Here is a 115,343-nt window from a genome sequence, read left to right on the forward strand (position 1 = left end):
AATGCAGCAATGGCACTGCAACCGTTAAGTAAAGGATTCATCAAGCTGGTTAAAACCATTGTAGCACCGATTATTTTTGCAACGTTGGTTTACGGTATCGCTGGTCATTCCGATTTAAAACAAGTAGGACGTATGGCGTGGAAATCTATGCTGTATTTCTTTTGTGCAACTTCATGTGCCATTTTTATTGGTTTAGCAGTAATTAATATTACGCAGGCAGGTGTTGGTATCGATATTCAAAGCATGCCGCACGAAGAACTTCCAGCTCCAAAACCACCCGATGCAGCTTTACAATCATTACCAGAACACGTACACGGTATTTATAAGTTTACTCATTTTATTTATGATCTGTTTCCGGAAAACATTGTAAAATCAATGTATGAAAATCAGGTGTTACAGGTTGTGGTATTTTCGGTTTTATTCGGAATTGGTTTAGCAATGGTCGAAGAAAAAAAGCGCAAGCCTTTGGTTGATTTTACCGAGAGTTTATCCGAAACCATGTTTAAGTTTACCAACATTATTATGTATTTTGCACCAATTGGTGTAGGGGCAGCAATGTCTTATACGGTTGGACATTTAGGTGTTGATATCCTTAAAAACCTGTTCATGCTTTTAGGCTCGTTATATCTGGCGTTGGTATTATTTATACTGCTGGTTTTTGTTCCGATTATGTTGTTCTTAAAAATACCGATTAAAAAGTTTATTGCAGCTGTAAAAGAACCCGTTTCTATTGCGTTTGCAACAACAAGTTCCGATGCTGCTTTGCCAAAGGCCATGAGTGCTATGGAAAAATTCGGTGTGCCACGTAAAATTGTATCGTTTGTTATACCAACAGGTTACAGTTTTAATTTAGATGGAACATCGCTTTACTTGTCATTAGCATCAATATTTGTTGCACAGGCAGCCGGAATGAATTTATCTATTGGCGAACAATTAGCTATTGCTTTTACGTTGATGATTACATCAAAAGGAGTAGCAGCTGTTCCGCGTGCATCGTTAATTGTGTTGATTGCAACCGCAGAACAATTTGGATTGCCGGTGTTTATTATCGCCGCTATTTTAGGGATCGATGAATTAATGGATATGGCACGAACATCGGTAAACGTTATTGGTAACTGTTTGGCAACCGTTGTAATTGCCAAATGGGAAAAAGAGTTTGATGAAGAGGCTCCGTACCGCTTAACCGATGAAACTTTGGATGAGGTTTAGAATTTAAAATTATTTCTATATACGTAAAGACCTCACAGGTTTTTAAAACCTGTGAGGTCTGAAATAAAACATAACCCCAACTATTCGGTTGGGGTTATGTTTTAAATTTTATATCCAATTATCTTTCGGGTTTAAATAAGTAGAAAGTACTGCGTAGATATGTACTTCTTTTTTAGTTTCATCTACCTTAAAATGAATCATATATTTGAAATCCTTCAAAGGCAAGCAGTGAATATCATTATATCTAATTTGAAAATGTGGGTTTTGCTGTAAAGCTTTAAAGTTTCTCTGTATTGTTTCAAAAAAACGTTACCAAAATCTTTTCTTTTACTGTTAAGGTAATTTTTAGCTTCTTTCAAATCATGTTTAACTCTTGGGTCGGCAATAATGGTGTATTTCTGCATTATTCGTTCTCTAACTCATCTAACATATCAAATGCATCAACTGGATTTTTTGCTTCTTTAATGCGTTTTAAAACAAGATCTTTCTGCCATTGCGTTATATCTTCTGTTTCTTGTTTGTGTTTAAAAGTTAAAAAATCAATATAACGCTCTATCTCCTCCAAAAATTTTTCTGGAAGTTGTTTTAGTTTATAGTTAACTTGTTTAAGTGAATTGCTATCCATGACTTAATATATTCATAATCAAAGTTACAATAATAAAAGATATTTGAAAAGTAAGTGTGTTGTTTCTTTTTAGAAGTGATTTTGTAATTACTTTTCGTTATCCCCGATTGTGCGGATTTAACTTCGTTCAGTCAACTAAAGCCTCGAATGAAATCCGTGTTTTTTATAAACTGCTTTTTGAATGCTGCAAGGTTTTTAAAACCTTGTAGCTCTTTATTTTTTAATATTTATACCTACAAGGTCAACAAAGACCTTGCAGGTTAATCATAAGCGAATTAACAATAGATCTACAGACAAAAAGCCCCAACATATAGCTGAGATCTTATATTTATAAATCAAAAAACTTACTCTTTACTTTCAACTTTAGCCCACGTATCGCGTAAGCCAACCGTTTTATTAAATACCAGTTTTTCTGCGGTAGCATCTTTATCAACAGCGAAATAGCCCAAACGTTGAAACTGGAATTTATCACCGCTTACAGCTGTTTTTAAGCTTGGTTCTACGTAACCTGTGATTACTTTTAACGAATCTGGGTTAATGTATTCTTTAAAATCAACTTCTTTGTTACCATCAGGATTTTCGTGCGTAAACAAACGGTCGTAAATACGTACTTCGGCTTCCACAGCATGCGGAATAGAAACCCAGTGAATGGTTCCTTTTACCTTGCGTTTTGATGCTTCTGTTCCGCTTCCCGATCTAGAATCAGCATCATACGTAACATGAATTTCGGTAATGTTTCCATTTTCATCTTTCACAACACTTTCTCCTTGAATAATGTAAGCGTTCTTTAAACGGACTTCTCTTCCTAAGGTTAAACGGAAAAATTTCTTATCGGCATCTTCCTTAAAATCTTCGCGTTCAATATATAATTCTCTTGAAAAAGGGATTTTTCTAAATGTTAATTCTTCTGCCTCCGGATTGTTTTCTGCATCTAACCATTCTTCTTGTCCTTCCGGATAGTTTGTAATGATCAATTTAACAGGATCTAAAACAGCCATTACACGATCGGTAATTTTGTTTAAATCTTCACGAACACAAAATTCTAACAACGAAACATCAATTAAATTATCACGTTTTGCAATTCCAATGGTATCTGCAAAATTACGAATCGCAGTCGGAGTGTACCCACGGCGACGCATACCCGAAATGGTACTCATACGCGGATCATCCCAACCTGTAACATGACCTTCGTTTACCAATTGCAGCAATTTACGTTTTGATACAACGGTGTGCGATAAATTTCTACGGGCAAATTCGCGTTGTTTTGGACGAACCTTCTCGTCATCGTAAATCTGATCTAAAAACCAATCGTACAATTCGCGATGAGGTAAAAATTCTAACGTACAAAACGAATGCGAAATTTGTTCGATATAATCACTTTCGCCATGAGCCCAATCGTACATAGGATAAATTTTCCAATTTGCGCCGGTTCTGTGGTGCGATGCATTAATGATTCGATACATAATTGGGTCGCGCATTAACATATTGGTCGATGCCATATCAATCTTTGCACGTAAAATATATTCACCTTCGGCAAACTCACCGTTTTTCATTCGTTCGAATAAATCCAAGTTTTCTTCAACCGAACGATCACGGTTTGGCGAATTCACTCCGGCTTGAGTTGGCGTACCTTTTTGTTTTGCAATTTCATCTGCCGATAAATTATCAACATACGCTTTACCTTTCTTAATTAAAAGAATAGCCCAATCATATAATTCCTGAAAATAATCAGACGCATAAACTTCCTGATCCCATTTATAGCCCAACCATTCCACATCTTTTTTAATGGCATCAACAAATTCCTGCTCTTCTTTTGCAGGGTTGGTATCGTCAAAACGCAAATTTACCGGTGCGTTGTAATCCAATCCCAAACCAAAGTTTAAACAGATCGATGATGCGTGCCCAATGTGCAGATATCCGTTAGGTTCTGGCGGAAAACGAAAGCGTAATTTATCTTGTGACAAACCATTTTTTAAATCGTCTTCAATGATTTGTTCTATAAAATTCAATGATTTTTCTTTTGTTGACATATTCTTGAATTAAGATTACAAATTTATCAAAAAATGTTTGATTTTCGGTGGTAATGATATGTTATAAAAAAGGTTTAATTTTACGATATAAATTTTAAGAAATGGGAATTATTCGCTTAACAAACATACGCGTTTTTACTAATCATGGCTGCCTGATTGAAGAAGCTAAAATAGGATCGGAATACCGTGTTGATCTGGAAATTAAAGCCGATTTAAGAAAATCATCTGAAACAGATGAATTGGCTGATACGGTTGATTACGTGCATTTAAATAAAATTGTGGTTGATGAAATGGCGATACGATCAAAGTTGTTAGAGCATGTTGCCAAACGAATTGTAGTGCGTGTTTTTGATGAATTACCTATGGTTTCGCGTATTTTGTTGGAAGTATCAAAAATAAATCCGCCTATTGGTGGTGATGTACAGCAAGTTACTATTGTTATGGAAGAATACCGGGCATAATTTTATGCTTTAGGTTTTGATATTTAATTTTTTGTAGTAGATTTGCAAACACATTACAGAATGGCATCTTGGCCGAGCGGCTAGGCACCGGTCTGCAAAACCGACTACAGCGGTTCGAATCCGCTAGATGCCTCTTAAAAAAACCTTCAACTATTGAAGGTTTTTTTGTTTTAGAATGTGAAGCAACAGAATTATAATTTCAACAACTTTATTTATCATGCTTTGTCCACACCAATCGCGATAAATCGTAACCTGCTTTTTCGGCTTCTTTTAAAAATTTTTCTTTTACGTTGTTTGGAATAGTTTTGTTGCGGGAAAGAATCCAAATGTAATCTTTTGTTTCGCCAAAAATCAAAGCGTTTTCATAATCGGGCTGCATTAAAACCACATTGTATCCGGCATAAAAAGGTCCGAAGAAAGATACTTTTAAAGCGCCTTCATCGATTTTATCTACAAAAGTCGCTTTTCCGTTGGCTTGTTCCCATCTGTCCTTAACATAGTTGTAGCCTCTGTTTACAACCTTCACCGTACCGTTTTCGTTTAAAGAATAGGTTGCGGTAACATTGCTTAAATCTTTTTCGTGTTTAAAATCAAAACGGGCAATTTCGTACCAGGTGCCCATGTAAGGCTTAATTTTAAAATCTTTCACTACGGTAATTCCATCCGGAACTTTAACCGATTTACACGAATACACAAATCCGGTAACACCTGCAATCGCAATAACGGCAGCTGTTAATAATACATTTCTTCTTTTCATGGCAAATTATTTAGATCGGACATGAAAAATCACGTCCGCAATAATCAATATGAATTTACGAAATTATTATGGGAATTGGTTCGTAAGATTTTATATTTTTGAGGGTTGATTTTATATAGTATGAAAATTAGAAAAGCCGATAAAAAAGATTATTCTCGAATTATGGAAATTTGGGAAAGTTCGGTTATAGCAACACATGATTTTCTGAAACAAGAAGATTTTGAACTGTTTAAAAACCTGATTCCAGACGAATTTCTGCCGCAATTGAATGTTTTTGTGATATAAGATAACGGAATTATTCCAGCTTTCTTTTCGGTTTCCGATGATAATCTGGAAATGTTGTTTGTAGATGCCGAAAGTAGGGGCAAAGGTTTTGGAAAAATTGCAGTTGCTTATATTATTAATACATTGCAGATTTATAAAGTTGATGTTAACCAACAAAATATGCAGGCGGTCGACTTTTATTTAAAACAGGGATATCAACAAAAAGGTTACTCTGAAACCGACGGTATGGGAAAACCGTATCCGTTATTACATTTGGAATATTCAATAAACAAATAATTACTATGAAAAATTTAGTTTTAGCACTTTTTACCGTTACAACATTGGTTACTACCGGTTGTGTGTGTAAGAAAAGCAAGGTAGAAACAACCGAGCAAAATCAGGAAAACGTAACGGTTACGGGTAAAATAACATCGGTTACCAATGGCAAAGACGGTTACACGGCGATTTTACAGGCTGCCGACAAAAAAATGTACAACGCTACTATAAGCAGAATCAATCTGCAAAAATCGGGTAGTGAGTATAAGCGTTACGAACAAGGCGAAACTATTACCGTTACAGGATCTACGTGGGTTGATACCGAAGGCGTAACCTATATCACCGTAACAGAATTACAATAAACTTACTCTTTAGATTGCACCAAAACCCAATAGCGAAAAGCCAGAACGGCTTGCTGTATCTTGCTTAACTTTGCAGGATCTTTACCTATATAGCTGGGCAGTATCTTTTTATTGATACTGTTCAGCATTTTAAAAAATGATTTTTTCATGCTTTTTTATATAAAGATATTCAATTAAAACCAAAAATCTGCAATTGGTAATTTAGCATTTATTTATAACAAATCCGTTATCATTTTACGAACTTTACAATAGCTATCAATCGTTAAAAGCTGTATGTATGAAAAGTATCAAAATGCTGAATGTGGTTAACTTGTTCTTTTTGTGTTGTTTTACACTGCCGTTTTCATCGTGCGGACAAAGTACATCTAAATCGAACATTAAAAAAAATTCAACAAATAAAACTATTGCCGAAAAACAAAACGTTTCATCAGGAAAAACAGAAACCGCTACTTTTGCAGCCGGTTGCTTTTGGTGTGTGGAAGAACAGTTTAAACAGTTAGAAGGAGTTGTTTCTGTAACATCGGGTTATACCGGCGGAACAACCGAAAATCCCACGTACGAAGAGGTTTCTGCCGGAAATACCAATCATGCCGAAGCCTGCAACATTGTGTTTGATCCTGCTGTAATTTCGTACAAGGAATTATTGGAAGCTTTTTTTGTAACACACAATCCTACACAATTAAACCGACAGGGAAATGATGTGGGAACTCAATATAGGTCTGCAGTTTTCTATCATAATCCCGAACAAAAACAACTCACTGAGTTTTACATCGATCAGTTGAATAAAGAAAAAGCTTATGACAAACCGGTTGTTACTCAAGTAGCTCAGTTTAAAAAGTTTTATAAGGCAGAAGATTACCATCAGAATTATTAAGAAAACAATCCTAATCAGGCTTACTGTCGTTTGGTGGTTAAACCAAAAGTTGATAAATTTAGAAAAGCATTCAGTGAAAAACTGAAAAAGTAGTTTAATTTAAAAAATTTCCTATGAAAAAGTTCCTATATTGTTTTGGTGCGATTGCGTTATTAAGTGCATGTAACCAAAAGACAGAAAATAAAGATACAGTTAAATCTACAATTACCAATTCAAACCAAACTGATTTTTCGGGATTGTACAGTTACCAACAAAATGGCGACACGATAACATTACAACTTACGGTTGATGGTACTAAAGCAAAAGGAAATCTGTTATACGCTTTAAATGAAAAAGACCGTAATTCGGGTTCGTTTGTTGGCGAAATTAAACATGGAATACTGCTAGCGAATTATACGTTTTCTTCGGAAGGTGTTTTGTCTGAACGGCAAATTGCTTTTAAACTGAACGATAACTCTGCAGTCGAAGGTTACGGCGATGTGCAAGAAATCAACGGAAAAATAGTGTTTAAAGATCCAGCAAATTTAGAATACGGTACAGGTTTGGTATTGGCAAAGAAATAATTACAGCATAAAAAACCTTATTTTTTATGATAATGCTGTTGTACAAAAACAAATGATTCCTTAATTAAATGATGGATTTCTTTTTTGTCGGTCTTTGTAAAACCATGATTTCCTTTTTTAACTTTGATTAACTTGTTTGTTACTGAAAGTTTGTTGAGTTCTTTATGCAGTTTTTTAGATTGTTTAAAAGGAACAATAAAATCTCTGTTTCCATGCAGAATTAAAATAGGAATTTTTGGCGCAGTTTGTAAATGTTCAATAGGCGAATACTGTCTTGCTACGGCAATTGCTTCTTCTTTATTTGTATTGATATCGTAAGATGTCATCGCGAAGATTAATTTCTCTCTAATGTCATACAATTTTGGAAGAAACAGTTTGTACGTTTTTTTGGTAAACCAGCTGGCATTGGTTTTTAAAACTTTGTTTAAATCGATTGGTCCGAAGTTGTCCAAAATAAAACGAATCTTAGGCGAATCGTTTGATTGTTCTGTGGTACACGCAATCATTAAAGCCAAATGTGCTCCGGCTGATTCTCCCCATAATCCTATGTTTTCCGTATCAAAATTATATTCATCTGCGTTATCTATAATCCAGTGAATGGCATCCTTACAATCACTTAATTGTTCAGCAATATCAACTGTTTTACTAACCAAACGGTAATTTATAGCCACAACGGTATATCCGTTTTCCTGCAAGGTATCTTTAATGCCTTCGGTATAATGATATTTAATTTCTTTATCGCCTTGTGCCCATGCACCGCCGTGAATAAAAACCACAACCGGACTTTTCTCGTAAATGTTTTGTTTAGGCAGATGAATATCCAATTTAACGGTATCCTTTTCTATAATTTTATAAGGAATATCTTTTAAGAATGTTTTTTGATCGGCACTGTTTTGTGCTGTTAGGGAAAGAGAAAACAAACCGAAGATCAAGAATAAGGATAGCTTCATTTTTATGCTGTTAAACTGAAACTCTAATTTACTTATTTTTTTCAAATAAAATTGTTGATTTCAGAACTGTATTAAAGGATCATTCTCAAATCTAAATTTCAGAAAATCGTGAATGAAACTGGAAAAGTTAAGATTTATTAGAGAATATGAATAATCGAATACTTAGAGCAGATGTTTTAGTTTATAAATAAATTATAAAATAAATTTATTTGTTTATATTTGCACTTTTAAATCATGTTTTTGAAGTTGTAGAAAAAACAATTTTCAATGCTTTATTTAGTCAAAATTTAATATTCAGATTAATAATATCGGGTAATGATATTAACTGTTTATATACTAAGTAACACTTTGCAAATTTTTCTCTTATTAGAACTTTAGGTTTTAATCGCGGAAAAACTCACTTATTTAATTATTCTCTTTAAAAATTTTTATAAATAATAATGTTTTTTTACCTTATGAATAAGTTATTGTTGTTTTTGTTAATTATACCGTTAAAATTTTAGTGTAGTCTTCTATAACTGTTATATTTGGTATAGAAATGTGTTGCAAATGAAGAAGATTGATTACACCGATGAAGAACTTTTACGCTTTATAGCGGAAACGGACGACGCAAGTTATTTTGAGATACTTTATGATCGATATGCACCGTTTATATATAATAAATCTTTCTGGTTTGTTAAAGATGAAGAAGAGGCAAAAGATCTTACACAGGAGATTTTTATAAAAATATATCTTAATCTTCCCAAATTTAAAGGTGACTCTAAACTTTCTACCTGGATTTACGCAATTACTGTTCACACCAGTATTAAGTTTGTAAATAAGAACAAAAATAAAGCGATACTGCTATCCGAAGAAAATTTCCATAAACATTTTACCGAAAATATAGATAGCACCGAAATTTCAGATGCAGAATTGTTGGATATTAATTATGAAAGACTAGAGGAAATTATGAATGTGTTGCCAGTAGAAGATAAAATGTTACTGCTTATGAAGTATCAGGATAATTTATCTATACGTAAAATAGTGGAAATTTTAAATATAAAAGAAAGTGCAGTTAAGATGCGATTATTGAGAGCAAAGAAAAAAGTTATCGAACTACATGCAAAATTAAAATCTGCTTTTAAAGAAGCACAACAAACCAAACAATTTAATTTTTAAATTATAAATGTTAATTTATTATAGGAACTATTTGTGCTTTTGATGTTTATATAGTACATAAAATCCGCTTCGTAAATTGAAGCGGATTTTTTTATTTTTTGTGAATAAGTTCTTTTAAAGTTTCTATATGCTCTTTTAATATAGAAATGGTTTCTTCATAATGTTGTATTAACGAAATGGAATCATTTGCAGTGGGTATTCTTTCTATTTTTTTAGTGACTCTTGCATCATCATAAACATCAGAACTAAAAATTTCATTGGGATGAACATTTAAAATTTCTATAATTTCTCCCAGTCTGTCAATGGTTAACTGTGTTTCCCCATTCTCTATTTTTGTGTAGGCTCTTAACGATATCCCTAATTTTTCAGCAACGAATCCTTGGGTATAATTCTTTTCCTTTCGTATGCTTTTTAATTTTGTTTTAATCTCTAACATATTCTCTTCACTATCTTAATTTTGAAGCTTTTTTCACTTACGAGAAACTACTGCTTTCAGTTTTTTTTTAATTTTTTTTTAACAAAATACATTTTATGAAAAAAAAGTGCTATTTTTATCTAAAAATAGGAACTTTTAATTCTTTTTGTGTTTTAATTGTGCACTTTTGTTTTGCTTTATATAGAATATAACACAAGAATAGGACCACTTTTTTTTTAAAAGTCACATAATTGAGACTCTTTTAAATTCAGAATTAAAAAATTAATTAATTAAAACTTTACTTTATGAAAAAAATTACCTTGCTATCCGTCTTTATACGGACAATTTACTTCAAATGTGCACAGGTTGGTATTGGTTATTTTCCACATACAACTTTTAACTAACCACAAAGCCTGAAAATAAACTGTATTTAGATGCTTTTATAATGAATTTTCATTAAAAGATTTAAGGGTGTCTTTGTATAATCGATTTTTTTGATTCAGGCAATATTAAGAGTGTGATAGATATATCGTGCTATACTAATAAAATAGATACTTTAAAAAATGAAAAAGAAAACTACTATTTTTAAAAGAAGAATTGTCCATGTACTAACGTGTTTGTTACTCGCACTTCTGTGCAGCACAAGCTTTTATGGGCAAACGAAAATATTAGCAAATACGGTTACGTACACTAGTGGAAATGATAAGATGACCTCTTTAGTAGGCTGTGGAACTTTAGGACTTTCTGCTTGTTATGCTGCGACAGTACAAAATCCAACCAACGCAACTTTAGATGATAATACGTATGCACGTTTGTTGGCGTCACCTGGTTTGGCGGTAGGGTTGGGCTCTTATCAAGGAGTTATAGAGCTTCGGTTTCCTTCTGCGATTCCTGCAGATCAATGGTCGTACGTACGTATTGGAGCAGATAATACGCTTTTGCGTGCATTATTGGGAGGTTCATTAGGAAATACTTTAGGAACAATACTTGGAGGTGTTCTTTTAGGAAATCAGGAATTTGAAATTGATGTTCGTAATAATGCAACTTCTGTTTTAACTAGAACAAATACTCAAGGTTTTAGTACAGACAGGGTAAAGCTTATCACAGATGGTAACGGTTATAATTATATTGCAGTAAAGCCAGCCGCAGGTTATGATAGGGTTCGCATAACCAATCGCTCTATTTCGGCAGTTGGATTAGGAACAGAATATTATTTAGATGTTTATGATGCATTTACATATAATAACGGAACAGGCGCTTGTGGTCGTCCTTTTGGAACTTCTTTTGATGGAAGCGGTGGATTAGGACTACAAGTAGCCGATTTAAATAACCAGTATTTAGAAAGAGCCATTGATACAGATGCTAATAGTTATTCGTTATTAAAATCTTCGGGAGTATTAGACCTTAGCGTAGCAAGATCTTTCTCACAATATTTTTATTTTACAACAACTTCACCAGAAGAGAGTACCTTAAACATAAAATTAGCATTAGGTTCGGGCGGTGTTGTTAATACAGATTTATTAGGTGGTATTGAAGTCATTCTTACCAGATGGAATCCAACAACAGGTCTAAATGAAGTGGTTTACAGACGTTCGTTACAAAGTGGTCTGTTAAATAACACCAATGCACTTAACTTATTACAATCAGGCGGTGCGGCTACTTTAACGTTTGCTCCGGGACGTACTTTTGACAGGGCTGAAATACGATTGAATTCAACCGTTGGATTGAATGTTTTAGGTAGTGGTGTGCGTATTTACGACGTTCAGCGTTACGATGGAACTCCAACATGTATAAATCCAGAAATTGCTCCAGTTCCTTCTGCTACAACAGGTCCTTTTGATCAGGCTTCATGTGCTACTACTTTAGTAGATTTTAACAACGTAGATTTTGCACAATATGCCACAGACGGGAATAACGAAACCTACGCAACATTATATGCCGATTCTGGAAGCTTATTAGTAGGCGGACCAACTGTAGGATTCATTGAATTGGATATGGGAACTACATTGCCTGCAAACAGAACCACTTATGTGCGTATTAATTATGATAAAGACGTTTTAGATAGATTAGTAGGCGGTAGTTTAGGAAAACTGGTTTCTGATTTAGCAAATAACCTACTATTAGGCAATCAATATTTTGAAGTTGCAGCTAAAAATGGAGCAACCACTGTGCTATTAGACGATAGTAGAGCTGCTTTCGCAAATACATCTAACGGCTTAATTACAGTAGTACAAGACAATATTGGTCGTGTTTATTTGGCAATCACTCCATCGGCACCTTATAACCGCATTCGCATTACCAATCATGTTACAGCATTGTTACCTACAGGTAAAAAAGCAAGTTTAGATGTATATAATGCGTGTTCTGAAATAGGAACAAACCCTTGTTTTCCTGCTAATTTTACATCGTATAAAGGCGGAGGCGTTGGCTTAAGTGCATTAAATATTTCAAACGTTGGTGTTACCAATGCATACCGTGCAATTTCTGTAAACTCTTCTGATTATTCTGAAATCAATTTGGGAATCGCAGGTGTAGCGGCAAACGTTTATCAAACAATCTATTTTAATAAGCCTTCGCAACCAAATGATAAGGTAAAAGTAAGATTGCAAATTCAGCCTTCTTCTGTTTTATCATTAGATCTACTGGGATCATATAAAATTAAATTCTTTAATGGCAACACACAGGTAGGTGGCGATTATACTTTACAGAGCGGATTAATTAATAATATCGATTTGTTGGCATTGTTCAGATCTGGTGGTATCGCAGAATTAGAATTTCAACCAACAGGAACGTTTGATCGTGTAGATATTGGTGCGGAATCAATTGTAAGTTTAAATGTTGCGGCAGAACCATTACGTGTATATAGTGTGGTACGCTACGGAGTTACTTGTCCGGAACCTTTTGAAACAAATCCACTTACATTACCGGCATGTGCAACAATATTGGTTGATGCGCAAAATGCAGATAACATTCAAAATTTATTCGACGGAAACTATGCAACTTTTGCAACCTTAAATTCTGGGGCAGGAACCCTATTAGGTTTAGGAAGTAAATATGAAGGATTTGTAGAATTAGGTTACGATCATAATGTACCGGCAGGAACAACGTCTTACATCCGCATTGATATGGCAGGAACGCTTCTTGAAAAATTAGTAGGCGGAAGTTTAGGAAATGTAGTGTCGGGCTTAGTGAACAATTTGGTTCTGGGTGATCATTATTTTAAAGTAGATGTAAAAAACAACGGAACATTAATTACAACAGCAAACAGTAAAGATGCTTCAGCAGGCGGAAATAACAATATTCGTATTGTACGCGATAAAGAGGGGCGTTATTATATTGCAGTAACACCAGATCAGCCTTATAATTCGGTACGTATTACAGATATAACCAACAGTCTTTTAGGTCTTTTAGCACAGCCAAATACTATGAATGTTTATGGTATGTGTTACGAAACCAGTCCAGATCAGTGTTTAGATGCTTTTGCAACATCGTATGAATATACAGGTTTGTCATTGTCTTTAAATAATGTTTCAGGGGCAGGCGTTACCAATCCTCATTATGCCATCAACGATAATTCTACTCAATACTCTGAAATCAGTATGGGAACGTTAAATGTAGCAGGTGGTGCAAAACAATGGGTTTTCTTTAACACCGTGTCTGCTGCTAATGATGTTGTTAATATCAAATTCAAAACAGGTGCGGGAGCTATTAATCTGTCGTTACTTGGAGATTTAAAAATACAGGCATATTTAGGTGAAACACTTGTAGAAACCTTAGATTGGGGAACTACAGGAATTATTAACGGTGTTAATGTGTTGAATTTACTTAACAATGGAAATCTTGTAGAATTACCATTTGCTCCGGGAGCAGCATACGACCGTATTGCAGTAGGTATTGAAAACTTAGTAAGTGCATCGGTATTGCCACCTGTACAGTTATATGGCGTAGAACGTTGTTATGCATTAGCAAGTGCAGAGATCGTATCTTGGAAATCGTATGTAATCGATGGTGATAACACGTTAGATACCGTTAGTGGTGATGAAGAAATAGAATACACTATTCATGTACGTAACAGCGGAGGTCAGGATTTAGCAGGATTTACCGTAACAGATGCATTACCTGCAGGATTAACTTGGGTAAGTGGCGGATCGCATACAAACGGTGTGGTAACATTTGTTTCAAGTGCAGTTTTAGCAGTTAATCAAACAACAAGTTTTACGTTTAAAGCAAAAGTAGCTAAAGATTTAACCGGAATAACAGAAATTAAGAACATAGCTAAAGTTAAAGAAAACGGCAGTACTGTTGAAATAGAAAGTTATCCTCCAATGGATAATGAAACCAACCCAAATAATCCGGATACAACCAAACCTCCGGGAACAATTATTCCGGTAAATGCAGTTTACGATTTTACAGTGGTTAAAAACGGTGTAAGTAATAATGCAACCAGCACAAATCAAGCAGTGGTGAATGATCAAATTACCTATAGTATCACTGTTAAAAACACAGGAAATAATATTTTAACGAATGTTTCGGTTAAAGATATTATACAAAATACAATACCAACAGAAGTATCAATTGTTAATGCAGGAGGAGCTACTGTAAACGCAAATGAATTAACCTTTAATATTAATTCGTTAGCAGTAGATGCATCAACCACATTTACAGTAATAACTAAAGTAGAAAGTTTACCGGCTTCAGGAAATATTAGCAATAAAGCAGAAGTAAGTTATACCGCTCCGGGGAATGTGCTTATTCTAAAAGATGTGACATTTAATATGGCAACGTCTTGTACTAATGTAGTTGCTTCGGCAATAGCACTTTCATCGTCTGCAACAGCAGCAGTTTGTCCGGGAACTTCAATTACTCTTACGGCAACAAATACTGCAATACCGGCTATAGCCAATCCAGTTTACAAATGGTATTTAAACAGCAATTTGTCAGATACACCACAAATTGGCAATAGTATCACGGTTAATCCAACAGCTAATACAACTTATTATGTAACAGTAGAAGGTGTAGGATATTGCTTTACAGGAGCCGCAGCAGAGATAGACGTGACAGTGCTTCCAACAGGAATGCCTGCCGATATTGTTATTACTGCACCAACAACTGTTTGCCAAGGCGAAAATGTAACATTCACAGCTTCGTTAGCAGCGGGAACAACAATAAATAATCCGGTATTTAAGTGGTACACAGATGCTAACTTATCGCAATTAGTTTTCGAAGGAACAACCTTTAATATTTTAGCAGCATCAAATTTAGTTGGAACGCATACTTTGTATGTAACAGTACAGGGCGATGGTTATTGCGCAAACAGTGTTGGTAACGCAGCAACACACACTATCACAGTAAACGCAGCACCTACAATAACAATTACAGGAGGTCAGTCTATTTCGAAAGTAGCTGGAATCCCATTCAATTTACCAACAGTTACTACAACCAATGGAGCTACTATACAGTGGTACGATTATAACACCAATCCTATAGGAGGTAATGCACAACAAACAATAGCTACTCCTGGAGTTTACACCTATACGGTTGTAGCAACATTAAATGGTTGTACTGCTTTTGAAAATATTATTGTTACGGTTTTCGATGCTAATGATTGTCCGCCAACTTTTGAAAGGGTGTATGCAAACGGTAGTTCTGATTGGGGATCTATTATAACAGGTGGAGTCGCAAATACAAACAACGCTATTGATGGTAACCCAAAAACCTATTCTACAATAACAACAGGCTTAGGATTGTTGGGTATAGGAACAACCTGGCAAAACATTTATTTTGATAATGCAGTTGCTGCGGGAACACCTGTAACTATAAAATTAGGTAAAGAATACAGTGCTTTAATGCTGGCTGGTGGTTTGTCTGTACAGGGGTTAGATGCCAACGGAAACACGATTGGTAACCTTAAAGCAGTAGACGGTGGTTTGTTGGATTTATTGGTAGCAGACAATGTGATCGAGTTCACATTTGTACCATCAAACAATTCAGGTCCGCAAGATTATTCAGGAATTAGAATTTCGCAAGGATCATTGGTGGGTGTGGCGCAAAACACAAAAGTGTTTGGCGCATATTATACACAAGCAGGAAATATTAATTGTGCACCAATAGATGCAAATACAAATCCAAATATTCTAGACGTATTGTACGGAGTGGAAGATTTAGGTCTTGGGGTGGCAAGTGCAACAGCATCGGTAACAAATCCTTGGAATGCGGTTGATAATGATATAAGTACTTATGCGCAGATTGCAAGAGGTGTAGCAGTTTTAAACGAAGCTTCATTAACAGCGGTGTTTAAGCAACAGGCAACCGCAGGAGATGAATTGCAAATTGTTATAGAAGTACCTGCAAATCCTGTTCTTTCATTATCATTGTTGCAAGGTTATACCATTCAACGCTATTTAGGAGATACACCGGTAGGTCAGGCCTTGAGTAGCAGCAGCAGTATTTTAGATCTAAAATTATTAGGACTTTTAGGTGGCACCACAAATAAAGCAGTAGTAATTGTTGCGCCATATAACCAACCTTACGATCGTGTAAAAATTTCTTACGGAAACGTAGTAGGTGTGTTAGGGAATTTTACAAGGATCTATGACATATCTATAAAACCAACATTTAATTACGGAGCAGATCCAAGCGGAGACTTAACGCTTTGTACGACTGATTCCATTGTATTTAATCCTATGGATGGCTGTACAACATATCAGGTGTACACTTCTGCAATGGGTACAGATAAATTGGATAGTACCGATGGATTAACATTCAAATTACCAAGAAATATAGCGGTAGGTTCTCGCACATTTTATGTTCAAACTATGAGAAACGGATGTGAAATAGGTTCAAGACAAGAAATTACCATTGTGTTAGAAAAATGTTCCAAAGCGTGCATCGTGTCAAACAAAATGGTTACCAATAAGATAAAAAAATAAATTCAACACTTAAATTAAGACATTATGAAAAAAATGACATTTTTAGCGGCATTACTTGGAGTTACTCAACTTTCTAATGCTCAGGTGGGAATAGGTACGGCAACTCCTGCAGATGCGGTACAATTAGAAATTTCGGCAACAAATAAAGGGGTTTTAATTCCACGTGTAGGGTTGACAAACACTACAACCTTTAGTCCGATAACAGGAACTGCACTAGAAAGTCTTTTGGTATACAATACGGCAACTGTCGCAGACGTTAGTCCAGGCTTTTATTATTGGGTTCCTGTTAATGGAGCTGTAGCTGCACATTGGGAGCGAATTGTTAACCAAACTCAATTAGAGGAGGCTATCAGTAACATTACAGATCTTCAGGGAGATGTTAGCAAAATAATTACACTACTAAAAGTTGCTTTTCCTGCAAACAATTTAGTAGATCCTGTAGTTACTGGTGATACTTTTGGTGGTGGTATGGTTTTTACGCCAGGAACTACACCTACTATTGAATATGTTTATTTTGATGGTACAAATTATGTAAAAAAAGATGTTACAACAGATATTATTGATTTAATAAAAGGAGCCGAATCTAAGACTACGTTTATTGAATTTCCTGCAGCTTCAGGTAAATACTACTACATTTCAGAAGAAACCATTAATGCAAACAATGGGGTAATACCTACATCGCCTTTTTCAACAGGTACAACTTTAAGACCAGGTGTAATTTTACTTGATGTACCGCAATCGGTAATTACTAACTTTCAAACTATTTTAGATGGTACAACAACCATTGTAAAACCAGGAGGTAGTTTTTACACCGTAGAAGAAATCATTAAAATGATTGCTTCGCAAGTAGAAGGTAACGTAATTTATACCAATATTGGTACTACTGGTTCGCCTAATTGGGTTTTTCAATATTGGAGTGATGCAGCTAATGCAGGTGCGGGCGGATATATAACTATTAACCTTACAGATTTGGTTGGTGCTGCACAGTCAAAAACAGCATTGGTTAAAACCAATACGGCAAATGCTCCGGTAAAACAATATTTCGTATCAGAAACGTATCTTATTGCAAATGGAGGAACAATTCCTTCTCAAACAGTAGTAAACGGTTGGACATCGTCAACACTACCTGCTGGTATTTTCGAAATTGATATTGTAGCCGGCGTCGCAACAAATATTCAAACGATATTAGATCAAACGGTTACAATTACCGAAGATGGTAAAACATTTACAACGGTTGAGCAATACATACAATACATTGCGTCTAAAGGCGATGCAAACGTAGGGTATACGGTAGCAGGTATAACTGCAGCTAATAATGACGGTGTTGCCATTCCTGCAAATTCATTCTATTACATCAATCAAACAAATGGAAATAAAGTATTCATTGATTTAGGATCAATCGTAAAAAAAAACGAAACTAAAACAAAGTTAATTACTATTGGTACTAAACAATATTATGTTTCAGAAAGCTATACAGGTACAACAGATCCTACAACAGGAACCGAGACAGGAGTTTATGAAATTGATTTTATTGATGGTATCGTAAATAACTTTAATGAGTTTATTACAAGTACTGTAACTGGTGGAGGAACAAATTATACCACTGTTGAAGAATATATCGAATATATTTCGGCAAATTCAATGCAAGACGGCGTTACTAAAATTGTAATCGATGGCACTGGTCAGGCTTCATTTGAACAATGGAATAACGCTACCAACACTTGGGTGCCGGTTGCTAATACGGCATTCAGCACAATTGTTAAAGCTAATGAAACAGTAACCACTATTAATAAAGTACAAACAGGTACGGTGCCAACAGGAGATGTTGAGATTTCGTATAACTATTTTAACGAAACTCCAGGTGCTACGCCTCAACAGTCAATAGACTTAAACGGTGATGTTTTGACCTTAATTGAAGGAAATACAGATATTCAAAATGCCATTACAAATATCCTGAACAATGGTGGAAATGTGTATTATGGCGATCACGACAGCAATCCTGGTACACCAAACGTATTTTATACCATTGTAAACAATGTAAAAACACCAATTGATATTTCTGAAGTTGTTGTAAACGCAATCACAAACGCAACTACTGTTCAAAAGCAAGAAATTAAAAATCAGTTAGGTGATACATACAATACAGCAACAGTTACAAACACAGGTGATACTTGGATTGATGGCGGTAAAATCTACGCAGGTATTTACGATGCTACCGTTACAGGAGGTACGGCAAATGTTTCAACAATTAGTCTTACACCACCAGCAGGAACAACAGCTTTAGGAAAAATTGTAAGCATTAAATTATTAAACAATGATAATAATATTATAAACACATCTACAACTGACGTTGCACTATCAGGTAGCAATTTATCATTTAGAATTGGAACCGGTAACATGTACAACGTTTTAAGTCCCTCAGACTTAAGCATAAGAGTAGTTGTAGAATTCTCTGCCCAATAATTTTTTTTAACCCTAACCATCTGTTTTTCCCCTAAACAGATGGTTCTTCTTAAAAACTTAAAGAACTATGAATAAGAAAATTATCCTTTTATCAACTGTATTATTTAGTGCGGTAATGTCTGCACAAGTAAAAATAGGCGGCACAGACGGTACGCCAAATCCAAGTGCAATGTTAGATGTTGAAGCTACAAACAAAGGAATGTTATTGCCACGTTTAGCATTACAAGAAACGGCAGTTTCTGCACCACTGTCGGCACACGTGGCGGGGATGACCGTATACAATACTGCCGCAGCAAACGATGTAGTGCCAGGTTTTTATTATAACGATGGAACCAAGTGGCAACAAATGGTTACCACAGACCACAAGGCAGTAAAATTTTTCTATATGCCGTCTATTACTTTTGATACTTCGGTAAGTGCAACTGGGCAAACCAAAAATTTGTATCAAGAATATAAAGCACAATTTGCGTTAACAAATCCAAATCATATTGTAAGTCCGGGAGCACCAATAACAGGTATTCCATATTTCGATGATCCTACCGATTTGTATTATATCATTACCGATTACGATGCAAACGTATTTTCAAACATTACAATTAATAATCAAGGTTTAATGACATACGATGTAACCGCAGCGGCAACAGATTGTACTTTGATAAATATAGTATTTGTAGTGAAATAAAACACTTACAAAATATTTGTAATAAGGCAAATTATGTATAAATATCCAAGAATAATTAACATAGGTTGCCCGTGCTTTTAGTTTCACTTAAAAAATTAAGACTATGAAAAAGATATTTAAAAATATCAGTTTACTGTTTCTAAGCTTAGGTTCTGTAACCTATGCGCAAACCGTAGAACCTATAATGGTCAATCATGGACAGTTATACATATTGCCCAGCACGTTGGTTTCAACACAGTTTGATTTTGATAACAAAGCTTCGGGAGTAATTTTTAACGACGGTGAATTTCAGTTCTATAAAAATTACAATAACGACGGTTTGTTCACGCATTCAACCAATCAAACTACGGGGTACACGGTGTTTCAGGGAAGCCAACCGCAGTTGATACAAGGATCACAGCCTTCAAAACACTTCGATGTTCTTTTCTATAACACCTCAACCCAGTATCCGTTTAGTCTTAACAGTGATATGATTATCGACGGTGTTGGAAATTTCAGAGAAGGAATTGTGCGTATCAATAAAAATAATGGCGGTCAGTTGCTTTTCGGAAATGGGGCTTCGCAAATGAATGCTAGCGACAGAAGTTATGCCGAAGGAATGGTAGAAAAGCAAGGTAACAATGCCTTTACTTTTCCAATTGGTAAGTCAGGATATTATCGTTTGGCAGGAATTTCAGCTCCTTCAAATATGGCTGATACTTACATGAGCGAATATTTCAAAGAAACTACAAACCAAACCTATCCGCATAAAGACCGTACGGGAATTATTTCTGCTGTAAACGATCAGGAATATTGGAAAATTACTCAGGCAGCCGGAACAACTGGTTCGATAATGGTTACGCTTTCATGGCACGATCAAACAACACCTGTAGAATTCCGCGGAACGCAAGATCTACACATTGTTCGCTGGGATGCCACTCAAAACCTTTGGGTAGATGAAGGCGGAGTTGTCGATGCAGGTGCAAGAACCATTACAACTCCTGTTCAGGTTGATGGTTTCGGAATTTTCACTTTGGGGAAAATCAAAGAAAAATTCTTGAATCCTGGCGATGTGGTTGTTTACAACGGGGTTTCTCCTGATGGTGACGGAATCAACGATTATTTAATTATTGATAATATCGAGCATTTTCCAGAAAATCAGGTAATCCTTTACAATCGTTGGGGGCGTAAAGTGTACGAAACCAAAAACTACAACAGTAAAAACAATGTGTTTGTTGGTGTAGCCGAAGGTAACGGTATTGTAGGTAGTGGTGAAAAACTACCTGCAGGAACGTATTATTATGTAGTGGAATATCTGTACGATTGGGACGGTCAAAGTCAATGGATCAAGAAAGTGGGATATATTCACCTTGAAAGCAACAACTAAACTAATAAGCAATGAAGAGATTAAAAATCATAGGGGCTTTGTTAGCTTTAGTAAGCTTCTCTGCCAATGCACAACAAGATCCGCAATTTACCCAATATATGTATAACACGGTAAACATAAACCCTGCGTATGCCGGTAGCCGTGGTTCGTTAAGTATTTTTGGCTTACACCGTACACAATGGGCTGGGTTAGAAGGCGCGCCGCAAACTAATGCCTTTTCGGTTAATACGCCTTTGGGCGATAGCAAATTGGGATTAGGTGTAGGTTTTATTAACGATGGATTGGGAATTATGGATGAAAACACGGTAAGTGTCGATTTATCATATACGATCGATTTAAACAGCCGTGGAAGTAAATTTTCGTTTGGTATTAAAGGATCGGGAAACATGTTGAATGTAGCCTATTCAAAATTATTGACCTACAATCCGAACGATCCTAATTTTCAGAATGATATCAGCGGACAGTTTACACCAAATATCGGAGCCGGAATTTACTGGCATAACGAAAAAAGTTATTTAGGGGTATCTGTTCCTAATTTCTTAGAAACAACTCGTTACGACGATAACATACAAAGTACCATGCGTACTACCATGAGTTATTATTTAATTGGTGGACATGTGTTTGAACTGAACCCAATGTTGAAATTTAAACCGGCATTTTTGGTTAAAGCAACAAACGGCGCACCTTTACAGGCAGATATTACAGCCAATTTCTTAATTAGCAATAAGTTTACCGTTGGTGGTGCTTACCGTTGGGATGCAGCATGGAGCGGTTTAATAGGTTTCCAGGCAACAGATGGTTTGTTCATAGGATATAGTTATGATGGCGAAACTACCAAACTGGCTAATTACAACAACGGATCGCATGAGATTTTCTTAAGATTTGAATTGTTTAACAAGTACCGCCGTATGAATACGTCGCGTTTCTTCTAAAATTTACAGACATGAAAAAAGGATTATCACTATTAGCCTTGGCATCATTCTTATTTTTAGGAAATACCACGGCACAAGCACAGGCAGGTTTAAAAAAATCGGACAAAGAATACGAAAACTGGGCGTATGTAGATGCTATGACCATCTATGAAAAAATCGTTAAAAAAGGATATGTAAGTCAGGATATTTTAGAAAAGTTAGGTAACACCTATTACTTCAATGCTCGATATGCCGAAGCACAGCCTTTCTACGAACGCTTGTTTACAGAATTTGGAACGGAAGATATCGCTTCAGAATTTTACTATCGTTATGCACAAACATTACAGCATGTTGGTAAAACTGCCGAAGCTAAAAACTATTACGATCAGTTTATAAGCAAAGCAGGTTCACAAACGCAGATTGCGGCGGTTCGTAAAAACGAAAAGGAACTTCAAAAACAGATTGTTGAAAATTCTGGTCGTTATCGTAACGTAGAAAATCTGCCAATAAATACGCAGTTTGCTGATTTTGGTAGCTATGTGCACAATGAAAAGCTTTATTTTACAAGCGCACGCGATACCGGTAGTTTTTCTAAAAAAATTCATACCTGGACAGGGGAGGCATTTACCAGTTTATATGATTATCAATTGCCTAACGATACAATTAGCAAAAAGTCTAAGCCTAAAAAGCTAAAAGGCAATGTTAAAAGTAAGTTCAATGAATCGTCGGCAGTTTTAACGGAAGATGGTCAAACCATGTACTTTACCCGTAATAATATGTTGGGAGGAACCCGTGGTTATGATGCTGATAAAAATACGAAACTAAAAATTTATCGTGCGGAATTACAAAATGGTAAGTGGAATAATATCCAAGAACTACCATTTAACGGGAATGATTTTAATACGGCACACCCAACACTAAGTAAAGACGGAAGCGTACTTTATTTTGCCAGCGATCGTCCGGGTGGATTTGGAAATTCAGATTTATGGAAGGTAACCGTAAACGGCAACGGATACGGCGTGCCTCAGAATCTTGGACAGGGAATTAATACCGAAGGTAGAGAAACATTTCCGTACATAAACAGCAACGACGAACTTTATTTTTCAAGCGATGGCAGAATTGGTTTGGGCGGATTAGATGTGTACGGTGTAAAAATTAAAGAAGACGGTAGTTTTTACGAAGTACAGAATATAGGTGAACCGGTAAACTCTAATACCGATGATTTTGCATATTATATCGATTACAAAACCAAGAAAGGCTTTTTCTCGTCAAACAGAACAGGTGGTAAAGGAAACGATGATATCTATGGTTTTGTTGAAACCAGAGCTTTAAAGCTGGGTTGTGCGCAAGAATTGCTTGTTACAGTTTTAGATGCTAAAACAAACAATATTGTTACCGATGCATCATTAACGCTTTACGACAAGCTTTATAAAGAATTAGGTACATCAAACAAATATGCAAATAACGGCTACCGTTTTAATACCGAATACGAGTGCGGAGAAACGTATCGTGTAAAGGTTTCTAAAGATGGATACATTACTAAAGAAGAAACATTGACTTTAGATAACGGATCGGGTATCAGCGAAAGAACAATCGTTCTGGAACCGAAAAAGGTAGAAGTGAAAAAGAACGATGATTTGTTCAAAGTACTGAAGTTAAACCCGATTTATTTCGATTACGATAAAGATAACATTAGACCAGATGCTGCTTTAGAATTAGCTAAGGTTGTTGAGGTGCTGAAGGATTATCCGCGTATGAAGATCGATGTACGTTCGCATACCGATAGTCGTGGATCTGATGATTACAACCTAAAACTTTCGCAACGCAGAGCAAAATCTACCGCAGAATGGATTGCTGCTCAAGGAATTGACCTGTCGCGAATTACCTACAAAGGTTACGGTGAAACGCAATTAATTAATAAATGTATCAATGGAGCAAAATGTTCGGATACAGAACACGAAGAAAACCGCAGATCAGAGTTTATTGTTTTAGAATTATAACTATTTGCTTATGAGTAAGTTTAAGAAAATTAAAAAGCTTTTAAACAAACCGCTTCCTCCGTGTATAAAAGAGAAAGTAATGAAAGTTATTAAAGAGATGAAAAATCACGACAATAACAACGACAGCATTCAACTGAAAGAAGATTAACAAAGAATATTCATTCAATTTTTTTAAATACAAGTACTTATAGAAAGAAAACCTTCGGTGTAAATGCCGAAGGTTTTTTGTTTTATATTGAAGTAAATTTTATATAGTCATTGTGACTCAGGAGGAATCTTTCAAAATTAATCCATTTTATTCTGATTAAACTTTATTTACCTATTCCTTCTTATCGGCTCTGCGTTTTAGCGGAATATCTAACGGGTTCTTATTTAAAAGCAGCGGATAATATTCAATTTTAACCGAACTGTTATCCAATCCAAACGCTTTTTCTTCTGATAAACTTCGTCTGCGGATAAAGGCATAACAGTCTAAAATAAATTTTTCGTACCAAGGCAGATCATTATCAAACGACACTACTTTTTCTATGATAATGTATTTATGATCGGCAGTAATCTGGTTTTTTCTAAGCGAATGATAGGTACTTAATCGGTTAAATTCGCCACACATACTTAGATCTTCCAATACCTTTTTAAACAGCGGACTTATTTTTGGAGCGATACGGAATCCCAAATAAAAATCGACACGGATGATTTTATCTGAAAATTTTTTGATCTGATATTCCATTCCGTAAGGTTCGTCAATAACGTTTACATGCAGCATCCAATATACATCGGCGCGTTTTGGTCGTTTGTAAAGTATAGAATAGATAACTTTCGATTCAATTTCATTCTTATTGTGCGCGTTCGTCAGATAAATTAAATTGTTGGCATATTGCGGAATACTTTCATCGTTGCTTAAATCTTCAATGACAGTAGTGTAATCTTCTAAACGAACAAATTCGGTATAATTTTTACGGATTCGTTTCCCTAAAAACCAAATGGTCATAACAAAAGCAATGGCTCCGGCTACAATCAATGAAACGTATCCGCCGTGATGAAATTTATCGATATTCGCTATAAAGAACGATACCTCAAGAATGCTGTAAACCAATACAAACGCCAAAATAATCAACTTATTGAATCGTTTTAAAATCATGTAATAGGTCAGCAAAATACTGGTTGCCATCATACACATGATAATTGCCAAACCGTAAGCAGCTTCCATATTGCTTGATTCTTTAAAGTACAACACCACCAAAATACACCCGATACATAAAATCCAGTTGGTAGATGGTATGTAAAGCTGTCCTTTAATGATTGATGGATATTTAACCAAAACACGCGGCCATAAGTTTAATCGCATCGCCTCGTTAATCATGGTAAACGATCCGGTAATTAAAGCCTGCGCCGCAATAACGGCAGCCAATGTTGCAATTACAATACCGATTGGAATAAACCATTCGGGCATCATTAAATAAAACGGATTTTGAATAAACTCTATACCGTTGTCAAATGTTTTTAGTTGAATATTGGTGTGCGAAAGTAGAAATGCACCTTGACCGAGATAATTTAAAGCTAGCGTAGTTTTAACAAACATCCAGCTTATACGGATGTTTTTTATACCGCAATGCCCCAAATCACTGTACAATGCTTCGGCACCCGTTGTACATAAAAATACAAAGCCCAAAACGTAAAAACCTTCCGGATGCTCGGTTAATAGTAAATAGGCATAATAAGGGTTTACTGCTTTAAGAATTTCGGGTACTTCGGTGATCTGCAAAAGACCAACACCACCTAACATTAAAAACCAGATTAGCATAATAGGACCAAAGAATTTACCAATGGTTTTGGTTCCGTAGCTTTGAAAGAAGAATAAAACCAAGATGATTCCTATTACAAAAGGGATGGTCTGTAAATCAGGATAATAGATTTTGATACCTTCCAACGCCGATGAAATAGAAATGGGCGGCGTAATAAATCCGTCGGCAAGCATGGCACTACCACCAATCAACGCCGGAACAATCAGCCACTTTTTCTTGAGTTTTTTTACCAAGGTGTAAAGCGAAAAAATACCACCTTCGCCTTTATTGTCGGCTTGTAACGTAAGCCAAACGTATTTAATGCTGGTTTGCAGCGTAAGTGTCCAAAGAACGCACGAAACGGCTCCGAGCACTAAATTGGAATTAATGGGCGAGTTCCCAAAAATTGCTTTCATTACGTATAATGGCGATGTACCAATATCTCCGTAAATAATACCTAACGTTATTAATAAAGCACCTGCGGTTACCTTATTAACGCTGTGTTTTGCTTCCACTTAAAATAGGAATTGATTAAAATTATTGTTGTTTTTCGTCGGTTTTCTGTCGATCTGCTATTCTAAAACGACTTCAACTATCAAACTGACAAAAAGTTGCCAAATGTATAAAATTTGCTTATACTAAAGTACTAAAATTAAATTTTTTAAAGGTAAGGTAATTGTTGTTTTTTAATAAGGGTAAAAGATCTATTGAAAGTTCTTTTATTAACTGGTGTGATGTAGCTTGTTTGTCATTCCGTAGGAATCTCAATGCACACGAATTGTCTTTATAAAATTTCAGAAAAGTAATAAATCATTACATAAACATTTTTTTTATTTTTAAGTAATAAACTAATTTTATGTTAAAAAATTTATTATATTTACAATACAATTAATTAAAAATTATAACATTATGAAAAAATTACTTTTTTTACTGGGGGGGGGTAGTAACCCTTACAGCATGTACAAGTGACAGTGTTTTTGAAGACATGGATCAGCAAAACGAAGAAGCTGGTTCGCAATACCAAACCAACAGTTTTAACGACAATGGAAGTGGAGGATTTATTGGTGGAGGTCTAAGCAACCTGGCAATAAATTATTACTCACCTTGGGATATTTGGTGGAATAGAGGTCCTGAATATTATGATATGCAGCCTTCCTATGTTATTAGTAACGGTATAGATGAAGAAAGTTCTTCCCCTTATACAATACGCGTACATGCCTGGATAGGTTTGGCGTATTTTGATGGTGATAACGATGGTCTATTTTATGATATATCTCCAACCCGGTTTGGTAATCCTCCGTTATTAGTTGCCGATATGACTGCAAATCCATTTGCGTATCAAAATTTGTATGTTAACAATGAAGAAGTTGGTAATCTTGTAAGAACAACTACTTCTTTAGATTTCTTACCTCAAGAAGGTGCTAGAATTGAAGATTTACGAGATCATTTGCCTATGCCAAATGGAACTGCTCCTAGATATGCCAGTACACCTCCACCATATAATTGGGCAGCTTGGGCTGGTGGTTTTGATTGCACAGGAACTTTAACACCGCAAGAAGAACTTTTATTAAGAGATTACGGTAAAGTTTTCTTTTACGAGGTGGATGTTTTTGAAGGAGCGGCATTTGTAGGTACGTACTATTTACACCCTGATATACAAACTTTATATGACGGCTCTGTTTCCAAATGGGAAAAAGTACCAGACGCATCTGGTACAACACATTTACAAGGAAACTTTCCACCTATTGGTAATTTCCCTTTATATTATTATACTGATACTGCTAATCCAACCACAGCTACTAAATACGACCCTAATAACGGTGGGTCTGGTGATTTCTGTAATTCGTATGAAGTGGTTTTTGATGCGCGGAATTTATACAAACACACCATAACCGGTGGTAGTGTGCCTAAAACAATTACTATGGATTTTCTGCAAAGTAATACCACTTTCTGGTGGCATTCTGCTTTAACATTAACAGTACAATAATAAATGCATGTAAAATGGCGGTATAGCACCGCCTTTTTACCTAAAATTTTGAATTATGAAAAACGGTAAATTATTTTTAATATCGTTATTGTTTGTACCATTTACAATAAAAGCACAGGTTTTATACAACGAAACCTTTAATAATTATACGCTTGGCAATTTAGGTACCGATTGTACAGATACCGTTCCAGGGCAAGGCGGTTGGTTAACACTATGTCGCGGTAATACACCCACCAGCAATAATTATTCTAACATTACCAGCGAAGCTAACAAAGGTAGCGTACTTACCTTATCAAGCGGTACTGCAATGCCAACAAACGTTGGTGTAGCAGCAAAAAAAGTAGGTATAGATGCATTAATAAACCAGCGTACCCCGGGTAATAATGTTATAAAGTTTGAGATTGATTATTATACAGGCGCAGCACATTCGGTAGCAGGTACATATACGCAACAAATAATATTAGGTGATGATGCTACCGGAAATATTTTGCTGCTTGATAAACAATTGTTTAAGTATTCATTAGTAGCTATTAATGGTTCGTTAGATGTTATAGGGAAAGACCTTAGCGGTAATATTAAATTAGATAAAAACGCAGCACCCAATTCCGTGTTACCATTTAATACGTGGGTTAATTTTATTGTATATTTAGATTACAACAATAAAAAAGCGTATTTTGAAACGCCTTATTTTAATACCATAGCCGTAGCCGATTTTTTAAAAACAAAAACGTCTACCAATTTAATAGAAGATTTTAAGCCCACAGTATTGGCATTTACGTTTACATCTTTAAACCAAACTACTACTGTTGATATGGTTAATAAATACGATAATATAAAAATAACCGCATTAAAAAGTGTACCGGCTTATGTGTTAAGTGCTGAGGATTTTTTAGCTGCAAAATTTAATATATACCCCAACCCGGTAACCAATATTGTTAATATAACCAACAGCGAAAATATGCTGGTACAGCAGGTTGTAATTTACGATGTTGCAGGTAAGCAGTTAAGTACGCAAAGTTTTAACAACGAAACCCAAATACAGTTAAATGTAGAAAACTTGGCAAGCGGTACCTATATGCTGCATTTACAAACAGCGCAAGGTACAGCAGTTAAAAAGCTGATTAAAAAATAGTTTTGCTTTTATGTATAATGTAGATTGTATCGTTGTACTAAAACAATATAAAAAACTCCCTGATTAAAATAGTCAGGGAGTTTTTTGTAAGGTATCTGTAAACTTCTCAAAAAGTTTTTTGGTTTTTTCTTCAATTTCTTGGTAAGTTAATCGTTCTTTGGTTTGGTAAAAGAACATCATTACATAAGGTTCTTTTAAATTGTTCAGTAGCAATTCTTTGTTTAAACGGTAGCATTCACGCAAAACACGTTTAAAATAATTGCGGTCAACTGCTTTTTTAAAGTATCTTTTAGAAACCGAAACGCCCATTTGCAAAGGAACATCTAAATCTTTCACCGGAACGTAAACCAGTCGTAGCGGATATTTGGTAACCGTACGTCCTTCCGAAAAAAGCAAATCAATATGCTTTTTCTTTTTCAGTTTTTCGGTTTTGGGATACTTATGGTTCATAAATCACTACTATGTGGCAAAAATACTGTTTTGTGTCGGTTTTAAAACAATAATTAGCCACAGATTCACAGATTTTACTTTTTGGCGAAAATATAATTTTAATAAACGACGAAATATCAAAATATATATCTAAAAAAAATCACCACATAGTAAATTATATTATAGACACTTTATTAGATTTCATAGTCCACCTTTGGTGGTATAGTTTTGAAAGGTCGGCACTGCTTTAAACAAAAATCTATGGGACTATGTGGTTTAAAATACCTGTGGCAAAAACTAAAAATTATTCCTATTTTTACTAATTCATAAAAAAACAGAACAATAATGAAACTACATGCCATAGAAGCAGGTAATTTTAAGTTAGACGGCGGCGCTATGTTTGGCGTGGTTCCAAAAGTGCTTTGGAATAAAACCAATCCTGCCGATGCCAATAATCAGATTGATCTTGCTGCGCGATGCTTATTAATTGAAGACGGTAACCGGTTGATTTTGATTGATACCGGTATGGGCAACAAACAGAGCGATAAGTTTTTTGGCTTTTACAACATGTGGGGCGATTTTGATTTGCAACGATCTTTAAAAGAAAAAGGTTTTAGCAAAGACGATATCACCGATGTATTTTTAACCCATCTGCATTTTGATCATTGTGGCGGAGCCGTTTCTTGGAACGATTCGCAAACGGGTTACGAACCTACTTTTAAAAATGCAACCTATTGGAGCAACGAAAACCATTGGGATTGGGCTACAAAGCCAAATCCGCGTGAAAAAGCATCGTTTTTATCAGAAAATATTTTGCCATTGCAAGAAAGCGGTCAGTTGAAATTTGTTCAGCCAAATTCAAATCCCAACGAAATTGTATCAGATCTTAACTTCGGCGTTTTGTTTGTAGATGGTCATACTGAAAAACAAATGATTCCGCACATAAAATATCAAGATAAAACTATTGTTTTTTGTGCCGATTTGTTGCCAACTGCCGGACACATTCCGTTGCCGTATGTAATGGGGTACGACACCCGACCTTTATTAACCTTGGGCGAGAAAGAACAATTTTTAAAGAATGCCGCAGCAAATAATTATTATCTGTATCTGGAACACGATGCGCACAACCCAATAATTACCTTACAGGAAACCGAAAAAGGCGTCCGTTTAAACGAGGTTTTTTCTATTAACGATATTTTATGATATTGATTTGTAACATATCGGTTTTTTTAATACCAATTAATTAGAAATAAAATTTAAGATTATATCAAATGAAAATCAACAAATCTATTTACTTATCAGCTTTAGTAGCTTTAGCCCTAACCAGCTGTAAAACGGCACAAACATCTTACTTACAAGATTTAAGTGCGTTAAAACCAATTGAAAGTGCAGACCAGTTACCAACAAGAAAATCAGCTTTAGCAGAAAGTAGTTTACAACGTTGGAGTCATTTAGATGTACTAAAAGATACCGTTCCGGGAATGTCGGTAGATCGAGCATACGAAGAGATCATTAAAAACAAAGCCGGTAAAAAAGTAATCGTTGCTGTGATTGATTCTGGTATAGAAGTAGATCATGCCGATTTAAAAACACAAATGTGGGTAAACCCTAAAGAGGTTGCCAACAATGGTAAAGACGATGATAAAAACGGATACACTGACGATATTCACGGTTGGAACTTTTTAGGTGAAACCAACGAAGAGCAGTTAGAATTAACACGTATTGTTTCTCGTGGCGATGACGGAACTGCTGAATACAAGCGTGCCGTTAAAGAATTGGAAGAAAAACGTGCAGAGTTAGATCCTTTAAAAGCGCGTTTGGCATCAATGCAAGAAGTACACGATAAAGTAGCTAAATATTTAAAGAAATCAACGTTTACAAAAGCCGATTTAGATAAGATACCAACCGATGCTCCAGCCGATATCACTAAAGCTAAAAACATGGCGTATGCCTTGGTAGCTGGCGGAAAAGAAGCAAACGAATATTTAAAAGATTTCGCAAGCTACGTGAACGGTCAGTTAGATTATAACTTAAATCCAGATTTTAAAGGACGTAAAACAGGTGATGATATTTTTGACATCAACGATAAAATTTACGGAAACAATGATGTAATGGGTGATCGTGACCATGCAAAACACGGAACACACGTTGCAGGTATCATTGCACAAACACGTCACAACAATATTGGTGGCGACGGTGTAGCATCAAACAACGTAGAAATTATGTCGGTTCGTGCCGTGCCAGATGGCGATGAGTACGATAAAGATATTGCATTAGGAATTCGTTATGCTGTAGATAACGGTGCAAAAGTAATCAACGGAAGTTTTGGTAAATACTTTGCACAAAACAGCCAATGGGTTTACGATGCAATTAAATATGCAGAAAAGAAAGACGTTTTAATCGTTGTAGCAGCCGGTAACGACGCTATGGATTTAAACCCAGCAAGCGGAGAAGAAATCAAACGTTACCCTAACGACCGTATTGAAGGAACTAAAACAGAAATCGCTGATAACTTTTTAGTGGTTGGTGCGTTAAACCCTTCATTCGGAGAAAAAATGGTGGCAAACTTCTCTAACTTTGGTAATGTAGATGTAGATGTTTTTGCACCTGGTGTTAAAATTTACGCAACAGTTCCTCACGGAAAATACGAATATTTACAAGGAACATCAATGGCATCTCCAAATGCGGCAGGTGTAGCAGCTATGATCCGTTCGTACTATCCAAACTTAAAAGCGGCTCAGGTTAAAAAAATCATGATGGATTCTGGTGTAGCTGTTAACAAAGAAGTAATTGTTTCGGGCGATAAAGACGACAAACGTAATTTCCAAGATATTTCTACTTCAGGAAAATTCGTAAACCTTTACAACGCTTTAATTATGGCAGATAAAGTTTCTAAAGGGAAAAAATAAAATCATAATTAATTTAGTAATTTAGCTGTTCTCTTTCGGGAACAGCTTTTTTATTAAATAACGAATGATTCCTAAACATAATTTAAAATGAAGGTAACTGTTGCAATAATATTATTTTTTAGTTTTTTTGGAGGTTTAGGACAAGTTAGTAAAGAGAGAATTAATGATTTGCAAATAGAACCCGACATTAGCTCTTTATGGATAAAAGAAATAAAAAAACAAACCTATCTAAAGAAACTTGATGTCAATTGTACTCAATTAAAAACGATTGATATAAGTTCTATTTTAGTAACTAATAACAATTCTAAAAGTGAATTTTCGAAAAATTTTGCAACTTTTACTGGTGTTGTTGGACAAGATTTTGAGAGGGTTGATTTTCATATTTATTCAGCGATTAAAGAGAAGAATCAAGATTATGACTTGAAAATCCTGATGAAAAAAGGAAGTTTAATTGATACACTTTCGGGACATTTAAAATTAATCGAGGCTTTCAATTTGCCAGAAATTTTTACTGACAAAAGTATGCAAGCTATGGCTTTTCTTTATGAGTTTAATTTTATATCAGAAAAACCCGATCGTGGATTCACAATAAAAGGAACAAGTGCGGTATCCTTTTATGTCAAGGATAAAGTTGTAGAAAATTTTTGGATGGAAGATGGGTCGTTTCGGGAATATATTAGAACTTTTGTAGGATATTATATAGACAATAAAACAAACCAAAAGTTTAATTGTGTTTTTGCTCTTGATGTAGCAGGGCTTTATTCTTACTTGCCATTTTGTGAAGATTTTTATTATATTGACGAAGAAAACCCAGATTATTATTTTATAAAGGATAAATATAGACAATACGGTTGGCAGGATTATGATTATTCAAACCCTATTAAATATGAATGGCTCGATAAATAGCATAATTGTAAATGGAAAATTAATATAAATTTGTCATTCCGTAGGAATCTAAAGAACTATTATTAATTTGCAACAAACACTTAAAATCAAAATATGAAAAAGTTTTTACTTTTATTAATTGCCGTATCAACCGCCGGATACGCACAGCATAAAAACCCAAATCCGGGTTACTGGCAGCAGCACGTTGATTACAAAATGGATGTTACCATGGATGTTGAAAAATTTCAATATTCGGGAACACAAGAACTGGTTTACACCAACAATTCCAACGATACCTTAAAAAAGGTTTTCTACCACTTATATTTTAATGCTTTTCAGCCGGGAAGCGAGATGGATGCTCGTTTAACATCTATTTCAGATCCTGACAAACGAATGGTAAAATCGTTTAAAGGTCCAGACGGAAAAGAAAAAAGACAAAGCAAAATATCAGAATTAAAACCAAACGAAATTGGTTTTTTAAAGGTTGATGAATTAAAACAAAACGGAACACTTTTAAAAACAAAAGTTGTTGGAACTATTTTAGAAGTTGAATTAGCAAAACCGTTATTACCGAAAGATAAGGCAACTTTTACCATGAAGTTTAACGGACAAGTGCCAGTAATGGTGCGTCGCGCGGGAAGAAATTCCGATGAAGGCGTAGCATTGTCTATGACGCAGTGGTATCCTAAAATGGCAGAATTCGATTTTGAAGGATGGCATGCCGATCCGTACATCGGTCGTGAGTTTCACGGTGTTTGGGGAAATTTCGATGTAAAGTTAACTTTAGATAAAAAATATACGGTTGGCGCATCGGGCTACTTACAAAACAAAAACGAAATTGGTCATGGCTACGAAGATCAAGGTGTAAAAGTTGAGGTTCCTAAAAAACAGAAAACGCTTACTTGGCACTTTGTAGCGCCAAATGTACACGATTTTGCATGGGGTGCCGATCCTGATTTTATCCACGATAAAGTTATGGGATCAAACAATGTAGAATTGCATTTCTTCTATAAAAACGATGCTTCGATCAAAGAAAACTGGAAAAAATTACAACCAGAAACGGTGAAGTTGTTAGAATTCTTCAACAAAAATATTGGTGAATATCCGTACAAGCAATATTCTGTTATTCAGGGTGGCGACGGTGGTATGGAATATGCTATGTGTACTTTAATTACAGGAAAACGCAGTCTGCCGAGTTTAATCGGTGTTACAGCTCACGAGTTGGCGCACATGTGGTTTCAGCATTTATTGGCTACAAACGAAAGTAAACACGGTTGGATGGACGAAGGTTTTACGTCGTTTATTTCAGATTTTGCCGTGAATCAAATTATGGATAAAAAGAATCAGGAAGATCAAAATCCGTTTCAAAGCATGTACAACAACTACAACTACATGGTAAAAATGGGTGGCGAACAACCGCTTTCTACACACGCCGATCGTTTTGACGATAATATGAATTACGGAATTTCGGCTTACACAAAAGGCGCTGTTTTTATTACACAATTGGCGTATGTAATTGGTTGGGACAATACGTTTAAAACATTGAAGCGTTTTTATTACGATTATAAATTCTCACACCCTACACCGAATGATTTTAAAAGAACTGCAGAGCGTGTTTCGGGAGCTGTTTTAGATTGGTATCTGGTTGATTGGACACAAACCGTGAACACCATAGACTACGGTATTAAAAATGTTGAGGTTAAAGGAGCTGAAGCAAATATCACTTTAGAAAGAATCGGGCGTATGCCAATGCCTATTGATCTGGTTGTTGTTTACAGCGATGATTCTACCGAAAGTTTCTATATTCCTAATACCTTAATGCGCTGGACAAAAGACAATCCGTATCCAAACATTAAGCGTACTGTTTTAAAAGGTTGGGATTGGGCGTATCCAACATTCGATTTTAAATTCGATACAAAAGGAAAAAAAATAAAGGCAGTAGTAATTGATCCATCGCAATTAATGGCAGATGTAGATCCGTCAAATAATTCAAAAGAACTTTAAACAAAAACGCAGCAATTTATTCGCTGCGTTTTTTGCTTTTAACAGCTTTTATATTATTGAATTATTAAGCAAATTGGCTGGTTTTTTAAATAGTGTTACCAAATAATCATTTAAGTTTTAACTAACCGCTGAACCTTTTTTTTGTTTAGATCGATACAGTAGTTTAGCCGAAAATTTAACTACATTACAATGAAAAATCGTCTAAGCACAGTGGCATTGTTTGCATTATTTGCAAGTACGGCTTCCTATGCACAAAACAAATTATCAGGTGTTGTTTATAATACAGCAAGTAATACGGCTTTGTCTGGAGTAGAAGTATATGTAAAAGGAACTTCAGATGGTTTTGTAACCAATCAAAATGGATCTTTTACCATAACTACCAACTTAACTCAAGGTGAAATCGAAGTTTCTTCAATGGGCTATGTATCAAAAACAATTAATTTCAACTTTGATACAGCTACCGAATTAAATCTGGGAACGATCTATTTAAATGAAAGTGCAGAATCGTTAAACGAAATAGTTGTAATGGCTCGCGGAGTTATTGATGTTGCCGAAGGGCGCAGAACTCCAATTGCCGTATCAACCATTAAAGGTGCCGATATTGAAGAAAAAATCGGCTCGCGCGATATTACCGGAGTAATGGTAAATACGCCATCGGTTTACGTAACAAGTGAATCAAGCGGATTTGGAGATACGCAGATGTACACGCGTGGTTTTGATCAGTCTAACACAGCATTCCTTTTAAACGGTCAGCCAATCAACGGTATGGAAGACGGTAACATGTACTGGTCTAACTGGTCTGGAATGGGCGATATTGCCAATGCTATTCAAATTCAGCGTGGTTTAGGATCTTCTAAACTGGCAATTTCATCGGTAGGTGGAACCATTAACTTTATTACCAAAGCAACGGAAATGAGAGAAGGTGGATTTTTAAAAGCCGGCTTGGGTAACGACAATTATTTTAAATCTACCGTAGGATACAGTACCGGTTTGCAGGAAAATGGTTTTGGTGTAACCGCTATGTTCTCACACTGGCAAGGTGATGGTTATAATGATATGACAGCCGGGCAAGGACAAAATTATTTTATTTCGATGGGATACAAACCAAACGAAAAACACAATTTCAACTTCTTGATTACAGGCGCACCGCAATGGCACGACCAAAATTATGCAAAACCTATTGCTACAGTTTATGATGAAAAAGATAACAAAATTATAAAAACACCAGGTTATGATGTTTTTGGACTAAAATTCAACAACAACTGGGGATATGTTAACGGAAAAGCGTTTAACGAAAGAAGAAACTACTACCATAAACCGGTTTTAAATTTAAATTGGGATTGGAAAATTAACGAACTGTCTAACCTATCAACGGTGGTTTATGCATCATTCGGACGTGGTGGTGGAACAGGACCAATTGGATCTTCACCATTTTTACAAGACGGGAGTGGATTAAGAGATATTCAATCAAAATACGATGAAAATGCTTTAACTGGAGAATCAAAATATGCAATTCGCGCATCGGTGAACAATCATGCATGGTACGGAGTAGTTTCTAATTTCGGACATAAATTCACAGACAATTTAACCTTCAATTTAGGTCTTGATTTACGATCTTATCAGGGAGATCACTTCCGTCAGTTAACCGATTTAATGGGAGGTTCTTTTCATGTTGATGCAACAGGATCAAGATTAAGAGACCCAAAAGCGCGCTTAACAGAAACGTTTTCTACAAATCCTTGGAAAGTGTTGTCTGGTTTTGCAAAAAATCCTGAAGATAAATATGGATACGATTATTCTGAAACCATTAATTACGGTGGACTATTTACACAGTTAGAATACGCCACTGATCGTTTTTCGGCATTCTTTCAAGGAGCAGTATCAAACCAAAGTCATGTTCGTTGGGATTATTACCAATACACGCCGCAAGAAGAAAAATCAGAAAAAGTTAACAACGTTGGTTACAACGTAAAAGGAGGTTTAAGTTATAATATCGACAATAAACACACCTTTTTTGGAAATGCAGGATACTATTCGCGTCAACCTTATCATGATAACATTTACATGAGTTTTGGTAACACGGTGAATCCGTTCTCTGAAAACGAAGAAATTTTAGGGTTAGAATTAGGTTATAAGTTTGTATCAGAATTTGTATCGTTCAACATTAATGCTTACAAAACAAATTGGGCAAACCGAATTGAAAGTGAAGTAGAAACAGTTGGAGATAACGACCCTGATTACCCGCAATTAGCAGGACAGCAGTTGTTTACGATCAACCGTGGTTTAGAACATGATCATCAAGGTATCGAATTGGATATTCAGGCAAAACCATTGTATAATTTAGAAATAAAAGGTTTTGCATCTATCGGCGATTGGCGTTATAAAGGCAATACGGTAACCGAAGTTAGAACCGAAGACCGCGAAATTTTAGAAACATCTACAAACGATATCGATGGAGGTAAAGTAGGTAATGCAGCACAAACATCATTTGGTATAGGAGCTAAATACAAAATTTTACCAAACTTATCTATCGATGCAGATTACCGTTACTACCAAAATCTGTATGCGAATGTACAGCGAAAAGAAAATCTAGAATTACCTTCTTTTGGATTGATCGATGCGGGTGTATCTTATGCACTAAACCTAACAGATAAAAATCGTTTAAGTTTCCGTGTTAACGTAAATAACTTGTTCGATACCGAATATATCACACAATCAAACACCGCGAATATGTTAACAGGTGCCGAAGGTGAAACAGCCTATAAAGGCATCAACACAACCAACCAGGTTTATTTTGGCTTTGGTCGTACATGGAATGCGTCAATCAAATTTACATTTTAATCTATCTGCTTTTAAATATTTTATTTTTGGCCACTCTGTTTTTGCGGAGTGGCTTTTTAGTATAAATTCAATTTATAGAACTATAAGTTATAATATTGTTATTAATATGATAAAAATCATATTTTGTAACTATCTTTGCAGATGATAAAATTTAAAACCCGAAAATCATGATAAAAGTATCAGAATCGGCTGCAAGAAGAGCTAAAATGTTGATGGAAGATGACGGATTAAACCCAGAAACAGCTTTCATTCGTGTAGGAGTGAAAAGTGGTGGTTGTTCAGGATTGGAATACGAACTAAAGTTTGATGAAAATGCTTTAGAAAACGATAAAATTTTTGAAGATAACGGTGTGAAAATCGCTGTAGATAAAAAAAGTTTTCTGTATTTAGTAGGTACAACTTTAGAATTTTCAGGCGGTTTAAACGGTAAAGGATTTGTTTTTAACAACCCTAATGCAGCCAGAACATGCGGATGCGGAGAGAGTTTTTCTCTTTAAAAGTATAGTTTTTAGTTTCAGGTTTAACGTTTAACGTTCAAAAACTTTAAGCCTTAAACCTTAAACTACAATTCAAAACTTATTATGAGCAAATACACAGAAGAAGAATTAAAAAAAGAATTAGAAACTAAGGAATACGAATACGGATTTTATACTGAATTAGAATCTGAAACGTTTCCTGTGGGTCTGAATGAAGATATAGTTCGCGCGATTTCTCAAAAGAAGAACGAGCCCGAATGGATGACTGAATGGCGTTTAGATGCTTATAGAATTTGGCAAGAAATGACCGAGCCTAATTGGGCAAACGTAACGTATGAAAAACCAGATTTTCAGGCAATTTCATATTATTCGGCACCAAAAGATGTAGATCCAAACAAAACGTTAGACGATGTAGATCCGGAACTTTTGGCAATGTACAAAAAGTTGGGAATTTCTATAGAAGAGCAAAAACGTATGAACAACATTGCAATGGATATTGTAGTTGATTCTGTTTCGGTTGCTACCACTTTTAAAGAAACCTTGAACGAAAAAGGAATTATTTTCTGTTCGATTTCCGAAGCTATTAAAGAACATCCGGAATTGGTGAAAAAATACATTGGTTCTGTTGTTCCAAAAACCGATAATTATTATGCGGCATTAAACTCGGCTGTTTTTTCAGACGGATCGTTCTGTTACATACCAAAAGGCGTTCGTTGTCCAATGGAATTATCAACCTATTTCCGTATCAATCAGGCAGGTACAGGTCAGTTTGAGCGAACCTTGTTAATTGCCGATGAAGGATCGTATGTTTCTTATTTAGAAGGATGTACCGCTCCAAGTCGTGATGAAAACCAATTGCATGCAGCAGTTGTGGAATTGATCGCAATGAACGATGCCGAAATTAAATATTCAACAGTACAAAACTGGTTCCCGGGCGACAAAGAGGGTAAAGGTGGTGTATTCAACTTTGTAACAAAACGAGCTTTGGCAGAGAAAAATGCGAAGGTTTCTTGGACACAGGTTGAAACAGGATCGGCTGTTACATGGAAATATCCATCTTGTATTTTGAAAGGTGATAATTCGGTAGGCGAGTTTTACTCAATTGCTGTAACCAACAATTATCAGCAGGCTGATACCGGAACAAAAATGATCCATTTAGGAAAAAATACTAAATCAACCATTATTTCAAAAGGAATTTCGGCAGGTAAATCTCAAAATTCATACCGTGGCTTGGTGCAGATTGGTTCGCGCGCAGAAAATGCCCGTAACTTTTCGCAATGTGATTCTTTGTTAATGGGTAACGAATGTGGTGCACATACTTTTCCGTATATAGAATCGAAAAATTCAACAGCTAAGTTAGAGCACGAAGCTACTACAAGTAAAATTGGAGAAGATCAAATTTTCTACTGCAACCAACGAGGGATCCCAACCGAAACGGCAATTGCCTTAATCGTAAACGGATTTTCACGCGAGGTTTTAGACAAACTACCAATGGAATTTGCTGTAGAAGCTAAAAAACTATTAGAGATTTCGTTAGAAGGATCAGTTGGATAATTTTTTGTTTAAGGTTTAATGTTTAAAGTTCAATGTTACAAGATTATAACTTTAAACCTTGAACACAAAAACTTTAGACTAAAAATTATGGCTACAATAAAAAGATTTGAAGATTTAGAAATTTGGCAAGAAGCAAGAAATCTTTCTAAAGAAATCATAAGCATTGCCAAGCATACAGAATTAAAGACAGATTATAGGCTTAAAGAGCAAATAAAATCAGCATCAGGGTCGGTAATGGATAATATCGCTGAAGGTTTTGAGAGAAATGGAAATATGGAATTTAGACAATTTCTTTCTATCGCAAAAGGCTCGGCAGGAGAAACAAGATCTCAAATTTATCGTTTATATGATAATGAATATATAAGTAAAGAAAAGTTAGATTTTTTAGTTTCAGAATATGAAAAATTGAGCGGTAAAATAAATAATTTTATTGCGTATTTAAATAAAAACGATTTTAAAGGAACAAAGTTTCAATAATAATATAAATAAGGTAGTAAGTCTAAAGCTTCATAACTTTAAACTTTAAACTTTAAACTTTAATCACATGTTACAAATTAAAAACCTACACGCCTCTGTAGAGGACAAAGAAATATTAAAAGGAATTAATCTGGAAGTAAAAGCAGGTGAAGTTCATGCAATCATGGGGCCAAACGGTGCAGGTAAATCAACCTTGTCGTCTGTAATTGCTGGTAATGAAAACTTTGAAGTTACCGAAGGCGAAATTATTTTAGAAGGCGAAGATCTTGCAGATTTAGCTCCGGAAGAACGTGCACACAAAGGAATTTTCTTGTCGTTTCAATATCCGGTTGAAATTCCGGGTGTTTCTGTAACCAACTTTATGAAAACGGCAATCAACGAATCGCGCAAAGCAAACGGTTTGGAAGACATGCCTGCAAACGAAATGTTGAAGTTGATTAAAGAAAAAGCAGAATTGTTGGAAATCGACCGTAAATTTTTATCTCGATCTTTAAACGAAGGTTTTTCGGGTGGAGAGAAAAAACGTAACGAGATTTTTCAAATGGCTATGTTAAATCCTAAAATCGCGATTTTGGATGAAACAGATTCTGGTTTAGATATCGATGCTTTAAGAATTGTATCAAACGGAGTTAACAAACTGAAAAACGAAAACAATGCGGTTGTTGTAATTACGCACTACCAACGCTTGTTAGATTATATCGTTCCTGATTTTGTTCACGTTTTACACGATGGAAAAATCGTTAAAACAGGTGGTAAAGAATTAGCACTTGAATTGGAAGAAAAAGGATACGATTGGTTGAAATAATTTAGTTTAAATGGTTTAAGGTTCCATGTTTAAGGTTTCACAACTTTAAACAAAACAAACTTTAAACTTTAAACAAAGCAAATAATGGATTTAAAAGAAAAATTATTATCATCATTTTTAGCATTTGAACAAAAGGTAGATATAAATTCTACCCTGCACGATGTGCGTACAGATGCTTTAAAGGTGTTCGAAAATAAAGGATTTCCTACAAAAAAAGAAGAAGCTTGGAAATACACGTCGTTAAATGCCGTATTGGCAAACGATTTCAATATTCTTCCAAAAAATGAAACAGCTGTTGATTGGAAAGACGTTAAAAAGTATTTTTTAAACGATGTTGATACCTATAAAGTAGTGTTTATCAACGGTGTTTTTTCATCGCATTTGTCATCAACTACGCACGATGGTTTAGATGTTTGTTTAATGTCGTCGGCATTAACAAAGCCTAAATATAAAATGGTTATCGATACCTATTTTAACCAGATCGCTAACAAAGAAGACAGCTTAACGAATTTGAATACGGCATATTCTTTAGAAGGAGCGTATATCAATATCCCGAAATCGACTGTAGTACAGAAACCGATCGAGATTTTGTATTTCACAACGGGAGCATCTAATTTTGTTCAGCCAAGAAATTTGGTGATTGTTGGCGAAAATGCACATGTTCAGATCATCGAACGTCATCAGTCTTTGTCAGAATTGCCAATGCTTACAAACAGTGTAACCGAAATTTATGCTGCAAAACGTGCCATTGTTGATTATTACAAATTACAAAACGATTTGCTGACTGCAGATTTGGTTGACAATACCTACATCGAACAAAAACAGGAAAGTCGCGTATCGGTTCATACGTTTTCTTTTGGTGGAAACATCACAAGAAACAATTTGAATTTCTATCAAAAAGGCGAACGTATCGATTCTACTTTGAAAGGAATTACCATTATTGGCGAAAAACAGCATGTGGATCATTACACGTTGGTGAGCCATGAAGAGCCAAATTGTGAATCGCATCAAAACTATAAAGGAATTTATGACGATCGATCTACCGGAGTTTTCAACGGAAAGATTTATGTAGATAAAATTGCTCAAAAAACCGATGCTTTTCAGCAAAACAACAATATTTTACTTACAGATAAGGCTACGTTAAACACCAAGCCGCAATTAGAGATTTTTGCCGATGATGTAAAATGTTCTCATGGTTGTACCATTGGTCAGTTAGATGAATCTGCGATGTTCTATATGCAGCAGCGCGGTATTCCTAAAAAAGAAGCAAAAGCGTTGTTGATGTATGCGTTTACCGATGAGGTTTTGTCGTCAGTTGCCATTCCGGATCTTCAATTAAAACTGCAAAAGCTAATCTCAATGAAACTGGGTGTTAACATTGGATTTGATATATAACAAATTAAAAAAGACTTCTGAAAAGAAGTCTTTTTTAATGCGCTGAAACAGCTTTTAACCCAATAATAGATCCTATAAGCGTTGTAATAAAAAACACACGCCAAAAAGTAGCAGGATCTTTAAAAACAACAATTCCTACAATTACGGTACCTACTGCACCAATACCTGTCCAAACCGCATAAGCCGTTCCAAGCGGTAATGTTTCGGTAGCTTTCATTAACAAGCCCATGCTTATGATCAGTGAAATTATAAAACCGGCATACCAACCGTAAGCTTCGGTTCCCGATAATTCTTTGGCTTTTCCCAAACAAGTTGTAAACAGCACTTCGAACAATCCGGCAACAATTAAAATAATCCAACTCATGATTTAAATTTTATTGGTACAAAGATCGGGCAATTTAATTTGTTTGCCTTTTACAAATGATAAAAACCAATTTTATTTATTTGAAATTAGAAAGTTCGTTTCGGTGTTTAATTTCCAATATGGTGTAAATAGTTTTTAAGTGATATTTAACCGTATTTTCAGAAATGAACAAATCAGCAGCAATTTCTTTGTTGTTTTTGCCATTTTGTACCAATTTGATAATTTCTAATTGACGTTCTGTTAAGTTGAAAGAAGACAATTCTTTAAAAGTATTAACATTTTCGTTTGCTAAACTTTTAAGATGTTTTATTTCTTCTTGAATTCTTTTATTTTCTCTTTCAATTAAGATTTTATTCTGCTTATTCTTATTGAATAATTTTATTAGAAACACCACCGCAATTATTAATAGGATACTCAGCAGCATAAGACCAATTTGTATTTTTTGCTTCTTTTTCAGCTGATTATCAAAGTTTTCATTTTTAATTTCTTGTTCTAAAATTTCAACTTTGCTGCTTTTGTCATTTGAATTGTACAATGCAAAAAGCGAATCACATTTTTTTTGATAAATAAAAGCCTTTGCAGTATCGTTATTGTTACTAAATACGTTTTTATAAACTTCATTCAAATAAAATTCGTACTTCAGGTTTTTATATTTTTGGGCAATTCCAATCCCAAGCTGATAAGCGTTGTCCCTTTTTTTAAATTCGTTTGTGATATTATACAATTCTATTTGCTTACCATAAACAATAGGTAATTCTTGCGGGTAATGCGTTTCTGCAATTTTTACAGCATCATTTAACTTCATTTCAGCTGCAGCGTAATTCTTATTTTTAAGAAGAAAATAGCCTTCTTGCGTATAAATAAAAAGTAAATATTTATTGTTTAAATTTTTATAAGCCGTTTGTTCTAATTCATTCATTAAAAGTTTGGCTTTATCAAAATCTTGCATTTCAAAATAGATAAAAGCTTTTTCGGCTTTGATTTCTTGTACTGCCGTTAAAAAATCAGATCCTTTTTTGCCTTCCTGTAATGCAAGATCCAAGTACTTTAATGCGTGCTGATATTTAAAAAGATTTTTATAAATATCCGATTTAATAAGATACGCAGCATACTTATCGTTTGCCGATGTTTCTTTATTGTTAATAAAATCTGTTAGTAATTTTACCGATAAATCATACTGATCTGCCTTGTTATATTGAGAGATTTTTTCTTGTAAAGATTCAATCGAATTTTTTTGTGAATAAACAAATGTGCTGAAAAGCAGTAGTATAGAAATTATTAAGTTCTTCATTAAAATTTGTTTTCAACAAAAATACTAATTACAAACATATTTAATATACTGTTTATTCACTTTTAAGAGAATTAAAAATAGTGTTTTATATTTCTGAAAATCAAATGTTTAAATTCAACTACACAGCGGGTAGTAAAAAAAAATCTTAATACTACCTTAAAACTACCTGCTTATAAATTAAAGATTTTAAAATATTTATTGAAATTCGCCCCCGAAATAAATACATAGTATAAAACAACATTAAGTGTATTTACTTTTTTAGAGAATTTAAGAATATAGTTTTTAATCACTTTTTAGAGGGGATGCTAAAGTTTGATTTTTAAGAAGCTATAATCATAAAACAAAAATTACAATTAAAACTAAAAACTAACATCTTTTAGAATTGTGATTTATATATGAAGCAAACATAAGCAAGCGGATCTTTTTTAGAGAAGCTTATAAAATTTGGCTGAAAACTAAAGCTGCTGTATTAAAAGTAGTTTTAGTTATTAGCCATACAAACTTTTTATATGAAAAAAATAGTACTACTGCTGGGGGGCATACTATGTAGCACGGTAATTAACGCACAAGTAGGTATAGGCACGTTGAGCCCGAATAAATCTGCGCAGTTAGAAATAGCTGCAAAAGATAGAGGTATTCTAATTCCGCGAGTGCCACTTAAAAGCATTACCGATGCTGTTACCATCTCAAACGGTAACGTAGAATCATTGTTGGTTTTTAATACCAATCCTTCAAATTCTTTATCAAGAGGTTATTATTATTGGTTAGATAACCGATGGAACCGTATCATTAATGAAACCGATTTAAGCATTGTTTTAAAAACGGTCGGTTTGGTTGATGGTACCAATACAACGGTAGAATCAAGCATCGATCCAACAGATCCCAACAAAACAAACTGGAAAGTAAATGTTGCTACTGCAAAAGGAGCTAACGGAACAACACCATCTAATTTAGGAGTTGTAAAAGAAGCTGCTGAAAATCCTTCGGTTGTAATTAGTCAAGACGGGGAACTTTCTGTAAGTTTTGAAACTATGCATGCCATAAAACAGGTAAATCAAGATTATAACGCAAAACTGGCAGATGTAGTATTGTTTGGCGATGCAAGCGTTTCAAGTATTACCATTGCTTTACCAAATCCGGTAAACAATAAAGGCAAAAAGTTTACTATAAAAAAGTACGACGATAACGAAAGCAACTTTGTAAACGTTACCGGCCAGATCGAAGGTGTAAGCGGAGGTTTATATACCGCATTGCCTTATTCTGGTTGGAATTTAGTCTCAGACGGAACGGTTTGGAAAATAATAGAGAAGTTTTAAGAAAAATCAACAACAAAAAATAAAAGAAAAATTTTCAATTCGATATGAAAAAATTATTACTATCAGCATTTGTTGCATTTGCTATGTTAGCATCAACAAAAACATTCGCACAGCAAGGTTTTGGTACAAATGAACCAGACAAATCAGCAGCGGTAGAAATCCTGTCAAACAAACGCGGTTTATTAATTCCAAGGCTAAATTTAACCGCAGCAAATGTTGCTGCGCCGGTTATAAGTCCTGCACAATCGTTATTAGTTTATAATACAGCTACCAGTTCTGTAGCAGCTGATCCTGCGAATCATGTTACACCAGGTTTTTACTATTGGGACACTAATCGTTGGGTACGTTTTAGATCCGAAGGTTCAGAAAAAAATACAATAGTTACTGCAGGTGAAAATATAAAAGTTAACGGAGTAACATCTGGTTTAACAACTACCTATACGGTAAGTGTTGATGGTGGAACTAATAATGGACAAGTATTGGTTAGTATTCCAAATACGGATCCTGCAACCGTTGGTACTGAACCATTTGTGTCTAAATGGGTGGATCCAGACGATTTTATTAAAGGTGTTAACGGTATAGATGTAACTACTGATCCTACAACAGGGGTAACGAATGTAGGTTTAGGTGGGGCATTAACTGATGCTACTGGTACAGAAATTATTACAGATCCTACAACTGGAAGAACATTAGCTATTCAAGGTTTAGAAGTTTTAACGCCTTCAACATTTAATACTGCAACACAAAATATTATGGTAATGGGTGTCGATGGTATTTTAAAACAAGTTGCTCCTAAAACATTAATAGAAGATGCTATTGCGGCAGATAATTTAACGGCAAAAGCATTATCAAGTGCAGGTGGAATTATCACCGTTAACGGATCAGCTTCTGTAGCCAATTCCGTTTTAAAAGATGTTGAGTTAGGCATTGCTAATAAATCTATCGGAGCAGAAAAACTGAATCCGGGAGCGGCAACACCAGGACAAATTGCAACAGTGATTGAAACAACTCCGGGAGATGCTACTACAAAAGTAGTTCAATATCAAGATCCTTCAACAGCAATTGGTCAGCCTTTAACTACAGATAATATTATTGGAGTAGGTGCAGATGCAACTGCAGCATCAGCTACAACTGCAAATTTGTTGAACGGAGCGGTTTTAACACCAACCTATTTAAAAATTAAAGATGATGCAATAACAGCGACACAAATTGCTGAAAATGCAGTAGGCGCATCAGAATTGGCAGATAATTCAGTAGCTTCTGCTAATATTATAGACGGAAGTATTGCGAATGCAGATTTAGGTGAAAAATCGGTGTCGGCAAATAAATTAACCTCTACTGTTACCAATGCGGCGGGAGTAGTAACTTCTACAGCTCCGGCAAACACAGTTCCAACAGCAGATGGTTCAGGTGGTGTAACTTATCAAACTATTGCAGCTGCAGCAGGTGAAGATTTAACTACCGATGGTAAAATTGTAATTGGATCAACTAATGTAACCACTTTAGCAGATGCTGTATTAGTACCAACACGATTAAGTATTGCTGCAGAAAGTATTACTTCTGCTGATATTAAAAACGGTACCATTACAACTACAGATATAAAAGCACCAAACTCATCAACAGATAATAACCTTGACGGTGATGAAAATATGGTAATGGTTACAGATTCAAATGGTGACGTAACTTGGATTGCACAATCTTCATTGGCTAATAAAGACAATTACAACTTTACAACACCATTGGCAAAAGATGCCGGTACAGCAAACGCGAACGGAGGAACAGATTATACAGTAAGTATTGCCACGGCATCAGCTACAACATTAGGTGTTGTAAAACAATCGGCAGCTACAGGCGAGGAGATAACCATTGCAACAGACGGATCTTTATCCATTAACGAAGCAAATGTTACCGTAGGTACCGTAGCAGGTAGCGATGTAACAGGCAAGCTAAATGATTTAACAGTTACAGGCATACAAGGTACAGCTGTATCAGCAACGGCTCCAACAGCTGCCAATAACATGTTGGTTTATAATTCAACGACAAATCAGTGGGAACCATCAACAGTTGCAGCAGCAGCAGGTAAAACTTTAACCGGTGCAGGTATTACGGTAACACCAGGTGCAAATGCAACTCCGGGTACAGCTACTTCATTAGCATCTACGGTTTTAGCAGATGTTACTTTAGGAATTGCCAACGATGCAATTACTAATGATAAATTAGCTGATGATGCTGTAAAAACAGAAAATATTGAAAACGGAGCTGTTACGAATGAAGATTTAGCATTAAAAGCTGTTACCGCAGATAAAATGGAATCTAAAAATACAGCAGCAGGTACTAACGTTTCGGCAGGTATGGTACCAACAGCAGATGGTATAGGAGGTGTTGAGTATAGAACCATTAATAATACTGTAGCCGTAATTAACGGTTTACGTAAAGATGCAACAGCAGCAGATGTTATTAAATTAGGTGGCGATTTAATAGAAGCTACCGCAATTAATACTAGCGTTGGTAGCGCAGGTAATACATTAGCAATAACAGGTTTGGTAAATGTTGCACCTGCTACAGCAACAAAAAACAAAGTAATTGTTGCAGAAACAACAGGTGGCGTTTTACGTACTGTGGATAAAATTGTAACAGGAACAAATGTAGAAGTTGCAGCAAACGCAAACTACAGTTTCCATACTCCAGAAGTGGTTATCAATATTACTTTAGGCAATACAGATCAAACAATAACTTTTCCAAGTGCAGCTTCTGCAGAAGGTCAGGTTATCAACATTAAGATTGCCAATACAACCGAAGCACATACCGGTTACTTAAACGTATTAGATACTTACGGAGCGATGCCATACCAAGCTTGGATTGTAAAATCTAACGGTACAACATGGGAAATCGTAGGTAGAAACTAATTAAAAAAACATTCAACTATTGCTTATGAAAAAAGCAACCAAGATAAATTTAACCTTGTTGGCACTTGTCTTAAGTGCCAACGGGTTATACGCACAACAAGGATTTGGAACTAATCAGCCTAGTAAAGCATCGGTAATTGATCTACAGTCTGATTCTAAAGGACTTTTAATACCTCGTGTTGCATTAACATCGCTAACAAATTTTTTACCTGTTAAAGGAGAAACATCAACCAATATTGGTAAAACAAATTCTTTACTGGTTTATAACACCGCAACGGTAGGAACTACCATAAAGCCGGGATATTATTATTGGACTACAGACGGAACAGCAGCTAACAGTTTTTGGAAACGCCTATTAGCAAACGATGAAGCTACGGCATTAGCATTAGCAGGCGATGTAACCGGAACTTTAGGAGCAACGGTTGTTGGTAAGATACAAGGAACACCGGTTGCAAATACAGCACCAACAAATAATCAGGTATTAACTTATAATGGAAGTACTTGGACACCTACAACTATTTCACCGGCAACAATTAGTAACAAAGGAACATTAACTACACAAGGCGGCATAGAATTTACAGGCGGTACAGACGGTACAGATAAATTATTGGGTAATGCAACTATTCAGATTGCCGATTTAGGTGTTACAACATCAAAATTGGGTGTTGATGCTGTAACAAATGAAAAGTTAGCAGATAATGCTGTGCAAGCAGAAAATATTGCCAATAGAAATGTTACCGCAGCAAAACTTACGGCAGGCAGTGGTGCAGCAGGCAGAGTTGCTGTTGCAGATGCAAATGGTGTAGTAACATATACAAATGCAGTTCCTAGCTCATCTGTTTCAGGACAAGACGTAACAGCTGCAAGTAATAAAGTTACGTTAGCAGGAACACCTACAGGAGCAGCCTTAAAAGCATTTTCTATAGATGTTAATGAAGCAAACTTAACGTTAAACAACATCGGCGGAACACTTAATGCGAATAAAATAACTCCAAGCACAACAAACAATCAGGTTTTAACAACAAATGGTTCAGGTACTACGGTTTGGGCAGACAGAAGTTCATTAATAACCGGTGTAAGCAATACATCTTCTGGTAATTCATTAACCACAACAGTTAACGGAACAACGGGATCTGCGGTAAATATCATTAACAGTAATGCATTGTCTTTAAATGGTTCAAACCAGTTAGTAAGTACTATAAACGGAATTGCTTCAACTGCTTTGGATTTAGCTCCTGCTGTTAAAGCAAATCAGCAAAATACAATTGTTCAAGGCACGGGAGCTGTATCGGTTCCTGCCGCTGTAACAGTTGGGAACAATACAACCTATACGGTAGGTGTTAATACCGCTACTTCAAGTGATTTAGGTGTGGTAAGACCGGGTGCTGGATTGTCAATCAGTTCAGGTGTTTTAAGTGTTGACGCATCAGCTTCGGGTATCGGTAAAACTTTAACGGGATCAGGAATAACCGTAACAGCAGGTAATACTGTTGGCACAGGAACATCGTTAGCAAATACAGTTTTAGCTGATGTTACTTTAGGTATTGCAGATAATGCAATTACAAGTACTAAAATAGCTAATAATGCTGTAACAGTTGGTAAATTACCTGCAGGAGCATCTGCTACAACATTTTTAAGAGGAGATGGTACTTGGGTTACACCAACAGATACTAATACAACTTATGGTGGTTCAACATCAATATTGTTAAATTCGGGACTATTTACACGTGCTGAATTAACAGGCGATGTAACAGCACCTGCAAATAGTAATGTTACAACTATTGCTAATAATGCTATTACCGCAGGCAAAATTTCAGATGATGCTGTAACGGCGGCAAAAATAAATCCAGATGTAGCAGGAAACGGATTAACACAAGCAACAGACGGATCATTACAGGTAAATGCACAAAATGGTATCAGTGTAAACAACGATTTAGTAAAATTAGGTGGTACTTTAACAGAAAATACAACTTTAACAAATTCAACATTCGATCTTACATTAGCAACTACAACAACAGGAACTACTGGAAAGCTAAAAGTTACTGGTCTTGATAAAACCAAAGTACAAGCTACAGTAAATACAGGAACTACTACCGGTATCACAGAGCATATATTAGCTGTAGGATCAGACAATGTGGTAAAAGCATTAAAAGCCACAATGCCTAAATTTTTCTACATGCCATCTATTATAATTCCAATAGCAAATTCACAGTTTACAACTATTAATGGTTCGGCAGGTGAATCTTTTACAGATGCTACAAGAACAGGTGTTTTAAATCTTTACGAAAGATACAAAGCACAATTTGGTACAAATGGTACAGCAACACAACCAAGTAGTCCAAGTGCGCCCCCATTACCTGTTTTACCAGCATCGGAATTACATTATTATGTAACATGGTATGACACTACAATATTTCAAAGTGTTAGTTTAGATGCAACCGGAAAAATGACTTATATAGTTAGAACAGGTGTAGATGTTACAGTAGGTTCTTTTATGAATATTGTTTTTGCAGTAAAAGAAGGGTAATTATGTTTAAATTCAATTTTAAAAGATGTATTTCTTTAGTTATTGTTTTGTTTTTATGCCAACTTTCAAATGCTCAATTTACAATTACCGATAATTTTAGGGGAAGTGGGTCATCAGATGTTAAAGTAGGTGGCTCAAATGTAGCAAATCAAGGGGAAGCATATTTTACTTCTGGAGTAGATGATCCTGTTAATTCTGGTTGGCTAAGAATTACAAAAGCTTTGGGAAACCAAAGAGGATATGCTTATATTGATCGATCTTTCCCTTCAACCTTAGGGTTGCTGGTTGATTTTGAATATAAAATGTGGAGAAATGCTTCAGACGGAAACTATAATGGCGCAGATGGATTAAGTTTTTTCTTATTTGATGCAAATGTTCCATTTCTTTTAGGCGGATATGGTGGATCTTTAGGATATGCTCCCAATACTGGCGGGAACGTTAGTACAGGTGTCAGTGGCGGTTATATTGGTGTTGGTCTTGATGCTTACGGTAACTTTTCTAATGCTAATGAAGGACGGGTTGGAGGTGTTGGTGTAGTTGCAAATGCAATTACTATTAGAGGCGCAACCACAAACGATCCTGCAACCACAAATCCATACTTAAATCATGTTCCTTTGGGTACACAAACAGGTGGGTTAGACGCTGTGCGCGCACGTAATGAAATAGATTTTAATACAATTACAAATACACGGCCAACAGATGCTCAATTCTATAGAAGGGTACAATTAGAAGTTGTACCCAATCCATCAGGAACCTACCGAATCATTGTTAGATGGAAACAAAACATTAATGATATAAACTTTACACCATTATTGGATTTCAATTCTAACCAAGTGCCACCAGAATTGCTTAAGTTAGGTTTTGCCGCATCTACAGGCGGAGGATTTAACTATCATGAAATTCGAAATTTATTAATTACAACTCCAAATAACTTAAGGGTCACAAAAAAAGCAAATAAAGATGTTGTAAGAAGTGTAAATGTTGGAAGCAATGAAAATAGAATAACATATTATATAGAAGTTGTAAATGATACCGATCAAGCATACACAAACGCCACTTTTTTAGATGAATTGGTTGATGTTAATGGAAATGCTATACCAACATCTATGTTTACTATTAACTCAGTTACACCAAGTAACAACTTTACAAACACAAATTTAAACATAGTTACAAATCAAAATAAAATTCAGGGAACTGTTACAATTGCTCCTAAAACAACGGGTTTAATAACGGTTGTTGGTACTCTTAATGCAATACCTAGCTATAATTTATTAGTTAATAAGGTAAGTGTTTTACCTGCTGGTCAAGATAAAGATTTCGATTTAGCTAATAACTATGCAAATGTTACTACTTCTGTTATCGCAGAAAATGTTGATTTACTATTGCAAAAGCAAACTATTGGTGCTAATTGTATTGATGTTACTAATGGAAATACATATGAACTAAAAGTAGCAAATATGGGCGCTGTTGCTGCTCAATATAGACGTACAGGTAGTAGTAATGATAATAATAAAAACAGAATTGTAGTTACTAAAGTAATACCTGCTGGTTTTACATATAATGACAGCGCTACACCCGATGGTTTTGTTACAAGCTTCACTAACACATCAAACACAGCGAGATGGACAAAAGTTACTCAAAACAATACACCATCTACTGGCTTTACTACCTATATTTATATAGCACGAGGTGATACAGATGCCGATAAAACATTGGCTGGCGGTGGTACAGCTTTGCCTTATCCTATACGTTATACAATAACTCCGCCATCAGGCACAACCTCTTATACAGATACTTCAACTGTGGAATATCGTTCAGCTAATGGAAACACAGCATATAATGGCAATAATTTAGAGTCAAGTTATTCACCACCAAATACAGCCAATAATAGTATTAGTGAAATAATAAAGGCGGTTCCTGCACAACCAACAATCGCAAGCAGTACAGTGTATTATTGTTTAGGTCAGGTAGAACCTCTTTCGGCTACTGCTGATACTGGAAATACGTTGGTTTGGTATTTAAACCAAGGCGGAGTTCCATCAAATATACCATTTACTCCTCCTACAGCAAAAAGAGGAACTTATAAATATTACGTATCACAATCAAACGGTGTGTGCGAAGGACCGCTAAAAGAAATAACCGTTATTGTTAGAAACTGTAAAATGATAACAAATCCAATCTTGATAAATAAATCAAGATCACTTTAATCTAACCAATTTCCAAAACCACCTCAATCAAACGAGGTGGTTTTTATTTACAACCATTCTAAATTCCAATTTCAATCGTTCTTTCGTCTGATTTAATATTAGTATCTTTGTATAAATTTTTTTAGAAGTTTCTATGAAGTTCGATATAAATAAAATACGCAGTCAGTTTCCAATACTTCATCAGCAGGTAAACGGAAAACCGCTGGTGTATTTTGATAATGCCGCTACATCTCAAAAACCACAGGTTGTCATTGATGCCGAAGTAAAATACTACAACGAAATCAATGCAAACATTCACCGTGGTGTGCATCATTTAAGTCAGGTTGCAACCGATGCATATGAAGAATCACGCATAAAAATCCAAAAACACATCAATGCCAAAAACAGTTTCGAGGTTCTGTTTACATCAGGTACAACGTTCGGAATAAATCTGGTAGCAAACGGTTTTGGTCAGATCTTAAAAGCAGGAGATGAGGTCATTGTATCACATCTGGAACATCATTCTAACATTGTGCCTTGGCAGTTTGCGTGCGAACGTTCAGGTGCGACATTAAAAGTGATTCCAATGTTGCAAGATGGTTCGTTGGATATGGAAGCGTATCAAAACCTATTGACAAAAAATACTAAAATTGTTGCGGTTAACCATATATCAAATGCGTTGGGAGTAGTAAATCCGGTGAAATTCATTATTGAAAAAGCACACCAAGTTGGAGCTGCTGTTTTAATCGATGGTGCACAGGCAACTCCGCATTTAAAACCTGATGTTCAGGATTTAGATTGTGATTTCTACGTTTTTTCGGGTCATAAAATTGGCGGACCAACCGGAACAGGAATTTTGTATGGTAAAGAAGTTTGGTTAAACAAACTACCGCCGTATCAAGGTGGTGGCGAGATGATTAAGGAAGTTACCTTTGAAAAAACTACTTACGCTTGTTTGCCGCATAAATTCGAAGCTGGTACACCAAACATTGCCGGCGGTATTGTGTTGGGTGTTGCAATTGATTACTTAAACGAAGTTGGTTTTGATAACATTGCGGCTTACGAACAAGAGTTGTTAGACTACGGAATGCAGCAGTTAAGTAAGTTAGAAGGAATTGAATTTTACGGAACAACCGCAGAAAAAGCATCGGTAATTTCGTTTAACTTTAAAGGAATTCATCCGTACGATGTCGGTGCGATTATCGATAAATTAGGAATCGCCGTTCGCACAGGTCATCACTGCGCACAACCAATTATGAATTATTTCGATATTCCAGGGACCATTCGCGCATCGTTTGCGTTTTACAACACCAAAGAAGAAATCGATGCAATGATCGAAGCGTTGAAAAAAGCCCAAATGATGTTGCAATAGTAAGGAAAGTCTTAAGGTCAAATGTCGAAAGTCTTCAAAACCTTAAACCTTAAACAAAAAACGTTAAACAAGAACAAATGACAATTAAAGAAATACAGGAAGAAATAGTAGATGAATTTGCAATGTTCGATGATTGGATGCAACGTTACGAATACATCATTGAACTAGGAAAATCACTTCCTATAATAGAAGATCAATACAAAGTAGAAGAAAATTTAATCCGCGGATGCCAGTCAAAAGTGTGGTTACACGCCGAAAAAAAAGACGATAAAATTGTTTTTACTGCCGATAGCGATGCCATTCTTACCAAAGGAATCATTGCTATTTTAATAAGAACATTTTCAGACCAAAAAGCTGTTGATGTAATGAATGCCGACACGTCTTTTATAGATGAAATCGGACTAAAAGAACATTTGTCGCCAACGCGTGCCAACGGACTGGTATCCATGCTAAAACAAATAAAATTATATGCAATCGCCCTTCAAGCCAACTGATAATATGGAAGATCAAATAGATGTAAACGAATTAGGAGAAAATATTGTTAGAACCTTAAAAACAATATTCGATCCTGAAATTCCGGTTGATATTTACGAACTGGGATTAATATACGATGTTTTTGTGAACGAAAATTACGATGTTAAAATTTTAATGACCCTAACATCGCCAAATTGTCCCGTTGCAGAAACATTGCCAATGGAAGTGAAAGAAAAAGTAAGCTCTATTAATTTAGTGAAAGATGTAGAGATTGAATTAACTTTTGATCCACCTTGGGATAAAGAAATGATGAGCGAAGAAGCTAAATTAGAATTAGGAATGTTGTAAAATGGAAGAGGAAATTGTAAATAAAGTAGCACAAAGCAGTTTGGTAATTTTCGATTTGGAAGATTATTATCCTACCGAAGAACGTGTTGTTTTAGATATATCGCAATGGCTTTTTCAAGGTTTCATTCTAAAGGAAAAAGAATTTAGAGATGCCTTGAAGAATTTCGATTTTACCGTTTATCAAGACAAATTGGTGGCTATAACCTGTTCAACCGATGCTATTTTACCGTCGTGGGCATTTATGTTGGTATCGTCATACGTACAGCCGTTTGCAAAAACAGTAGTTCAGGGATCGCAAGATCAATTAATGATAACCTATTATCAGCAATTAATTGATAAGTTAGATTTTTCTGCTTACGATAATCAACCGGTAATTATAAAGGGATGTTCTAAAAAACCAATTCCCGAAGAAGGTTACGTAATGGCAACCCAAAAAATGATGAATCACGCACGATCTATCATGTTTGGCGAAGCTTGTTCGGCTGTACCTATCTTTAAAAGAAAAAAATAGAAAAGAAAAAAGTTATGAAAAAAATTATTTTATTAAGTGTATTTTTAGTCGGTCAGATTTTTTACGCACAAACCGAAACTGCCCAAGTTGTAAAAGATACAACTTATTGGACCAAAAAAGGAGCCATTGCCGTTTTAGGGAGCCAGTCAAGTTTTTCACAATGGCAAGCAGGCGGATCGAACAATTTGGCAATTAATGGTTCGATAAATTATGACATCAACTACAAAAAAGCCGATTGGGTTTGGGATAACAAGTTTATAGCCATGTACGGTATAAATAAAATTAAAGGCGAAGATCAAAGAAAAACCGATGACCGTTTAGAAATTAATTCCATCTTAGGAAAAAAAGCCAAAGGGGAATGGTACTACTCTGCTTTTACCAACTTTAAAACTCAGTTTGATACCGGTTTAAACCCAAAAGACGAAACCGAACGCATTTCGCATTTTATGTCGCCAGCTTATTGGCAAACAGGTTTGGGTATGCTTTGGAAAAAGAACGACAATTTAAAAGTGAACATAGCACCCGCAACAGCACGTTTTATTTTTGTGCATAAACATTTCACAGAATTTAGTGAATCGTTTGGTGTAGAACAAGGTAAAAACATGCGTTTTGAACTAGGTGCAGCAGTAAATGCCTACTACAAAGTACAAGTAATGGAAAACTTTACCATTGAAAATATTTTAAACCTTTACAGTAATTATTTAGAAGATCCGCAAAATGTTGATATTGACTATCAATTAAATGCTGTTTTAAAGGTAAACAAGTACATTTCTACAAATTTAACATTTCAGGCATTGTATGATGACAACGCTTTTAAAGGGTTTCAAACACGTCATACTTTAGGCGTTGGATTAAATTATATGTTTTAATTTTTTATTTTTAAAGTATTTGTCTAAATTTATCAAATTATTCTATTAATTTATTCATTATGTTTAGAAAAATACTTTTCTTTCTTCTTCTTGCTAATATAAGCATGTATGCACAGAAAGTACAACCCGATTATGAATGCTTCAATATCGACATTAGTGAAATTGATGTTGATACAAGATTCTTAAGAGACGAAGACGATCCGGATTTTTATATTGTTTGTAAAAACAAGAAGATAGGAGTTACACCAAACTTTCAAACACAATACCTTCGTAGAACAGATGTTTATCAAGTAGAGCCTCTTGCATTTAATCCGTATCCTGCAGATCCTGCGGTAAACGGTGGTGTAGAAATTGAAGGGCCTAGATTTTGGGATGATTCACGTACACTATGCCCTATAAAGTTACCCTTTAAATTTTGCTATTTTAACCAGACTTATGAATACATAGATGTTTGGAGTAACGGAGCTGTAAATTTTAGAGACAATTCTAATTGTTTACCAACTACAAGAATCTCCTACATGAATAGCACTTTTAGTGGTCCACTGCCAGGAGGTCTTTTAGTACCTGCTTATAGAAATTCTATTTTTGGTACTTATCAACATACACATTGGGCTCAGGCAAATAAAACCGTTCATGGTAGTATAAATTACCATGTTGTTGGAACAGCACCATGCCGAAAATTTGTAATTAGTTTTTTCGAGTTAAATATAGCAGGGGTTACCCCGCTTCGTTGCCCAGCGCCACTTCCATACCAAACGCACCAGATTGTATTACACGAATTAACAAATGTAATTGACGTTAATGTTTTTCAACACGATAACTGCCCGGCAGACGATGCTTGGGAATCTTTGGCTGTTATAGGAATTATAGATCAAGCAGGTACCGTTTCGTACTCTCCTCCAAACAGAAATTTAACTCCATTTAATGCAGTCAACGAATCATGGCGCTTTGCACCTGCAGGCGAGTGTATGTACGATACCCAATGGACAGTTACCGATATAGATGGAACTGTTGTACATACCGAATTAGATGACTGTGAAGGAGAATTGGATATAATTGTTGACGAGTATAAAGAGGTAACAGCTACATTAATAGTTAATACATGTGTAGATACTTATACAGAAAGTTATAAAATTAGATTAAGACCCGCAATAGAAATAGATCAGGTAGATTTACAGCCAATCGTATGTGATAAGAATCAAAACACCTACGATTTAAATTTATTAACAAGAGCCATTAAAGACGGTCAGTCTGCATCACAGGCAGAAATCAATAAATTGCGTTTCTATTATTACGAAACAGAATTTGATGCCGATAATAAAGAGAATGAGATTAAAAATATCAGAGAATATCCAATAAAAGAAATAGAGAATCCGCTTTATATCCGAATAGAATATTCAGGATTAGAAGAATGTCCTGAGATTATAGAAGCGATGATTATCAAAGCACCTGTAGAAGTATTGCCAAAAACCGACGTATATATATGTACAGAGTATAAACTTCCGGTACTAACCAACGATGAGTTCTACTTAAAAATGGAGCGTTTAGACGAAGATGCAAATTTTGTGGTAGAAACAATGACCAATGTCAACGAAAACCAAGTTATAACAAAACATGGTTATTATCGAGTGTATGTTAAGAAAACAAATAAATACGCTTGTGAAGATGTAAAAAGTTATTTGTTAATGGTAGAAAACTGTAGCTATCCAAAAGGAATTACACCAAATGGCGATGGCGACAACGATTATTTAGATTTAACGTACAATAACGTACAAGAGTTAAAAGTATATAACCGTTACGGAAAACTTGTTTACGAACATGGTAAAGGATACAAGAGACAATGGATGGGTCAGGATTCAAGCGGAAAGATCTTACCATCAGGAACATATTTCTTATATATTAAAACAAGAAATTACGAATACCAAGATTGGATTCAATTGATGTACGAAGTAAAATAATCTTAATTTTAAAACTATGAAAAATCTTATATATAGTATTATTTTAATAGCCTCATCCAATATATATGCACAAAGCGGTATTGAAAGCGATGCGTTGTTTTTAAAATACGAGAAAGCGTATTTAGAAATGGGATCATCCAATCTTGGACGAGATTATGAGCAAGCTAATCAAAACTTTTATTCAAATTTTACCGATCATAAAGAGCGAAACAAGTTTAGTAAGAGTAAAGACAAAGAAAAGTGGTTAAATAAGAATTATAAAAAAACGTCATTTGTTTCGTCAACAGAAGCTGTAAATTCTTATACCAGCATGGTAAATGCACAAGAAGCTATAGATAAAATGAGTAACGATATTCAAGCGGTTAGAAACGAACTTTTAAAAAAGTACGATGTGAACTTAATTTGGACTACATTACAAAATAGAATCAAAGCTAAGTAGAATAAAAAACAGATAATCAAAAACCGCTTCATAATTGAAGCGGTTTTTTTATATCTGAACTATATTTGTTTATATAATTTTAAATGACTCCAAATAATTTACTACAAATATGGAATAATAAATCTAAATTTTGTTTTTATAAAGTATTTGTTTAAATTTAACGAATTGTTTGTAAAATTTATCCACTATGTTTAAAAAAATACTTTTCTTTCTGCTTCTTGCAAATGTAAGCATGTATGCACAGAAAACACAACCCGATTATGAATGCTTCAATATTGACATTAGCGAAATTGATGTTGATACAAGATTCTTAAGAGATGAGGATGACCCGGATTTTTATATTGTTTGTAAAAATAAGAAGATAGGTGTTACACCAAATTTTCAAACACAATACCTTCGTCGAACAGATGTTTACCAAGTAGAGCCACTTGCACACAATCCGTATCCTACTGATCCAACTATAAATGGCGGTACGGAATTGTCACACCCTACTTGGGATTTTTATGATTGTAGAACAGACTGCCCTATACAGTTACCTTTTAAATTTTGTTATTTTAATCAGGTATATGAACATATTTTTGTGTGGAGCAATGGTGCTGTAACATTTACTCCAAATGGTAATTGCTCTCCATCTACGTATCATTCATTTATGGATGAAGTTTTTACAGGTCCATTGCCAAACGGACTTGTTAATAATAATTTTTTAAATTCAATTTTTGGATCTTACCAGCATACACATTTCAGTAAAGCAAATTATCCAACAGGTAGTGTTAACTATCAAGTTTATGGAACGGCTCCTTGTAGAAAATTCGTGATTAGCTTTCATAATATGCCAGCAGCAGGGCTTTTTCCAACTAACTGTCCCCCACCTGTGCCTCTTCAATCTCACCAAATTGTATTACACGAATTAACCAATGTAATAGATGTAAATATTATTCAGCATGATAATTGTCCTTCAAATGATCCAATAGAATCTTCTGCAGTAATAGGTATCATAAACATTACTAACACTCAAGGGTATTCCCCGCCAAATAGAAATGTAGGTTCATGGGCAGCCACCAATGAATCATGGCGCTTTGCACCTGCAGGCGAGTGTATGTACGATACCCAATGGACAGTTACCGATATAGATGGAACTGTTGTACATACCGAATTAGATGACTGTGAAGGAGAATTGGATATAATTGTTGACGAGTATAAAGAGGTAACAGCTACATTAATAGTTAATACATGTGTAGATACTTATACAGAAAGTTATAAAATTAGATTAAGACCCGCAATAGAAATAGATCAGGTAGATTTACAGCCAATCGTATGTGATAAGAATCAAAACACCTACGATTTAAATTTATTAACAAGAGCCATTAAAGACGGTCAGTCTGCATCACAGGCAGAAATCAATAAATTGCGTTTCTATTATTACGAAACAGAATTTGATGCCGATAATAAAGAGAATGAGATTAAAAATATCAGAGAATATCCAATAAAAGAAATAGAGAATCCGCTTTATATCCGAATAGAATATTCAGGATTAGAAGAATGTCCTGAGATTATAGAAGCGATGATTATCAAAGCACCTGTAGAAGTATTGCCAAAAACCGACGTATATATATGTACAGAGTATAAACTTCCGGTACTAACCAACGATGAGTTCTACTTAAAAATGGAGCGTTTAGACGAAGATGCAAATTTTGTGGTAGAAACAATGACCAATGTCAACGAAAACCAAGTTATAACAAAACATGGTTATTATCGAGTGTATGTTAAGAAAACAAATAAATACGCTTGTGAAGATGTAAAAAGTTATTTGTTAATGGTAGAAAACTGTAGCTATCCAAAAGGAATTACACCAAATGGCGATGGCGACAACGATTATTTAGATTTAACGTACAATAACGTACAAGAGTTAAAAGTATATAACCGTTACGGAAAACTTGTTTACGAACATGGTAAAGGATACAAGAGACAATGGATGGGTCAGGATTCAAGCGGAAAGATCTTACCATCAGGAACATATTTCTTATATATTAAAACAAGAAATTACGAATACCAAGATTGGATTCAATTGATGTACGAAGTAAAATAATCTTAATTTTAAAACTATGAAAAATCTTATATATAGTATTATTTTAATAGCCTCATCCAATATATACGCACAAAGCGGTATTGAAAGCGATGCGTTGTTTTTAAAATACGAGAAAGCGTATTTAGAAATGGGATCATCCAATCTTGGACGAGATTATGAGCAAGCTAATCAAAACTTTTATTCAAATTTTACCGATCATAAAGAGCGAAACAAGTTTAGTAAGAGTAAAGACAAAGAAAAGTGGTTAAATAAGAATTATAAAAAAACGTCATTTGTTTCGTCAACAGAAGCTGTAAATTCTTATACCAGCATGGTAAATGCACAAGAAGCTATAGATAAAATGAGTAACGATATTCAAGCGGTTAGAAACGAACTTTTAAAAAAGTACGATGTGAACTTAATTTGGACTACATTACAAAATAGAATAAAAGCTAAATAGAATAAAAGGGAGGAACTTAGGTTCCTCCCTTTTTTATTGTTCTTCTGTTGCGTCGTTTTCTGTGTATTCCGGATAAAGGAAGTTGTTGTAAGGAAAACGGGTAATATGAATTTGTCTAACGGCTTCGTAAACCTTGTGGCGTAATTCTTCGAAATTGTCTTTCTCTGTTGCAGATATAAATACGGCATTGTTTTCGCCCACTTTGCTCATCCACGTGTTTTTCCATTCATTTATAGAATAGTGTTTAGAGGTACGTTCAATCATTAAATCTTCCTCATCAAATTCGTCGGCTTTGTAAGCATCAATCTTATTGAAGATCATAATAGTTGGTTTGTCATCGCTTTTAATATCTTTTAAAATTTGATTGACCGATTCAATATGATCTTCAAATTCAGGATGCGAAATATCAACTACATGTAGCAATAAATCTGCTTCGCGTACTTCATCTAAAGTCGATTTAAAAGATTCAACCAGCTGTGTAGGCAGTTTTCTAATAAATCCAACCGTATCAGAAAGTAGGAAAGGCAAGTTCTTAATAACCACTTTACGAACGGTAGTGTCCAAAGTAGCAAACAATTTGTTTTCTACAAAAACCTCACTTTTACCCAAAGCATTCATTAAAGTTGATTTTCCAACATTGGTGTATCCAACCAAAGCAACGCGAACCATAGCACCACGGTTACTGCGCTGAACAGCCATTTGGCGGTCAATAGTACGTATTTTTTCTTTCAGCAGGGCAATACGGTCGCGAACAATACGGCGGTCGGTTTCAATCTCGGTTTCACCCGGACCACGCATACCAATACCACCACGCTGGCGTTCTAAGTGTGTCCACATTCCGGTTAAACGTGGAAGTAAATACTGAAATTGTGCCAATTCAACCTGTGTTCTTGCGTAGGAAGTTTGTGCACGCTGTGCGAAAATATCTAAAATTAAGTTGGTGCGGTCTAAAACTTTGCAATCTAATTGGCGTGATAGATTTTTCTGTTGTGCCGGTGACAATTCATCGTCAAAAATCAACGTGTCAATCTTATGTTCTTTAATATAAAGTTCAATTTCTTCTAACTTACCGGTACCTACAAAAGTTTTAGGATTTGGTTTATCCATTTTCTGTGTAAACCTTTTTACCACTTCACCCCCTGCAGTTTGGGTTAGAAACTCTAACTCATCTAAATACTCCTGCAATTTTTCTTCTGATTGGTTTTGGGTAACAATACCAACCAATACCGCTTTTTCGTAATTTATTTCTTCTTTTTCTAGCATATTTTTTTTGTATAAGTTATATTAGGTTTACTGCAAATTTATCAAATTAGGTCGTAATAGCTTGCTGTTAGTTAGCCCGATAGTTGTTTTTTTTTTAAATATTGAAAAAAATCTTGATTATATTAAATTAATATTGTTATTTTAGTAATTTCTTAACAGAGGGTGTTTTGAAAGAAATAAGTAAGCATGTTTTATGTTGAAAAAAATTAAAAATTATCTTTGTAACATTGAAATATAAATTTGTCCTTTATGAAAATAAATAAAAGTATTGTTGCGGTAGTTTGTATTGTACTGGGAAGTTTAAAGGGATTTGCTCAGCAAGATCCTCATTACACGCAGTATATGTACAATCAAAGTATCTTAAACCCGGCTTATGCTGGTATCAATGATTATATGTCTACAGGTATATTGTATAGATCACAATGGCTGGGTGTAGAAGGTGCTCCACAAACAGCAACAGCATTTTTGCATACGCCTGTAGCTAAAAACGTAGGAGTTGGATTGTCTTTTATGAACGATAATATAGGTCCTGTTACCGAAAATTCTGTTAATGTAGATGTTTCTTATACTATTCGTTTAGGGCAAGGACACAGTTTAGCATTGGGTGTGAAAGGTGGTGTTACTATGCAGGAAATAGGTCTTTTTAGTAAAATTAATTATACTTTACCAAATCAAGGAGATATTGTTTTTGCAGAAGATAGTAGTGAAACATTGTTTAATGCGGGTGTTGGTGCATTTTATTTTACCAATAGATATTACGCAGGTTTCAGTGTTACCAATTTGCTAAATAACACTTATATTGATAAGGGAAACAGAAAATTCGGATCAGATGTAGCTCACATGTTTTTAACCGGAGGTTATGTATTTGATATTAATAAAGAATGGAAGTTTAAACCATCAACCATGTTAAAAATGGCGGTTGAATCTCCTGTTTCGGTGGATCTTTCTGCAAATGCATTATACAATGAAAAGTTAGAATTTGGTGTAACTTACCGTTTGCAAGATTCGTTCGGAGCTATGGTTAATTACAGAATTACTCCTAAATTAAGAGTTGGATATGCTTATGATTATATTACGTCTGACTTAAATTATAACACAAGCGGATCTCATGAAATAATTCTTTTATTTGATATTTTCTACAAGAAAAAAGTATCAAGTTCACCACGTTTCTTCTAACATTATCTGCTAAATAGTAATTATGAAAAAAATATACTTATCTCTATTATTAATAGGTTCCTTATATACAGCGCAAGCACAAAATACGGCTTTCATTCACAATTCGGAAGAACGCTTAAAACATGCCGACAATTTGTTTAAAAGATATGAATTTGTTGAAGCAGCAGAGCATTATAAAAAATTGGTGCGTGGTGAAAAAACCGACAGTTACGTTGTTTTGCAGTTAGCAGAAACTTATTATAATTTATTCAATACAGTAGAATCTGCAAAGTGGTATGCTAAGGCAATTGAATTAAATCCAAATCAAGACGCAGAAGTGTACTACAAATACGCACAAATGTTGAAGGCAAGTGGGCGTTACGATACTTCTAATAAAATCATGAAGAAATTTGCCGATTTAAAACCGGAAGATTCTCGTGCAATTGATTATTTGCAAAATCCTGATTATATCCCGGCATTAAGAAGCCAAGAAGCTTTGTTTACTTTTGAAGACAGTAGAATGAACCATTCGCAGTTTTCTGATTTTGGTGGAATTTTAACTGCAGATAATACTCTTTATTTTGCTTCTGCACGTGATGAATCTAAAAAGAAATATGGTTGGAACAATCAGCCTTTCTTAAATGTTTATGCAGCAACGTATGTGTCTGATGAAGAAAAATTTAAAGACATTAAACCAGTTGATGAATTAAATACAAAACATCACGATGGACCTACAACTGTAACAGCTGATGGTCAAACAATGTTTTTTGCTACAGAAAGTTTCCGTGGCGGGAAATATGAAAAGGATAAGAAAAACCGTCTAAAGAAAGGTAAAGTAAGTGTTTACCGTGCAAAGTATAACGGAAAAAGATGGACAGATATTGAGCCTGTTCCATTCAACTCACCAAATTACATGGTAAGTAACCCGGCGGTATCACCAGATGGTAAAACATTATATTTTGCTTCTGATATGCCAGGAACGGTTGGTGATATGGATATTTGGAAGGTAGCTTTAAACGAAGATGGTACATACGGAACTCCTGAAAACATGGGAACAATCGTAAATACCGAAGGTCGTGAATCTTTCCCTTTTATTTCAGAGGATGATAAATTGATTTTTGCTTCAAACGCACATAAAGGTTTTGGTGGATTGGATTTATATATGTTCGATTTAACTGATCCTAATGCAAAAGTTCGCAATATCGGTGATCCTATCAATACCGCAAAAGATGATTTCCACTTATCATATTATCCAGAGAAAGGAATCGGATTTTTATCAACGAACCGTGTAGGTCGTGACGATATCTATAAAGTTCGTCCGGTTTGTGTTACAGAAATGGTGATTACGGTTAAAGATCAAAAAACAGGCGCTATTTTAAAAGATGCGCAGGTTGCAATTTTAGATTACGATAAAAACGTAATTGAAACTCGTTTTACTGATGCTTACGGAATTGTACGTTATGATACCGACTGTAACAAGGTTTTTGCTTTACAGGTAAGTTCAGAAGGATACGAAAGCAAAGATGTTGAGTTACAGAAATGGGGTAATGGTAAATATCCTATCGATGTGGAGTTACGCCCAATTGAAATGTTGATTAAGGATACTAAAATAATCTTAGGCGATATTTACTTTGAATTTGATAAATCGAACATCACTCAGCAAGGTGCGTTTGAATTGAATAAATTAGTTCAAATCATGCAACGTAACCCTGGTATGAAAGTTAAAATAGAATCACATACCGATAATAGAGGTAGTGATACATACAACTTAAAATTATCAGACGAACGTGCACGTTCAACAATGCAATATGTGATCTCTAAAGGAATCAATGGCTCTCGTTTAGAAGCTCGTGGTTATGGAGAAAGCGCACCGAAAGTCGATTGTGGTGAAAATTGTACTGAAGAGCAGCACGCAATTAATCGTCGTTCGGAATTCATTATTACACAAAAATAATTTTACAGATTATATAGTTAAAAAGGCCTCATTTTTTGAGGTCTTTTTCTTTATTTAAAGTTTTGGCACAGTACTTGATATTTTGTATATATAAAACAAAAAATAATAAAAAATGAAAATATTCAGATTCGCATTAATAGCAATGGCAATGTTAACAGCAAGTGTTGGTATTGCGCAAAACAACAGGGGTAATGCAACTGTTGTGGCTCAGAATTACGATATTTCTGACAATCTGGATTTGCAGGCAGTAGCATCTATTTTTGGCGAATCTAGAGATTTGGAAGATTTTGAGCGAAGAATAAACGATCCGCAAGCACAAATATCAAACCTAGATTTAAATAATGATAATTATGTTGATTATTTGCGTGTAGTTGAAGTTGGTGAAAGCGATGTCCGCGTAATTGTAATTCAGGCAGTTTTAGGTCAGGATCAGTTTCAGGATGTAGCAACGATCGAGTTAGAGCGTCAACGTAATAAAACCGTTCAGGTGCAGATTGTAGGTAACTCATATATTTATGGTCCAAACTATATTTATGAGCCTTTCTACTACTCAACACCAATGTTTTTTGATATGTTCTGGATGGCAACATACCGCCCATATTATTCACCATGGTATTGGGGCTATTACCCAACATACTATTCATATTGGAGACCAATGCCGGTGTTTAGATACCACAGCCATATCTATTCGCACATAAACCACAGAAACAGATATTCATACACAGATAATCGTCGTTTAGTTCGTGCAGACCGTATGTACAGTGGTGTTAGAGGAAATTCATTAGAGCGTCAAAATCCTAACCGTTCTTTTACAAGCAGAAACGAAAATGTAACTAATCGTAGAGCTTTAGAAACTTCAAGAGATACTTCAAGATCTAGAAATGCCATAACAGGTAGTAACTTAAGAAGTTCTAACAGAAGCGAAGATGTTGGTAGAATTCAAAATGCAGATAGCAGAACTATTACTTCTGGAAGAGCAACTACTGTGAATTCCGGAAGACAAAGAGTTTCAAGCGAAGAATTTTCAAGAAACAGATCATCGAATGCAACCTTAAGATCAGACAGAGCAACTATTCAAAACAGTGGTTCTTTAAGATCAAATAGAAATTCATCTTCAATTAGAAGAGAATCTGCTCCGGCAAGTTCAAGAATCGAACGTTCATCACGTATTTCATCACAGCCAAGCAGAACTTTCAGTCAGCCAAGTTCTTCTAGCAGAAGTTCGGCTCCAACAATGAGTCGTAGTTCATCGCCAAGTATGAGCAGATCTTCAGCTCCGTCAATGAGTAGAAGCAGCGGATCAATGGGCGGCGGTGGCGGCAGAAGTTCATCTGGCGGCGGAATGACCCGAGGTGGTAGATAAATAAAAATTATTCAAAATTAAAAAGAGTGCCGAAAAGCACTCTTTTTTTATGATATTTAGCTAAATAAAGCTTTTAGTTCTGTTGCTTCGCTTGGTTGCATTTTTCCTGCTAAAACCAAACTTAATTGCTTTCTTCGCAACGCAGCATCAAATCTTTTAATTTCTTCTTCGGTTTCAGGTGTTATCGTCGGAATTTCAATTGGTGTACCCATTTCATCAACAGCAACAAAAGTGTAAATAGCTTCGTTTGCTTTTTGGCGGTTACCCGATTCACGATCTTCAATCCAAACATCCAAAAAAATCTCCATAGAAGTTCTAAAAGTTCTTGAAACCTTTGCTTCAATTGTTACAACGCTTCCTAAAGGAATACTTTTGTTGAACGCCACATTGTTTACCGATGCCGTTACACAAATTCTGCGCGAATGTCTGCGGGCAGTAATACTTGCAGCGCGATCCATACGGGCAAGTAATTCGCCACCAAAAAGGTTGTTTAATGGATTGGTTTCACCCGGCAATACAATATCGGTTAAAATGGTAATAGAATCTTTTGGGGTTTTAGATTGCATAATTGATATTTTTTACAAAAATAGCAGATTTATTTGAGAATATAATAAAAAAAAGACCCGTAAAGGTCTTTTGTATAATTAGTTTTCAATAAAAATCCAAGCGTCTTTATTTACTTTTTCGTGTATCTGTCGTAAATCAGCTTGTGCTTCTTCTTGTGTTGCGTAGCTGTTGTAAACCACCTGGCGCATATTGTGTTTAGATTTCGACAAATATTTTGCATTGGTGTAACCTTTTGCTTTTAATTCATCGGTTAAGATCTGTGCTTTGGCTTCGGTTTTAAAAGCGCCCGCTACAATATGAAATGATTTGGTTGGTTGTTGTTGTGTAACTTCGGCAATTTTCTCTTTAATAACCTTTGGTGCTTCAATCACAAACGTTGCTTGTTGCAGTTTTTGTTCAATTTGATTTTGAACATCTTTTTCAACGGCTAATTTTCTCTCTTGATAAACCTCATATTCCTGATAGGTAGAAACCGAACTGTACAAACCAACTGCCGCAACAACAGCTGCTGCATAACGCATCCACTGTAAACGTGGCTTGTTATTGGTTGATGTTGCTAATTCTATAACTTTAGTTTCGGTTGGTTGCTGTTCACGAGTTAAAGCGGTTGCCATAACTGCGGTTAATCCAAAAGAAGAAGTTAAGTAATTGGTTGATCCAACAGGTTCAAACTGAATTTTCTGTTCACTGTTTAAAGAAAGTTCACCAATATTTTTTAAATAAACCACTTCTTTACCGTTCAAATTTGCCTTCCATAACAAAATCTGATCTTGAATTAAAACAACGGCTTCGTTAAAAGATATTTGTTCTTCTAAAGCAATGTGATTTGCCAGTAAACCATCATTTTGTTGTAACAAACTGTTAAACAGTATGGTTTTCTTAGGTGGGGCAAATGTATTGCTGGTTTCGTTATAGCGTGCAGAAACGGTTTCGGTAATAAAAGCACCAAAACCGGGTACCGTTACACATTGGTAGCGGTATAATAATGCTGAAATATGTTTTTCGATCATCATAAGGCAAAAATAACCAATCAATACATTTTAAAGAAATTTATTCACAAATGTTATTAACAATTTTTGGCTTTTGTTGATAACATTTTGAGTTGGAATACTTTTCGTGTTTTTCAAATTTAAAAAATGATTTATATTTATAAAAGAATGATAATCAAAAAAATAAATGGATCAGTTAACTTTAACATCTTACCTTAAATTGTTGGCTTGCGATGGAGTAGGAGTATTGTCTGCCCGAAAATTGCTTGATCTTTCTAAAAATGTAAATAGTTTGTTCGATGCTGACAACAAGCAGTTTTTTACTGAGTTTAATATTCCGAAATCAATACAAAATGCGCTTTTAAATTTTGATAAAGACAATGTTATTCAAGAAGAATTAAAGTTTATAGAAAAGAATCATATTCAATGTGTTGGAATTTTAGATGATGAATATCCGAAGATGTTAAAGGAATGTGCTGATGCTCCCATACTTTTGTTTTATAAAGGGAATCTTTCTTTGTTAAACAATAATTGTTTGGCAATTGTGGGAACGCGGAAAATATCGACCTACGGAAAAGAAGTTACAGCAAAATTAATGGAACATTTACAACAGTACAAACCCACAATTGTAAGCGGAATGGCGTACGGAGTTGATATTACAGCCTATCACGAAGCTAAAAAATTCAATTTGCCAATGGTAGGAATTATGGGAACGAGTTTCAAAAAACTGTATCCTGCAACGCACAAGAATTTTTATACTGATTTATTCAACAACGGACTAATTATTACAGAATATGCCAGTTTTAATACGTTAGTGCCGGAATTATTTACACGAAGAAACCGAATTATTGCCGGATTATGCAGTGCAACAATTGTAGTTGAAAGCGCCGAAACAGGCGGATCGCTATCTACAGCTTATTTTGCAAACGATTACGCTCGTGAAGTTTATGCAATACCCGGAAAAATAACCGATGATTTTAGTAAAGGCTGTTTACGTTTGATACACGAAAACCGCGCGCAACTGCTATATAATTTTGAACACTTAATTACCGATTTAAATTGGAATACAACTGCTGAACCAAAGAAACAATTGGAAGTTAAAAAAGAAATCAACTTAAATGATTTTTCAGTATTACAACAAACTATTTTAAAAACCCTACAAAACGAACCCTTGCATATTGATGAACTGGCTTTGCAAACCGAATTATTAATGTCTGTTTTAAACGCTGAATTAATGATGTTAGAACTAAACGGAATTGTTGTTGGTTTACCCGGAAAGATTTTTAAAGTGAAAGGGTAAAAACCAATTAAATAACTCTAACAGAGTTTCAAACTCTGTTAGAGTTTTAGTTACAATAAAAATCTTAAAACGAATACCCCAACTTCTCACGAACTCGGTTTAAAGTACCGTTGGCAATAACAGCGGCTTTTGCAGCGCCTTCTGTCAAGAAACGATCAACCTCTTCCAAGTTGTTCATATAGTACGTATATTTTTCACGAATATCTTTAAACTTATCGCAAATCAATTCGAACAACGCTTGTTTTGCATGTCCGTAGCCGTAATTTCCACCTAAATAATTTGCACGCATTTGTTCAGTTTGTTCTTTCGTTGCCAATAACTTATAAATAGCAAATACGTTGCAGGTATCCGGATTTTTAGGATCTTCTAACGGAGTAGCATCGGTAACAATTGCCATAATTTGTTTGCGCAGCTTTTTATCGTCTTCAAAAATATTAATGAAGTTGTTGCGAGATTTACTCATTTTTTCACCATCGGTTCCGGGAACGGTCATAATTTCTTCCGAAATTTTAGCATTCGGCAACACAAACGTTTCTCCCATTTGGTTGTTAAATCGTGAAGCAACATCGCGCGTAATTTCCAAATGCTGTAACTGATCTTTACCAACCGGCACAAATTCGGCATCGTACAATAAAATATCAGCCGCCATCAACATTGGGTAGGTAAACAAACCTGCGTTAACGTTTTCTAAATAGCTGGCTTTATCTTTAAACGAATGCGCCAACGTTAAACGCTGAAACGGAAAAAAACAGCTTAAGTACCAGGTAAGCTCACAAGTTTGTGGCACGCTTGATTGCTTGTAGAAGGTAACACGATTGGTATTTAATCCACACGCAAGCCAAGTTGCAGCCACACTATAGGTATTTTCTTTTAATGTTTTAGCGTCTTTAATTTGTGTGGCCGAATGCAAATCGGCGATAAATAAAAACGTTTCATTTTCAGGATTATTTGCCATTTCAATAGCAGGCAAAATAGCTCCTAAAAGATTTCCAAGGTGTGGGGTTCCGGTACTTTGAACTCCTGTTAATACTTTTGCCATTCTTTAAAATTAAATTTTTACAAATTTAAAAGTTTATAACGTTAGTTGATAAAATTATTTATTTATTAATTTGCATTGTCTAACAAAAAACACATGGAATTTTTAAAAAAAGTAGTCTGGTTTTTTTGGAAACTATGGTTCTATCTCATAATATTAGTGGTAATTCTGCTACTTTCACCTTTTTTGATTATTTCATTATCAACCGATAAGTTTTACCGTTTCTTTTTTTTATTGGCAAGAATTTGGGCTTATGCGGTATTTTATGGCACAGGTTTTAGAAAATCGATCATAACAAAACAACAATTCGATCCTACTAAAAGTTACATGCTTACGGCAAATCATACGTCAATGATGGATATTATGCTGATGCTGATTCTTGTTAAAAATCCGTTTGTTTTTGTAGGAAAGAAAGAATTGGCAAAGCTGCCTATTTTTGGATATTTCTATAAAAAAGCCTGTATTTTGGTAGATAGATCAAGTGCTGTAAGCCGACAAAAAACCATGATTATGGCAGCAGAAAAATTAGCAAAAGGTTTAAGTGTTTGTATTTTTCCCGAAGGTGGTGTGCCCAATGATGAGTCAGTTATTTTAGATGATTTTAAAGATGGAGCTTTTCGCTTGGCAATTGATTTTGAAATTCCGGTGGTTCCAATGACCTTCATCGGATTAAAAAAGATGTTTCCGTTTAGGTTTTTTGCAGGGCATCCCGGAAATGTGTTCATTTACCAACATCCGTTTGTTGAAACCAAAGGATTAAGTCAGCGCGATAAACCCGAACTAAAATACCAAGTACGTGAATTGATCTTACAACCCTTGTTAAAGCATGAAAAAAATAATCATTCGTAGTTTAATAGCAATTGTTTTATTGGCTGCAGCTGCTTTTTTGATACTTAAATTCGTTAGACCACAACGCGAAGTTTCTCTTGAAGCTAAAGATCGATTTATATTAAACTCCGATAAAGCAAAAGAATTTTTAAAACAAAATCCCGATTATAATCAAGACGTTGTTCTCTTGGCAGATATGGCTATTAAAAGTCGTTACAACCGCTTTTATGTGTATGATGTTAAGAACGATAGTATTTTGCACGAAGGTTTGGTGGCACATGGTAAAGGATCAAATACCGGAACCTATGGGGAACTGCAATTTAGCAATGTGGAAGGCAGTAATATGACATCGTTAGGAAACTATAAAGTGGGAGTAGATTATGTAGGCAGATTTGGAAAATCGTACAAACTGCATGGTTTAGATAAAACCAATGACCAAGCTTTTGCGCGTTACGTGGTTTTGCATACCTATACGTTTATGCCGCACGAAGAACAATTAGTGCCCATTATAAATAGCGAAGGCTGCCCAATGGTGAGCAACGAAACTTTTAAAATTTTAGAAAACATTATTGACAACAGCAAAAAACCTATTTTGTTAAGGATTTATTATAAGTAACACGACCGGTCATCCTGAACTTGATTCAGGATCGCACAAGAATCACTGCTGCTCAAAGTCAAGAGACTTTGCGGAGCGGAGAGCAATGAAGCTAAAACAAAACTAATTTATGCTCCAAACTGCTGTCATAGATAGTTTTTATTCTTCTACTTTTTTGAATAATGCTAAGTGATCCAATAATTGAATATTTCTTCCTGCTCCTTTTATCGGTTCAAATAATTTTATATCAATAGGTAGTGGTTTTAAAAGTTCCGATTTGTTGTTTTTTAGACTTTTTATTAATGTAGAATTTATTTTTGCAGGATAAGTTATTGTAAATAAGTTTAAAGATTTTACAAAATAAATTAACCATATTAAGTCATATTGGTTATCCTCAATATTCTTCATCTTCTCGTTTAATAAATTCTCTATTATTAAATTAATTTTATTTATTCTTCGAATTTTACCACTATTTGCATTAATTATTTTTTCAATAATACCGAGGATTTGTGGAAATGATTTATTTCTTCTCTCTTTTAACATTAATAATAAGCTTACAGCTTTAAGTAAATCTTTGTCTTTAAAATTAAACTTAAGGTCTTTATTCTTTAAATATAGTTCGCTTAAAAATCTGTCAACAACTCCAGTTCCAGGATACTTCTTGTCAACTTTAAGTGTACCACGAAACGAACTTTCAAATCTTTTATAGCTTATTTTTTTCTTGTATCTGAGTGAGAAAGGTTGATATTCGGCTGTCCATTCTCTAAATAATCCTTCTGGTAATTCATCAATTTGAGATTTACTTTCATTCAAAGTTAAGTTGAATAATGACATTTGTTTCTGCAAAGTTTTAATTATAAAATTTGCATCTTCTTTAGATTGACATAAGAATCTGTAATCATCCTTAAATCTAACAGCTAAAAAATCAATTCCTTTAGAATCAATAATTTTCGAACATTCGGTATCAACGGTACTTAAGATTATTTCTCCAATCAAATCTGTTATTGCAGGTCCAATTGCTATGCCATTTGTACATCCGTCATTTGCGCTTTGAAATAAACGATCAAGCTTTAATCCAAGAAAGTTCGTATAGTCGGTTCGATTTCCTTTTTTACGAATTATTGCTTTTGTGTGTATAGCCCAAGCAATACTATGAGTATATATAGATGGATAAAAGTTCTTAATATCTGTTTTTAAAACATATTTGTAATTATAAGCTTCAGCAACTAAATCATTTTCTGCCATTTCCAGAAACTCATAAATCATTCTCCCAGCTCTCAAATCTCCTAGAGAGCCTTCTGAATTTTTTGTAATTGGTATAGGAAAGCTATATGAATAGATTTTATTATTTCTTTGGAATAATGTTTTTATTATTAAATCCCATTCGTTCATTAAATACCAAACAATATCATGATAAATCTTCGGAGCAATTATTCCAAAAGTTCTATCTGTTAGATTTGTCTTAGGAAATGAAAGATTTAATAATTCAGATTTTTCTGGATCAAATTTTGGTTGAGCACCAGTTGTATCAACACTATAATAGGGAAGATCTTTTAAATCAAATTTATTAACTTTAAAACTGGGAGGTACAACATATTGCTCTGGAAAATAACCTTCTTCTAAAAGCCATTTAGCAATAATATCTTCTGGAATCATTTTCAGAAGTCTTTTTGTTTCAAATGAGTGTTCTCTTGGTAATGACATGATCTTTAAAATTGCCTATAACATCCAATTATCGGTAATTACTTTGTAGATGCTTGTAAATAAAGGGTTTTAGCTTACTTTATTTTTAGAAGTACAACATAAGTACAACTTTTGAGAACCTTTTTACTTTACAAATATTTACCGTATAAAAATAGTTAATTACAAGCATTGGAACGCTATACATTTTCGTTTTTTATCCCTGTTTCTTCTTCCTATTTCTTCCACCAATTGCAAATTTAATTCAAACACTTTTGTGTTTTCGGTGCGTTAGCACCGTATTACACTGCATTACAACACCTTGTGTATTGTCGATAAAAACGAAGAGAGTGAACTTTGTAAAAGCTGCAGCAAAGTATTTATTAACTCTTTAATTTTTAGTAAAATGGCAAGACAAAAAGGACTTATGAAGTATGTCGGAACGATTGGCGATGTGCGACACTTCAAGATAAAAGGTCAAAAAGGATTTTTCGCCGGAATGGTTGGCGGTCCCACCGCTGAACAAATCAAAACTGCTCCCGAATTTGAACGTACCCGTGAGAATATGAACGAATTTGGTGGATGTGCCAGAGCTGGCAAATCGGTAAGAACCGCTCTTTCTTCGCTGATGTCCAAAATGGCAGATAGCAAGGTTACGGGACGTTTAACTTCTGTAATGAAGAAAATCAACTTAGAAGATGGAACGGAAGCCAGAGGCTACCGTAAAGTCGAAATTTCAACCCAAAGGACCTATTTGTTAGGTTTTGAGTTCAACAAAGGAATTTCTCTAAGTACGGTTTTCAATGCTCCGTATGATGTAGAACACACTGCAGGGCGTGAAAGTGCCGATTTTATCGTTGCACCGTTCAATCCTGTGGATCTGATTGCTTCGCCAATTGGTGCTACGCATTTTCGCTTGGTTAATGCATTAGCGGTTATTTCCGATTTTGTTTATAATGCAACTACAGGAACATACGATCCTGATGACATTACAAACAACGAACTGAATATCGTTGAATATTCGGCTTATATTCCTTTGAATACGGATTATGCAGGCGGAACATTAACCGCTACACTTCCGGGAACTCCTACACTCGGAGCAAACGTAACGGTTATTCAATGTATCGGTATTGAATTCTTCCAGGAAGTTAACGGTACTTATTACACGCTCAATTCGGGTAACAGTTTACGCATAGAAGATGCCTTTTAAACAAACTAATCAAAGCCTTCTGTCAAGAGGGCTTTTTGTTTAACCCTTAAAATCAAAAACGATGCGTACAAAAATCATAAGAGTTGCCGAAGGCAAGCAAAGTACATTAAGCCAATTATACATTGATGATATATTTCAATGCTACTTACTGGAAGATAAAATCCGTGATGTCAAAATACCAAAGCAAACCGCTATTCCAAAAGGAAATTACACATTAAGGCTCAACACCTGGGGTGGAATGAATGCCGAGTATCGGCAGAAATTCCCAAAGTTCCACAAAGGAATGATTGAAATTAACGGACTTCCGAATTTCAGTTTTGTGTATATCCACATTGGAAACACATACCGACAAACCGCAGGCTGTCCGTTGTGTGGTTTCGGTTTTGAAATGGTTAATGGCGATTACCAGGTATTAAGAAGTAAAGATGCTTATCAGATGATCTATCCAAAGCTTTTAGCCTTAGCCCAGGATCAGCATAACGGCATCAGTATCGAAAACAATTTTCAATTTTAAAATTCAAGACAATGAAAAAAGATAGTTTAAATTTTGTAGAGCGTGTGAAAGCTCCAACTCCGAAATGGTTCAAAACTATTCGGAACGTAGGCATTACATTAACAGCCGTAGGCGGTGCAATTTTGGCGTCTCCCGTAGCTTTACCTGCAACGATTGTAACGGTAGCCGGTTATGTGTTATTAGGCGGAACGGTGGCGACTGCGATTGCTCAAACGGCAATGAGTTCCGAAGATAAAGACAAAGAAAGTCCTGAGTAATCAGGATTAATTTTTCAAATTTTAAATCCTGTCCGTTTGGGCAGGATTTTTTATTTTACTTCACTCGTTTTCAAATCAGGTGCGGTTATGTGTCCTTTATATGGCTTACATTATGCCTTTAAAGGATAAAACAAAAAGCTATCTCTTCAAATGTCTTGAAATGTAAATGTGTTTCAATTCTGAAATCAAAAGTAGTTGCTCATACATTGCACGTTCTTTTTGCTCTAAAGCTTTCACTTTCTGAACATCATTGGTAAATACTTGTTCTTTGCCTTTTACGTAATTGATTTGTTCAAAAATGAAGTCTTTAAAATCGTTTATGCGGATAAATGGAATGACCGAACCAACTAATAGTTGATGAAAGGCTTCTGTTTTCCATAATCCAAACAACATACTGCGGTAAACATCCAATTCCTGTGCATTACGGCAGGAAATAACAAAGCAATTCGGGCAAGGTATATCTAAGGGCTTACCAGTGTTTAAGCCTTTAGATAAAGCATAAAATTCAAATGCTGATTTTTGATTTTTCGGATTATAAGTAAAGATTTTAATTGCTTTCATATCGCATCACTTTTGAGGTTAGCTCCGCTTTTTTTATTGCTGTGGCTCAAAACCAAAACTTTTTTACAAAGAAAAAAACAGAAAAAAAAGAAAGCCGTTTCAAAGGTGGCGGGGCAAAAAATCCAAAAGGAAACGGAATAAGTCCCAAAGGGTGGCAAGGCAATGAAAATCACTTTGCGAAGCACCTTATTTTCCTTGCCATTATGCCGTAGTCTTTTGGATTTTTTATTGAGCGTTGGCACTGTGCGGAGCCACCTACTTTTGCTTTCCTTTTTATTCTTTTTTCTTTTGGAAAATGTCCGATGACTTCCTTTCGAGCGTTGGCAATGGGGCAAACACTCCGCAGTAAAAAATAAAGCATACCATTATCTGAAGCGTGGGAAAAAAGCAAGGGTATGAGGTACGAAATACGCTTGCTGTGCGGTGATGTAATAAGGTGTGAACGGAATGGAACGAAATAAATGAAGGTAAATTTTCTTTAGCTTACCAAAATGGGATGTAGTGCAATGAGTGAACACTTTATGCAGCACATTGGCATAATAAAACTCTAATGCTTTATTTTTTTACTGCACCGCTGAAATGGGTGGTGGGGAGCGTGGCAAAGAAGCGAGGGCTGTGCGTTGGGAAGAAAAAATACGGCTTCTGAACCCCGAAAAATATCAGCATTGGATTTTGAGCGTAGGGATATTTTTTCGGGGTGAAGACTATGGCATTGGATATTTTACATAATGTTATTATAGGACAGCCTGTGCGGTTGGATGCTTGCATAAGCGAGGGAAAAGGCTGTGCGAAGCGAACCTATAATGCCACATTATGTAACTTAGCTTCCGCCGATTTGCATACTGGCATAAACGGAACGGTGGTGGTGGTTGGAGTGCAGTGTCTTTTTGCTTTGTTTTTTAGTGTTGGACAGCTCTTTGCCACCGCAGGAACGAGGATGGCAATGTGCTGTGGAGCGTTGGCAAAAAACAACGCAAAAAGTATGACAGTTGCAAACGGCGGCATTGCCATAGAAGACAGACTAAGCGTTGGCTTTGTGCGGTTGGGTCTGGCTAAAGCCGTATTTTTTCTTGGCGTGGGCAGATCGTGGAAAAATAGAAATTATCTCAATGATTATCTATCGAAATTTTCTTTTATAATTTTAGCAATTTCTTCTGTTTCTCTTAAGTTTCTTCCAGTTGTTTGAATAATAATACCGTACCCAGCACTTTCCCAATGAAGAACTATTTCAATTTTTCCATCAGGAAATACTTTTCTAATCAACTCTCTGTCATTCGGATTAAATGGAAGTGAATTAATGATTGATACTACATATTTAGATTTTACAAGCCGTTTAGAAAATGTTTTTAACTTATCCTTTCCGTGATCATCTCTTAATGAAATACTTTTACTGCTGAAATTTACGGGCGTTCCTATTAATTCAAGTTCTCCGGAATAAATTAAGTTTTTTTCAACGTCATTATTAGATATATGGTCTTCACCTGTTATGTTGTTAACCAACACATCCTGAATATTGAAATCATCATCAATTATTTCTTTGAATGAAATCTGAGGAAAATTCCAACAAAGATTTGTGTTCAAACTAATAGAAACTTTATCTTTTAAATAGCCAATTGCTAAGCCAATACAATATTTTTCTATTATTCCTACGCTTTCATTGTGATAATAAAATTTATTTAAATGCATTATCTGTTCCTCTAGAACATCTTCTCCAAAAGGTCTTTTTATAAAACTTAAAATAGTATTTTTTTCTCCTTGATGTTGTATTTCATATGCCCATTGAGTAAAACTCTTCCCATTAAGAACTGATATTGTACCTATATTAGTTGGAAATAAGATATGTGAAAAGCCATGCTTTTCCTTAACAATAGCAAAGACTTTTAGCATATTGATAAAGCTAGATTTAAGCACATATTCATTCTCTGAATATGGTAGAAAAGATACTTCATTGAATACAACTTCCATTATAGTAATTTTAGAAGTTGATTACTCCATTCATCCAAGAAGTCCTTGGGATATTCACTTAATTCCCCCTTATTGTCAATAGCAATTTCTACAACGTTCGAGAATTGTTCTTTATCTGTTGTTATTTTTTCAAAATACAATACACTAACATTTTCTTTCGAGACACCTCTCTTTTCATCTTTTGAGTGAAATTTTTTAGTTGCTACTCTTATTCCATTTAATATATGATCACTATGAGTTTCAATAAATATCTGTGCTCCAGATTGTGCCGCTAAAGCTATTAATTCACCAAGTTTTGCCTGTCCTTTTGGATGAATATGAGATTCTGGATTTTCAATAACAATGATTTTACCTTCTTCTGCTGTGAGTAAGGCCAATATTATAGGCAACACATAAGAAATACCAAAACCAACATTTTTTGGTCGAAAAGCATTTGTTTTGGTATTAAGTAAATCAAATTGATAATCAAGAATTACTTTATTTATTTCAGGAACATACTTAGTATTTACAGATATTCCAGGGGATACTTCTTTTAACCAAGCATTGATTTGATCATTTAGAATATTTGATGATACAGAACTGTGTTTCAAGTAATCTTTCACTTCATATTCCGAACCAAATACGTTGATAAAATAGGCAGCATATTCACCTAATAATCCAAGCTGTTTCTTATCTGAAACTACAATACTTGATGCATCATAAATATCCAGAGGTCCAACCCTTTCAGCACTTATATATTGAAATAATTTAGTTTGCTCTCTAAAATATTGCATTTGATCTTTTGCAAAACCATTTTCTGCTTCGAGCTTGTCTTTGTCACGTTGATAAATAAATTTCCAAGAGAAATTACGTTCGTCAAAATGAATTCCAAATTCTATAAAGTCTTCTTTCGCAAATTGATACAGAGCATCTCTACCTTGTCCAATTTCTGCTAATAAACCATTAAGATCAAGTATTCTTTCTTCTAACTTATCACTTTGCATAAGCAATAAAAGCATCTGTATAAAGGAACTTTTCCCCATACCATTAAGCCCCATCAATACGTTAAGGTTTTTCACAGAAACATTGATGTCTTTTAAAGACTTAAAGTTTTTTATTTCAATTTGATTAATCATACTATTAACCTAAAAATTCATTGATTATATTATTAAACTCTCTGTGTCTTAATAAGACATTTGCTCTACCTCCGGTATTACTCACTAAAGAGTCAGCAAACTTATTATCTATAGCTTTGTAAAACAGACTTTTGAACTTAGTCTTGTTTTTACGCAATAGATCTTGATCACTATTGTTCAATTTTGCAAAATGTACAGACACCACTTCAAATAAGGCTTTATTGATTCTTTTATAATCTTTGGACTTACAGAAGGCTGAGTCTCCAAATATATCTTTGGACAAAATCATTGCTTTTTTAAATCTATTCTCTATATTTTTCTTTTCTTCTACAGAGCTTTGAGCTAATTTATCAAGAGCTTTATTCATATAAGTGTCCAAATCCTCTTCGTATTTATATTCTGATTCATAGTCCAAAATATAGAACGCAATAAACCTATTTATGAAATCTCTATCAAGCATTCGCTCAGACTTAATCTTTCTTCTTGTAGCGTCTAAAAACTCTTTACTTTCTGCTAACTTTTGAAGGTAAACAGCAACATCTTGATGCATTGCGTGACGTATCTCCTGGTCAGATAAATTCAATCCTCCGGTATTAATCCTTTTAAAAATATTAAATTTCACATCTGGATCACCTTTTTCCAAGACATAACATTGTAAAGGGGTTTCGTTAATTTGCCTTTGCAGAGGTCTATCCAAATCATCCCATCCTTTTCCTTCATATTCTTTGAGAAATTCTAAACCTGTAAGTTTTAATTCTTTGGTAACAATGAATCTTTTTAAACTAGTAAGCCGCTGTAATCCATCAATCACTAACCATTCATCCGGATTACTTCCATCAAAATAAAAAACAGGAAGAGGGAAACGAATTAAAATAGATTCTATTAACCTACTTTGTTGTTCATCTTTCCACAAACCTTCTTTTCTTTGAAACTCCGTATTAAGTTTTATTTCCCCAAATTCTATCCTCTGAGCTATAGAATATATAGGAATTGTTTGAGGACGAATAACTATTTTATTAGGATTAAATGGTTTCTTCATTCCAGTACCTTTATCCTCATTCTCTATAGAATCGTCTATTTCACTGTTAAATAAATTCACTTGTTCCATATTTTACAGGCTAAAACCTTGCACTATTTTAAATTACTAAAGAGAAACTTATTTTGACTCATTGAATACATTTGTCAATTCCTCAATTGCTTCTTTTGCTAATGGCTCTTCTTTTATAATGCTATACATTTGATCAGCTAACCATAATTTTAAAAGGCTGTCTATGTCAATATCTAAAACCTGAGCAAAAATTTCAATAAACTCTTTCTTTGCTTGACGTTCTCCTCTCTCTATCTTACTCAATTGAGGAGTATCAATATTAAGAAGAGGAGCTACTTCTCTTAATAGCAATCCCTTTTGCTCTCTTAGATTTCTTATTTTCTCACCAAATTTACTCGCCATACTTAAGTTTATAATATAATGACTTGTCAATTATTGGCAAATATAATTAATCATAGTGAATTAATAACCTGAAAAAACATCTAATCTTTAGAATGCTTATCAATATACTTCCCATAAAGCAAGAGTATAAATATCCCCCAACTCTCTGTACATACTTTTAATCGCTCAACCCATTTAGATACTATTTCCATATTCATTACCAATTGATAATCTTCTTCATCTCCTTTTGGTTCAGGAAAAATATGGTCTTTAATATTGATCATTGCTTTAAAATATTCCTGCTCTTCTTCACTATTGACATAACTGTCTTCGTCAAATGGAAACATATTTATCCATTCAACTAATGAATCTAATACTGCTTGAAAAGATTGCTGTAGCTCTAAACCTATTTTCTGTATGTATTGCTGTAATTTCTCTTGGTCAGATTCCGTGAGTTCAATTTCATCAAACAACCTCAAATCGTAAAAGTGATCTGCTAACAGAAGTACTTTCCCATACGCTTCCGTAGCTTTAGTTATATCATTAAACTCCGGATATAAATTTGACCATCCTTCAATATTTAAATTTTCAATTATTTTTGCTTCAATCGGTTGTGAAATCGAATTAATGAAAGATAATTCTTCAAACAACTTATCTTTTATGTTGTATAATCTTACTTCATTCCATTGATTGTTTAGGCTTTTATTCTGAATGGTTTGGATAAAATAAAAATTTGAAAACCAGAACTGCAGCATCAAATATTTCAAACTTGTATATTCAGGACTATCTATTGTCTGTTGTACAATTTGATAAGCTTCTTTATAACCCATCAACGTCCAAAAAGGACTTTCTCCGTCAATTAAAACAATCGGCTTATTATCTGTTGTTTTGTTATTTATGTATCTGACTGAAAAAGAGTTGGATTTTGAAGCCTGCTTAAAGTCCTTTATGATTTTGTTTTCAAAATCTGATTTAAGCTTCAAAATCCGTTTCGCTGAACGTTCTCCTTTACTATTGTTATTCAAAAAATCTTTCCATATTGAAGCTGTAGTAAATAAGGTATTAGTTTCAATTTTTGAATGATGTGTATTATCAATATTTCCTAAGATGGTTTTGTACTGACTATTATAAACTTGAAGCTTTTCAATTGCATTGTAAAGGTTGATTTGAGATAAACGTTCGGTATTCTCATCGTGTATATGCTCTTCATCAGTTTTTAATTTAGCCTTTGAATATAAAGTACCAGCTGACTGCTGGATAAAACTTTCTATATCTCCTTTAAAATCAGAAACACTTTTAAAGAACAATTCGTATTTCGATTGCAATTTTTTATTGCGTTGTTCTCTTTCATTTTCATTGCTTGTTCCTCTTTTCTTACCACCATAAATACCTAATGGTTCTGTAATAGATTTAGGTTCTTTGATACTTTCCGACCTTTCAAAAAGTATATTCTGCATAATAGGAACTACGGGCATATAGTTCACACTACCTTTAAACAGTTTCTCAAATGAGGTATTAAACTCGTTGATTTTTTCTTTGATGATTACTTCCCACTGGTTTAGCTGATTTCTATATTCATTCCAATCATCTGGTCTTAGTTGATATTCATATAGTTTGATAATTGTGGAATTGATATTTGCCCATTCTTCTAAGGGCATATTTTCGATAGGCATTGTTTTGTGTGTATCATCATAATCTACTGCTAAAGTTTGTAAGCGATGACCATATCCCTGAGAATTAAATTGTTTTTTATCAGGAAGAGCTGTTCTGATAATATCTAAAATATCTACAATGAAATCATTGGTCGATCTTTCCACATCATTTTTTAGAATATCAATGATGTAATGTACATTCACCTCGTTGTCGTCTACAGATAAATGGATTACATCAAATTCTCTTTTTATTTGTTCGATGAAAATGTCAACATACTTTTTTCTTATCATATCCAGTTCTTCCGAATAAGAGTACATACCTAACATCAATTTAGATAAGCTTTTGCTGTCCATTACTTTGAATGAAGATTCAAACTTAATCTCATCAAATAATGGTAATTTTTCTTTGTTGTTAGGTATATTTTTAAGCCAAAATAAGACCTCTCCAAAAGATTTCCACTCAAAGGTTGTTGAAGGAACTTCTTTAGGAAAGTCAATTTGGTTGATGGCTTCAGTTGCTAAATTGAAAACATTTTGATTTGGTAATAATCTCTGATTGATGTCATTTATTTTCTCTCTTCGATCATCATCTACTTTGAGTATATCAAGCATTCCATTTCTGTCGTAATTGCTTCCAAACATAAAATCCGTAAACATTGTCCAGGCTCCGCCACAAATGGCTCTACATTCATCTATAACTTTACGGTTATTTTCAACATAGCTTTTACTACCCAGCCATATAAAAGATTTTAATATTGAAGCATATACAGACCAATTCCTTGCAACAACTTTAATGTTTAAATCGGCAATAAATTGATCAGGCTTTAGTATTTCAAGATGGAACATTTGTAATAAGAACAAGTACAAATCTTTCTCGTCTATCAGCGGAATACATTTATAGGCATATTCCTTTTTGTAAGTTGTAAACTCATCAAAAAGTATTTCTACCAACTTCTGAGAACGAATTAGATGTAACCCCTGAATGTACTTTCTATCTAATGATTTCTTAACCAAGTATTCATTTTCTAACTTTTCGATTATAAATTGATAGTCGATATCAGAATCCAATTTTGATACATCAATATTAGCTCCTAAAGAGTCTGCAAGGCTCACAATTCTTAAAAACTCAATCTGAGGATTACGACCTTGATCGCTTTCGTTACGCAATTGCTGAATCTGTTGTTTCAGTTTATTTTGTAACGAGTTCCCCTGAGTAATAGAATATACGAATTCTAACAACGGAGCATCATCACCAATTTGAATCCAAGCCTGTTCAAAGTCTGTAAAGTGTGTGATTTTATTTCGTTCATTTAATTTAGTGTAAATGATTTCAGCTTCTTCTTTCGACAGGGATAAGTCTATTTCTTTATGCTCAAATTCTACACCGACTGCTGATGCCCTGTACCAATCTTCATTCCTAATGGCTACTAAAAACCTAATATGATTTAAATGGGCAGACTCTTTTATTATTTGTAGCCAATATGTTGAATTGGGATTTACATTGATTACAAATACGGTTGGAACTTCCAGTTTCTTACTTATAGAAGCAATAGCTTGAATTGATTGTTGGGTTGTAACAGGATCTTGCTGGATATTCAATTCGTAAGAAAGCGAGTCATTGACATAATTATGAACATACCCATATAACAAAGCTGTCTTTCCCTGTCCAGATGCACCTTTCAATATGATGGTATTATTTTCTTTTATCTCATCATTTATTGTTTCGAGATATTTTTCTCTAGTAACATCAAGACCTAACAAAATGTGTTCATACCTCGTTAAAGTCGCATTGTAGAATTCTTTTTCTAAAAGGGTCTGATTAGTATTCTCTGTAGAAACCTTATGCAATGGTTTTAAAACTATTCCATATTGATTGTGAACAGCAATTCGCTCCGTCATATATATCGCAAAATCCTGAATCTTGCTGTAAAAATCTTTAGTAGTTATAGGCTGTTGTTTCTCTGCAATAAATTGCAACCAATTCAATAAAAATCCTATTGTAGGAATGGGATCAACTTCAGGGAAGTTGCTTTTAATCAGTTTTTGTATTTCGTCTGCAATCTCTTCCTCACTAATCTCTGTAAATTGGGTTTTACTTTTTACTAATTTCCATTCATCTGCCGTTACCTTATATTTTTTCAGCGTTGTTTTCTCTTTTTCAGAAATAGTATCTTTATGTTTCCCCCAATTTTTTAAGTCTTGACTTATTTCACCATAAGAAACCAGTATAGGAGTTGCTTCGGAATATTTAGCTAAAAACCTCTTAATAAATGAAGTCTTATGGTCTGATAGAACATCAGATAATGTAATTGTTTTTCCTAAATTCTTTAGCTGTATGGCATATAAAAGTTGACCATTATTATCCAATACATCTAAATCTTCTTCTCCTTCCAGTCTAAACACAAGGTCATTTGACAGGGAGGATAGGATATAATGTAATGAATATAAAAATTGGGTTCTATAACCACGTAAGGCTGCTATTGCTGACATTAGAAATTTTGAATTGAAATATTGTTAGGCTATAAATTTACGAATATAGTTTTGCTCCTAATTACACCTGATTAAAAAAGTAAGTAGGATAACCTCATTTGCTGAAAAAGATTTTTTGTTATTCCGTAGGAATACAAAAACGGATTTATCGGGATATAATAGTGTAAATGGGTGAACTATTAAGATTAGTTTGCTTTGATTGCGTTTGTTTTGGCTTGATATTTTTCGGTAGAAAAAAATGAAAATGTTTGTGACGAAAAATGCTTATCCTACTTATCCACTCTAACAAACGTAAACCAATGCAATCTGTACCGTTACGGATTATCAAACGAGATGCTTGATTGTTCGGGTGGTTTTGGTGGTGGTTCTTTTTCTTTGTTCTTGTTTTCGACTTCTTCCCAAGTAAGTTCTTTTACGGCATACACATAACCGTTCTTTTTGGATAATCGCAGATAGCCATATTTCTTTAATGCTTTTCCCAATTTCATTACCGTTCCGTCTGTTACGTTGAGTTTGGCTTTGTCGGCTAATTTGGCTGCGATTTGTGTGGTGTTCAGAAAATTATTAGCGGTATCTCTGTCTGCAATCTCAAACCAAGTTAAAAGCAATTCTTCTTCGGGGCTTCTGATTTGGTATTGTTCATTATTAAGGTTGATTTCTTTTATTTCTTCCTGATTGAACCAATAACGGAAACCGTCTTTATAGAGTTGCCTTGCCTGTGCATACGCTTGGTTGATGTCAATGCTATGTGTGTATTCGATATGCTCTACTTCAAAACATAAAAACCTGCGTGAACCTGTAGTGTCATTCAGAAATTGAGCCGTATTTACACTTCCTGCGAATGAGGCTCTGCGTGGTAAGGTTTCATTGTTGTGTCCGTAGGCTTTACGCATACGAATATGTGTTTTTGTTATCAGTTCTTTGAGCGTTCCTATTTCGGTACGGTTCAGGTTTTCGAGTTCATCCAGATTGATGAGCATACATTCGGCTAAGTGAATTAAGGTATCTTTGTTGTTTGGGTTAATGGTTCCTGAAAACATATATTCTTTGAGTTCTCTTGGTATCAATCGTTCGATCCAGGTTGTTTTTCCTACGCCTTGTTTACCGCTGAATACAATTACGGTTTGATTGATGGCTTTTTCATTTGTGACACAAGCTACCATTGCTACAAACCATTTTTTGAAACAGATTTGCCATAATTCCTGCTTCGTGGTTTTAACTGTATTGGCTAACTGAGTGATATAATCGACCTCATCCTCATTGGTTTCCAGTTCCTGAAAATAATCACGGAACGGATCATATTGCTGACAATAATCGGAATGCAACAGATTTCGCAGAGTATTGATGTTGCATTTTACTTTTGCTTTGAGGATTTCTCTTAGAATAGAGTTTTCTACAAAATCGGTAATCGGTTTCCAGAGATTGGCTTTAATTGTTTTGTATTCGAGCTTTCCGGTTACGATATTGTACCGAAAGTTGTATCGATAATCCAGAAATGTTTCTAAACGGTCAATATAACTCGGCTTTTCTTCCTCCTCTTCAATATCCTCATTTTTCGCTTTATTGCTTTCTGATTTTGAAATGGTTGGATTACTGTTTTTACTGTGTTCATCAGTATTGCTGTACGCACTTTTTACCGTTGCCATTACTTCATTAGCATCATAACCGTAATCGGACAAAATATATCCTGTAGCTACTGCTAATGGAACACCTTTCCGATTGAGATTATTTGCCAGCAGATGTACAAAATTGTTCCGATTTCCATTGATATAACTTTCTTTCTTTTCTGTAAATCGAATGCAATGTTCATATACCGCTAAATAATCATTGTTGATAGGCTCTGTTTTAAATGGTTCGTTTGTAAACGCTGTTTGTGTTGGTTCTTGCTTGATTACCGGATAGATTTCTGCATTTTCATTTAAATACAAATCGGTATCGTACGAAACAAAACACAATCTTGTAACGTCTTTTCCAGACTTATCAATCGGAAGTTGAAGCAACTCTTCATAATACTTTTGTAATAGTAAAAACGCTTCTTTGTGGTTTTCCTGTGATGAATTGACTTTAACCAAAATCTTCAAACCATTGCCCGAAGGGCTTGTAAAGCAAGAAAAAGTATAAGGATTTTCTTTTGCCAATGCTTTAGCATTCTGTAATTGTTCTTTGGAAAGTTTATCAATATCCAGTACCAATAGAGGATTGTAGGCGGTCAGATATTCGGGTTTTCGTCCGCCTTTAAAGGTTGCTGATGGAGTGAAAGCAGGCAAAGATTTCTTTGCCCTTTCGTATGCTTCCATTTTGTTTTCGGCTAATGATTTTCGCAGATAGGTAATTACATTGATGTATTTGCCTGTCTTGATGTCGTGGAGTACTTCAATGATTTTCTGGTTTTGCACGACCTCATTGAAGTTCTGAAAGATACTTACTACCATTTTTTAGACGTTAGATGTTAGACATTAGATTTTAGACTTATTTCTTTGAAAAAGCCTTGTTATAATGCTCATTTAAGAGTTTTTCTACGTCTGAAAGTTTGTAGTAAATCTTGTTTCCGACCTGAGAGAACGAAATACGACCTTCGTCACGCCAGGTTTGAGCGGTGCGTTTGGAAATCTTCATCAGTAAAAGAAATTCCTGATTGTCTAAGAACGTATCTTTCTTGGGTTCGTTTTTGGCATTGATACGTTTTACGAGTTCGTCCAGTTTTTCGATGATTTCAGTGTACTGGTCTTTGGATAAAATTACTGCTTCCATTTTCTTTAATTTTTAAGATTATGAAAGCAAAGGACTGCAACGGTACAAAGTCAAAAAATCCCGAAATGGTCTTTCGGGATAAAATTTATTTACAGTAATTTATCAATATCTATCCGCTTATGCGGTTTGGGGCGTTTATCGGATTTAGAAGGTGTGATAACGGTTTTGATAGTTTCGGGACTTAATTCCTGTCCGTTTTTATCTACGAAAGAGTTTACGATTACTGCAACAAAATCATTGATATTGCCATCCAGAATGGGTTTACCGTTTACAAATAACTCTCTGTGTAACTGGTAAAATATATCAACGAGCTGATTGATGTTGCAGTTGATTTTTAGTTTATTGAACGGAATGCCCTCCGCATTTTTTCTCATTTGTTGCTTAGAAAATTCATCGGTTAAACGAATTAAATGCTGTATCTGGTCTATCTCCTTTTGACATTGGTCTGAATAATCGGGTAATTTAGGATTGATGAAATCTATACTTGCCTGTTCGTAATCGAACTTCTCATTGGTCAAAAACATTATCTTTTCGGTGTAATCTTCCATACCGTTTACTTTACTTTTTACTTCTCTGAATGAAAAATATCGTTCCTCACATTCGGCATTAATGTACTGCATCGGTGGTTTTCGTTTTATATGTCGATTACGAATTAGTTCTAATTCTTTTCTTTTACGCTCGATAATGGTGTAGCATTTCATCATTCGGCCACGCTTAGTGGTATTTACGAATAACTCCTCATTTTCAAATAACAGTTTTTCAACCTTATTTATCCATTTCAACGGATCGGTTATAAATTCGCAATGGTACGAAAAGAAATCAGGTAACTGTGCATACGATAACTTGACTATTTTATTGATTAATTCCTGACAATAGGCATGGTTATTTAGCACATTCTCCTGTAAAATATCAAACAAAACATTTACTGACCGTTCCTTTGGGATGGCTGTCAGTTCAGGGAATTCTACCGATTGTTTTATCTGATAACGTTTGGGTATAATTCATTGTAGTATTAAATTCTCCTTACTCTGTACTCCGCCACCTAATGCCCTATATAAATAAATCAGGGACTGATACTTCAAAAGGCGCTCGTTTGTCATCTGTAGCTGTGCCGATAATAGAGCTTGTCGGGCGGTCAAAACATCTGTATAATTGGTTGAATTATGGTACAAAAGCAGCTTTCGGGTGTGTTCCAATGCCTGCTCTAATTTGCCCAGTTGCGCTGATCGCTGCTGTTCCTGACCGGATGCCGAATGATAATTGAACAAAGCATCTGATACCTCCTGACCGGCAACCAATACTGTTTTCCGAAAATGGAGTTCTTTCTCCCTGTAATCCGATTTTGCTAATTCAAGCCGGGTTTTATTTAATCTTTTAGAGAAAACCGGTTGCAATAATCCACCGCCCACATTGGCGAAAAATCCGGAGGGCGTAAACCAATTGGCTATCCCAAAATTAGTAAACCCACTTGATGCGTTGATGGTCAAAGACGGATAAAACGCTTTTCTTGCCACATTAATTTCTTCAAAATAAGAGGCTAATTCAAATTCGGCTGCCTGAACATCGGGTCTGTTTCGAAGCAATTGCACAGGAACTCCGATATGTACATCCGGAAATAAGGGTTCGGTTTTGAATGTACTCCGGCTGACGGTTGCCGGCGACTGCCCAAGCAATACATTCAATGCGTTTTCTATCGCACGTATTTGTCTTTGTACAGCAGGAAGCTGGTTTTCAGCTTCGAGATATCCTGCCTCACTTTGGGCAACTGCGGCAGCAGTAACGATGTTTGCCTCTTTAAGTTTTTTCATTGTCTCGGCTTCTTCCTTACGGACGCCTATGGTTGTTTCAAGAATATGCACCTGTTCGTCCAATGCCAGCAATTGGTAATAATAATCTGCAGTTTGTGCGATCAGTTCTGTTTGAACCGCTTGTTGGATTGACTCTTCCCGGAGTAATTTGTAAACCGCTGCTTTTTTCCCGTTTTTTAATTTGCCCCATAAATCTATTTCCCAGGCAGTTCTCAATCCGATCTCATAAGTGGTGGCATTTTCTACAAATCCAAAACTTTGCGGATAAGCCATCCGAGACTGCTTCACTCCTCCGTCAATAAACAGTTGAGGAAAGAACGCTCCTTTGGACTGTGCTAAAAGGGATTGGGCTTTATGAATTCTTTCTAACCCGATTTTTAAATCAAGGTTGTTTTTCAAGCCTGTATCTATTAATTTTTTCAATTGCTCATCGCTAAAGAAATCCTGCCAGGATAAATCAGCCATATTGAGCGTGTCCTGCACCTCATCCGCACGGTACAAAGACTCATCGATATGTGTTGTTTTTATATAATTTTTGTTCGTCATACAAGATGATAACAAACTGATGAGAGCCAAAGCAACTATATATTTAAAATGTAATTTCATTGTTTGATCTGTTGAATTAAGTTTTACGAAAAGGATTCTTCCGGATCCTAATTTTCTGTCTTATGCACTTTCCCTGAAATCCGTTCGTGTAAATACTGAAAAAGAACATACAGCGAAGGGATGACTAATACACCGGCTACGGTACCGATGAACATTCCGCCTACTGCCGCTGTTCCAATAGATTGATTGCTTAAAGCGCCCGCTCCGGTTGCCAGCATCAATGGTAAAAGACCAAAGATGAACGCAAAAGAGGTCATCAGGATCGGCCTTAAACGCACTTTTGCACCTTCTAAAGCAGCATCGGTAATAGAGACCCCAGATTTCCTGTGCTGCAAGGCAAATTCAACGATCAGAATGGCATTTTTGGCTAAGAGTCCTATCAGCATAATCAAACTAATTTGTAGGAATATATTGTTTTCAATACCGAACATACGCGCAAAAAGAAAGACCCCGGACAAACCTATCGGAAGAGAAAACAATACCGCAAACGGCAGAATATAACTTTTGAACTGGGCACTCAGCAGGAAATAAACAAACAGCAGAGACAGTACGAATATGATAACCGTCTGGTTACCGCTCAGGCTTTCTTCCCGGGTAAGTCCTGCGTATTCGAACCCGTAGCCTTTGGGCAATGTTTGTTCGGCCACTTCTTCTATGGCCTGAATGGCATCTCCGGAACTATAACCGGGGTTAGGAGCTCCATTTACATAAGCTGCATTGAACAGGTTGAATCGGGTGAGAAATTCAGGTCCGTACACTTTTTTCAGATCAATGAAGCTGGTAATGGGCGCCATTTGTCCATCACCGTTTTTCACATAGAGCTGTTCTATGGCCTGTCTGTTTTGCCGGGATGAAGGATCAGCCTGTATCATTACTTTGTATTGTTTTCCAAACCGATTGAAATTGGTAGCGTATATTCCTCCGAGATACCCTTGCAAGGTTGTCAGTATCTCCGTTACCGATACATCAGTTTCTTTTGCTTTTTCTACATTGATGCTGACTTCATATTGTGGAAAATTGGTATTGAACGAAGAGGTGGCATACATAATTTCGGGCCGTTGATTTAATGCACCAAGAAAATTTCCCATTACTTTTTCAAAAGCATCGTAAGCACCATTGGTTTTGTCCTGTAGTTGTACTTCAAATCCGGTATTGCTTCCAAATCCCTGCAATGTAGGACCGGCGAAGAAAACGATATGGGCATCTTTGATAAACGTTGCTTTTGCAAATAACTTCTGCACCACGTGGTGGATGTTCTGTTCTTTGTCCGGACGATCATCCCAATGCTTTAACTTAATGAAAACCACCGCATACGAACTCCCGTTTCCACTAAAAAAGTCCATTCCTGCCAAACGCGATGAATATTCCACTTCGGGGATGGTCATTGCCAGGCTATCTACCATATCGGTGATCCTTTCCGTTTCTTCTAAAGAGGTAGAGGGATTTAAAATAATGTTGGCGTATACCGATGAACTGTCCTCGTTGGGCACAAAACCTGTTTGGGTGTTTTTCGCAAGGTAGTAGAATAGTGAAACAAAAACGACCACGCTCCCTAACGAAAGCCATTTATATCTATTCAAGAAACGCAATGTACCGAGATAACGATCTGTTATTTTATTAAAACCCTGGTTAAAAGCTGTTTTAAAACGTGATGCAAATCCTTTTTCCTGTCCCTGATTTCCTTCGGATGGTTTTAATAGGATCGCACAAAGTGCCGGACTTAGCGTTAGAGCGTTTACTGCTGAAATTAATATGGCAACTGCCAGTGTTATTCCGAATTCCCGGTAAAAAATACCGACCGAGCCGTCAATAAAGGTTACGGGAATAAAAACTGCCGACATGACGAGCGTAATCGAAATAATAGCCGTTGTAAGTTCGTGCATTGCGCTTACGGTAGCTTGTTTGGCTGACTTAGCACCGTCGTGCAGTTTGGCGTGTACGGCTTCCACTACAATAATAGCATCATCTACCACAATGCCGATGGAAAGCACCAAGGCAAAAAGAGTCAGCAGGTTAATGGTGAAACCAAAAAGGTTCAAAAAGAAAAAGGTCCCTATCAAGGCTACCGGAACGGCGATTGCCGGAATCAATGTTGAACGCCAATCCTGCAAGAACAATAGTACAACGATGAAAACCAGTACAAAGGCTTCTATCAATGTGGAGATTAATTTGTTGATCGATGCTAATAAGAAATCATTGGAATTGGCATACTGCACAAACTTAGTGCCCGCCGGCAAGTCCGATTCGGCTTCCTTAAGTATCTGTTCACATTCTTTAATAATATTGTGTGCATTGGAACCTGCCGTTTGGTTGATTGCAACGTAAGTCCCCGTTTTTCCGTAAGCTGTAATAGAGGTAGTGTGTGAGTAGGCGCCTAATTCAATATCGGCTATATCTTTTAACCGTAGAAAACGTCCGTCTCCGGTGGAGCGAATGACAATGTCTCCAAATTCCGTTTCTGTTTCCAGCCTGCCGGTATATTTGAGCGAGTACTGGAATGTCTGATTGCTGTTTTCTCCTACCTTACCGGGTGCGGCTTCCACATTTTGTTCTGCAAGTACCTTAACTATATCTGAAGGAGTAACGCCATAAGCCGCCATTTCATTGGGTTTAAGCCAGATCCGCATACTATATTCTTTCCCTCCCGAAATAGAGGCGTCTCCCACACCATCAATTCGTTTCAATTTTGGCAGGACGTTGATCCGTATATAGTTTTCCAGAAATGCCTGATCGTATCTGCTATCTTCGCTATAATACATAAAGCTGAAGATCTCACTGCTTAGCCGCTTGGTGGTGGTAATGCCATATTTTACCACTTCTTCCGGCAACTGGCTCATTGCCTGATTGACCCTGTTCTGTACATTCACTGCGGCCATATCTGCATCTGCTCCTTGTTCAAATACAATTGTAATGACGGCAGAACCGTCGTTACTTGCCTTCGAGCTCATATAGGTCATTTTCTCCACACCATTGATTTCTTCTTCCAACGGTATAATGACACTTTTCATCACCGTTTCCGCATTTGCTCCCTGATAACTGGCGGCTACCTGTACGGTTGGCGGTGCGATTTCCGGGTATTGCGTAATCGGCAACGAAAATAGTCCTAAGATGCCGAGAATGACAATAATAATGGATATAACGGTAGATAAAACTGGGTTTTCGATAAAACGTTTTAACATAATACAGTCTATTTGGTAGTTGTTTTAATTTTAGCGCCCTCCCTTATACTAACCAATCCTTCCGAAACAATCCTGTCGCCAGCTTCGAGTCCCGACTCAACAATAAAATATTCGTTTGATGGGGTATAATCCGATAAATTAACCGCCACACTTGTAACCATTCCTTCGTCATCCACCTTATAGACGAATCGTTTTCCCTGTATTTCTACGGTTGCCCGTTGCGGTATCAACAAAACCTTGTCTAATTTCTCATACACCCTTACTGTAGCACTATTACCACTCCGCAGGACTTGATCAGGATTGGAAAAAACTGCCCTGAGTGTGATGCTTCCCGTTTTGGGATCTACCTGTCCGCTAACCATATCCACAATACCTTTTTGATTGAATAACTGGTTATTGGGTAGTATTAAATTAACTTCGCCCTGCCGGTTGATGTAATCGGTCACGGATTTTCCACCGGATTTTTCCGTCCAGTCAAAAAATTGCTTTTCGTTTATGGAGAAATAGGCGTGAATTTGAGATATATCTGATATATGAGCAAGCGGATCGGCGGAAGTACTGCTGACTAAGCTTCCTTTTTTGTAGGGGATTAATCCCATTACCCCATTAAACGGTGCACGGATCTGTGTATAGGCAATATTTACCTCAGCACCTTTACGAACAGACTTCGCCTGATTTAACTGTGCGGTTTTATTCCGCAATTGATGCTGTGCCGATTCCAGTTCATATTTTCCAATTACTCCTTCCTGCACAAGCGGCTGTGTTTTCTCAACCTGCAGTTGGGCTTCCTCCAATTCGGCTTCTATGCTTTGTATGGCGGCAAGAGATTGAACCAGTTGTTCTTCGTATTCAGGAGCAAAGATGCGAAACAGCAATTGTCCTTTGCTTACCTTCTGTCCTTCATCTACCTGTATCTCGGCTATGAAACCATTGACTTTCGGACGAATAGCCACATCCTGTACACCTTGTAAGGTTACCGGGAAATCGGTATAAACGGTTGTTGTCTGAGGAGCCAGTGTGATAACCGGATAAGCTTCGGCTTCGTCCGTATCAGAAGTATGCTGCTGATCGCTTTTACAAGAGATAAAACCGGTAATGAGTAAGAATACACACCATCTCAGGGTTGATTGAGTTGCCATAATAAATTGAATTAATTATCATTGGCAAAATTACCCTTTAGGTACCCCTCAGAAAGGGCTCAAATACAGTAAAAATAGTCAAAAGGTAAGATTATGGAAAAAGTTTTTTACGGTAGGATACGGGACTTATTCCCACATATTTTTTGAAATATTTCCCAAAAGTACTCTGATCGGAAAAGTTGAGCATGTAAGCGACTTCTGAGATATTAAGTTCCTTGTTCTGAAGCAGTATTTTGGCTTCCAGGACGACGATGTGGTGAATCCATTCGCTGGCAGGCATTCCCGTCACGGACGAAACAGTTTGGCTCAGATGTTTGGGGTGAACATTGAGCATATCAGCATAGAAAGATACCGATCTGCTTTTTTTATAATGCCTGAATATCGCCTCTTTAAATTTGCTGACAAGCAGATTGTTATGTAGTTCCTGCGAAGGAAATTTTCGGTACAAATGACCAATCTCATTAATCATACTGTAAATAATACCTCGAACGACTTCCTTGTGATACGGAGAAGCAGATGAGCTTCTGGAACTAACCACTTCAAAAAGCTGCTTAAAAACCATATAGTCTTTGTCCTCTATTTGCAACGCATATCCTCCATTATTGGAAAACAGGGCAAAAGCCCGAATGATATCAGATTCGATCAATTTTTCCTGCAGAAATTCTTCCGAGAACAAGATAGACTCCATTTCGCAAGGAGACAGCGCAGTATTCCATCTTTTGATAGACGATGTTCCGGTAAATATGAGAGCAGGCCCTGTGATACGATGCTTTGTCAGATCCGTATAAAATTCGATTTCTCCCTTTTTAATGAGCCCTATTCCGTAATAATGCGAACGATAAGGCTCTGTGGGATAATATTCTAACTTATTGGTGGGCATATAAATATAATGTTCATCGGAGCCCAGCTCGGCGAAAGTTTTCTGTAGCGATAATAAAGTCATCCATTTTATATCCATCTCCTGAACTTATTTAGCTTTGGTGGTATTAACATAAGGAGATAAAACGGAGCGTAAAGTTGATACAAAATCCTGACGGGCCTCATCTCCCGTATATTGTTTGTACAAAGCGTTATGCGAAATCCAGAAATCACCTACGATAAATAGCTTTTTGATGATACCTTCCCTTGTTTTGTCAGCAAGATTCACTATTACTCCCTGTTTTGTAAGAGCATCCAGCCAGTTTTTAAACTGTTCTTCTCTTCGGAGCAGTAACTGTTGATAGTCCTTCTTTATTTCCGGGATCCAGCTACTTATTTCCACAAAATGAATAAATAAAAAGCGATAATTGTTTATTTGATCATATAATATATCGAAAACAGGAACCAAATCATCCAATTGTGTTAAAGACAACTCTTGCACTTCCTCCATCATTTTGTCGTATTTCTTTTTCAATTGCTCAAAAAGTGCGATGACAATGTCCTCTGTATGCCTGAAATGGTAATGTAAATTACCCGGGCTGATGGGCATTGAAGCAGCTATATGCCTTGTCGTCGTACTCCGGATTCCCTGCTCATTGAACAATATTCTCGCTGTGTCCAATATTTTTTCCTTTGTTGTCATGATACAAAATTAGAACAAATGTTCTAATTTTACGGTAAAATCTTTATTTTTGCTGTCTGGATTTCTATCCGGTTGAAAAAGGATTGAACCTTATACAAAATCCAATACTATGACTGAAATACATCATTTAAACTGTGTCAGCATCGTTTCACCCTACAGTGATAATGTCTGCGGACACTGTTTACTTTTAAAAGAGGAAGACCGTATGGTGCTTATAGACACCGGGATCGGTTTGTTGGACACGCTTTATCCAGAAGAAAGAATAGGCAGAGAACTTGTAGAAATGGTTGGGTACCGCTTTGATCAAGACCTGACCGCCATTCAACAAATTAAAAATTTAGGATTGAACCCCGAAAAGGTACACGACTGCGTCATCTCTCACCTGGACAATGACCATATTGGGGGAGTGGCGGACTTCCCCCAGGCAACGGTACACATTGGGGCGGAAGAATATGAAAATTTCTTCTCAGGGAACCCCCGATATTTAAAAACACCTTTGCTTCACCATCCTGTCATCAAAACTTACCCGGAAACAACCGAAGAATGGTTTGGCTTTGAAGCGAGAAAAGTCTATACAGCACTCCAGACGGAAATACTATTCGTGCCCTTGTTTGGGCATACCTTAGGGCATTGCGGAGTAGCTATAAAAATCAATGAAAACTGGATATTTTATGTAGCGGATGCTTACTACTTGCGCGAAGAGCTAAATAATCCTGAACATCCTGTCAATGCATTAGCAGAAGCCAGAGCAGATGATAATGAGATGCGAATAAGATCACTCAACAAGATTCGCGATTTGGTTGCATTGCATCCGGATGTTACCGTATTCGGATATCATGATATCCAAGAATTTAAATCGTTTGCAAAAAAATAATTGACTAGTATGATACAGATAAAAAACAGTACGAAGGAAGATATTGAAGAAATTTTCAGGTTGTACAAAATAGCTACCGATTTTCAAAAGACGAGGTTTACGGTACACTGGCCGGAATTCGAGCGTGGACTGGTGGAAAGCGAGATCGACGAGAAACGACAATGGAAACTGGAAATCGATGGCAAGATTGCCTGTATATGGGCAACAACGTTTCAGGATCCGCAGATCTGGGAAGCGAGGAATGTAGACCCCGCAGTTTATATCCACAGAATAGCGACGAACCCTGATTTCAGGGGCCAAAACCTGGTAGCAGAGATTGTCAGCTGGGCAAAAGTATATGCCGCTGAAAACGGTAAAGAATTTATAAGAATGGATACCGTGGGAGACAACACAAAACTAATCGCGTATTACGGCAAATGCGGATTCGAATATCTGGGACCTCTAAAACTCAAAAATACGGAAGGACTTCCGGCACACTACGATAATGCTACCGTTAGTTTGTTTGAAATTAAATTAAAGTAATAAAATGTCAGCATCCTTGATAATAACTTTGAAAACACTATTTGAGCGGGATCTTAACAAGCTCAAAGCGGAGATAGAGTCCTACCAAGATGAACGAAATATCTGGCGTACTGAAAAAGGAATTGCAAACTCTGCAGGAAATTTATGTTTGCATCTTATAGGTAACCTGAACACCTATATTGGGGCGGAAATTGGAAAGTCGGGATATATACGAAACCGTCCATTGGAGTTTTCTATAAAAAATGTCCCTGTTTCCGAACTGCTCCATGAAATCAAAAGGACTAAAGAAATTGTGATAAGTTCTCTTGAAAATTTAACCCATAAGGATTTAGAGAAAGAATATCCTATTTTAGTATTTGATGAAAAAACATCTGTTGGGTATCTTTTAGTACATCTGACCACTCATCTCACATATCATCTGGGACAGATCAATTACCATCGGAGATTGCTAGACTAAAAAAACTATTTCAGAAATCATGAGCAAATCTTTGGTGAAGACCAGGATGGCTGGAGAATTATTCTCTTTAATGGTGTTTATAGTCCATGAATCTTCTGCATAAAGAAATAACTGTTATGCTATTTTTTAAACGAGAAACACAAAATTTTTGTGTTTCTCGTTGCGTCCAATTTAATTTATATCAAAAATCTGATAATTGAAAATAATTGCGCATCATTTTCTGATTGGTTTTGTCAGGTGTTGCTTTCATAATTGTATTTCTCAGGAAAATGCCGGGTCGATTGCCCAGATGTGCCAGTTTGCCCACTTTCCAACTTGTATTGACGATGGAATGTGCTTTTTTTAACCGGATTTTCGGATACAACTGAATACTTGTTTTTAAATCGTTTTTCTCCAATAATTTATACAAAGCATACGCATCTTCAACGGCCTGGCAGGCACCTTGCCCCAGATTGGGCGTAGTAGCGTGTGCGGCATCGCCCAGCAAACAAACATTGGGTTGCGACCAGTAGGCAAAAGGTTTTAGGTCATATAATGCTGCTGCAATTATTTTTTCTTTTGGCGTTTTTCTCATCACAGCATCTGCTATAGGCAGAAAGTCTCCAGAGAATTCTAAAGGAGAGGAAGATAAAGTCCCCATCGACTTGTTGATGAGCAAGTACCAGTATACACGATTGTTTCTTAAGGGGACAAAGCCAAATCTTTTACCTTTTCCCCAGGCTTCTACGAGTTCGTGTTTGTAGTGATCGGGAATATCGAATTCGGTGACTCCTCTCCAGCACAGCTGTTTGGCATCACGGTAATCCTCATAACCAAAAAGTGTGGTGCGTACTTTTGATTTAATACCGTCTGCACCGATCAGGTATTCGTAGGTCTCTTGAGAATTGTCCTCAAATTCCATCCGAAACTGCTGCTTTTCCCTGGCAACATTTTTAAGTCTTTTATTCAGCTTTATATTATTTTCACCCACAGCATCCACCAATATTTTGTGCAAATCTGCCCGATGAATGGTATGGTTTTGCACACTAAATTCTTGCTCAAAAGGTTTCAGGTCAACCCGGGTAAGCGGAGAAAAATCAGGTTTGGACAAAGTTGTGAAACAGAGTGGATTTCCGATTCGTTCTATTTCCCGGTGTATTCCCAGATGCCGAAATACCTGCATGGCATTGTTGGCTAAAATAATGCCCGCCCCAACAGGTTTAAGTTCGTTTGCGGCTTCATATACTGTAAACGTGATATTGCGCTTTTTTAAAGCCAAAGCAGTGGTGAGTCCGCCGATACCTGCTCCTATAATTGCTACACTCATTTTGTCATTGTTTTTATTTCAGAGCAAAATTAGAAGCGAGAAATGGCAAAAAGATTCACTTAAGTTAATAAATCTACTTCATAATCCGTTTCCGAATACGGCTGAGCGACTGTGGCGTGATGCCTAAATAAGAAGAGATATATTTCTGAGTGATTTTTTGCAGGACTTCCTGGGATTTTTTCACGAGATTTACATAACGTTCTTCCGGGGTGAACAATAATAAATCTTCTATACGTCTTTTTGCTTCCAGAAAGGCGTAATCCGACATTCTGGCTTTAAAATCTATCCAAAATACGTCCTGTTGCCCCAGCCGGTTGATTGCTTCTTTGGTGATGACAAAGAGTTCTGTTTCAATGAGTGCTTTAATGGAAAAGCCGGCTTTCTTATCGGAAATATAACTTTCGTAATCGCCTATAAAATCCTGATTCACCTGTAGCAAAAGATTGATTTCTTCTCCCTTTTCATTGACCAGGTAAGAACGCATAGCTCCCTGTATAATGAACGCTAATTTATCTGCACGATCTCCCTCCGAAAGCCAGTTTTCATTCTTTTTAACCTTTTGGATCTCACCATTCTCTAATAGTGTCAAGGCCTTATCGTAGGGAATGGATATATTTTCCTGAATTTTTCGGATAGAATCCTGATCCATCATTCACGTTTTTAAATCATTTATCTAAAGATAATTCTATATTCGGTGTAATTTCTTGATTTTTTTCCATAAAAACAGTCTTGCCAATGATCCTGTGATTGATTGTAACAAATCAACGATACTGAAAAATACCTTATTCAGAATGTAAATTTAAAAAACAATTAGGCTCTATAGCTTCAACTGAAGTATTTAAATTGCATTATCCAATTTTTCGCTGATTATTTTGACATAAATCTTCAGAATGACCAATGTCAGAAAGGTCTGATTTTTACTATTCAAGCAACCCGTTAAAAACGTTCAGGTGTTTTATGCCGCTTTGGTCCTATTTAAAAGAGTCGGTTGTGAGTAAATATTAAAAACAAATTATTAAAATTTGTACAAACCGCAAATTTTAATGATTAATAAACATACTCATCTACAGCTTTATCCAATTCCTCACTTACAATTTTTGCGTAAACTTGTGTTTGCTGTATCGTAGCGTGGTCAAGCAACTTGCTTACATGCTCGATACGCATACCATTGTTTAAAGCATTGGTAGCAAATGTATGGCGGCTTAAATGAAAGTGGAGGTTAAAAGGTAGCTTTAAATCTTCGCCCATTTTCTTTAGGTGTACACCACCTAAACGCGCTTTTGAACGTATCCGAGTACTCTTGTATACTTCGTCATTAAATATTCGTTCGGGATGTTCTAATACTGGAAATATAAAAGCTTCGGGATCTATTGTTTTCGGTTTGTATTTGTTGAGTATGGCAATAGATTTAGCTCCTAATTTGAAGCTATGTTGCTTTTGGGTTTTCTGAATAACCTTTGTAATCTTTTGGGTTTCTTCATCGTAACATTTCCACTGTAACAGCATTACATCACTGATACGTAAACCGCCACCAAAGACACTAAACAAAAACATATCCCTGTGAACTACAGCTTTTGGTCTTTGGCTTAAGTCTAAGTTTTCTAAATCTTCTATCTGCTTTTTGTTGAGGTAAAGGCGTTCTACTTTACTTTTTGGAATGTCTATTTTGTAGAATGGGGAAGGGACTAAGGGTATCAATTCTTCTTCCATTGCATCGTTATAAAAGAAACTCAATATCCGTAGTGAGGTAAAAACGGTTGTATTGCCATTGCTTAATTTCTTTTTGCAGTAGTTGGCGTAATCATTCAGAATACCCACATTAATATCAGAGAAGTAAAAATCCCGATATCCTAAAAAACGTTCAAATTTCTTGATATAACCTTCGTAAATAACCGTAGTACGATATGATACAATTCCTTTGAGAACTTCTAAACGCTTATCGCAATAGTCAAAGAAATTCGGATCTGCTTTTCCTTTAATAGCTTCTTTAAGCTTTCGGGCTGAAACTGATTTTTTGGTACGCTCGTGGTCTGCCACCTGTGCTTGTGCATCTGCTACCTTTTGAGCAAGAAAGGCATTCATCCTGGCACTGTTGGGATAGTTCTTTTTGAGTTTCTGTTTTGCATCGTCCCATTCACTAACCTTTGCTTTAACTCCGGTTGTAACAAACTTGGCTTTGCGATCCTTGATTAACCTGATGTAGATAGGGCTTTGTCCTGTTGCATTTTCTTGTTGTGTACGTTGTACTAATTTTATTGAAGCCATAATAAAACTGTATTTGGATTGTTGTACTACTAAATAAATCCGGTGCAAAACAGTGAAAGCGTTGATTTTAGTGCTATTTCAAAGCGGTGCAACGTGATACTAAGGTACAACTTTTAGTACAACAAAACAAGTATTTGCTTGCATTTTTGTGCTTTAATCTGCATAAGTTTATTTTATAACTATTTGATTTACAGAAAAATTAAGTGCAAATTGGTTTTTGTGATTTTATATTTCGTATAACAATCAAATATACGCAATTATCTTTTTTTAATATAAAAACTTCATATAACCTTATAAAAATAGCATATTTAATGTGAGTTGTTTAGCTATTTTTGTTGGTCGCATGCAAATATGGTACTACAAAATACAAATAGGGTCAGTAGAAATGTAATTAAATATACACTCTTCTAAAATTCACATGTTGTGTTGCGGTAAAATAATCACGGAATATTTGATGAATGGGCTCGTTGGTGTGCGATGCTTTGATACCTAACTGAAAATACAAATCTAAAATTTTGTGAGATAAAGTAGCAACCAACGTTTCACTAAACTGATGAATTTCGGTTTGAACGTCGGCTGTTATTTCCTGCTGATTTTCTAAAAGTGTTTCAATTTTATCTGCAAATAAATAGGTTTTGTTTTCTTCGGAAAAAATATAGTTTCTAAAAGCTAATAGATCTAACTGCGGTCTTATTTTTTCGGTTTCATCTACAAAATGTTCAGCCATTCCCAGATAATTTACCAACAAGGTTAAATCGGCAAAAATGCGGAACGGAATTCGATCTAAAACGGCATCGGTGTAAAATTCGTTATAAATAAAGCTGTGATTTGCATCAACCAAAATAGCATCAACCGTAAATGAAAATGTTCCGGTAGCCTGCATTCCCATAGCCTTCCAGTCGGCAATAATTTCCACTTGATCTTTCGGAATAATAAAAGAGCGAATCAATTCCTTGCCATTTTCATTTAAAACAGGCTGGTCGTTTTCGGTAACTACTGCGTTCAACGTAAAATGACTCAAATGCGGTGCGCCAGTAGCAAACGTCCATTTGCCATTAATCAAATAAAAGTCGTTCATTTTCTCGGCAGTTCCGCCAATAGCTCCGCTTCCGCCAAAACACGTAAAGTTATCTTTAAAAAGTTCTTGGGCAATTTCGGGTTTCAGGTTTCGTGAAAAATAATTGGCACCGGCACATAAAGTAACCATCCAACCCAGACTTCCATCGATAAAAGCTAACGATTTTAAAAGTTTCAATCCGTTGGTAAAGTTCAAACCCAAACCGCCGTACTTTTTAGGAACCCAAATTTGCAGCCAGCGTTCTTTATAAATATGATTGATAACATCGGCAGGAATTTCCTTCGCTCCGAATAACTTTTGCTGAATTATGGAACTATGCATTTTTTTGCTGCTTTAAAATTTTGTACCAGTTAATGTATCCAAAAATGGCAACCACAAACAAAAAGGCGGTTAAAGCAGCGTACAAATACAGTTCTTTATGAATTAAAAGCGGCACGGCAAGAAAATTGCTAATGTTTAGCAACACCCAGTTTTCTATTTTGCGTTTCGCCATAAGCCACATGCCCGCCCATGCAAAAGCAGTCACCAAAGAATCCCAAAGCGGTACGTCGCTGTTGGTGTAGTTGGTTAAAAAAATATAGAAAATTAAAAACGCCGAAACCACAATACCTGTTGCTTTGTATTTTTCGGTAGTTGTGGTAAACGAAATAGGTGTTTCGGTTTGTTGTTTGCCAAATTTCCAGAACAGCCAACCGTAAACACTCATTACAAGGTAGTAAAAATCAAGCGTGAACTCGGCATAAAGTTTCGCGTTGAACTTAACAAACATAGCCAGAACAATACCGGCAATTCCAAAAAGATAATTGTGAATGTTGTTGCGTTGTGCCAGTAACACCTGCACAACCGAAAAAAATACACCAAACCATTCTAAAAGGCTGGTTTTACTTAAAATTTCCTGCATCATATAAATAAATTAAATGATGAGATGATAAAGTTACAATCCCTACGCCGGCATTATCCGGATCAGGTGCAGAACTACGTTCTTGGGTATCATCTCAGCCAATAATCATCGGCACCCCATTGCTGGCTCAAAATTGATGATTTTTTCTGGATTGAGAAAGGGTTTTGGAAATTATTATGAAAATAGAAAGTGTTTAATCTAAACGATTACAAATAAAAATTCCCTTTCAAACGAAAGGGAATTTTGTATTTAAGAATTTTGGTCTTCTTTAATATGCTGTTTAATACGGTCTTCTAATTCTTCCTGAAGTTCCGGATTATCTTTAATCAATGCTTTAACGGCATCTCGACCCTGACCTAGTTTGGTATCGCCATAACTAAACCATGAACCGGATTTTTTAACGATTTCAAAATCAACAGCTAAATCTAAAATTTCACCTGTTTTCGATATTCCTTCGCCATACATAATGTCAAATTCTGCCGTGCGGAAAGGCGGCGCCACTTTATTTTTAATGATTTTAACTTTGGTACGGTTACCCATTACGTTGTCGCCATCTTTAATCTGGGTTGATTTACGAATATCTAAACGAACAGATGCATAGAACTTTAACGCATTACCACCCGTTGTAGTTTCCGGGTTTCCAAACATAACGCCGATTTTTTCACGCAACTGGTTAATAAAAAACACCGTACAGTTAGTTTTTGAAATGGTTCCGGTTAATTTACGTAAGGCTTGCGACATTAAACGGGCGTGTAATCCCATTTTAGAATCGCCCATTTCGCCTTCAATTTCACTTTTTGGCGTTAATGCAGCAACCGAGTCAATTACAACGATATCAATTGCGCCCGAACGAATCAAATTTTCGGCAATTTCCAATGCTTGTTCCCCGTTATCAGGTTGCGATATAATCAAATTATCAATATCAATCCCTAATTTCTGCGCATAAAAACGGTCAAACGCATGCTCGGCATCAATAAAAGCGGCAATTCCACCAGCTTTTTGAGCTTCGGCAATGGCGTGTAAAGTTAAGGTTGTTTTACCAGACGATTCCGGTCCGTAGATTTCAATGATTCTTCCACGCGGATAGCCCATTACCCCTAAAGCAAGGTCTAATCCTAATGATCCCGACGGAATTGCATCTACTTCTTCCACCGCGCTGTCGCCCAATTTCATTACGGTTCCTTTCCCGTACGTTTTATCTAATTTATCTAATGTAAGCTGTAAAGCTTTCAATTTTGCTTCTTTTTCTGCACTCATATTCTTTTCTATATTGTAAAAGTAAAAATACCTTTTTTTATTGAATTATAAATCGATTTGTAAATTTTAAATAATCAAATTTTGGTTGAAACAGTTGTTTTTTGTAACTTAACAACTATAATTAAAAAGTTTAGCTATGAAAAAGACCATTTTAATTACAGCTTTTGCAACATTAATATCAGTTATCGGTTGCAAAGATACACCAGAAGAACGACAAGAAAAGGCGTTAGAAAAAAAATTCGAGCGTAAATACGAAAAAGCGCAAGATTACACCTACACCAACTGGGTTTTAAAGAGCAATGATTCGGTTCGAAAAATTTTTAAGGAAAAATTTACATCGCAACAGCTTACAACCATTGTGGCACTAAATCGTGTTGATAAAAGCACGTTTGCTTCGGTTGATACCTTGTTGATTCCCGATCAGTTCGATGATGATTTCTTGGCATATTCACCATTTCCGTACACATTAAGCAGTGCGAAAGATGTCAAAAAACTGGCAATTTTCTCGTATCCTATTCAAGCTTACGGATTATACGAAAATGGCGAATTGGTAAAATGGGGACCATCTAGCATGGGATCGAAACAGCATAAAACTCCAGAAGGGCTTTATTTTTGTAATTGGAAAGGCGAAGAAACCATAAGCACCTTTGATGATGAGTGGGTTTTACGTTGGAATTTTAATTTAGATAACGAAGAAGGTATTGCGTGGCATCAGTATCAATTGCCAGGTTATCCGGCATCGCATTCGTGTTTGCGTTTGTTAGAAGCCGATGCAAAATGGATGTACGATTGGGCTGATGAATGGATTTTAGCCGATAAAGAAACCGTGAAAGCAAAAGGAACACCCGTAATTGTTTATGGAAGTTATAATTTTGATGGAAGAAAACCTTGGTTAGATTTAGCGAAAGACAGCCATGCTAATGATATTTCGGCTGAAACATTGAACGGAATTGTTGGGAAATATCAGGCAGAAATTCTAAAAGAACAGAAAAATCGTGAAGCAGTTCCGGCAGCGAAATAATTTATTTTGAACGAACGAAAATCTTATTTTAACAATTGGTTTTTTTATTAATTTCGTATAAAAATTTGAAATGAAAAAGATTATTGTTTTATTGGTAACTGTGCTGTTTTTAGCAGGTTGTAAAAAGGAAATCGAACAGCAAGATTCTGAAATTGATTCTACGACTATTCAGCAAAATATCGAAACAAAAGTAGATTCAATCGCCATAAAAAGAAACGATTCTATTCAACTGGCTAAGAAAGATTCTGTGGCAGCGGTTAAAAAGGCGGAGATCGAAAAAAGTAAAAAATCAAAAAAATATGCCGTTTACAAAGGCGATGCTTTTAGCTATTGGCCAATAAAAGCCAGCGATTCATTGCGCAAACTTTTTTACAACACGTTTACAAAAGAGCAGCAATATACTATAGCGGCTTTAAACCGTATTGATACCGACCATATTAAAACGCGCGATACCTTAATTGTACCCAACGAGTTCAAAGCAACTTTTATGGATTACACGCCGTTTCCTCGTAAGTTGGATAATTTGGTAGAAGTTCCTAAAACAGTAATTTTCTCGTACCCAATACAAGCGTATGGAGTGTACGAAAAAGGAAATCTGGTAAAATGGGGACCAACGAATATGGGTAAAAAATCGGCTCAAACTCCGCGTGGATTGTTCTTTACCAATTGGAAAGGGCGCAAAGTTACAAGTACCGTTGATGATGAATGGATTTTAAACTGGAATTTCAATATTCATAATACAGGCGGTGTGGGTTGGCATCAGTATGCTTTACCAGGTTATCCGGCATCGCACTCTTGTTTACGGTTGTTAGATGCCGATGCGCAATGGCTGTACAATTGGGCAGATCAATGGGTTATATCCAATGATAAAAAATCGGTGAAAGTAAAAGGTACACCGGTAATTGTTTTTGGCGATTATAAGTTTGGAGTTAAAGGAGTTTGGTATCAGTTGGTAGAAGATCCAACCGTAACAACCATTTCAAAAAGTAGTTTAGAAGCCATTGTTGAGCCTTATTTGGCAGAAATTTTTAATCAGCAAAACATTCGCGAAGAGTATAATAAAACGAAAGCAGGGGCTAATCCTAATGAAGATACTTTAAAAACTGTTAAGGATACGATTAATTAGATTAAATTCAAATTACATTACTGAATATATAGGTAAAACATGTTTTTGTAACTTTAGTAAAACAATTATTAGTTATGAAAAAGAATTTAATCTATATGTTCAGTTTTTTGTTGGTGGGCTTTGTGTTAATGTCTTTCAACAACAATTTTCAGACAGGAAAATATGAGGAATTATCTAAAGACGGTTTTAAAAATCTGAAAATCCTACCAAAAAATATTTCAAAAGACAGTTTAATGTCTTTAATGGAAGGTTATAACAAAGCATTAGGCGTAAAGTGTAATCATTGCCATACCATGGATAAATCATCAGATAAAAAGCACGAAAAAGAAATTGCCCGCCACATGATTAAGTTCACCAATGAACTAAATGCAAAAGAATTTGCCCCAATTGGCGATCAATATAAAAATGCCATTGAGTGCGCAACCTGTCACCGCGGATCTACAAAACCAATGAGTGATACTAAAACTTTTATGGAAAGTAAAAAATAATATTTTTTTTGTTTAGAAAATATATAAGAACTATTTAATAAAATGTGAAATCCACTGAATAAAATTTTTTGTTTAGTGGATTTATTTATTACATTTACATCTATAAACTTGTAAATTAACAAATTATGAAAAAAAGTACCTATTTATTCGGATTGGTTTTAACACTTTTTACAAGTGTGTTTTTTGTTGCTTGCGATTTTATGGACGATCATATAAAACATCCGATAAAATCAAAATGTAACGAGAAAGCGGTGTTAGATCATGTAGCATTTCCGTTAGTAAATACAAATAATTACGGAATTACAAATGTTGTTTTAAACGGAGATTGTTTAGAAATAACGGTTTCTTCAAGCGGTTGTAATCCAAATAACTGGGATATGAATTTAATTGGAGTAGCAAGTACTACCAATATTTATCCGCCTTTATTTCATGCAAAAGTAGAGTTAATAAACAATGAAGCTTGCCAAGCAGTGTTTCAAAAAACGGTTTCGTTTGATTTGACTCCTTTTCAAATGGCTGGTCAAAATACCGTTCAAATAGATATCGATGGCTGGAATAACAATATCATGTATCAATATTAATTTCCTGAATAAAGCATTTAAAGATACAATAGGAGTGTATGATTAAAAACCTTTTTAACTTACTGATTATAATGCTGATTTTTTTTGGTTGTAAAGGCGATGATAGTCTTTGTTGTCCACATCCAAACCCTACAAATTGTAATGAGTTTTCTATTATTGATGAAACAAAATACAATCAAACAAACACCAACAATTACACTATAACTAATGTTGTTTTAAATGGCGATTGTTTAGAAATAACGGTTTCTTCAAGCGGTTGTAATCCTAACAATTGGGATATGAATTTCGTTGCATCTGAAGTTGTTGTTGAAACATTACCAAATCAGTGGAATGCAAAAGTAGAGTTAATAAACAATGAAGCCTGCCAGGCAGTGTTTCAAAAAACGGTTTCGTTTGATCTAACTCCTTTTAAAATTATAGGACAAAATCAAGTACAGATAAATATTGCCGGTTGGAACAACAGCATCATGTATCAATACTAAAACTTTAAAATTCTATGATTTTCGTCATTTGAACTTTAAAAATTTAAATCATAACTTTGCAACCGGATTCTTCCATTTAGAGTCCGGTTTTTTTTACTCAATTTTATTACTTAAATGTTTATAGCATGCAACTGTACAACACCTTAAGCGCCGAACAGCGTGCGCAGTTAATCGAAGAAGCGGGTCAAAACCGTATCACACTTTCTTTTTATCAATACGCAAAAATCCAGGATCCGCAACAATTTAGAAACGATTTGTTTTTGGCATGGTCTAAGTTAGATGCTTTGGGTAGAACGTATGTTGCACACGAAGGTATCAATGCACAAATGAGCGTTCCTGCAGAAAATTTCGAAGCATTCAGAGAAACCTTGGAAGCGTATGATTTTATGAAAGGAATTCGATTGAATGTGGCAGTTGAACAAGACGATTTATCGTTTTTGAAACTGACGGTTAAAGTGCGAAATAAAATTGTTGCCGATGGGTTAGACGATGCCACTTTTGATGTGACCAATAAAGGAATCCATTTAAATGCGAAGGAATTCAATGAAATGTTGAACGATCCCGATGTAGTTTTGGTCGATTTCCGTAACCATTACGAAAGCGAAGTGGGGCATTTTACCGGAGCCATTACGCCCGATGTTGATACCTTTCGCGAATCGTTGCCCATTATAAACGAGCAATTGCAAGATCATAAACAAAATAAAAAATTGTTGATGTATTGTACCGGCGGAATTCGTTGCGAGAAAGCCAGTGCATATTTTAAACATCAAGGTTTCGAAAATGTTTTTCAGTTAGAAGGCGGAATTATAGAATACACGCGCCAAGTTAAAGCCGAAGGGTTGGAAAGCAAATTTATAGGTAAAAATTTTGTGTTCGATCATCGTTTGGGCGAACGTATTACCGACGATATTATTGCGAACTGCCACCAATGCGGGAAACCTTGTGATACGCATGTTAATTGTGCTAATGAAGGTTGTCATTTACTGTTTATTCAGTGCGATGAATGCCACGAAACAATGCACGGCTGTTGTTCTAACGAGTGTTTGGATATTATTCAGTTGCCAGAAGATGAACAAAAGCAGATAAGAAAAGGCGTTCAAAAAGGAAACCTGATCTTTAAAAAAGGAAAGTCCGATGCGTTGAAGTTCAAAAAAGAACGAAATGTTTTCGAAGAAGTTATTCCGGTAAAAGTAGCAACCGTTACCGAAATCCGAAAGAAAAAACACGAACGTAAAATTTTGGTAGGTTATGGTGCGCATTATTTCACGAAGGCATCGGTAGCCCAATTTACTATAACAAACAACGAAGTTAAAGTTGGCGATGAGGTGTTGATTGCAGGTCCATCAACCGGAGAAGAACGTTTTATTTTGGAAGCTTTCAAAGTAAACGGAAAAGATGCCGAAACTGCAAAAACCGATGATAAAATTACATTTGCCGTCCCGTTCCGCATTCGTTTGTCAGACAAATTATATCTTATTAAAAAAGAGAATTAGTAAAGCTAATTTCAGTTCGCTGTCATTCTGAATGTAACAAAGTGAAATTAAGAATCTTTAAAAATAAGAACGTAACAGATAAAAATATTTTAAAGCAAGTTGGTAAATCACTAACTTGCTTTTTTTAATGGAATCAAATCTAAAATGAAAAAAATCTATTACCTAAAAACCTGTGATACCTGCAAACGTATTATAAAGCAAATTAAAAATATTGACGAGTTTCAGTTGCAAGATATAAAAGAAGAAGACATTACCGTAAAACAAGTCGAAGAAATGCATGCGTTGACCGACAGTTATGAAACGTTGTTTAGCAAACGAGCAAAGCTTTATAAAGAAATGGGTTTAAAAGATGAAAACCTTACCGAAAACGATTTTAAAAGATACATTTTAGAACATTATACCTTTTTGGCCCGACCGGTAATTATTTACAACGAGCAAATATTTGTAAGAAACAGTCCTAAAACTATCGAAGAAATGTTGCAAAAAGTCAACAACTAGTATGTTTTAAATAGCATATAATTTGTTTTTTAAATTTAAAATGTTAATTTTAGTGTAAATTTTAGAAAAATTAAGTTTTATGAAAAAATTATTTGCAGAGTTCTTCGGAACTTTCTGGTTGGTGTTTGGTGGCTGTGGCGCAGCAGTTTTTGCAGCCGGAGTGCCAGAAATTGGTATTGGTTTAGCGGGTGTTTCGCTGGCGTTTGGTTTAACCGTTTTAACAATGGCTTATGCGGTGGGGCATATCTCGGGCGGACATTTTAATCCGGCGGTTTCTTTTGGATTGTTTGCCGGTGGCAGATTTCCTGCTAAAGATCTGTTTCCGTATATTGTTTCACAAGTATTGGGTGCATCGGCGGCAGCAGGTTGTTTGTATTTAATTTTAAACGGAGCCGGAGCTTTTAGCACAGAAGGAGCTGGAGCATTTGCAACCAACTTCTACGAAATGGAAGGTTACGCAGGCAGAAGTTACAGTATGGCTGCTGCATTTTTAGCAGAGTTCTTGTTGACTGCTTTTTTCCTAATCATTATTTTAGGAGCTACCGATAAATGGGCAAACGGTAAATTTGCAGGTATTGCTATTGGTTTGGCGTTAACGTTGATCCATTTAATTTCAATTCCAATTACCAACACATCGGTAAACCCGGCACGTTCAACATCACAAGCACTGTTTGTACAGGGTGAAGCGTTGTCGCAACTTTGGTTGTTTTGGGCAGCACCGATCGTAGGAGCTGTTGTTGGTGGATTAATCTATAAATTTCTGCTTCAGAAAAGTGAAGAATAAAATATTTAATAGTCTTATCTTTGATGTGTCGCTAATAAATGTTCAACATCAAATCCCGAACAGTGTTCGGGATTTTGTATTATTTTGAATGTATTAAACTGTCAGTAATTTTCAAGGTATAAGTACTGCTTTGATCTCCATTCTGGCTGAAAAACCAAAAACTTCGAGCTTTGAACTTTCCTTCGATTTTATTTCCTTCAATATACAAATCAATAAATTTTAAGTCATTTATAGAATCCTTAAAGATATCTCCGGGATCATCATGCATACCAATTAATCCGCTACCATCTTTCATTATTCTTTCTGTGGTAGAAGGATATACAGTAACAGACCGTAAGATAGTATCGTTATGTTTTTGAAACTTAACTTCAATAGCAGATTCCGTTGTTTCATTTTTAACTTCGTAAAAATAAACGCCTGTGTAGTCACAGCTGTAAAATAATAAAATGAAAGGGATTAATAGAAGTAATTTTTTCATGGTTATTGTTTTTTGTGTTTTATCAAAAGTATAAAATCGTAACTAAATTAAATACTACTATTTAACCTAAATTCCTTAAATTCGCACATTGAATTTAAAAACAGTATCATGAGCACCAAATTCACAGAGTATAAAGGATTGGATTTACCAACCGTAGCAAGCGAAATGTTACAGTATTGGAAAGATCAGTCCATCTTTGATAAATCGGTTACTTCTCGCGAAGGCAACCAGCCGTTTGTGTTTTTTGAAGGTCCGCCTTCTGCAAACGGAAAACCTGGTATTCACCACGTTATGGCTCGTGCTATTAAAGATATTTTCTGCCGATATAAAACTCAGAAAGGGTTTCAAGTTAAGCGTAAAGCTGGTTGGGATACCCACGGTTTGCCTGTTGAATTAGGTACCGAAAAAGAACTGGGAATTACCAAAGAAGATATCGGAACAAAAATATCGGTAGAAGAGTATAACGAGGCGTGTAAACGTACCGTAATGCGATACACCGATTTATGGAACGATCTTACTGAAAAAATGGGTTATTGGGTAGATATGAACGATCCGTACATTACCTACAAGCCCAAATATATGGAAACCGTTTGGTGGTTGTTAAAGCAAATTTACAACAAAGATTTGCTGTATAAAGGTTACACCATTCAGCCGTATTCACCAAAAGCGGGTACAGGTTTGTCATCGCATGAGGTAAATCAGCCGGGAGCTTATCGCGATGTTACCGATACCACTATTGTAGCGCAGTTTAAAACCATAGAAAATTCGTTACCAGAATTTTTAAAAGGATTTGGTCAGATCGATATTATGGCTTGGACAACTACACCGTGGACGTTGCCGAGTAATACCGCATTAACTGTTGGTCCAAAGATTGATTATGCGTTGGTAAAAACATTCAACCAATACACCAATCAGCCAATAAATGTGGTTTTAGGAAAACCTTTGGTTGCTAAACAGTTTGCTGGAAAATATGTAGCTGTTGAAACTGAAGCTGAATTAGCAGATTATAAAGAAAACGATAAAAAAATTCCGTATTTCATTGTAAAAGAATTTAAAGGAATTGATTTGGTTGGTATCCGTTATGAGCAGTTGTTGCCGTACACGTTGCCTTATCAAAACCCTGAAAATGCTTTCCGAGTAATTGCAGGCGATTTCGTAACAACCGAAGACGGAACCGGTATTGTTCACACCGCGCCAACTTTTGGTGCAGACGATGCGAAAGTTGCCAAAGAAGCAACACCAGAAGTGCCACCAATGTTGGTTTTAGACGAAAACGGAAACCCTGTTCCGTTGGTAGATTTACAAGGAAAATTTACCTCGCACATGGGCGATATGGCAGGCAAATATGTAAAGAACGAATATTACAATGAAGGCGAAGCACCTGAAAAATCGGTTGATGTTGAAATTGCAATCCGTTTAAAAGAAGAAAACAAAGCCTTTAAGGTAGAAAAATACGTACACAGTTATCCGCATAGTTGGCGAACCGATGAGCCCCTTTTATACTATCCTTTAGATTCTTGGTTTATCAAGGTTACCGAAGTAAAAGATAAAATGTTCGATTTAAACGAAGAAATCAACTGGAAACCTAAAGCAACAGGCGAAGGACGTTTTGGAAACTGGCTGAAAAATGCCAACGACTGGAATTTATCTCGTTCACGTTATTGGGGAATTCCGTTGCCAATCTGGAGAACCGAAGATAAGACTGAAGAATTAATCGTTGGATCGGTAGAAGAGTTAATTGCCGAAATTGAAAAAGCGATGAAGGCAGGTGTTCAAACGCATAATCCGTTCGATGGTTTTGTGGTGGGCGATATGAGTGAAGAAAACTATGATAAAATCGACTTGCATAAAAATGTGGTTGATAGCATCACACTGATTTCTCCATCGGGTAAACCAATGAAACGCGAAACCGATTTAATTGATGTTTGGTTCGATTCTGGTGCAATGCCGTATGCACAATGGCATTATCCTTTTGAAAATAAAGAATATATCGACAATCACGAAAACTTCCCTGCCGATTTTATCGCAGAAGGTGTCGATCAAACTCGTGGTTGGTTTTATACATTACACGCAATCGGAACACTAGTTTTTGATGAAAAAGCGTATAAAAACGTAGTATCGAATGGTTTGGTTTTAGATAAGAACGGTATCAAAATGTCTAAAAGTAAAGGCAATACCATTGATCCTTTCCAAACAATTGCAGATCACGGACCCGATGCTACGCGTTGGTACATGATTATGAATGCCAATCCGTGGGATAATTTAAAGTTCGATTTAGACGGAATTACAGAAGTTCGCCGTAAATTCTTCGGAACGTTGTACAACACCTATTCGTTCTTTGCCTTATATGCAAATATCGATGGGTTTACCTACAGCGAAGCCGAAGTTCCTATGGAAGATCGTCCGGAAATAGACCGTTGGATTTTATCGGAACTAAACAGCTTGATAAAAACGGTTGATGAAGCGTATGCCGATTACGAGCCAACAAAAGCAGCACGCGCTATATCAGATTTTGTTCAGGAAAACCTTTCAAACTGGTACGTTCGTTTATGCCGCCGCCGTTTCTGGAAAGGCGAATACGCACAAGATAAAATCGCAGCTTACCAAACTCTGTACACTTGTTTAACAACTGTTGCAAAATTGTCGGCACCAATTGCGCCGTTTTTTATGGACAAGCTTTACAAAGATTTAACACAGGCAACTGGTAAA

General features: G+C 35.6%; 98 protein-coding genes and 1 tRNA gene (2 of these 99 cut by a window edge). 63 read left to right on the forward strand and 36 right to left on the reverse strand.

Annotation, left to right across the window (positions count from 1 at the left end):
• Window positions 1-1,209, forward strand: partial view of a dicarboxylate/amino acid:cation symporter gene (locus BM253_RS01970; RefSeq protein WP_091518234.1) — the 3' portion only. 228 nt of this gene lie to the left of the window's left edge; the window shows 1,209 of its 1,437 coding nt (coding positions 229-1,437); the start codon falls outside the window, past its left edge; the stop codon is at window positions 1,207-1,209.
• A gap of 403 nt (window positions 1,210-1,612) precedes the next feature.
• Here the strand turns inward: BM253_RS01970 and BM253_RS01980 are convergent, their stop codons facing one another.
• Window positions 1,613-1,834 (reverse strand): hypothetical protein, encoded by a 222-nt coding sequence (locus BM253_RS01980; protein WP_091518241.1) that lies wholly within the window; start codon window positions 1,832-1,834, stop codon window positions 1,613-1,615.
• Between the two features lie 344 nt (window positions 1,835-2,178).
• A complete protein-coding gene (locus tag BM253_RS01985; protein ID WP_091518244.1) occupies window positions 2,179-3,864 on the reverse strand; it encodes a glutamine--tRNA ligase/YqeY domain fusion protein in 1,686 nt (561 codons plus the stop codon).
• Window positions 3,865-3,965: 101 nt separating this feature from the next.
• Between BM253_RS01985 and folB the strand changes: the two genes are divergently transcribed.
• Both folB and BM253_RS01995 read left to right on the forward strand, forming a co-directional pair.
• Window positions 3,966-4,325: a dihydroneopterin aldolase gene (gene folB / locus BM253_RS01990; RefSeq protein ID WP_091518248.1), complete on the forward strand. Its 360-nt coding sequence runs from the start codon at window positions 3,966-3,968 to the stop codon at window positions 4,323-4,325.
• A 62-nt stretch (window positions 4,326-4,387) separates the two neighbouring features.
• Window positions 4,388-4,458, forward strand: a tRNA-Cys gene (locus tag BM253_RS01995).
• A gap of 75 nt (window positions 4,459-4,533) precedes the next feature.
• On the opposite strand, the gene BM253_RS02000 is transcribed toward BM253_RS01995, so the two are convergent.
• Window positions 4,534-5,082, reverse strand: a complete 549-nt coding sequence (locus BM253_RS02000) for a lipocalin family protein (RefSeq protein ID WP_091518251.1) — start codon at window positions 5,080-5,082, stop codon at window positions 4,534-4,536.
• A 120-nt stretch (window positions 5,083-5,202) separates the two neighbouring features.
• Between BM253_RS02000 and BM253_RS17465 the strand changes: the two genes are divergently transcribed.
• The 3 genes from BM253_RS17465 to BM253_RS02010 are packed head-to-tail and all read left to right on the forward strand — an operon-like array spanning window position 5,203 to window position 5,984.
• A complete protein-coding gene (locus BM253_RS17465; protein ID WP_245758426.1) occupies window positions 5,203-5,367 on the forward strand; it encodes a GNAT family protein in 165 nt (54 codons plus the stop codon).
• A gap of 51 nt (window positions 5,368-5,418) precedes the next feature.
• Entirely contained in the window at window positions 5,419-5,643 is a 225-nt protein-coding gene (locus BM253_RS17470) for a GNAT family N-acetyltransferase (protein WP_245758427.1), read from the forward strand.
• Window positions 5,644-5,648: 5 nt separating this feature from the next.
• Window positions 5,649-5,984 (forward strand): hypothetical protein, encoded by a 336-nt coding sequence (locus BM253_RS02010; RefSeq protein ID WP_091518254.1) that lies wholly within the window; start codon window positions 5,649-5,651, stop codon window positions 5,982-5,984.
• Between the two features lie 2 nt (window positions 5,985-5,986).
• On the opposite strand, the gene BM253_RS17255 is transcribed toward BM253_RS02010, so the two are convergent.
• Complete coding sequence (locus BM253_RS17255) at window positions 5,987-6,133, reverse strand: hypothetical protein (RefSeq protein ID WP_177205691.1); 147 nt, start codon at window positions 6,131-6,133, stop codon at window positions 5,987-5,989.
• Between the two features lie 128 nt (window positions 6,134-6,261).
• Between BM253_RS17255 and msrA the strand changes: the two genes are divergently transcribed.
• Both msrA and BM253_RS02020 read left to right on the forward strand, forming a co-directional pair.
• A complete protein-coding gene (msrA, locus tag BM253_RS02015) occupies window positions 6,262-6,858 on the forward strand; it encodes a peptide-methionine (S)-S-oxide reductase MsrA (RefSeq protein WP_245758428.1) in 597 nt (198 codons plus the stop codon).
• A gap of 113 nt (window positions 6,859-6,971) precedes the next feature.
• Window positions 6,972-7,421 (forward strand): lipoprotein, encoded by a 450-nt coding sequence (locus BM253_RS02020; RefSeq protein ID WP_091518256.1) that lies wholly within the window; start codon window positions 6,972-6,974, stop codon window positions 7,419-7,421.
• Between the two features lie 17 nt (window positions 7,422-7,438).
• On the opposite strand, the gene BM253_RS02025 is transcribed toward BM253_RS02020, so the two are convergent.
• Window positions 7,439-8,416 carry an alpha/beta hydrolase gene (locus tag BM253_RS02025; RefSeq protein ID WP_091518259.1) on the reverse strand — a complete coding sequence of 326 codons (978 nt, stop codon included), beginning with the start codon at window positions 8,414-8,416 and terminating at the stop codon, window positions 7,439-7,441.
• A 504-nt stretch (window positions 8,417-8,920) separates the two neighbouring features.
• Here BM253_RS02025 and BM253_RS02030 point away from each other — a divergent pair.
• Window positions 8,921-9,529, forward strand: a complete 609-nt coding sequence (locus BM253_RS02030; protein WP_091518260.1) for an RNA polymerase sigma factor — start codon at window positions 8,921-8,923, stop codon at window positions 9,527-9,529.
• A 91-nt stretch (window positions 9,530-9,620) separates the two neighbouring features.
• Here BM253_RS02030 and BM253_RS02035 read toward each other — a convergent pair whose 3' ends face one another.
• A complete protein-coding gene (locus BM253_RS02035; RefSeq protein WP_091518263.1) occupies window positions 9,621-9,965 on the reverse strand; it encodes a helix-turn-helix domain-containing protein in 345 nt (114 codons plus the stop codon).
• Window positions 9,966-10,507: 542 nt separating this feature from the next.
• On the opposite strand from BM253_RS02035, the gene BM253_RS02040 reads away from it, so the two are divergent.
• The 7 genes from BM253_RS02040 (at window position 10,508) to BM253_RS17260 (ending at window position 24,443) form a co-directional block, all read left to right on the forward strand.
• Complete coding sequence (locus tag BM253_RS02040; RefSeq protein ID WP_091518266.1) at window positions 10,508-16,873, forward strand: Ig-like domain-containing protein; 6,366 nt, start codon at window positions 10,508-10,510, stop codon at window positions 16,871-16,873.
• Between the two features lie 24 nt (window positions 16,874-16,897).
• A complete protein-coding gene (locus BM253_RS02045) occupies window positions 16,898-19,336 on the forward strand; it encodes a hypothetical protein (RefSeq protein ID WP_091518268.1) in 2,439 nt (812 codons plus the stop codon).
• A gap of 67 nt (window positions 19,337-19,403) precedes the next feature.
• Window positions 19,404-20,018 carry a hypothetical protein gene (locus BM253_RS02050; RefSeq protein ID WP_091518271.1) on the forward strand — a complete coding sequence of 205 codons (615 nt, stop codon included), beginning with the start codon at window positions 19,404-19,406 and terminating at the stop codon, window positions 20,016-20,018.
• A 103-nt stretch (window positions 20,019-20,121) separates the two neighbouring features.
• On the forward strand, window positions 20,122-21,384 hold the full coding sequence (locus BM253_RS02055) for a T9SS type B sorting domain-containing protein (RefSeq protein ID WP_091518274.1): 1,263 nt from the start codon (window positions 20,122-20,124) through the stop codon (window positions 21,382-21,384).
• Between the two features lie 11 nt (window positions 21,385-21,395).
• Entirely contained in the window at window positions 21,396-22,316 is a 921-nt protein-coding gene (locus tag BM253_RS02060) for a PorP/SprF family type IX secretion system membrane protein (RefSeq protein WP_091518277.1), read from the forward strand.
• 11 nt (window positions 22,317-22,327) lie between these two features.
• Window positions 22,328-24,295, forward strand: a complete 1,968-nt coding sequence (locus BM253_RS02065) for an OmpA family protein (protein ID WP_091518281.1) — start codon at window positions 22,328-22,330, stop codon at window positions 24,293-24,295.
• A 10-nt stretch (window positions 24,296-24,305) separates the two neighbouring features.
• Window positions 24,306-24,443, forward strand: a complete 138-nt coding sequence (locus tag BM253_RS17260) for a hypothetical protein (RefSeq protein ID WP_177205693.1) — start codon at window positions 24,306-24,308, stop codon at window positions 24,441-24,443.
• A gap of 171 nt (window positions 24,444-24,614) precedes the next feature.
• Here BM253_RS17260 and BM253_RS02070 read toward each other — a convergent pair whose 3' ends face one another.
• Window positions 24,615-26,591 (reverse strand): KUP/HAK/KT family potassium transporter, encoded by a 1,977-nt coding sequence (locus BM253_RS02070; protein WP_091518283.1) that lies wholly within the window; start codon window positions 26,589-26,591, stop codon window positions 24,615-24,617.
• A 470-nt stretch (window positions 26,592-27,061) separates the two neighbouring features.
• Here BM253_RS02070 and BM253_RS02075 point away from each other — a divergent pair, with 470 nt between their 5' ends.
• Together BM253_RS02075 and BM253_RS02080 are read left to right on the forward strand one after the other, a co-directional pair.
• Window positions 27,062-28,063: a hypothetical protein gene (locus BM253_RS02075; RefSeq protein WP_091518286.1), complete on the forward strand. Its 1,002-nt coding sequence runs from the start codon at window positions 27,062-27,064 to the stop codon at window positions 28,061-28,063.
• Between the two features lie 55 nt (window positions 28,064-28,118).
• Window positions 28,119-29,195: a T9SS type A sorting domain-containing protein gene (locus tag BM253_RS02080; protein ID WP_091518290.1), complete on the forward strand. Its 1,077-nt coding sequence runs from the start codon at window positions 28,119-28,121 to the stop codon at window positions 29,193-29,195.
• A gap of 72 nt (window positions 29,196-29,267) precedes the next feature.
• Here BM253_RS02080 and rnpA read toward each other — a convergent pair whose 3' ends face one another.
• On the reverse strand, window positions 29,268-29,645 hold the full coding sequence (rnpA, locus tag BM253_RS02085; protein WP_091518294.1) for a ribonuclease P protein component: 378 nt from the start codon (window positions 29,643-29,645) through the stop codon (window positions 29,268-29,270).
• Between the two features lie 324 nt (window positions 29,646-29,969).
• On the opposite strand from rnpA, the gene BM253_RS02090 reads away from it, so the two are divergent.
• The 10 genes from BM253_RS02090 (at window position 29,970) to sufD (ending at window position 42,970) form a co-directional block, all read left to right on the forward strand.
• Complete coding sequence (locus tag BM253_RS02090) at window positions 29,970-30,827, forward strand: MBL fold metallo-hydrolase (RefSeq protein ID WP_091518297.1); 858 nt, start codon at window positions 29,970-29,972, stop codon at window positions 30,825-30,827.
• 68 nt (window positions 30,828-30,895) lie between these two features.
• Window positions 30,896-32,533, forward strand: coding sequence for a S8 family peptidase (locus BM253_RS02095; protein ID WP_091518301.1), 1,638 nt, complete (start codon window positions 30,896-30,898; stop codon window positions 32,531-32,533).
• Between the two features lie 87 nt (window positions 32,534-32,620).
• Entirely contained in the window at window positions 32,621-33,439 is an 819-nt protein-coding gene (locus BM253_RS02100) for a hypothetical protein (protein ID WP_091518304.1), read from the forward strand.
• A 93-nt stretch (window positions 33,440-33,532) separates the two neighbouring features.
• Window positions 33,533-35,422, forward strand: a complete 1,890-nt coding sequence (locus BM253_RS02105) for a M1 family metallopeptidase (protein WP_091518308.1) — start codon at window positions 33,533-33,535, stop codon at window positions 35,420-35,422.
• Between the two features lie 189 nt (window positions 35,423-35,611).
• Entirely contained in the window at window positions 35,612-38,263 is a 2,652-nt protein-coding gene (locus BM253_RS02110) for a TonB-dependent receptor (RefSeq protein WP_091518311.1), read from the forward strand.
• A gap of 167 nt (window positions 38,264-38,430) precedes the next feature.
• The gene (locus BM253_RS02115) at window positions 38,431-38,760 is read left to right on the forward strand and encodes a HesB/IscA family protein (protein ID WP_091518315.1); all 330 of its coding nucleotides are present in this window, start codon (window positions 38,431-38,433) and stop codon (window positions 38,758-38,760) included.
• 84 nt (window positions 38,761-38,844) lie between these two features.
• Window positions 38,845-40,293, forward strand: coding sequence for a Fe-S cluster assembly protein SufB (gene sufB, locus BM253_RS02120; RefSeq protein ID WP_091518319.1), 1,449 nt, complete (start codon window positions 38,845-38,847; stop codon window positions 40,291-40,293).
• Window positions 40,294-40,380: 87 nt separating this feature from the next.
• Window positions 40,381-40,770 (forward strand): four helix bundle protein, encoded by a 390-nt coding sequence (locus BM253_RS02125; RefSeq protein ID WP_091518800.1) that lies wholly within the window; start codon window positions 40,381-40,383, stop codon window positions 40,768-40,770.
• Between the two features lie 67 nt (window positions 40,771-40,837).
• The gene (gene sufC / locus BM253_RS02130; protein WP_091518323.1) at window positions 40,838-41,575 is read left to right on the forward strand and encodes a Fe-S cluster assembly ATPase SufC; all 738 of its coding nucleotides are present in this window, start codon (window positions 40,838-40,840) and stop codon (window positions 41,573-41,575) included.
• An 84-nt stretch (window positions 41,576-41,659) separates the two neighbouring features.
• Complete coding sequence (sufD, locus tag BM253_RS02135) at window positions 41,660-42,970, forward strand: Fe-S cluster assembly protein SufD (protein ID WP_091518329.1); 1,311 nt, start codon at window positions 41,660-41,662, stop codon at window positions 42,968-42,970.
• Window positions 42,971-43,004: 34 nt separating this feature from the next.
• On the opposite strand, the gene BM253_RS02140 is transcribed toward sufD, so the two are convergent.
• Together BM253_RS02140 and BM253_RS02145 are read right to left on the reverse strand one after the other, a co-directional pair.
• Window positions 43,005-43,334, reverse strand: a complete 330-nt coding sequence (locus BM253_RS02140; protein ID WP_091518332.1) for a DMT family transporter — start codon at window positions 43,332-43,334, stop codon at window positions 43,005-43,007.
• A gap of 76 nt (window positions 43,335-43,410) precedes the next feature.
• Window positions 43,411-44,625: a helix-turn-helix domain-containing protein gene (locus tag BM253_RS02145; RefSeq protein ID WP_091518336.1), complete on the reverse strand. Its 1,215-nt coding sequence runs from the start codon at window positions 44,623-44,625 to the stop codon at window positions 43,411-43,413.
• A gap of 509 nt (window positions 44,626-45,134) precedes the next feature.
• Between BM253_RS02145 and BM253_RS02150 the strand changes: the two genes are divergently transcribed.
• The 13 genes from BM253_RS02150 (at window position 45,135) to BM253_RS02210 (ending at window position 62,056) form a co-directional block, all read left to right on the forward strand.
• Window positions 45,135-45,941 carry a hypothetical protein gene (locus BM253_RS02150; RefSeq protein ID WP_091518340.1) on the forward strand — a complete coding sequence of 269 codons (807 nt, stop codon included), beginning with the start codon at window positions 45,135-45,137 and terminating at the stop codon, window positions 45,939-45,941.
• 44 nt (window positions 45,942-45,985) lie between these two features.
• Window positions 45,986-48,847: a beta strand repeat-containing protein gene (locus BM253_RS02155; protein WP_091518344.1), complete on the forward strand. Its 2,862-nt coding sequence runs from the start codon at window positions 45,986-45,988 to the stop codon at window positions 48,845-48,847.
• Between the two features lie 25 nt (window positions 48,848-48,872).
• The gene (locus BM253_RS02160) at window positions 48,873-51,374 is read left to right on the forward strand and encodes a beta strand repeat-containing protein (protein WP_091518348.1); all 2,502 of its coding nucleotides are present in this window, start codon (window positions 48,873-48,875) and stop codon (window positions 51,372-51,374) included.
• A gap of 2 nt (window positions 51,375-51,376) precedes the next feature.
• A complete protein-coding gene (locus tag BM253_RS02165; protein ID WP_091518351.1) occupies window positions 51,377-53,581 on the forward strand; it encodes an L-type lectin family protein in 2,205 nt (734 codons plus the stop codon).
• A gap of 133 nt (window positions 53,582-53,714) precedes the next feature.
• The gene (locus tag BM253_RS02170) at window positions 53,715-54,932 is read left to right on the forward strand and encodes an aminotransferase class V-fold PLP-dependent enzyme (RefSeq protein WP_091518355.1); all 1,218 of its coding nucleotides are present in this window, start codon (window positions 53,715-53,717) and stop codon (window positions 54,930-54,932) included.
• Window positions 54,933-55,009: 77 nt separating this feature from the next.
• On the forward strand, window positions 55,010-55,426 hold the full coding sequence (locus tag BM253_RS02175) for a SufE family protein (protein WP_091518358.1): 417 nt from the start codon (window positions 55,010-55,012) through the stop codon (window positions 55,424-55,426).
• 4 nt (window positions 55,427-55,430) lie between these two features.
• The gene (locus BM253_RS02180) at window positions 55,431-55,754 is read left to right on the forward strand and encodes an SUF system Fe-S cluster assembly protein (RefSeq protein WP_091518362.1); all 324 of its coding nucleotides are present in this window, start codon (window positions 55,431-55,433) and stop codon (window positions 55,752-55,754) included.
• Window position 55,755: 1 nt separating this feature from the next.
• The gene (locus tag BM253_RS02185) at window positions 55,756-56,265 is read left to right on the forward strand and encodes a DUF2480 family protein (protein ID WP_091518366.1); all 510 of its coding nucleotides are present in this window, start codon (window positions 55,756-55,758) and stop codon (window positions 56,263-56,265) included.
• 14 nt (window positions 56,266-56,279) lie between these two features.
• Complete coding sequence (locus tag BM253_RS02190; protein ID WP_091518370.1) at window positions 56,280-57,134, forward strand: DUF3078 domain-containing protein; 855 nt, start codon at window positions 56,280-56,282, stop codon at window positions 57,132-57,134.
• 59 nt (window positions 57,135-57,193) lie between these two features.
• Entirely contained in the window at window positions 57,194-59,092 is a 1,899-nt protein-coding gene (locus tag BM253_RS02195) for a T9SS type B sorting domain-containing protein (RefSeq protein ID WP_091518373.1), read from the forward strand.
• 16 nt (window positions 59,093-59,108) lie between these two features.
• Window positions 59,109-59,531 carry a hypothetical protein gene (locus tag BM253_RS02200; protein ID WP_091518377.1) on the forward strand — a complete coding sequence of 141 codons (423 nt, stop codon included), beginning with the start codon at window positions 59,109-59,111 and terminating at the stop codon, window positions 59,529-59,531.
• A 187-nt stretch (window positions 59,532-59,718) separates the two neighbouring features.
• Window positions 59,719-61,617 (forward strand): T9SS type B sorting domain-containing protein, encoded by a 1,899-nt coding sequence (locus tag BM253_RS02205; RefSeq protein WP_091518380.1) that lies wholly within the window; start codon window positions 59,719-59,721, stop codon window positions 61,615-61,617.
• A 16-nt stretch (window positions 61,618-61,633) separates the two neighbouring features.
• Entirely contained in the window at window positions 61,634-62,056 is a 423-nt protein-coding gene (locus BM253_RS02210; protein WP_091518377.1) for a hypothetical protein, read from the forward strand.
• A gap of 33 nt (window positions 62,057-62,089) precedes the next feature.
• Here the strand turns inward: BM253_RS02210 and hflX are convergent, their stop codons facing one another.
• A complete protein-coding gene (gene hflX / locus BM253_RS02215) occupies window positions 62,090-63,319 on the reverse strand; it encodes a GTPase HflX (protein ID WP_091518384.1) in 1,230 nt (409 codons plus the stop codon).
• Between the two features lie 249 nt (window positions 63,320-63,568).
• On the opposite strand from hflX, the gene BM253_RS02220 reads away from it, so the two are divergent.
• The 3 genes from BM253_RS02220 to BM253_RS02230 all read left to right on the forward strand — a co-directional run bounded on the left by BM253_RS02220 (window position 63,569) and on the right by BM253_RS02230 (window position 67,791).
• Entirely contained in the window at window positions 63,569-64,495 is a 927-nt protein-coding gene (locus BM253_RS02220; protein ID WP_091518387.1) for a PorP/SprF family type IX secretion system membrane protein, read from the forward strand.
• Window positions 64,496-64,517: 22 nt separating this feature from the next.
• A complete protein-coding gene (locus BM253_RS02225; RefSeq protein ID WP_091518390.1) occupies window positions 64,518-66,428 on the forward strand; it encodes an OmpA family protein in 1,911 nt (636 codons plus the stop codon).
• A 112-nt stretch (window positions 66,429-66,540) separates the two neighbouring features.
• Window positions 66,541-67,791, forward strand: coding sequence for a hypothetical protein (locus BM253_RS02230; RefSeq protein WP_091518394.1), 1,251 nt, complete (start codon window positions 66,541-66,543; stop codon window positions 67,789-67,791).
• Window positions 67,792-67,847: 56 nt separating this feature from the next.
• Here the strand turns inward: BM253_RS02230 and BM253_RS02235 are convergent, their stop codons facing one another.
• Together BM253_RS02235 and BM253_RS02240 are read right to left on the reverse strand one after the other, a co-directional pair.
• Window positions 67,848-68,357 carry an acyl-CoA thioesterase gene (locus tag BM253_RS02235; protein WP_091518398.1) on the reverse strand — a complete coding sequence of 170 codons (510 nt, stop codon included), beginning with the start codon at window positions 68,355-68,357 and terminating at the stop codon, window positions 67,848-67,850.
• A 78-nt stretch (window positions 68,358-68,435) separates the two neighbouring features.
• On the reverse strand, window positions 68,436-69,371 hold the full coding sequence (locus BM253_RS02240; protein WP_091518399.1) for an HU domain-containing protein: 936 nt from the start codon (window positions 69,369-69,371) through the stop codon (window positions 68,436-68,438).
• 163 nt (window positions 69,372-69,534) lie between these two features.
• On the opposite strand from BM253_RS02240, the gene dprA reads away from it, so the two are divergent.
• Window positions 69,535-70,647, forward strand: coding sequence for a DNA-processing protein DprA (gene dprA / locus BM253_RS02245; RefSeq protein ID WP_091518403.1), 1,113 nt, complete (start codon window positions 69,535-69,537; stop codon window positions 70,645-70,647).
• 64 nt (window positions 70,648-70,711) lie between these two features.
• On the opposite strand, the gene trpS is transcribed toward dprA, so the two are convergent.
• Window positions 70,712-71,686, reverse strand: a complete 975-nt coding sequence (gene trpS, locus BM253_RS02250) for a tryptophan--tRNA ligase (protein WP_091518404.1) — start codon at window positions 71,684-71,686, stop codon at window positions 70,712-70,714.
• A 93-nt stretch (window positions 71,687-71,779) separates the two neighbouring features.
• Between trpS and BM253_RS02255 the strand changes: the two genes are divergently transcribed.
• Both BM253_RS02255 and BM253_RS02260 read left to right on the forward strand, forming a co-directional pair.
• The gene (locus tag BM253_RS02255) at window positions 71,780-72,532 is read left to right on the forward strand and encodes a lysophospholipid acyltransferase family protein (RefSeq protein WP_091518407.1); all 753 of its coding nucleotides are present in this window, start codon (window positions 71,780-71,782) and stop codon (window positions 72,530-72,532) included.
• Entirely contained in the window at window positions 72,510-73,127 is a 618-nt protein-coding gene (locus tag BM253_RS02260; RefSeq protein ID WP_091518409.1) for a murein L,D-transpeptidase catalytic domain-containing protein, read from the forward strand. The genes BM253_RS02255 and BM253_RS02260 overlap by 23 nt, the downstream gene beginning before the upstream one ends.
• Before the next feature lie 138 nt (window positions 73,128-73,265).
• Here the strand turns inward: BM253_RS02260 and BM253_RS02265 are convergent, their stop codons facing one another.
• Window positions 73,266-74,762 (reverse strand): RNA-directed DNA polymerase, encoded by a 1,497-nt coding sequence (locus BM253_RS02265; protein ID WP_245758429.1) that lies wholly within the window; start codon window positions 74,760-74,762, stop codon window positions 73,266-73,268.
• 430 nt (window positions 74,763-75,192) lie between these two features.
• Between BM253_RS02265 and BM253_RS02270 the strand changes: the two genes are divergently transcribed.
• The 3 genes from BM253_RS02270 to BM253_RS02280 all read left to right on the forward strand — a co-directional run bounded on the left by BM253_RS02270 (window position 75,193) and on the right by BM253_RS02280 (window position 76,767).
• Window positions 75,193-75,996 (forward strand): hypothetical protein, encoded by an 804-nt coding sequence (locus BM253_RS02270; protein WP_091518417.1) that lies wholly within the window; start codon window positions 75,193-75,195, stop codon window positions 75,994-75,996.
• Between the two features lie 61 nt (window positions 75,997-76,057).
• Window positions 76,058-76,510 (forward strand): DUF5675 family protein, encoded by a 453-nt coding sequence (locus BM253_RS02275; RefSeq protein WP_091518420.1) that lies wholly within the window; start codon window positions 76,058-76,060, stop codon window positions 76,508-76,510.
• Window positions 76,511-76,521: 11 nt separating this feature from the next.
• Complete coding sequence (locus BM253_RS02280; protein ID WP_091518423.1) at window positions 76,522-76,767, forward strand: hypothetical protein; 246 nt, start codon at window positions 76,522-76,524, stop codon at window positions 76,765-76,767.
• A 138-nt stretch (window positions 76,768-76,905) separates the two neighbouring features.
• Here the strand turns inward: BM253_RS02280 and BM253_RS02285 are convergent, their stop codons facing one another.
• On the reverse strand, window positions 76,906-77,328 hold the full coding sequence (locus tag BM253_RS02285; protein WP_091518427.1) for a DUF6943 family protein: 423 nt from the start codon (window positions 77,326-77,328) through the stop codon (window positions 76,906-76,908).
• Between the two features lie 706 nt (window positions 77,329-78,034).
• Here BM253_RS02285 and BM253_RS17160 point away from each other — a divergent pair.
• Complete coding sequence (locus BM253_RS17160) at window positions 78,035-78,514, forward strand: hypothetical protein (RefSeq protein WP_143095568.1); 480 nt, start codon at window positions 78,035-78,037, stop codon at window positions 78,512-78,514.
• Here the strand turns inward: BM253_RS17160 and BM253_RS02300 are convergent.
• From BM253_RS02300 to BM253_RS02360, 13 genes are all read right to left on the reverse strand, one after another.
• Window positions 78,442-79,293, reverse strand: a complete 852-nt coding sequence (locus tag BM253_RS02300; RefSeq protein WP_091518435.1) for a hypothetical protein — start codon at window positions 79,291-79,293, stop codon at window positions 78,442-78,444. The two genes, BM253_RS17160 and BM253_RS02300, sit on opposite strands and share 73 nt — an antisense overlap.
• Window positions 79,293-80,408, reverse strand: coding sequence for an AAA family ATPase (locus BM253_RS02305; protein WP_091518439.1), 1,116 nt, complete (start codon window positions 80,406-80,408; stop codon window positions 79,293-79,295). Before BM253_RS02305 ends, BM253_RS02300 begins: the two co-directional genes overlap by 1 nt.
• Window positions 80,409-80,412: 4 nt before the next feature.
• Window positions 80,413-81,516, reverse strand: a complete 1,104-nt coding sequence (locus BM253_RS02310; RefSeq protein ID WP_091518442.1) for a DUF262 domain-containing protein — start codon at window positions 81,514-81,516, stop codon at window positions 80,413-80,415.
• Window positions 81,517-81,564: 48 nt separating this feature from the next.
• Window positions 81,565-81,858, reverse strand: a complete 294-nt coding sequence (locus BM253_RS02315) for a helix-turn-helix domain-containing protein (protein WP_091518803.1) — start codon at window positions 81,856-81,858, stop codon at window positions 81,565-81,567.
• Between the two features lie 80 nt (window positions 81,859-81,938).
• On the reverse strand, window positions 81,939-85,979 hold the full coding sequence (locus tag BM253_RS02320; protein WP_091518446.1) for a hypothetical protein: 4,041 nt from the start codon (window positions 85,977-85,979) through the stop codon (window positions 81,939-81,941).
• A 314-nt stretch (window positions 85,980-86,293) separates the two neighbouring features.
• On the reverse strand, window positions 86,294-88,411 hold the full coding sequence (locus tag BM253_RS02325; RefSeq protein WP_091518449.1) for a virulence-associated E family protein: 2,118 nt from the start codon (window positions 88,409-88,411) through the stop codon (window positions 86,294-86,296).
• A 37-nt stretch (window positions 88,412-88,448) separates the two neighbouring features.
• The gene (locus tag BM253_RS02330; RefSeq protein WP_013634519.1) at window positions 88,449-88,730 is read right to left on the reverse strand and encodes a helix-turn-helix domain-containing protein; all 282 of its coding nucleotides are present in this window, start codon (window positions 88,728-88,730) and stop codon (window positions 88,449-88,451) included.
• A gap of 89 nt (window positions 88,731-88,819) precedes the next feature.
• Window positions 88,820-89,647 (reverse strand): hypothetical protein, encoded by an 828-nt coding sequence (locus tag BM253_RS02335; protein WP_218154359.1) that lies wholly within the window; start codon window positions 89,645-89,647, stop codon window positions 88,820-88,822.
• An 84-nt stretch (window positions 89,648-89,731) separates the two neighbouring features.
• Entirely contained in the window at window positions 89,732-91,144 is a 1,413-nt protein-coding gene (locus BM253_RS02340) for an efflux transporter outer membrane subunit (RefSeq protein WP_091518455.1), read from the reverse strand.
• A gap of 47 nt (window positions 91,145-91,191) precedes the next feature.
• Window positions 91,192-94,323 carry an efflux RND transporter permease subunit gene (locus BM253_RS02345; protein ID WP_091518458.1) on the reverse strand — a complete coding sequence of 1,044 codons (3,132 nt, stop codon included), beginning with the start codon at window positions 94,321-94,323 and terminating at the stop codon, window positions 91,192-91,194.
• Window positions 94,324-94,331: 8 nt separating this feature from the next.
• Window positions 94,332-95,462, reverse strand: a complete 1,131-nt coding sequence (locus BM253_RS02350) for an efflux RND transporter periplasmic adaptor subunit (RefSeq protein WP_091518461.1) — start codon at window positions 95,460-95,462, stop codon at window positions 94,332-94,334.
• Between the two features lie 91 nt (window positions 95,463-95,553).
• Window positions 95,554-96,420, reverse strand: a complete 867-nt coding sequence (locus BM253_RS02355) for a helix-turn-helix domain-containing protein (protein ID WP_091518464.1) — start codon at window positions 96,418-96,420, stop codon at window positions 95,554-95,556.
• Between the two features lie 9 nt (window positions 96,421-96,429).
• Complete coding sequence (locus BM253_RS02360) at window positions 96,430-97,023, reverse strand: TetR/AcrR family transcriptional regulator (RefSeq protein WP_091518467.1); 594 nt, start codon at window positions 97,021-97,023, stop codon at window positions 96,430-96,432.
• Window positions 97,024-97,132: 109 nt separating this feature from the next.
• Between BM253_RS02360 and BM253_RS02365 the strand changes: the two genes are divergently transcribed.
• Genes BM253_RS02365 through BM253_RS02375 form a run of 3 tightly spaced genes read left to right on the forward strand, consistent with a single transcriptional unit; the run spans window position 97,133 to window position 98,876 of the window.
• Window positions 97,133-97,897, forward strand: coding sequence for an MBL fold metallo-hydrolase (locus tag BM253_RS02365; RefSeq protein ID WP_091518470.1), 765 nt, complete (start codon window positions 97,133-97,135; stop codon window positions 97,895-97,897).
• Window positions 97,898-97,906: 9 nt separating this feature from the next.
• A complete protein-coding gene (locus BM253_RS02370; protein ID WP_091518474.1) occupies window positions 97,907-98,419 on the forward strand; it encodes a GNAT family N-acetyltransferase in 513 nt (170 codons plus the stop codon).
• 4 nt (window positions 98,420-98,423) lie between these two features.
• Complete coding sequence (locus BM253_RS02375; protein ID WP_091518476.1) at window positions 98,424-98,876, forward strand: DinB family protein; 453 nt, start codon at window positions 98,424-98,426, stop codon at window positions 98,874-98,876.
• Window positions 98,877-99,057: 181 nt separating this feature from the next.
• On the opposite strand, the gene BM253_RS02380 is transcribed toward BM253_RS02375, so the two are convergent.
• The 6 genes from BM253_RS02380 to recA form a co-directional block, all read right to left on the reverse strand.
• Complete coding sequence (locus tag BM253_RS02380) at window positions 99,058-100,182, reverse strand: FAD-dependent monooxygenase (RefSeq protein WP_091518478.1); 1,125 nt, start codon at window positions 100,180-100,182, stop codon at window positions 99,058-99,060.
• 73 nt (window positions 100,183-100,255) lie between these two features.
• Entirely contained in the window at window positions 100,256-100,834 is a 579-nt protein-coding gene (locus BM253_RS02385) for a Crp/Fnr family transcriptional regulator (protein ID WP_245758430.1), read from the reverse strand.
• 395 nt (window positions 100,835-101,229) lie between these two features.
• Window positions 101,230-102,447 carry a site-specific integrase gene (locus BM253_RS02390; protein ID WP_091518482.1) on the reverse strand — a complete coding sequence of 406 codons (1,218 nt, stop codon included), beginning with the start codon at window positions 102,445-102,447 and terminating at the stop codon, window positions 101,230-101,232.
• Between the two features lie 391 nt (window positions 102,448-102,838).
• Window positions 102,839-103,846, reverse strand: a complete 1,008-nt coding sequence (locus BM253_RS02395) for an acyl-CoA dehydrogenase family protein (RefSeq protein WP_091518485.1) — start codon at window positions 103,844-103,846, stop codon at window positions 102,839-102,841.
• On the reverse strand, window positions 103,839-104,429 hold the full coding sequence (gene pnuC / locus BM253_RS02400; RefSeq protein ID WP_091518489.1) for a nicotinamide riboside transporter PnuC: 591 nt from the start codon (window positions 104,427-104,429) through the stop codon (window positions 103,839-103,841). Before pnuC ends, BM253_RS02395 begins: the two co-directional genes overlap by 8 nt.
• A 246-nt stretch (window positions 104,430-104,675) precedes the next feature.
• Entirely contained in the window at window positions 104,676-105,683 is a 1,008-nt protein-coding gene (gene recA / locus BM253_RS02405) for a recombinase RecA (protein WP_091518492.1), read from the reverse strand.
• Window positions 105,684-105,819: 136 nt separating this feature from the next.
• Here recA and BM253_RS02410 point away from each other — a divergent pair, with 136 nt between their 5' ends.
• The 8 genes from BM253_RS02410 to aqpZ all read left to right on the forward strand — a co-directional run bounded on the left by BM253_RS02410 (window position 105,820) and on the right by aqpZ (window position 112,156).
• Window positions 105,820-106,704, forward strand: a complete 885-nt coding sequence (locus BM253_RS02410) for a L,D-transpeptidase (protein WP_091518495.1) — start codon at window positions 105,820-105,822, stop codon at window positions 106,702-106,704.
• Window positions 106,705-106,774: 70 nt separating this feature from the next.
• On the forward strand, window positions 106,775-107,830 hold the full coding sequence (locus tag BM253_RS02415; protein ID WP_091518499.1) for a L,D-transpeptidase family protein: 1,056 nt from the start codon (window positions 106,775-106,777) through the stop codon (window positions 107,828-107,830).
• A gap of 74 nt (window positions 107,831-107,904) precedes the next feature.
• A complete protein-coding gene (locus tag BM253_RS02420) occupies window positions 107,905-108,318 on the forward strand; it encodes a c-type cytochrome (RefSeq protein WP_091518503.1) in 414 nt (137 codons plus the stop codon).
• 125 nt (window positions 108,319-108,443) lie between these two features.
• On the forward strand, window positions 108,444-108,899 hold the full coding sequence (locus BM253_RS02425; protein ID WP_091518507.1) for a hypothetical protein: 456 nt from the start codon (window positions 108,444-108,446) through the stop codon (window positions 108,897-108,899).
• Between the two features lie 38 nt (window positions 108,900-108,937).
• A complete protein-coding gene (locus BM253_RS02430) occupies window positions 108,938-109,381 on the forward strand; it encodes a hypothetical protein (protein ID WP_091518511.1) in 444 nt (147 codons plus the stop codon).
• Between the two features lie 125 nt (window positions 109,382-109,506).
• Window positions 109,507-110,874, forward strand: coding sequence for an oxygen-dependent tRNA uridine(34) hydroxylase TrhO (gene trhO, locus BM253_RS02435; RefSeq protein WP_091518514.1), 1,368 nt, complete (start codon window positions 109,507-109,509; stop codon window positions 110,872-110,874).
• A gap of 144 nt (window positions 110,875-111,018) precedes the next feature.
• Complete coding sequence (locus tag BM253_RS02440; protein WP_091518517.1) at window positions 111,019-111,372, forward strand: arsenate reductase family protein; 354 nt, start codon at window positions 111,019-111,021, stop codon at window positions 111,370-111,372.
• Window positions 111,373-111,430: 58 nt separating this feature from the next.
• Window positions 111,431-112,156: an aquaporin Z gene (gene aqpZ, locus BM253_RS02445; protein WP_262487569.1), complete on the forward strand. Its 726-nt coding sequence runs from the start codon at window positions 111,431-111,433 to the stop codon at window positions 112,154-112,156.
• Between the two features lie 79 nt (window positions 112,157-112,235).
• Here the strand turns inward: aqpZ and BM253_RS02450 are convergent, their stop codons facing one another.
• Window positions 112,236-112,634: a hypothetical protein gene (locus BM253_RS02450; protein WP_091518524.1), complete on the reverse strand. Its 399-nt coding sequence runs from the start codon at window positions 112,632-112,634 to the stop codon at window positions 112,236-112,238.
• Window positions 112,635-112,742: 108 nt separating this feature from the next.
• On the opposite strand from BM253_RS02450, the gene ileS reads away from it, so the two are divergent.
• Window positions 112,743-115,343, forward strand: partial view of an isoleucine--tRNA ligase gene (ileS, locus tag BM253_RS02455; RefSeq protein ID WP_091518528.1) — the 5' portion only. Its footprint extends 801 nt past the window's final position; 2,601 of the gene's 3,402 nt are visible here — the first part of the coding sequence; its start codon is at window positions 112,743-112,745; the stop codon falls past the right edge of the window.

The sequence above is a fragment of the Paenimyroides ummariense genome (genome assembly GCF_900115115.1).
GTDB lineage: Bacteria > Bacteroidota > Bacteroidia > Flavobacteriales > Flavobacteriaceae > Flavobacterium > Flavobacterium ummariense.

Coding starts and splice junctions, on each gene's coding strand:
- BM253_RS01980 (WP_091518241.1), bottom strand. CDS start 1,834: ATGGATAGCAATTCACTTAAACAAGTTAACTATAAACTAAAACAACTT.
- BM253_RS01985 (WP_091518244.1), bottom strand. CDS start 3,864: ATGTCAACAAAAGAAAAATCATTGAATTTTATAGAACAAATCATTGAA.
- folB (WP_091518248.1), top strand. CDS start 3,966: ATGGGAATTATTCGCTTAACAAACATACGCGTTTTTACTAATCATGGC.
- BM253_RS02000 (WP_091518251.1), bottom strand. CDS start 5,082: ATGAAAAGAAGAAATGTATTATTAACAGCTGCCGTTATTGCGATTGCA.
- BM253_RS17465 (WP_245758426.1), top strand. CDS start 5,203: ATGAAAATTAGAAAAGCCGATAAAAAAGATTATTCTCGAATTATGGAA.
- BM253_RS17470 (WP_245758427.1), top strand. CDS start 5,419: ATGTTGTTTGTAGATGCCGAAAGTAGGGGCAAAGGTTTTGGAAAAATT.
- BM253_RS02010 (WP_091518254.1), top strand. CDS start 5,649: ATGAAAAATTTAGTTTTAGCACTTTTTACCGTTACAACATTGGTTACT.
- BM253_RS17255 (WP_177205691.1), bottom strand. CDS start 6,133: ATGAAAAAATCATTTTTTAAAATGCTGAACAGTATCAATAAAAAGATA.
- msrA (WP_245758428.1), top strand. CDS start 6,262: ATGAAAAGTATCAAAATGCTGAATGTGGTTAACTTGTTCTTTTTGTGT.
- BM253_RS02020 (WP_091518256.1), top strand. CDS start 6,972: ATGAAAAAGTTCCTATATTGTTTTGGTGCGATTGCGTTATTAAGTGCA.
- BM253_RS02030 (WP_091518260.1), top strand. CDS start 8,921: ATGAAGAAGATTGATTACACCGATGAAGAACTTTTACGCTTTATAGCG.
- BM253_RS02035 (WP_091518263.1), bottom strand. CDS start 9,965: ATGTTAGAGATTAAAACAAAATTAAAAAGCATACGAAAGGAAAAGAAT.
- BM253_RS02040 (WP_091518266.1), top strand. CDS start 10,508: ATGAAAAAGAAAACTACTATTTTTAAAAGAAGAATTGTCCATGTACTA.
- BM253_RS02045 (WP_091518268.1), top strand. CDS start 16,898: ATGAAAAAAATGACATTTTTAGCGGCATTACTTGGAGTTACTCAACTT.
- BM253_RS02050 (WP_091518271.1), top strand. CDS start 19,404: ATGAATAAGAAAATTATCCTTTTATCAACTGTATTATTTAGTGCGGTA.
- BM253_RS02055 (WP_091518274.1), top strand. CDS start 20,122: ATGAAAAAGATATTTAAAAATATCAGTTTACTGTTTCTAAGCTTAGGT.
- BM253_RS02060 (WP_091518277.1), top strand. CDS start 21,396: ATGAAGAGATTAAAAATCATAGGGGCTTTGTTAGCTTTAGTAAGCTTC.
- BM253_RS02065 (WP_091518281.1), top strand. CDS start 22,328: ATGAAAAAAGGATTATCACTATTAGCCTTGGCATCATTCTTATTTTTA.
- BM253_RS17260 (WP_177205693.1), top strand. CDS start 24,306: ATGAGTAAGTTTAAGAAAATTAAAAAGCTTTTAAACAAACCGCTTCCT.
- BM253_RS02075 (WP_091518286.1), top strand. CDS start 27,062: ATGGATCAGCAAAACGAAGAAGCTGGTTCGCAATACCAAACCAACAGT.
- BM253_RS02080 (WP_091518290.1), top strand. CDS start 28,119: ATGAAAAACGGTAAATTATTTTTAATATCGTTATTGTTTGTACCATTT.
- rnpA (WP_091518294.1), bottom strand. CDS start 29,645: ATGAACCATAAGTATCCCAAAACCGAAAAACTGAAAAAGAAAAAGCAT.
- BM253_RS02090 (WP_091518297.1), top strand. CDS start 29,970: ATGAAACTACATGCCATAGAAGCAGGTAATTTTAAGTTAGACGGCGGC.
- BM253_RS02095 (WP_091518301.1), top strand. CDS start 30,896: ATGAAAATCAACAAATCTATTTACTTATCAGCTTTAGTAGCTTTAGCC.
- BM253_RS02100 (WP_091518304.1), top strand. CDS start 32,621: ATGAAGGTAACTGTTGCAATAATATTATTTTTTAGTTTTTTTGGAGGT.
- BM253_RS02105 (WP_091518308.1), top strand. CDS start 33,533: ATGAAAAAGTTTTTACTTTTATTAATTGCCGTATCAACCGCCGGATAC.
- BM253_RS02110 (WP_091518311.1), top strand. CDS start 35,612: ATGAAAAATCGTCTAAGCACAGTGGCATTGTTTGCATTATTTGCAAGT.
- BM253_RS02115 (WP_091518315.1), top strand. CDS start 38,431: ATGATAAAAGTATCAGAATCGGCTGCAAGAAGAGCTAAAATGTTGATG.
- sufB (WP_091518319.1), top strand. CDS start 38,845: ATGAGCAAATACACAGAAGAAGAATTAAAAAAAGAATTAGAAACTAAG.
- BM253_RS02125 (WP_091518800.1), top strand. CDS start 40,381: ATGGCTACAATAAAAAGATTTGAAGATTTAGAAATTTGGCAAGAAGCA.
- sufC (WP_091518323.1), top strand. CDS start 40,838: ATGTTACAAATTAAAAACCTACACGCCTCTGTAGAGGACAAAGAAATA.
- sufD (WP_091518329.1), top strand. CDS start 41,660: ATGGATTTAAAAGAAAAATTATTATCATCATTTTTAGCATTTGAACAA.
- BM253_RS02140 (WP_091518332.1), bottom strand. CDS start 43,334: ATGAGTTGGATTATTTTAATTGTTGCCGGATTGTTCGAAGTGCTGTTT.
- BM253_RS02145 (WP_091518336.1), bottom strand. CDS start 44,625: ATGAAGAACTTAATAATTTCTATACTACTGCTTTTCAGCACATTTGTT.
- BM253_RS02150 (WP_091518340.1), top strand. CDS start 45,135: ATGAAAAAAATAGTACTACTGCTGGGGGGCATACTATGTAGCACGGTA.
- BM253_RS02155 (WP_091518344.1), top strand. CDS start 45,986: ATGAAAAAATTATTACTATCAGCATTTGTTGCATTTGCTATGTTAGCA.
- BM253_RS02160 (WP_091518348.1), top strand. CDS start 48,873: ATGAAAAAAGCAACCAAGATAAATTTAACCTTGTTGGCACTTGTCTTA.
- BM253_RS02165 (WP_091518351.1), top strand. CDS start 51,377: ATGTTTAAATTCAATTTTAAAAGATGTATTTCTTTAGTTATTGTTTTG.
- BM253_RS02170 (WP_091518355.1), top strand. CDS start 53,715: ATGAAGTTCGATATAAATAAAATACGCAGTCAGTTTCCAATACTTCAT.
- BM253_RS02175 (WP_091518358.1), top strand. CDS start 55,010: ATGACAATTAAAGAAATACAGGAAGAAATAGTAGATGAATTTGCAATG.
- BM253_RS02180 (WP_091518362.1), top strand. CDS start 55,431: ATGGAAGATCAAATAGATGTAAACGAATTAGGAGAAAATATTGTTAGA.
- BM253_RS02185 (WP_091518366.1), top strand. CDS start 55,756: ATGGAAGAGGAAATTGTAAATAAAGTAGCACAAAGCAGTTTGGTAATT.
- BM253_RS02190 (WP_091518370.1), top strand. CDS start 56,280: ATGAAAAAAATTATTTTATTAAGTGTATTTTTAGTCGGTCAGATTTTT.
- BM253_RS02195 (WP_091518373.1), top strand. CDS start 57,194: ATGTTTAGAAAAATACTTTTCTTTCTTCTTCTTGCTAATATAAGCATG.
- BM253_RS02200 (WP_091518377.1), top strand. CDS start 59,109: ATGAAAAATCTTATATATAGTATTATTTTAATAGCCTCATCCAATATA.
- BM253_RS02205 (WP_091518380.1), top strand. CDS start 59,719: ATGTTTAAAAAAATACTTTTCTTTCTGCTTCTTGCAAATGTAAGCATG.
- BM253_RS02210 (WP_091518377.1), top strand. CDS start 61,634: ATGAAAAATCTTATATATAGTATTATTTTAATAGCCTCATCCAATATA.
- hflX (WP_091518384.1), bottom strand. CDS start 63,319: ATGCTAGAAAAAGAAGAAATAAATTACGAAAAAGCGGTATTGGTTGGT.
- BM253_RS02220 (WP_091518387.1), top strand. CDS start 63,569: ATGAAAATAAATAAAAGTATTGTTGCGGTAGTTTGTATTGTACTGGGA.
- BM253_RS02225 (WP_091518390.1), top strand. CDS start 64,518: ATGAAAAAAATATACTTATCTCTATTATTAATAGGTTCCTTATATACA.
- BM253_RS02230 (WP_091518394.1), top strand. CDS start 66,541: ATGAAAATATTCAGATTCGCATTAATAGCAATGGCAATGTTAACAGCA.
- BM253_RS02235 (WP_091518398.1), bottom strand. CDS start 68,357: ATGCAATCTAAAACCCCAAAAGATTCTATTACCATTTTAACCGATATT.
- BM253_RS02240 (WP_091518399.1), bottom strand. CDS start 69,371: ATGATGATCGAAAAACATATTTCAGCATTATTATACCGCTACCAATGT.
- dprA (WP_091518403.1), top strand. CDS start 69,535: ATGGATCAGTTAACTTTAACATCTTACCTTAAATTGTTGGCTTGCGAT.
- trpS (WP_091518404.1), bottom strand. CDS start 71,686: ATGGCAAAAGTATTAACAGGAGTTCAAAGTACCGGAACCCCACACCTT.
- BM253_RS02255 (WP_091518407.1), top strand. CDS start 71,780: ATGGAATTTTTAAAAAAAGTAGTCTGGTTTTTTTGGAAACTATGGTTC.
- BM253_RS02260 (WP_091518409.1), top strand. CDS start 72,510: ATGAAAAAAATAATCATTCGTAGTTTAATAGCAATTGTTTTATTGGCT.
- BM253_RS02265 (WP_245758429.1), bottom strand. CDS start 74,762: ATGATTCCAGAAGATATTATTGCTAAATGGCTTTTAGAAGAAGGTTAT.
- BM253_RS02270 (WP_091518417.1), top strand. CDS start 75,193: ATGGCAAGACAAAAAGGACTTATGAAGTATGTCGGAACGATTGGCGAT.
- BM253_RS02275 (WP_091518420.1), top strand. CDS start 76,058: ATGCGTACAAAAATCATAAGAGTTGCCGAAGGCAAGCAAAGTACATTA.
- BM253_RS02280 (WP_091518423.1), top strand. CDS start 76,522: ATGAAAAAAGATAGTTTAAATTTTGTAGAGCGTGTGAAAGCTCCAACT.
- BM253_RS02285 (WP_091518427.1), bottom strand. CDS start 77,328: ATGAAAGCAATTAAAATCTTTACTTATAATCCGAAAAATCAAAAATCA.
- BM253_RS17160 (WP_143095568.1), top strand. CDS start 78,035: ATGGCATTGGATATTTTACATAATGTTATTATAGGACAGCCTGTGCGG.
- BM253_RS02300 (WP_091518435.1), bottom strand. CDS start 79,293: ATGGAAGTTGTATTCAATGAAGTATCTTTTCTACCATATTCAGAGAAT.
- BM253_RS02305 (WP_091518439.1), bottom strand. CDS start 80,408: ATGATTAATCAAATTGAAATAAAAAACTTTAAGTCTTTAAAAGACATC.
- BM253_RS02310 (WP_091518442.1), bottom strand. CDS start 81,516: ATGGAACAAGTGAATTTATTTAACAGTGAAATAGACGATTCTATAGAG.
- BM253_RS02315 (WP_091518803.1), bottom strand. CDS start 81,858: ATGGCGAGTAAATTTGGTGAGAAAATAAGAAATCTAAGAGAGCAAAAG.
- BM253_RS02320 (WP_091518446.1), bottom strand. CDS start 85,979: ATGTCAGCAATAGCAGCCTTACGTGGTTATAGAACCCAATTTTTATAT.
- BM253_RS02325 (WP_091518449.1), bottom strand. CDS start 88,411: ATGGTAGTAAGTATCTTTCAGAACTTCAATGAGGTCGTGCAAAACCAG.
- BM253_RS02330 (WP_013634519.1), bottom strand. CDS start 88,730: ATGGAAGCAGTAATTTTATCCAAAGACCAGTACACTGAAATCATCGAA.
- BM253_RS02340 (WP_091518455.1), bottom strand. CDS start 91,144: ATGAAATTACATTTTAAATATATAGTTGCTTTGGCTCTCATCAGTTTG.
- BM253_RS02345 (WP_091518458.1), bottom strand. CDS start 94,323: ATGTTAAAACGTTTTATCGAAAACCCAGTTTTATCTACCGTTATATCC.
- BM253_RS02350 (WP_091518461.1), bottom strand. CDS start 95,462: ATGGCAACTCAATCAACCCTGAGATGGTGTGTATTCTTACTCATTACC.
- BM253_RS02355 (WP_091518464.1), bottom strand. CDS start 96,420: ATGGATATAAAATGGATGACTTTATTATCGCTACAGAAAACTTTCGCC.
- BM253_RS02360 (WP_091518467.1), bottom strand. CDS start 97,023: ATGACAACAAAGGAAAAAATATTGGACACAGCGAGAATATTGTTCAAT.
- BM253_RS02365 (WP_091518470.1), top strand. CDS start 97,133: ATGACTGAAATACATCATTTAAACTGTGTCAGCATCGTTTCACCCTAC.
- BM253_RS02370 (WP_091518474.1), top strand. CDS start 97,907: ATGATACAGATAAAAAACAGTACGAAGGAAGATATTGAAGAAATTTTC.
- BM253_RS02375 (WP_091518476.1), top strand. CDS start 98,424: ATGTCAGCATCCTTGATAATAACTTTGAAAACACTATTTGAGCGGGAT.
- BM253_RS02380 (WP_091518478.1), bottom strand. CDS start 100,182: ATGAGTGTAGCAATTATAGGAGCAGGTATCGGCGGACTCACCACTGCT.
- BM253_RS02385 (WP_245758430.1), bottom strand. CDS start 100,834: ATGATGGATCAGGATTCTATCCGAAAAATTCAGGAAAATATATCCATT.
- BM253_RS02390 (WP_091518482.1), bottom strand. CDS start 102,447: ATGGCTTCAATAAAATTAGTACAACGTACACAACAAGAAAATGCAACA.
- BM253_RS02395 (WP_091518485.1), bottom strand. CDS start 103,846: ATGCATAGTTCCATAATTCAGCAAAAGTTATTCGGAGCGAAGGAAATT.
- pnuC (WP_091518489.1), bottom strand. CDS start 104,429: ATGATGCAGGAAATTTTAAGTAAAACCAGCCTTTTAGAATGGTTTGGT.
- recA (WP_091518492.1), bottom strand. CDS start 105,683: ATGAGTGCAGAAAAAGAAGCAAAATTGAAAGCTTTACAGCTTACATTA.
- BM253_RS02410 (WP_091518495.1), top strand. CDS start 105,820: ATGAAAAAGACCATTTTAATTACAGCTTTTGCAACATTAATATCAGTT.
- BM253_RS02415 (WP_091518499.1), top strand. CDS start 106,775: ATGAAAAAGATTATTGTTTTATTGGTAACTGTGCTGTTTTTAGCAGGT.
- BM253_RS02420 (WP_091518503.1), top strand. CDS start 107,905: ATGAAAAAGAATTTAATCTATATGTTCAGTTTTTTGTTGGTGGGCTTT.
- BM253_RS02425 (WP_091518507.1), top strand. CDS start 108,444: ATGAAAAAAAGTACCTATTTATTCGGATTGGTTTTAACACTTTTTACA.
- BM253_RS02430 (WP_091518511.1), top strand. CDS start 108,938: ATGATTAAAAACCTTTTTAACTTACTGATTATAATGCTGATTTTTTTT.
- trhO (WP_091518514.1), top strand. CDS start 109,507: ATGCAACTGTACAACACCTTAAGCGCCGAACAGCGTGCGCAGTTAATC.
- BM253_RS02440 (WP_091518517.1), top strand. CDS start 111,019: ATGAAAAAAATCTATTACCTAAAAACCTGTGATACCTGCAAACGTATT.
- BM253_RS02450 (WP_091518524.1), bottom strand. CDS start 112,634: ATGAAAAAATTACTTCTATTAATCCCTTTCATTTTATTATTTTACAGC.